This window comes from Halomonas sp. C10-5 (genome assembly GCF_057169305.1).
In genome coordinates this window covers 1-111,258 of record NZ_CP175665.1, presented here as the reverse complement: position 1 = coordinate 111,258, position 111,258 = coordinate 1, and the positions used below count along the sequence as shown (strand labels likewise).

Genomic DNA, 111,258 nt, shown 5'->3' with positions numbered 1-111,258 from the left:
GAGAGCCTGCCCGTTTACTGCCTATTCTGCCCTATTCTGGGCGATCTGGCCGTGACCTGACGTACCGTACTGCTATGCCCTGCATCGCCTGATATCGCCAGACAAGGCGATCTGAGAGGCCCAGGACTGCAAGGCAGTTGTTGATAACAGCTCTCATCAAGAGCCAGAGGCTCGATACTTGTATGCGCCAGCAAAGCCCAGGACAGCGCCAGCAAGCCCGCCTGTACGTGCCTGTACGTGAAATCCACAGGGCTATGCCCCTGCTAGTTCTGTACTTTTCAAGGAGAGCCGCGCTCCTGAGGCACCAGACAGGGCACCTGATCCCTGATAGGGCTAGAGCAGGCTTTACAGGCTCACTGCTGGGCGATCTGGACTTAACCTGACGTACTGTACTGCTGGCGCTCAGAACGTCAGATACGGACGCACAGCGCCGGGACAGGGCATTTCCACATGATGGTAATTATTATCATCTAGACGAAAAATAGCCCCACCGATGCAGAGCCAAGGGCTCGACTGCAAAGGCAGGGCTGAGAAATTCTGAGGGCTGCTAGGCCGGAGCGATATCACCTGTACCGTCACCACCAGCTAAGACCCAGGCATCTGTACTTGCAGAGCCTGAAGCGATGTACAAGGCGTAGTCGTCACCGACGACACCGGCACCGTCTTGCTTGCCAGACAGGTAAGCCTGATTGATGGGATGACTGGCATTACCTAGGTCGGCTACAGCTACCTTGGTATACGGGAATGCTGTAGCTGTGGACTGGTAAGAATTGTTCTGGGTAAGGTCGCCTGTTCTAAGGTCTTGTACGGGCATACTGAATCTCCTTCTGTTCTGGAACTTTCTTCAATGACTGACACGACTAGGATCAACCAGAAGGAGAGGACTACCTTCGACACTCTAGCCCCTTTCTTACCTTTGGTTCTACCAAAGCAGCAATACTAGGAATACTAGGACGTTACAGGACATCCCTTTTCCAAGGAAGGAAAAGGGTAATGATGCTAGGCTCAATAGGCATATTAAGTATTAGCTAATAAAACAAAAGCCCCCCTACCCCCCATGACGTCCTGGTATTCCTGTGACGTCCTAGAAATCCTAGGACTTCCCGTACTGTCTACCGGAGGTAGGAAGTAGGGCTGGCATCGCTCCAATGATCTAGGGGCAGCCCCTGAGTCATCATCGCTTCTATAGTGGGCGGAAAGTCCGAATCGCCTAGAACGCCCGTACAGGCTTCCTGAGCGCTGAAACGGCTAAAGGTGCCTCACGGGCCATGGCGATCAAGAACACGGCTCAGTGAGGCGCACATGGCGATCTGGGAGGCAGGAGGGCTATCCCTTGCCCTCACTGCTATCCTTCTAGCTAGCCTGCTTGGCTAAATTAGGACCCATCAAGATGTCACGAATCTATTAAGCCCATACAAATAGCATAAGAGTTCAATGCGACCTCCCTAGACAGCCAGTCACTGGAAGCCGTGTTTGGTTGGATATCAGCCAAATTAACGTATGCTGTATTTACCAAATTTTCCAGACCCTTACTATCCATTACTGAGCCATCCACATAGTTCTCACTCAAGAACAGCTCTCTTGCCTCTTCCTCTGTCCCTTCAACATCAAACCTAAATTTAAATACATACCATGTTTGATGATAAATCGAGCGGCATTTTTCTTCGTATGCCTTTAGCACCTGCTCTCGGTGCTCAAGGGATTTTTCCGCATCTTCCAAGTAGTCTTGTGCCATTGCTGGCGCTGTTGCCAGTGCAGCTATAACGAATGCTCCCAGACTCTTACAGTTCACTATGCCACTCCTGATATTGGTTCCTTGGACGAGCAGCCACTGTAGCCATGTCCACAACTTGCTTACTCCTCCTTCATCATCTAACCCAGCGCCAGCATGGCTCATCCTCACCAGCCAACCAATAGGAAAGGAAGAGATTGAGACAGACAGGAAGGACCATAACCTAGGGATGGGCACAACCTACTGATTTTATTGCGGGTCTTCAAAAGCATGACTTGAGCAGGTTGTGGGCACCCGCGGCGGCAACCTCCAGGGCACGGCGGGCCTGGAACTGGCCACGCACCTCGGCGAGATCGGGCAGCGGCTGGGTGGCCGCGGGCGGGCGTGTCAGACGATGGGGAGCGATGGGGGCCTGGCCCAGCAGGTGGGCGACCACTTCCAGCAGGTGATCGGCGGGCAGCACCTCGAGCTCGCCGGCCAGGGCCGCCTCGTCGGCATTGGCCCGGGGCACGATCAGTTGCCGCCCGGCGCGCCGCGCGGCCAGGGCCAGCGGCAGCACGCCCTCCACCGGGCGCAGGGTACCATCCAGCGCCAGCTCACCGACGCTCTCGGTACTCTCGAGGCAGCCAGGGGGCAGCTGCCCCGAGGCGAGCAGCAGCCCCAGGGCGATGGGCAGGTCGAAGCGGCCACCCTCCTTGGGCAGGTCGGCGGGTGCCAGGTTGAGGGTGATGCGCCGCAGCGGGTACTCGAAGCCGGCGTTGACCAGGGCACTGCGCACCCGCTCACGGCTCTCCTTGACCGCCGTCTCCGGCAGCCCGACCAGCGTCATGCTGGGCAGGCCATTGGAGAGGTGCACCTCCACCTGCACCTCGGGTGCCTCCAGGCCGAGCCCGGCCCGGGTATGCACGATCGCCAGCGTCATGGGCGCTCCCTCGCGGATGGACTGCTCTCAGGCTAGTCCAGAGCGCGGCGGGCCGCCCGACGCGACCTCAGGAGGCGGCGTCGTCGTCCTTGTGCTCGTCGCGCTTGCCTTCACCGCTCGGGTCGCTCGCCGCCGGGGCATCGGCGCCCTCGGCCGCTGCGGCGGTGCCGCCGGTCTGGGCTTCCACCAGCGCCTCCAGGGAGGCGACCTGCTTCTCCAGAGCCTCGACCCGTGACCGGGTGCGCTGCAGCACGTCCATCAGGATGTCGAAGTCCTCGCGGGAGACCAGTTCGAGACGGTCGAAGGCTCCCCTTACCACCTGCTGGATACCCTTTTGCACCTCTTCGGGGGCCTGGGAGGCGCCCTGCAGGCGCTCGCCGATCTGCTGGGCCAGCCGACCGATTCTATCGTGGGTCACCATGACGCTTCTCCTGGTTGGGGATGACGGCCTACAGGATACGCGTGGTGCCCATGGGACGCATGCTCTCTTGCAGGGCACAGGGGCCAGCACAGGCACCATCGGAGTGCATGGGGCCTGGCAGCAAGCCGACGCAGCCGCCACCCCCACCCAGCAAAGGTGGTTCAAAGCTCAGATATAAAAAGAGTTTTCTCCTCACTGGCACGCCGTACGCATTGTGCAGGTCAGCTGCCCCATCGGGTCGCCTCCCATCCCCACGAGGAGACAGGACATGAAGCTGATCACCGCCATCATCAAGCCCTTCAAGCTCGACGACGTCCGCGAGGCGCTGGCCGACAACGGCGTCCAGGGCATCACCGTGACCGAGGTGAAGGGCTTCGGTCGCCAGAAGGGCCACACCGAGCTCTACCGCGGCGCCGAGTACGTCGTCGACTTCCTGCCCAAGGTCAAGGTCGAGGTCGCCGTTGACGACGGCCGCCTGGAGAGCGTGCTCGACGCCATCTGCGCCGCCGCCGGCAGCGGCAAGATCGGCGACGGCAAGGTGTTCGTCACGGCCCTCGAGGACGTGATCCGTATCCGCACCGGGGAGCGCGGCGCCGATGCCGTGTGATCGCCCCTTCCCGCCTGGAGTCGTCTGCTGCCTACCTGCCTGGAGAAAGTCCCATGAGTGAACTGACCGAACTGAGCTATGCGCTCGATACCTTCTACTTCCTGATCTGCGGCGTGCTGGTGATGTGGATGGCCGCCGGCTTCGCCATGCTCGAGGCCGGCCTGGTGCGCGCCAAGAACACCGCCGAGATCCTCACCAAGAACATCGCCCTGTTCGCCATCGCCTGCACGATGTACCTGCTGGTGGGCTACGCCATCATGTACTCCAGCCCCGGCGGTGGCATCCTGCCCAACCTGGGCGCGCTGCTGGGCAGCGAGAACGGCGTGGATGCCGTGCTGGCCGGCGGCGATGACGCCCCCTACTACTCCATGCGTGCCGACTACTTCTTCCAGGTGGTGTTCGTGGCCACCGCCATGTCGATCGTCTCCGGCGCCGTGGCCGAGCGCATGAAGCTGTGGGCCTTCCTCGCCTTCGCCGTGGTGATGACCGGCCTGATCTACCCGGTGTCAGGCTACTGGACCTGGGGCGGCGGCTGGCTCTCCGAGGCCGGCTTCTCCGACTACGCCGGCTCCGGCATCGTGCACATGGCCGGTGCGGCCGCGGCACTCGCCGGCGTGCTGGTCCTCGGCCCACGCAAGGGCAAGTACGGCAGGGACGGCAGCATCTACGCCATCCCCGGCGCCAACCTGCCGCTGGCTACCCTGGGCACCTTCATCCTGTGGATGGGCTGGTTCGGCTTCAACGGCGGGTCCGAGCTCAAGGTCTCCGATATCGCCTCCGCCAACAACGTCGCCCAGGTGCTGACCAACACCAACGCCGCGGCGGCCGGCGGGGTGATCGCCGCCCTGATCCTCGCCAAGCTGTGGTTCCGCAAGGCCGACCTGACCATGACCCTCAACGGTGCCCTGGCCGGCCTGGTGGCGATCACCGCCGACCCGCTCTCTCCCTCCGCCCCCGGCGCGGCGCTGATCGGCGCCGTGGGCGGGGCCATCGTGGTGGCCGCCATCGTCGGCCTGGACAAGCTGAAGATCGATGACCCGGTGGGTGCCATCTCGGTGCATGGCGTGGTCGGCATCTGGGGCCTGCTGGCGGTGCCGCTGACCAACGGCGACGCTACCTTCGGCGCCCAGCTGCTCGGCATCGTCGGCATCTTCGCCTGGGTCTTCCTGGCCAGCCTGATCGTGTGGGGCATCCTCAAGGCGGTGATGGGCGTCCGCGTCAGCGAGGAGGAGGAGTACGAGGGCGTCGACCTGACCGAATGCGGCATGGAGGCCTACCCCGAGTTCAGCGTCGCCAAGAAATGAAGGCAACGCGTAACGAGTGAGCTGGCGTGCTCCACTTGGCCCCCGTAAGGGGGCCTTTTTTCTTCCCCGCCGGCGGGGTGTATCCTGTAGGTCATCCGCCCTATCGGCGGCGGCACGCCCGCCCACGCATCACGAGGAACCGACCATGAAACTGGTGACCGCCATCATCAAGCCCTTCAAGCTCGACGACGTGAGGGAATCCCTCTCGGAGATCGGCGTTCAGGGCATCACCGTGACCGAGGTGAAGGGCTTCGGCCGTCAGAAGGGCCACACCGAGCTCTACCGTGGCGCCGAGTACGTGGTGGACTTCCTGCCCAAGGTGAAGCTCGAGGTCGCCGTGGACGACGAGATGGCCGAGAAGGTGATTGATGCCATTACCAGCGTGGCCAACACCGGCAAGATCGGCGACGGCAAGATCTTCGTCACCCCGCTGGAGCAGGTGATCCGCATTCGCACCGGGGAAACGGGAAAAGACGCCGTCTAAGCGGCCAAGCGGCCAAGCAAGGTCAAGCCCAGGCGACCAGTCGCAAGAACCCCCACCCGGCGGTCAGCCCGGTGGGGGTTCGCGTTTCTGCCTTGCTACCTGCCGCCCCCACCGAACCGCTTGGCGGCTCGGCGCTTGCAGCTCGGCGCTTATTTCTCGACGAACGCCCGCTCGATCACGTAGTCGCCGGGCTCGCCCATGCGCGGCGAGATCTTGAAGCCCAGTTCGTCGAGCAGTTCGCTGGTGCTCTCCAGCATCGCCGGGCTGCCGCAGATCATGGCGCGATCCTGCTTGGGGTCCGGAGCCGGCAGGCCGGTGTCCTCGGCAAGCTTGCCGCTGCGGATATGGTCGGTCAGGCGGCCCATGGTGTGGAACTCCTCACGGGTCACGGTGGGGTAGTAGACGAGCTTCTCGCTGATCTCCTCGCCCAGGTACTCGTGGGCCGGCAGCTCCGTCTGGATGAAGTCGGCATAGGCCAGCTCGCTGACGTTACGCACGCCATGCACCAGCACTACCTTCTCGAAGCGTTCGTAGACCTCGGGGTCCTGGATCAGGCTCATGAAGGGCGCCAGGCCCGTGCCGGTGGAGAGCAGGTAGAGGTTGCGCCCCGGCAGCAGGTCGTCGGTGACCAGGGTGCCGGTGGGCTTGCGGCTGACCATGATCTGGTCACCGACCTGGAGGTGCTGCAGCCGCGAGGTCAGGGGGCCATCGGGCACCTTGATGCTGAAGAACTCCAGGTGATCCTCGTAGTTGGGGCTGGCGATGGAGTAGGCGCGCATCAGCGGCTTGCCGTTCACCTCGAGGCCGATCATCACGAACTGGCCGTTCTTGAAGCGCAGGCTGCGCTCGCGGGTGGTGCGGAAACTGAACAGGGTATCGTTCCAGTGGTGGACGCTGAGCACCTCTTCAAGGGCAAACTTGCTCATGCCGGCTCCTCTATGCGGTCGAAGGCTTTATATGCCTAAAAAGAATAAAAGCGATTCCAAGATTTGCATTGAATTCTAAGCCAGGAGACGTTATCTGTTAAATGGATTGTATGGATAACCTTTATCCATAACCTTGATATACGTCATCGGAGTTTGCCCTCATGCGCTTCACCCTGCGCCAGCTGGAGGTCTTCGTCGCGGTGGCCCAGCACGAGAGCGTATCGCGGGCGGCTCGCGCCCTGGCACTCTCCCAGTCCGCCGCCAGCAGCGCCCTCGCCGAGCTGGAGCGCCAGTTCGACTGCCAGCTGCTGGACCGCCACGGCAAGCGGCTGCGCCTCAATGCCCTGGGCTTCCAGCTGCTGCCCAAGGCGGTGGCACTGCTCGACCGCGCCGAGGAGGTGGAGGAGCTGCTCCACGGCCAGCAGGGCATCGGGGTGCTCGACGTCGGCGCCACCCTGACCATCGGCAACTATCTGGCCACCCTGCTGATCAGCGACTTCATGCAGCGCTACCCCGGCAGCCGGGTACGCCTGGCGGTACGCAATACGCGCACCATCATCGACAGTGTGCGCCACCATCGGCTGGACCTGGGATTGATCGAGGGGCAGTGCGAAGAGGAGGACGTGGTCACCCAACCCTGGGTGGAGGACGAGCTGGTGGTGTTCTGTTCGCCCCGCCACCCCCTGGCCGGGGCCGGCGAGGTGGAGCTGGGACGGCTGCTGCGTGAAGCCTGGATCATGCGCGAGGAGGGCTCGGGCACACGCCTGACCCTGGAGCAGGCGGCCCGCCATCGCCGCGGGCGCTTCAACGTGCTGCTGGAACTGGAGCACACCGAGGGCATCAAGCGTGCGGTGGAGTCGGGGCTGGGCATCGGCTGCGTCTCGCGCCTGGCGCTGCGTGACGCCTTCCGCCGCGGCAGCCTGGTGCCCATCGCCACCCCGGAACTGGACCTGAGCCGTCAGTTCACCTTCATCTGGCACCGCCACAAGTACCTCGCCACCGGCATGCGCGAGTTCCTCAAGCTGTGCCGGCAGATGACCGAGGGCGTGACCCGCAGCGACCAGATCGACCTGCCGCCGGTGCCCTGACGATGTGGCACGAGGCTGGCTCCGAACGGCATCGGGCCCGGCAGTGCCGGGCCCGATGCCAGTCGCGAAGGCCGAACTGTCAGCGCATATCGCTGACCGCCTCCTGGATCTCCTCAAGACTCGCCTTGGTGAGGTCCTTGGTCAGGGAGTGGATCACCAGCTTCGCGGTGGGGCCGTCGAGCTTGTCGCGCAGCTGGCCGAGGAAGCGGGCCGGGGCGACCAGGATCAGCTTCTCCATGCTGTTGTCGATGCGGGCCTGATAGAGACGATCGGTCACCTCCTTGGCGAACACCTGCTCCTCATGGGTCCGCGCCGTGCTCTCGCCACCGGAGGAGCGCGAGCTGTTCGATGTCGACTCATGCACGTCGGAACCGCGATCCGTCACCAGGTCGCCCTCGTGCAGCCGACTCGCCGAATGCACCAGGCTATCCTGTTCGACCAGCTTGAGTGCGTCGCGGGTGAAGATCCGCGCCCGCGCCGCATCCGCCACCACGATATAGGTTGTCATAGCCACTCCTCGATACCGGTGGTACGGCGGCCGGCGATGCGCCGGCCGCTTCTGGATCAACCATGGCAAGTGCCTTGACGCGGGTCAACCCGCCACCGACGTCGATCGGCGACAACTGCAGGGAAGCTTGATCTGGGGTAGCATCCCAGCTGGCCGGCAGGGATGTCGGCGCGTCTCATCTCCACGATGTGCCCCCGGGAGGACCCCGATGCGTCAGTTACTGTTTCCCCGCCGCCCGCTGTCACGCGGCACCCTGCTCACCTGCCACCTGCTGCTGCAGGTCGGCCTCGCGGCGGGTGCGGCACTATGGCTCGCCCCGCGCACGCCGTGGCTGGCGGCCGCCACCTGGCAGGAGGCCTGGCCCAGCCTGGCGCTGGGCGGTGGCCTGTGGCTGCTGGCCGCCATGCTGCTGCGCCTGATGGCCGAGCTGTGGCTGCTGCCCCACCACCTGGCCAGCCAGCTGGGCGCCGGGCCGGTGATCACCCGCTCCTGGGAGCGCCGTCCGGCGGTGCATGACCCCCAGGCCGCCTGGACCAGCGAGGCCCGCCCCCTGTCCACCGAGGGTGAGGCGGTAGGCAGCGCCCGGGTGACCCGTCCCGCCGAGCCGCTGCGCTCCCGCGGCGGCCGCGAGCCCTCCCTGGACCTCGCCGGCGCCTCCCATGCCGAACCGAGGGCCGGGGAGCCGCGCCTCTAGCAACCCGCTCCGGTCGCCGAGAGCCTCTTCAACCGGGCCGGGTGATCCGCATAAGCCGACGCAGGCCTGCCAGCAGCAGCACGGCAGAGCCGGCGCCGAGGCCGTTGGCCAGGATATCGGCCCAGTCACCGCCACTGCGCCCCGGCACCGGAATCTGGGCGAACTCGACCATGCCGCCGTAGCCCGCCGCGAGCAGGAAGGCCAGCGGCAGGCGGACTCCGGCCAGGCCGATCAGGCCGCCGAGGCCGGCATAGCCGACGAAGTGATTGAGCTTGTCCCAGGGCAGCTGGCTGGGCATCTCGTCACCCGGGGTCAGACTGCCCAGGGCGATGACCAGGGCCGCCACAACGGCCAGCGCCGCCCACAGGCGGCGCCGGTCGTGCAGGCGACGAAGGCCCTCGCGCCAGGGCACTTCAGCCATGAGGGATGCTGCGGTGGTAGGCGGGGCTCAGGTCATGCAGCGCCTCCATGAAGGCGGTGACGTGATCGGGGTCGGTGAACTGGCTGATACCGTGCCCCAGGTTGAAGACGTGACCGGGGCCCTCGCCATAGCTCTCCAGGATGCGCGCCACCTCGGCGCGAATCGCCGCCGGGCGGGCGAACAGCACGTTGGGGTCGAGGTTGCCCTGCAGCGCCACCTTGTGACCCACCCGGGCGCGAGCATCGGACAACTCGGTGCTCCAGTCCAGGCCCACGGCGTCGGAACCCGCCAGGGCGATGTCCTCGAGCCACTGGCCGCCGTTCTTGGTGAACAGGATCACCGGCACACGGCGCCCCTCGTGCTCGCGGATCAGGCCGGCGACGATCTGCTCCATGTAGCGCAGCGAGAACTCCAGGTAGGCCGGCGTGGAGAGGGCGCCACCCCAGGTGTCGAAGATCTGCACCGCCTGGGCGCCGGCGCGGATCTGGGCATTCAGGTAGTCGGTCACCGCCGTGGCCAGGGTGTCGAGCAGGTCATGCATCACGCTGGGCGTGTCGTAGAGCATGGTCTTGATATGCCGGAAGTCCTTGCTGGAGCTGCCCTCGACCATGTAGGTCGCCAGCGTCCAGGGGCTGCCGGAGAAGCCGATCAGCGGCACGCGTCCGTTCAGTTCGCGGCGGATAGTCGAGACCGCGCGCATCACGTAGTCGAGGTCGCGCTCGGCATCGGGAGCACTCAGCGCCGCCACCTCCTCGGCCGTGCGCACCGGCTTGCGGAACTTGGGCCCCTCGCCGGTCTCGAAGTAGAGCCCCAGCCCCATGGCATCGGGGATGGTGAGGATATCCGAGAACAGGATCGCCGCATCCAGCGGATAGCGCTCCAGGGGCTGCAGGGTCACCTCGCAGGCGAGATCCTGATTGCGACACAGGTCCATGAAGTTGCCGGCCACGGCGCGGGTGGCGCGATACTCCGGCAGGTAGCGTCCGGCCTGGCGCATCATCCAGACCGGGGTGCGGTCCACCGGCTGACGCGCCAGGGCGCGCAGAAAGCGATCGTTCTTGAGTTCCATGCAGGCGGTCATCCACGGGAAATGTGTCCGCCATTGTACCCGATGCTTGCGTCCCGGTCGTGAGCCTCGCCGGCCTTCCTGATAGAATACCGCCCACTCCTGCGGCGCCGCCCGCGGCCTGATACCGAGGTAACCCGTGACGATTCGCTTTATCGCCGCCTCCCGTCTGCCCACCCCCTGGGCCACCTTCACCATGCACGGCTTCGAGGACGAGGCCACCGGCAAGGACCATATCGCCCTGACCTTGGGCGACGTGGCCGACGGCGAGCCGGTACTGGGACGGGTGCACTCGGAGTGCCTGACCGGCGATGCGCTCTTCTCGATGCGCTGCGACTGCGGCTATCAGCTCCAGGAGGCTCTCAAGCGTATCGCCGAGGAGGGCCGCGGGGTGCTTCTCTACCTGCGCCAGGAGGGGCGCGGCATCGGGCTGCTCAACAAGATCCGCGCCTACCACCTCCAGGACCAAGGCGCCGATACCGTGGAGGCTAACGAGCAGCTGGGCTTCGCCGCCGACCTTCGCCGCTACGACCTCTGCGTGCCGATGCTCGAGCACCTGGGCATCGCGGGGCTGCGCCTGATGACCAATAACCCGCGCAAGGTCGACGCCCTGACCCAGGCAGGCGTCAATGTCGTGGAACGCGTACCGCTGACCACCGGTCTCAATCCCCACAATGAGCACTATCTTTCTACCAAGGCCGGCAAGCTCGGCCACATGATGGTGCTGGGCGATTTCACCCAGGCCGACGATGTGGATAACGAGCGCAAGCCCTGAGGACGGGAGCCCCCATCCCTCGATCGGGGAGGCTCCTGGACAGGGGAGAGACCCGATGACCCAGCCATCCCGCGACAGAGAAAGCTTCAGTGCCACCGAGGAGTGGCTGCACAGCATCAGCCACGGAATCGGTGTGCTGCTGAGCCTGGCCGGGGTCACGGTACTGCTGGTGATGGCCAGCCTGGCGCCCCACCTCGATCCCTGGAAGCTGGCCGGGGTGGGCCTCTACGGCACCAGCCTGGTGCTGCTCTATACCGCCTCGACGCTCTACCACGGCGTGCGCGATTCGCGCCGCAAGCGGCTGTTCCAGCTGCTGGATCACTGCGCGATCTACCTGCTGATCGCCGGTACCTACACACCCTTCCTGCTGGTCAACCTGCGCGGCCCCACCGGCTGGGTGCTGTTCGTCACCGTCTGGGGACTGGCGCTGGTGGGTATCGCCTGCAAGCTGGCCTGGTCCCACCGCTTCGCGGCGTTACGCGTCGGCATCTACCTGCTGATGGGCTGGCTGATCCTCTTCGCCGGCGGCGAGATGGTCGAGCGGCTGTCGTCCGCGGGGCTTACCCTGCTGGTGGCCGGCGGCCTCACCTACACCCTCGGCGTGCTCTTCTATGCCGTGCGCGCGATTCCCTTCAACCACGTCATCTGGCACCTGTTCGTGCTGGGCGGCAGCATCCTCCACTACTTCGCCGTCTACAGCGCCGTGCTGCCCTTCGCGGCCTGAGCCCGAGGCTGGCTGCCCCGGGTCAGGTATCACGCGCCTTGCGGATGCGCTCGTAGGCGTTGCCGATCTCGCTGGTGCGCTCGCGGGCGACCTCGCGCATGCTCTCGGGCAGCCCCTTGGCGGCGAGCTTGTCGGGGTGGTTCTGGCTCATCAGGCGCCGATAGGCCTTCTTGATCTCGACATCGCTGGCGTCCTCCTCGACCCCCAGCACCCGGTAGGCATCAGCCAGGGAGGGGCCGCTGGCCACACCACCCCCGGCCTGCTCTCCGCCACCGTGCAGCATGGCCTCGACCTGGGCGATCTCCGCCTCGGAGCAGCCCAGCCCGCGCACCACCCGCATCAGCATCTCACGCTCGGCGGGATGCAGCTGGCCGTCGGCGGCGATCGCCGCCAACTGTACCTGCAGGAAGACCTGGCGCAGGGCGGGCTGCGGGCCCAGCAGCGGGCGCAGCCTGGCAAGCTCCGCGTCCAGGTCGAAGTCCGACGCCTTGCCGCGGTTGAAGTCGGCCCTGGCCCGGGCGCGCTGGGCCTCGTTGAGGCGCAGGCGGTCCCACAGCACGCGCGAGGCGTCCAGCTCATCCTCGGTGACCTGGCCATCGGCCTTGCACAGGCAACCCATGACCGCGAAGGTCGATTCGAGGAATTGCGCCTGGGAGGCGGCCAGCTTGCCCAGCAGGCTCCGGCGCAGGCGCTTGACGAGCCAGTAACCGAGCCCGCCACCGACCAGCGCTCCCACGGGCCCGCCGATCATGAACCCCAGGCCGGCGCCGATCAGGACGACGATCCACATCAGCGAGTCTCCTCTATCGCGGCAGCGTCAGCACCCGCCAGGCGACGACGGATGGCGGCCTCGATGCCGTCCGCGTCCAGGCCGCACTCGGCGAGCAGCTCGGCGGGCTTGCCGTGCTCGACGAAGGCATCGGGCAATCCCAGGTTGAGCACCGCCACCTGCACGCCCTCGGCGGCCAGCAGCTCGTTGACCGCGCTGCCGGCCCCCCCGGCCACCACGTTCTCCTCCAGGGTCACCAGCAGGTCGTGGTCGGCCGTCGCGGCCAGCACCGCCTCGCGATCCAGGGGCTTTACCGAACGCATGTTGAGGTGGCTGGCATCGAGCCGCTCCGCCACCTCGGCGGCCGGGGTGTTGAGGCTGCCGAAGGCGAGCAGGACGACGCGCCGCCCTGCCTCGGCGCCGCTCTCGCGACGCACCTGCGCCCGCCCGATGGGGGCCGGCTCCAGGTGGGCGGGAATCTCGACACCCGGCCCGCTGCCCCGCGGATAGCGCACCGCGGCGGGGCCGGGGTGGTGGTAGGCGGCGCTGAGCATGGCGCGGCACTCCGCCTCGTCGGCCGGCGCCAGCACCACCAAGCCGGGCACGCAGCGCAGGTAGGAGAGGTCGAGGTTGCCGTGGTGGGTGGGGCCGTCCTCGCCCACCAGGCCGGCACGGTCGATGGCGAAGGTGACATCGAGGTCCTGCACCGCCACGTCGTGGATCAGCTGGTCGTAGCCGCGCTGCAGGAAGGTGGAGTAGATCGCCACTACCGGCTTCATGGCCTCGCAGGCCATGCCCGCGGCCAGGGTCACCGCATGCTGCTCGGCGATGGCCACATCGAAGTAGCGCTCGGGATACTGCTGGGAGAAGCGCACCAGGTCGGAGCCCTCGCGCATCGCCGGCGTGATGCCGATCAGCCGTTCATCGGCGGCGGCCATGTCGCACAGCCAGTCGCCGAAGACATTGCAGTACTTCTTCTTCGGCGGCGCAGGCGTGGCCGGCTTGAGCGGCGGCGGAGCGCCGTTCTTCTCCAGCTTGGTGATGGCATGGTAGCCGATGGGGTCGGCCTCGGCGGGCAGGAAGCCCTTGCCCTTGCAGGTCTTGACGTGGAGGAACTGCGGACCCTCCAGGTCACGCATGTTGCGCAGGGTCTGTACCAGCAGCGGCAGGTCATGACCGTCGATGGGGCCGATGTAGTTGAAGCCCATCTCCTCGAACAGGGTGGCCGGGCTGACCATGCCCTTCATGTGCTCCTCGGTGCGTCGGGCCAGCTCCAACGCCCCGGGCAGGTGGGAGAGCACCTTCTTGCCGCTCTCGCGCATGGTGGTATAGGGCTTGCTGGTCAGGATGCGCGCCAGGTAGCTGGCCATGCCGCCGACATTCTCGGAGATCGACATCTCGTTGTCGTTGAGCACCACCAGCAGGTTGGCGTCGACGTGACCGGCATGGGCCAGGGCCTCGAAGGCCATCCCGGCGGTCAGGGCACCATCGCCGATCACCGCACAGACACGCCGCTGCTCGCCTCGGGTGCGGGCGGCCAGCGCCATGCCCAGCGCCGCCGAGATCGAGGTGCTGGAGTGGCCCACGCCGAAGGTGTCGTACTCCGACTCGGCACGCCGCGGGAAGGCCGCCAGCCCGCCATGGTGACGGATATTGGGCATCTCCTCGCGGCGCCCGGTGAGGATCTTGTGGGGGTAGGCCTGGTGGCCGACATCCCACACCAGGCGATCATGGGGGGTCTCCAACGCCTGGTGCAGGGCCACGGTGAGCTCCACGACGCCGAGGCCGGCTCCGAAGTGCCCTCCGGATACCCCCACGCTGTAGAGCAGGTAGGCGCGCAGCTCGTCGGCCACCTGCGCCAGCTGCACAGTGGACATGGCGCGCAGCGCGGCCGGGGTATCCAGGGTGTCGAGCAGCGGCGTGGCCGGACGCTCGACGGGAATGTCATCGAACAGCTTCATGTGGGCATCTGTCGTGTCAGTGGTCACGCTCGATCATGTATCGGGCCAGCGCCGCCAGCGGCCGCGCGGGTTCACCCAGCGGCGCCAGGGCGGCAACGGCCTCCTCGACCAGCCCCGCCGCCCGGGAGCGGGCACCCTCGAGACCCAGCAGGGTCGGATAGGTGGGCTTGTCGCGGGCGGCGTCAGCCCCCGAGGCCTTGCCCAGGATGGCGGTGTCACCGATCACATCGAGTACGTCGTCGTGGATCTGGAAGGCCAGGCCGATGGCCCGGGCATAGGCATCCAGGGCGGCCAGGCGGGCATCGTCCTCGGCCACTGCCGACAGCCCGCCCAGGCGCACCGCGGCACGGATCAACGCCCCGGTCTTGTGGGCGTGCATGGTGGCCAGGGCCACGACATCGGGGTGGCCACCCACGGCATCGAGGTCCAGCGCCTGGCCGGCCACCATGCCGTCGCGCCCCGCCGCCTCGGCGAGGCTGGCGATCATCGCCGCCAAGCGAGGGTGTCGGGCACAGGCAATCACCTCGAAGGCCAGCGACTGCAGCGCATCGCCGGCCAGTATCGCGGTGGCCTCGTCGTAGGCGCGGTGCACGGTGGGCTGTCCGCGGCGCAGGTCATCGTCGTCCATGGCCGGCAGGTCATCGTGGACCAGCGAATAGGCGTGGATCAGCTCGATGGCCATGGCCGGGGCGTCGAGGGTAGCGTCCTCGGCCCCCAGGGCGCGGCCGGCGGCATACACCAGCAGGGGCCGCAACCGCTTGCCCCCCACCAGCACGCCGTGACGCATGGCGGCCTCGAGGCGCGGTGCGGGAGCGGCCCGCTCGACAAACAGTGCCTCGAGGCGGGCATCCACCCGCGCGCGATCGGCGGCCAGCAGGGTGGTCAGGGTGTCAGCGTTCACCATCGCCCTCCGACGGCGGCACGAAGGGCTCGAGCTCGATACCGCCCTGGGTGCCTTCGGTCAGGGTGCGCACCTTGAGTTCCGCCTCGTCGAGGCGGAGCTGGGCATCACGGGTCAGCCTCACTCCCTCCTCGAAGGCGGCAAGCGAGTCCTCCAGCGACAGCTCGCCGGACTCCAGTCGTGCCACCAGGCCCTCGAGCCGCTCGACGGTGGCGGCGAAGTCACCGCTCGCGGTGTCGTCGGCCTGCGGCTCACGGGACCGCTCGTTGCGCTCTGCCATGCTGCTCCTTTAAACCGCCCCGAAAGTCAGAAAGAGATCATCCAAGGGGCGACAGTATACACGCTCCCCCCGGGGGGTCGTCTGCCCCGCCGCCTGCTGGCCGCTGTAGCGCCGTAAACTTGCATCTGGCTCATATGAGCAGCGCAGCATTTTCATCCTGGCTCATTTTCCGCTGTGGTAAGATGGTGGCTTCACCAGTTTCTGACACTGCATGCGGCTCGCGCCGGAAGGGGTTGATTCGACCATGGCAAAGACGTCCCTGGACAAGAGCAAGATCAAGATCCTGCTGCTCGAGGGCATCCACCAGACCGCGGTGGACAATCTTCGCAACGCCGGGTACTCGAACATCGAGCACCTGCCCACCTCGCTGGATGAGGCCGCGCTGATCGAGAAGATCCGCGACGTGCACTTCATCGGCATCCGCTCGCGGACCCAGCTCAACGAGCGCGTCTTCGATGCCGCCGAGAAGCTGGTGGCCGTGGGCTGCTTCTGCATCGGCACCAATCAGGTCGACCTCGACGCCGCCCTGGTTCGCGGCATCCCGGTATTCAACGCCCCCTACTCCAACACCCGCTCGGTGGCCGAACTGGTGCTGGCCGAGGCGATCATGCTGCTGCGCGGCATCCCCGAGAAGAACGCCCGCGCCCACCAGGGCGGCTGGCTGAAGAGCGCCAAGAATTCCCACGAGGCCCGCGGCAAGACCCTGGGGATCGTCGGCTACGGCAGCATCGGCTCGCAGCTCTCGGTGCTCGCCGAGTCGCTGGGATTCGACGTCATCTACTATGACGTGGTCGCCAAGCTGGGCATGGGCAACGCCCGCCAGGTGGGCAGCCTCGACGAGCTTCTCGGCAAGGCCGACGTGGTCAGCCTGCACGTTCCCGATCTGCCGTCGACGCGCTGGATGATCGGCGCCGAGCAGATTGCGCGAATGAAGCCGGGCGCCATCCTGATCAATGCCTCCCGCGGCAGCGTGGTGGTGATCGAGCCCCTGGCTGAGGCGATCCGCGAGGGGCGCCTCAACGGCGCCGCGGTGGACGTCTTCCCGGTGGAGCCCAAGGGCAACGACGAGGAGTTCGAGAGCCCGCTGCGCGGCCTGGAGAACGTCATTCTCACTCCGCACATCGGCGGCTCCACCCTGGAGGCCCAGGAGAACATCGGCATCGAGGTCTCCGAGAAGCTGGCCACCTACTCCGACAACGGCACCACCGTCACCTCGGTCAACTTCCCCGAGGTGGCACTGCCGTCCCACCCGGGCAAGCACCGCCTGCTGCACATCCACGAGAACGTGCCGGGGGTGCTCTCCGAGATCAACCGGGTGCTCTCCGAGAACGGCATCAACATCGCCGGCCAGTACCTGCAGACCAACGAGAAGGTCGGCTACGTGGTGATCGACGTCGACAAGGCCTACGGCCCCCAGGCGCTGGACGCCCTGCGCCAGGTCACGCACACCCTCAAGGTGCGCGTGCTCTACTCCGACGGTGGCCAGGAGGCCTGATCCCGCCACCCCGGTGCAGTACTGAAAGCCCCGCCGCCGCGTCTCTCCGACGCGGCGGCTTGCGTTCGGGAGCCGGCAGGGCGAGCGCCCCCTTGGTCGCAGTGCACGAAGATGGCCTGGCGCGCTAGGCTGTGGCCTCGATGAGACAAGGCTTGAACAACAACCAGGAGCCCCAGATGAGCGAGACCACCCCACCGGTACGGCGCCATGACGCCGACGGCGTGACTACCCTGACCCTGAACCGCCCGGCGAGCTTCAACGCCCTCTCCGAGGAGATGCTCGAGGCCCTGGAAAGCGAGCTTACGCGCCTGGCGGACGACGGCGGCGTGCGCTGCGTGGTGCTCGCCGCCGAGGGGCGCGCCTTCTGCGCCGGCCACGACCTCAAGCAGATGCGTGCCCATGACGACGACCGCGACTACTTCCAGGCACTCTTCGCCCGCTGCGCCGGGGTGATGCAGGCCATCGTCGAGCTGCCGGTGCCGGTGATCGCCCGGGTCCAGGGCATCGCCACCGCCGCCGGTTGCCAGCTGGTGGCCAGCTGCGACCTGGCGGTGGCCGCCCGTTCGGCGCGCTTCGCCGTCTCCGGCATCAACGCCGGGCTGTTCTGCTCCACCCCGGCGGTGGCACTGTCGCGCAACGTGGCCCGCAAGCGCGCCATGGAGATGCTGTTAACCGGCGAGTTCATCGACGCCGATACCGCCCGCGACTGGGGACTGGTCAACCGCGTCGCCGACGACGAGACCCTGGACGAGGCGGTGGCCGAGCTCGCTGCCAGCATCTGCGCCAAGAGTGCGGTGGCGGTACGCACCGGCAAGGCGATGTTCCAGCGCCAGCTACGCATGCCACTGGATGAGGCCTACGCCTTCGCCGGCGAGGTGATGGCCGGCAATATGCTGGCCGAGGATGTCGCCGAGGGCATCGACGCCTTCATCGAGAAGCGTCGCCCGGTATGGAAGGACTGCTGAGCCCGGCCAACGCCTGCCAAGAGAGTTAATGGAAGCGATTTCCGCAGACGCGACAGGCGCGCGCCGACAAGGTATCCTGTGCCAGCGAAGCCAAGGCAAAAGGAGCAACAGGGTGAGTGAAGTCAAGCGCAGAACGGCGGGACGCCCCCCGGGATCGGGCAAGGCCAGCGGCGGGCACAGCCAGTCGCTGGTGCGCGGCCTCAACCTGCTGGAGCGCCTGGCCGGCCACCCCGGGGGCCTGGCGCTCTCGGAGCTCGCCGAGCAGGCCGACCTGGCCCCCTCCACCACTCACCGCCTGTTGCAGGCCCTGCAGAGCCAGGGCTTCGTCACCCAGGACAGCGAGCTCGGCGTCTGGAAGATCGACGTCAAGACCTTCCGCATCGGCAACAGCTTCCTGGAGGCCCGTGACTTCGTGGGCACCAGCCGCCCCTTCCTGCGCCGTCTGACCGAGCAGACCGGCGAGACCGCCAACCTCGGCATCCGCGACGGCGGCACCGCGGTATTCCTCGCCCAGAGCGAGTCGCCGCAGATAATGCGCATGATCACCCGCCTCGGCTCGCGGGCCCCCCTGCACGCTTCCGGCGTGGGCAAGGCGCTGATGGCCTGGCTACCCGAAGATCTGCTCGAGCGCATCCTCGCCGAGCGTGGCCTCTCGCGGGTCACCGAGCATACCCTGCACACCCCCGAGTCGCTGCGCGAGGAGCTGGCGCGGATCCGCCGCCAGGGCTTCGCCTGCGATCGCGAGGAACACGCCATCGGCCTGCACTGCGTGGCCGCCTGCATCCACGATGAGCACGGCAGTCCACTGGCCGCCATCTCGGTCTCCGGCCCGGTGGCGCGCATCCCCGAGGCGCGCCTGATGGAGCTGGGCGCCCTGGTGCGCGATACCGCCGCCGAGATTACCGCCCAGTTGGGTGGAAGGATTCCCGCTGCCTGAGCCAACAAACGATACATTATACTATATTTATTATTAAGAATTGGTATCATATTTCGGCAAGCGTCCCGAGCAGGGATCTTCATGACTCCTGCTTGTGGCCAAGACCAGGCAAGCCCCCCAGGATCCCGTCATGCCCTCCGCCAACGAATGCGTCACCGCCCTTATCGATGAATTCCAGCAGCGCCGACCGATCCGTGCGGGCTCGCTGATCATCACCGTCTATGGTGATGCCATCGTGCCCCGTGGCGGCACCGTCTGGCTCGGCAGCCTTTCGAAGCTGGTAGAGCCGATCGGCATCAACGAACGCCTGGTACGTACCTCGGTGTATCGCCTGACGCGGGAAACCTGGCTGCAGGGTGAAAAGGTCGGTCGGCGCAGCTACTACAGCCTGAGCGGGCCGGGCCGGCGCCGCTTCGAGCAAGCCTTCAAGCGCGTCTACCACGGTACTCAGGCGCCCTGGTCGGGCCAGTGGACCCTGGTTCTGCTGAGCCAGCTGGATACGGCCCGCCGCCAGAAGGTTCGGGATGAACTGGAGTGGCTGGGTTTTGGTCATCTTACCTCCGGCCTGCTCGCCCACCCCATGCTCAACCGCACCAAGGCCATGGCTGCCCTGCAGGAACTGGGCGCCGCCGACGACACTATTGTCATGCAGACCGAGGCCATCGAGCCACTGGCCAGCAAGCCGCTGCGTCAGCAGGTACGGGATAGCTGGAACCTCGACGAGCTGGCCGAACACTACCAACGGTTTCTGTCTCTGTTCCGGCCGTTATGGAAAGCACTCAACGAGGAGAACCACCTCGGCGAGGAGGCCTGCTTCATCGCTCGCACCCTGTTGATCCACGAGTACCGCCGGGTACAGCTGCGTGACCCCCAGCTCCCCGACGAGTTGCTGCCCACCGCCTGGGAGGGCCGCAACGCCCACCAGCTATGCCGCAACATCTATCGCACCATCTACGAGCGCGCCGAACGCTGGCTCGACCGTCATCTGGAAACCGCCGAGGGTCCGCTGCCGGCGCCCGGCCCCAGCTTCTACCGACGCTTCGGCGGGCTGGAGTGAGAAGGGGTTTCCCACCATCTGCATCGGGGCGCTAAGCGCCAACACCCGGGGATGTCTGGCACCGCCCCCTCGCCTGCAACGCAAGCGCCCCCAGCCATGGCTGGGGGCGCTTGCGTTATGGTCAGCCACGAAAGGCCTCTCTCAACGGCTTCCTAGCTCATGAATTCTGGCCCTTGTCGAGGGTCTGCTGCTTGGGCTGAGTATCCCCGGCGTTCAACCGGGGACGGTCGGCATCCAGCTCGGCCAGCGGCTCACAAGGCTCCAGGCTGTCCCGGCAACGCTCAGTCAGGCGCTGATATTCACGGGTGCCCTGCTGCTTCCAGGCCACCTCCTGGTCACTCAGTTCCCGCTTGACCTTGGCCGGCGCCCCCATTACCAGCGACTGGGGCGGACACTCGAAGTTAGTCTTGACGAAGGCCGCCGCGGCGACGATGGAACGAGCGCCAATCACGGCGTAGTCCATCACCACGGCATTCATACCAACCATGGCGTCCTCGCCTACGACACAACCGTGCAGTACGGCGCCATGCCCGATATGGCCATTCTTCTCCACCCGGGTGACACAGCCAGGAAAGCCGTGCATCACGCAGGTGTCCTGAAGGTTGGCACCCTCCTCCAGTACTAGCTGACCGAAGTCGCCGCGCATCACCGCACCGGGTCCCACATAGCAGCCGGGGCCGACAATGACATCACCGATCAGCACCGCCGTGGGGTGCACATAGGCAGTGGGGTGCACCACCGGGGTTACTCCCTCGAGTCGATAGCAGGGCATAACGCGTCTCCTTTAGTCCAACTGGCCATGGCGGCGACTCTGCACCACCACAAAGCGGGGCGTCACGAAGGCCTGGTCGCATAGCGAGGCGTTGGCCGCCGGATTGCCTCCGGTCGCATGGAAGTCGCTGAAGGCGGCGGACTGGTTGACCAGGATACCACCGTCCAGGTTGAGCGATAGCGCGACCGCTACCTCCATAGCCAACTCCTCGAAACGCTCGGCGACCTCGTCATCGGTGGTATAGGCACCCAGGGTGATGGCGCCCTGCTCGCCGATCACCTCGCGGGCCAGCTCGATGCTATGCGCGGTGCTGTCGGTGGCGACCACGAAGCCGATGGGACCGAAGCGCTCTTCACTGAAGGCGTCGCGCTGGCTGGCATCCACCTTGAGCAGCAGCGGCGTATGGATCCGCGCCTCGGGATACCGAGCATGCTGGCGACGCTCGCTATCCAGCAGCACTTCGCCCAGGCCGCGGCACTCCTCGATGCGGGCGGCGGTGGCCGGCGACTGAACGGCGCCCAGCACGGTACAGGCGCGCTCGTTATCGGCAAGGAATGCCTCGATGGCCTTGGCCAGGGCACCGGCCACCTCGTCGAAGGAGAGCCTGCCCTCTGACGTCTGGATACCATCGCGGGGAACGTAGATGCCCTGGGGGGTCGTGCACATCTGGCCGGAGTAAAGGCTCAGACTGAAGGCCAGGTTCTGGGCCACCGGCTCGATCCGCTCGACGCTGTCGATGATGACGGTGTTGAGGCCGGCCTTCTCGGTGAAGACCCGAGCCTGGGTGGCGTTGTGCTCCAGCCACTCGCCGAACGCGCTGGAGCCGGTGAAGTCGATCAACTTGACAGCCGGGTCCAGGGCCAACTCCTTGGCTACCGGCTCCTCGGCGCTGTCGGGCATCAGGCTCACCAGGCATGGATCGAAGCCGGCCTCCTCGAGCACCTCCTGAGCGACGCGCACCGTCATCGCCAGTGGCAGGATGGCACCCGGATGGGGCTTGAGGATGACCGGGTTACCGGTCGCCAGGCTGGCGAACAGGCCCGGATAGGTGTTCCAGGTGGGGAAGGTGGAACAGGCCACCACCAGGGAGATGCCGCGTGGCACGATATGGAAGCGCTTCTCCATCACCAGCGGATCGCGCTTGCCCTGGGGCTTGACCCAGCTGGCCGTGGCCGGCACAGAAGACATCGCCTGCCAGGCGTAGGTCACGGCCTCGAGGCCGCGATCCTGGGCGTGAGGGCCGCCGGCCTGGAAGGCCATCAGCGGCCCCTGGCCGCTGGTATGGCTGACGGCCTGAGCGATTTCCGGGCTCATGGCGTTCAGGCGCGCCAGGATCTCCAGACAGACGCCCACTCGCGCCTCAGCGCCAGCGTCGCGCCAGGCGGGAAGCGCCGCCCGCATGGCCGCGATCAGTGCGTCCCGTTCGGGCTGATCGTAGGTCACCCCGAGTTCAAAGCCATAGGGCGAGACCTCACTCCCCACCTGGCCGGCCACGCTCGGGGCCTTGAGAGAAAAATGCCGATTGAGGAGCGCCTCGAAGCGCCGCGGGGCCTCCTTCACCGCCTCTTCTGGGTACTGCTTGATACTCTCAGGATAGGGCGTCCAGAACTCACGGGTGGCGATGGCCTCGACGGCCTGGTCGAGGGTCTCGCGATGACGGTCGAGCATCTGCTGGCCTTGCTGGGACATGCGTGACTCCTGCATTACACGGCTATATTTGATACGCGATGGAGAGAAAGACTATCCATGGCGTAACAAAACATCAAACCGATACCTGACCTCCTTCGCCGAGGAACTCTGAAATCCAGCACAAAAACTCATATAAATTATATATTTAAGCTAATAATAACTCAGCAAAAGCCAATCTTTCGACCATGGTATAAGCCAGCTGTGGCAATCACCACTTTATCCCAGCAAACCACTGAAAAAGCAGAAGAAATAATAATCAAAAACCAAGATGCGATACATCAAATTGGCAAATGCAATGTTGATGCGTATCAAAAAAAACCTATACTCGTTCCTCGAACGCCTCCCATGACAGGCCGCGGGCATTTGCCGCGCCATCGCCGTGCCAAACACGAGGACACCATGCCGAATCACCTGATCGTCGAGGGACCGCAACAGGGGGTGCTGCACATCACCTTGCATCGCCCGGAAGCGCTCAACGCCCTCAATACCGCCCTGTTGGCAGAGCTGGCCGAGACCCTGATCGCCACCGAGGATGATACCGAGGTGCGTGCCGTGGTGATCAGCGGCAGTCAGCGTGCCTTCGCCGCCGGCGCCGACATCAAGGAGATGGCCGCCCGCGACCTGGTGGGCATGCTGGAAGATCCCCGCCAGCGCCACTGGGCCACCATTGCCCGTTTCAACAAGCCAATAATCGCCGCGATCAATGGCTTCTGTCTGGGCGGTGGCTGCGAGCTCGCCATGCACGCCGACATCCTCATCGCCGGCGAGGACGCCCGCTTCGGCCAGCCCGAGATCAACCTGGGCATCATGCCCGGCGCCGGCGGCACCCAGCGCCTGGTGCGCGCCGTGGGCAAGGCACTCGCCACCCAGATGGTGCTGACCGGTGAGCCGATCAGTGCGCGTCGTGCCATGGAGGCCGGCCTCATCAGCGAGATCACCCAGCCGGAGCTGACCGTAGAACGCGCCATCGCCGTGGCCGAATCCATCGCCGCCAAGGCACCACTGGCCGTACGCCTGGCTCGGGAGGCCCTGCACAAGGCCGAGGACACCGACCTGGCCACCGGCCTGCGCTTCGAGCGCCATGCGTTCACCCTGCTAGCCGGCACCGAAGATCGCGAGGAAGGCATCCGCGCCTTCCAGGAAAAACGCCCCGCCACCTTCAAAGGGCACTGACACAGGATATCCATCATGAGTGAAGCGCCCCTGCTCTATACCGTGGAAGACGGCGTCGCCCGCATCACGCTGAACCGACCCGACAGCCTCAACAGCTTCAATGCCGAGATGCATGCCGAAATGCGTCAAGCGCTCAAGTCGGTGCGTCAGGACGATAGCGTGCGCGCCCTGCTTTTGACCGGCAACGGTCGCGGCTTCTGCGCCGGCCAGGATCTCTCCGACCGTAACGTGGCCCCCGGTGCCGAGGCCCCGGATCTGGGCGAATCCCTGGAGAAGCGCTACAACCCCATGCTGCGCGCCCTCAAGGGACTGCCGATTCCCACCGTCTGTGCGGTGAACGGGGTCGCCGCCGGTGCCGGCGCCAACATCGCCCTGGCCTGCGATATCGTGCTGGCGGCCCGCTCGGCCAGCTTCATCCAGGCCTTCTGCAAGATCGGTCTGATTCCCGACTCCGGCGGCACCTGGACACTGCCCCACCTGGTCGGCATGGCGCGTGCCAAGGGTCTGGCCATGTTAGGTGACAAGCTCGGCGCCGAGCAGGCCGAGCAGTGGGGCATGATCTGGAAGGTGGTGGACGACGAGGCCCTGCAGGACGAGGCGCTGACCCTGGCCCGCCACCTAGCCAACCAGCCGACGCGCGGTCTGGCACTGATCAAGCGAGCCCTGCATGCCAGTACTGACAACAGCTTCGACGCGCAGCTCGACCTTGAGCGTGACCTCCAGCGCCTCGCTGGCCGCACCGCCGACTACCGCGAAGGTGTCAGTGCCTTCATGGACAAGCGCCAGCCAAGCTTCAAGGGAGAGTGATATGCCAGCCCTCGCAACCAGCGAGATCATCGCCGTGATCGGCGCCGGCGCCATGGGCGCCGGCATCGCCCAGGTAGCGGCCCAGGCCGGCCATTCGGTGCGCCTCTATGACACGCGCGACGGCGCCGCCCAGGCCGGCATCGACGGCGTCCGCCGCCAGCTCGAGAAGCGCGTGGCCCGGGGCAAGATGGCCCAGAACGAGGTGGAGGCCATCGTCGCGCGCCTGACGCCGGTAGACGGCCTCGCCGACCTGGCCGACAGCCGCCTGGTGGTGGAAGCCATCGTCGAGAACCTCGAGGTCAAGCGCCAGGTATTCGCCGAGCTGGAGGCCCTCTGCGGCCCCGATACCCTGCTGACCAGCAACACCTCCTCACTCTCCATCACCTCCATCGCCGCCAGCCTCGAGCGCCCCGAGCGAGTGGCAGGACTGCATTTCTTCAACCCCGCGCCGGTGATGAAGCTGGTGGAGGTGATCTCGGGCCTGGCCACCAACGCCGAGGTGGCCGAGACCCTCTACGCCACTGCCGCTGCCTGGGGCAAGGTGCCGGTCCACGCCAGCTCCACCCCCGGCTTCATCGTCAACCGCGTCGCCCGCCCCTTCTATGCCGAGGGGCTGCGCCTGATGCAGGAGGGCGCTGCCGCCCCCGCCACCCTGGACGCCCTGCTGCGCCAGGCCGGCGGCTTTCGCATGGGCCCCTTCGAACTGATGGACCTGATCGGACACGACGTCAACTACGCCGTGACCCGTTCGGTGTTCGACGCCTACTACGGTGATACCCGCTTCGAGCCCTCCCTGGTCCAGCAGGCGCTGGTCGAGGCTGGCCGCCTGGGCCGCAAGAGCGGCCTGGGCTTCTATGACTATCGGGACAACGCCACCCCCGACGCGCCCGACTTCGCTGCCCCTGCCGAGGCTGAACTCCCGCCCCTGGTGGCCGAGGGCCAGCTCGGTGCTATCGCGCCGCTGGTGGCACGCGCCGAGGCCGCCGGCCTCGAGGTGGTGCATCGGGAGAGCATCTCCGGCGAGGGGCGCCTGCGCCTGGGCGGCCTCACCCTGGCGCTGAGCGACGGTCGCTGTGCCGCCGAGCGCGCCCGGGACGAGGGCCTCGAGGCCCTGGTGCTGTTCGACCTCTGCCTCGACTACGGCGAGGCCAGCGCCATCGCCATGGCGGCGAGCCCCGGCGTCGACGCCGCTGGCCGCGACCTGGCCACGGCACTCTTCCAGCGCCTGGGCCTGGACGTGGCCTGGCTCACCGATACCCCGGGGCTGGTGGTACTGCGCACCGTGGCCATGCTGGCCAACGAGGCCGCTGACGCCGTGCTGCAGGGCGTGTGCAGCGCCACTGACGGCGACCTGGCCATGCAGGCCGGTCTCAACTACCCCCGCGGCCCGCTGGCCTGGGCCGACGGCCTGGGGCTCGACTTCGTCCACCGCACCCTGACCCACCTGCAGCAGAGCTACGGCGAGGAGCGCTATCGCGCCTCCTTCCTGCTGCGCCGCAAGGCCCTTGCCGAGGAGATCTTCCATGTCTGAATCCGAGCTGAGCCCCCAGCAGCTGGCCGAGGCCTGCGCCGACGCCATGTTCTCCCGGGACAACGCCAGCCAGGGGCTGGGCATGCGTATCGAGAGCGTGGCCCCGGGCCGGGCAGTGCTCACCATGAGCGTCCGCGAGGACATGGTGCAGGGGCACGGCAACTGTCACGGCGGCTTCATCTTCGCCCTGGCGGACTCCGCCTTCGCCTTCGCCTGCAACACCTATGATGACGCCACGGTGGCCTCGGGCTGCAGCATCGACTATCTCGGCCCAGGCCAGCTTGGCGATGTGCTGACCGCCACCGCCGAGGAGCGCAGCCGTCGCGGTCGCACCGGTATCTATGACATCACCGTGCGCAACCAGCATGGCCACGAGGTCGCGCTGTTTCGCGGCCGCTCCTACAAGGTCCGCGGCACCGTCCGTCGCCAGGAAGAATCCACCGCTGGAGAAAACGCATGAAAGATGCCCTGATCATCGATGCCATCCGCACCCCCATCGGTCGCTACGGCGGCGTGTTATCCCCGGTACGTGCCGATGATCTCGGTGCCGTGCCCATGCGTGCCCTGATCGAGCGCAACCCTTCGGTGGACTGGGCCCAGATCGACGACCTCTTCTACGGCTGCGCCAACCAGGCCGGTGAGGACAACCGCAACGTGGCACGCATGTCGGCGCTATTGGCAGGCCTCCCCGTGGAAGTGCCGGGCACCACGCTCAACCGCCTGTGCGGTTCCGGCATGGACGCCATCGGCAATGCCGCCCGCACCATCAAGGCCGGCGAGGCGGGCCTGATGATCGCCGGGGGTGTCGAATCCATGTCGCGTGCCCCCTTCGTGATGGGCAAGGCCGAGCAGGCCTTCTCGCGCAGCGCCGAGATCCACGACACCACCATCGGTTGGCGCTTCGTCAACCGCCAGATGAAGGCCCAATTCGGCGTCGACTCCATGCCGGAGACCGCCGAGAACGTCGCCGCGCAGTTCGGGATCTCCCGCGAGGATCAGGACGCCTTCGCCCTGCGCAGCCAGCAGCGCACCGCAGCCGCAATGGAAGCCGGCCGCCTGGCAGAAGAGATCGTTCCCGTTGAAGTGCCGCGCCGCAAGCAGGCACCGCTGGTGGTAGACACCGACGAGCATCCTCGCGCCTCGACCACCCTAGAGCAACTGGCCAAGCTGCCTACCCCCTTCCGCGAAGGTGGCAGCGTTACCGCCGGCAACGCCTCGGGCGTCAACGATGGTGCCTGTGCCCTGCTTCTGGCCTCACCGGAACAGGCAACCCAGTTCGGCCTCAAGGCCCGCGCTCGTGTGGTAGGCATGGCCACTGCCGGCGTTGAGCCACGCATCATGGGATTCGGCCCGGCCCCTGCGACCCGCAAGGTGTTGGCGCAAACTGGCCTGACCCTCGAACAGATGGACGTGATCGAACTCAACGAGGCCTTCGCCGCCCAGGCACTGGCCGTGACCCGCGACCTCGGCCTCCCCGACAATGCCGAGCACATCAACCCCAACGGCGGCGCCATCGCCCTGGGCCATCCGCTGGGCATGAGCGGCGCCCGCCTGGTGACCACCGCCCTGCACGAGCTGGAACGCCGGCAGGGACGCTACGCGCTGTGCACCATGTGTATCGGCGTGGGTCAGGGTATCGCCCTGATCATTGAGCGCCTCTGATAGCGCGCACTACAACAATCCCTGCGACCGGAGAAAAGACACCATGAACCAGCGCGTAAAACCCATCGACACCGCCAACCTCGACCACCTGGAAACCGCCAGCATCGACGAACTGCGCGCCTCTCAGCTCAAGCGCCTGCAGTGGAGCCTGAAGCACGCCTACGAGAATGTGCCCCACTACCGCCACTCCTTCGATCAGGCCAGCGTTCACCCAGAGGACATCAAGAGCCTAGAGGACCTCGGCAAGCTGCCCTTCACCACCAAGGCGGACCTGCGCGACAACTACCCCTTCGGCATGTACGCCACACCGATGAGCGAGATCGTACGCATCCACGCTTCCAGCGGCACCACCGGTCAGCCCACCGTAGTCGGCTACACGCAGAACGACATCGATGTCTGGGCCGACGTGGTAGCCCGCTCGATCCGCGCCGCCGGCGGCAGTCGCAACGACAAGGTGCATGTGGCCTACGGCTACGGCCTATTTACCGGTGGCCTGGGCGCCCACTACGGCGCCGAACGCCTGGGTTGCGCCGTCATCCCAATGTCCGGCGGTCAGACCGAGAAGCAGGTGCAGCTGATCCGTGACTTCCAGCCGGACATCATCATGGTGACCCCCTCTTACATGCTCAATATCGCCGATGAGATGGAGCGGCAAGGCATCGATCCACGTGAACTGCCGCTGCGTACCGGCATCTTCGGCGCAGAGCCCTGGACCAACGATATGCGCCTCTCTCTGGAGAAGCGCCTGGGCATCGATGCCCTGGACATCTATGGCCTCTCCGAGGTGATGGGGCCTGGGGTAGGCATGGAGTGCCTGGAAACCAAGGATGGCCCGACCATCTGGGAGGACCATTTCTATCCCGAGATCATCGACCCGATCAGCGGTGAAGTATTGCCGGATGGCGAATACGGCGAGCTGGTGTTCACCACACTCACCAAGGAAGCATTGCCGGTGATCCGCTACCGTACCCGCGATCTCACCCGCCTTCTTCCCGGCACAGCCCGACCCATGCGGCGTATCGACAAGATTACCGGCCGCAGCGACGACATGCTGATCATTCGCGGGGTCAACGTCTTCCCGACCCAGATCGAGGAACGGCTACTCAAGATCGAACAGCTCTCACCTCACTACGAGATCGAAGTCACTCGACAGGGCAACATGGATATGGTGCTCGTGCGCGTCGAAGCATGCAGCAATGACATTGCCCGCGATCCAGTAGCCTGCGAGCAGTTGGGCAAACAACTCCAGCATGCCATCAAGACCTACGTAGGCATCAGCACCAAGGTAGATGTCTGTGGGGTAGATGAAGTCATGCGCTCTGTCGGCAAGGCGAAGCGCGTGAAGGATTTACGCTGATCGCAACCCGACGCCATAAAAACCTTGTTGAACAATAGCTTAATTCAAAACCAACAATAGCGACACAAGATACAAAGGTATAACCACCTTTTTGTGTCGCTTAAAGGTTCAGCCTGCTATGCTTGAGACAAGCAAGACAGGCTTAACCAGAACTGGAGAGTGTAACGATGTCCTCTGAACAGCAGATATCTCTTCAAGAACAGCAGTTTATGGACAAGATCAAGGCTGAAGAGAAGATCGAGCCCAAGGACTGGATGCCCGAGAAATATCGCAAGAATCTGATTCGCCAGATTTCTCAGCATGCTCACTCGGAAGTCATTGGCATGCAGCCCGAAGGTAACTTCCTGACCCGTGCGCCTTCCTTGCGCCGCAAGGCGATCCTGCTATCGAAGATCCAGGACGAGGCTGGTCACGGGCTCTACCTCTACAGTGCCGCCGAAACCCTGGGGATTACCCGTGAGGAGATGATCGAGGCGCTGCAGAGCGGCAAGGCGAAATACGCCTCCATCTTCAACTACCCAGCGCTGACGTGGGCCGACATGGGCGCCATTGGCTGGCTGGTCGATGGGGCCGCCATCGTCAACCAGGTATCCCTGCAGCGCACCTCCTACGGCCCCTATTCACGGGGCATGATTCGCATCTGCAAGGAAGAGAGTTTCCACCAGCGCCAGGGCTACGACATTATGCTGTCCCTGGTCAACGGCAGCCCCGAGCAGAAGGCCATGGCCCAGGATGCCCTGAACCGCTTCTACTGGCCGGCGCTGATGATGTTCGGCCCGCACGACTCCGAGTCGGCACACTCCGCAAAGTCCATGGAGTGGAAAATCAAGCGTGAGACCAATGACGACCTCCGCCAGAAGTTCGTCGACCAGACCGCTTCACAGATCGAGTTCCTGGGGCTCGAGCATCCCGACAAGGATCTCAAGTGGAACGAAGAGCGCGGTCATTACGACAGCGGCGAGATCGACTGGGAAGAGTTTCAGAATGTCATCAACGGCAATGGCCACTGCAATCGCCAGCGCCTCGAGCACCACATCAAGGCTCATGAAGAAGGAGCCTGGGTGAGGGAGGCCCTCGCCGCCTACAACGCCAAGAAGCAGGCCAACAAGTCTAAAGCCGCCTAAGGAGACAACATCATGCAAGACAATGCCCTGGAACTCTTTGAGGTCTTTATTCGCTCGAAGCGCGGCCTCGATCACAAGCATGTCGGAAGCCTGCACTCCGAAGACCATGCACAGGCGCTGGAGTATGCCCGCGATGTCTATACTCGCCGCAGCGAGGGCGTCAGCATCTGGGTGGTCAAGTCATCGGATATCTGTGCGTCTCAGGAAGACGATGCAGAAGACTTCTTCGACCCCAACGACGACAAACCGTATCGGCACGCCACTTATTACGAACTCCCCGATGCCGTCAACAACATGTAACTTCTGAGGAGACCGCGTGATGAGTGACAATATCAAGGACGCGACGCAGGAATATGCAACCCGTCTGGGCGATGATGCCGTCGTCCTGGGTCACCGTATTTCAGAGTGGGTCAGTCGTGGGCCCTTTCTGGAAGAGGACATCGCCTATGCCAATGTGGCGCTGGACTACATTGGCCGCGCGCGCATGTTCTATGGCTATGCGGCGGAGCTGGCCAACGATGGTCGAACCGAGGACGATTTCGCCTACATGCGCGACGACCGCCAGTACCGGAACCTGCTGCTGATGGAGATGCCGCGAGGCGATTTTGCCTACTCTCAAATTCGACAGCTCTTCGTGGATATCTACTACAACCTCCTGCTGCCGAAATTGGCCGATTCCAAGGACGACACGCTGGCCGCCATCGCTGCCAAGGCGATCAAGGAAACCCGCTATCACCTGCGGCGCAGCCGTGACTGGGTGCTGCGTCTGGGCGATGGCACCGAAGAGAGCCATCGTCGCGCACAGGCTGCCGTCGACAGCCTCTGGGGCTATACCCATGAGCTGTTCGATATGGACGAGACCGAGAAGCTCTTGGCCGATAACGGCATCGGCGTCGATACCACCCAGCTTCGCGAAGAGTGGCTGAAGCACGTCAGCGCTATCCTCTCGGAAGCCACTCTGAACGTTCCGGAAGATGGCTGGGCAGTGCGTGGTGGTCGTATCGGTTATCACACCGAGAACCTTGGCCACCTGCTGACAGAAATGCAATTCGTACACCGCTCCTACCCTGGCTGCCAGTGGTAAGTGCAAGGTTGGTAATGGATCATGAGCGAAATCTCGTTGATGCCGGAGGAAGAGTACCACCGGTTACAGCAGCGCAACACTTCCGAAGTAAAAGAGCTCTGGGACTTGCTTGATGACGTCAAGGATCCCGAAATTCCGGCACTGAGTATCTGGGACTTGGGAATACTTCGCGACATCCAGCGGCGGGGTGATTACATCATCGTCACTATCACACCGACGTATTCTGGCTGCCCGGCAATAAACACCATTACCGAAGATATCGAGGCTGCCCTGTACGCCAAGGGATATGAGAGACTCGAGGTAAAGGTAAAGCTATCACCGGCCTGGAGCTCTGAGTGGATGTCCTCCGACGGGCGCCGCAAGCTACGCAATTACGGCATCGCTCCCCCGGAGGATGTCGAGGCCTCCGAGGAGGGCTTGAGCTCCGACTCACAGGCGCTTTGCCCACGCTGTGGCTCGCGCGATACACGGCTCCTCAGTGAATTTGGCTCCACTGCATGCAAGGCGTTGTTTCAGTGCCAATCATGCAAGGAGACCTTCGATTATTTCAAGACAATATAGGCTACGTGATGTCAGACACGAACTTCTATACGCTGAGAATCGCCGACGTCCAGCCGGAGACGGACACCGCTATACGTGTGACTTTTGACATACCCGAGGAGCTGAAGGAAACCTTCGACTTCATTCAGGGACAGTTCCTGACACTGCGAACCAGGATTGATGGCGAGGAGGTCCGCCGCTCCTACTCTATCTGTTCCGGCGTCAAGGATGGCCATATGCGAGTCGGCATAAAGCGCGTCAAGAATGGTCGCTTCTCCAACTATGCCAATGACCATTTCAAGCGCGGCATGGAGATCGATGTCATGCCGCCACAGGGCAGCTTCTATACGCAGCTGGATGAAAACAATGCCAAGCAATACATGTGTATTGCCGCAGGCTCCGGCATCACACCGGTACTGTCGATCGTGAAATCTGTTCTTGATACGGAGCCCAACAGTAAGGTGACGCTGATTTATGGCAACCGCCGCAGCAATTCTGTGATGTTCAAGGATGAGCTGAGCTTCGTAAAGAATCGCCACATGGATCGTTTCCAGTGGCTCAACATCATGAACTATGAAGACCAGGGCGCTGACCTTCTCAACGGAAAGATCGACAACAAGAAGGGTTACGAACTTCAGAAAAGTGGCCTGATCGATATCAAGAACACCGATGAAGCCTTTATCTGCGGCCCCGAGGCCATGATGGCGGAGGTCTCGCATGGCTTTCGCCTCGAGGGCCTGAGCAATGAGCAGATCCATTATGAGCTGTTCGCTAACTCTGCTGCGGACTCCGAGAAAATGCTCGAGAAGGCGCAGCAGCGCATCGCGGAGTATGGCGAGGAGAAGAGCAGCAAGGTGACCGTGGTCGCAGATGGCCGCTCCGTGATGTTCGATCTGGCCACAGTAGGCGAAAACATCCTGGATGCCGGGATCGCCAACGGCATGGACCTTCCCTATTCCTGCAAGGCCGGCGTCTGCTCCACCTGCAAGTGCAAGCTGGTAGTGGGCGAAGTGGATATGGATGTGACCCACGGCCTCGAGAAGCACGAAATCGAGGCGGGCTATGTGCTGAGCTGCCAGGCTCACCCTCTCACCGATGAAGTGACCCTCGACTTCGATCAGCGCTGATGATCGGCTGAGCCACCCTAATCCCTCGATACGCTCACTCCACGCCACGCTCTGGTCACGGTGACGAAGCAAGATCGTCACCGACCCACACTTATTACCGGGAGAACGCTTAATGTCAGTCCTACAGAGTTACATTGCCGGAAAGTGGCTGGGAGAAACGCCAGCCAAGGCACTGCCCAGCGCCATCAACGGTGATACCGTTGCGCATACCCACGAGGAAACCATCGACTTCGCCCAGGCAGTCGACTATGCCCGTTCCACCGGGGTGAAGAGTCTCCTTGCGCTTGATTTCCAACAGCGCGCCGCCATCCTCAAGGAACTGGCTATCTATATCCAGGGCCGCAAGGAAGAGCTCTACGCGACCTCCTATCATACCGGTTGTACCAAGGCCGACTCCTGGATCGACATCGACGGCGGCTTCGGCACCCTGTTCGCCTACGCCTCCACCGGCCGCAAGGAGCTGCCCTCCGGCAACGTGGCCCATGAGGGACCTGTTACCCAGCTCGGCAAGGACAATCACTTCAACGGGACCCATATCCTGGTGCCTCGTCGTGGCGTCTCCGTGCACATCAATGCCTTCAACTTTCCCATCTGGGGCATGCTGGAGAAATTTGCCCCAGCCTTTCTGGCAGGCATGCCGTGTATCTTCAAGCCCGCTACGGCTACCAGCTACCTCACCGAAGCCGCTGTGCGGGTCATCAACGATTCCGGCCTACTCCCCGAAGGCGCGCTGCAATTGATCATCGGCGGAACCGGCGACCTGCTGGACAGACTCGAAGAGCAGGATTTCGTCACTTTCACCGGCTCAGCCAGTACCGCCCTGAAGTTGAAGAGCCACCCCAACATCATGGCCAGGAGCATCCCCTTCAACGCCGAGGCGGACTCCCTCAACAGCGCCATCATGGCCCCGGATGTCACCCCGGAAGACGACGAATTCGATATCTTCGCCAAGGAAGTAGCGAAGGAGATGACCGCCAAGGCTGGCCAGAAGTGTACCGCCATACGCCGGGTGCTGGTGCCAGCCGAGCATCTGGACGCCCTGGCTGAACGCCTCAAACAGCGGCTGAGCAAGATTGCCTTCGGCAACCCCGCCGCTGACGGCGTCCGCATGGGCGCTCTCGCTTCCCATGACCAGCTGAGAGACGTCACGGCCGCCATCGATCGCCTGCTGGAAACCAGCGAGTGCGCGTACGGCCGAACCGAAGGCCTCCGCCCCACGGGCGAAGGAGTGGAGAATGGCGCCTTTATCGCGCCTCATCTGCTGGTCAGCCGCACCCCGATGAACGACGGCGGCGCCCACGACATCGAGGCCTTCGGTCCGGTAGCCACCCTGATGCCCTACAACGGCATCGACGAGGCCCTGGCCATCGCCGCCAAGGGCAAAGGCAGCCTGGTCACCACGCTCACCACCAAGGATCCGGCCATCGCCGCCGAGATGATCCCGGTGCTGGCCGCCCAGCACGGTCGCCTGCAGATCCTGAACGCCGAAGCGTCCAAGGAGTCTACCGGCCATGGCTCCCCGCTGCCCATGCTCAAGCATGGCGGTCCGGGTCGCGCCGGGGGTGGCGAAGAACTCGGCGGCATTCGTTCCGTGCACCACTATCTGCAGCGCACCGCCATCCAGGGCTCACCCACCATGGTCGCCGCGGTGACCCGCGAGTATGTGCGTGGCGCCACGGTGATCGAGAACGATATCCACCCTTTCCGTCGCCACTTCGACGACCTGCAGGTGGGCGAATCTCTGCTGACCCATCGCCGCACCGTCACCGAGGCCGACATCGTCAACTTCGGCTGCCTTTCGGGCGACCATTTCTACATGCACTTCGACGCGATCGCCGCCAAGGAGACCCAGTTCGGCCAGCGCATCGCCCATGGCTACTTCGTGCTCTCCGCCGCCGCCGGTCTGTTCGTCTATGCCGGCGAAGGCCCTGTGCTGGCAAACTATGGCATCGACACCCTTCGATTCATCAACCCTGTGGTCGCCGGCGATACCATCCGTGCTCGCCTGACGTGCAAGCGCAAAATCGATCAGGGCCGAACCTCACCCGAGGGGCACCCCCAGGGGGTGGTCATGTGGGACGTGGCAGTCACCAACCAGAACGACGAGCTGGTGGCCAGCTATGACATTCTGACGTTGGTCGCAAAGCGACAGTAAGTTCACGATACCGGTATTGGGGATTTTGCTGCACTGATCCCCTACCCGAGTGCCTCAGCTGATACGGCATGTCCTGCCAGGAAACATAGCTGGATACTATCACCAAGCGGGTGTCCACCAACGCCGAGATCGGCATGGTGGCACTCGCTTATTCATTTACTGCTGTGTGAGTGGCCCGCCCTAATGGCCGACGACCACTCAGCGCATCCGTCATGGCAATTATTGGCTAACCGCCATGCCACACCGCTCATTCTGCTACTGGCTCACTCTCTTCACCGCCATGAGCCATGAAGCTCTTGGCATTGGGGCAGAAGCCACGACAAGCTTCGGCACCTGCGCCGTTACGCATCGCCTTCCAGCAATGGCCAACCACATCGCAGCGATTGCAGACAGACTCCAGTAACGCCATTTCATCCTCGGCAATAGCAGCGGTGGGCACCTCGAAGGTCTTCATCATCGCCGGCATCAACACTTCGGAGGCCTGGAAGTCGGGCACCCGACGGTCATCGAGAGTCCTGCCGATTGCTTTTTCCAGTGGCCTGTTCAGCGGCTGCTCCAGGTCGCGAGCCAATTCTTCCAGCGCCTCCGGGGCATGGCTGCGAAGTTCACGGACCACACGCTCACCCTGAATGTAATCAGATAACCTTTCCATTGCTGTTCTCCTCATCTGGTGTCAGTTACTGCTCACTTTCAGAGTAGCTCAACGCAGGTCGCCCTGATTTGACTCGAGTCAAATCAGGGCGACTTTTGACACTTAAAAAACATTTATGAGGGAGATTCTTGTATCACTTATGGCTTCCAGCCCAACTTCACGCCCCTCGCATCAGTAAAGCAGGTCAGGAAGGAAGAGCGCGATACCGGGGAGCAGCAGCACCAGCAGGGCGCGAATCGTGCCAGCCACCCAGAACGGCGTCACCCCGCGGAAGATCGTCCCCGTCGCCACATCCGGCAGCACCGCCCTTAGCACGAAGACATTCATCCCCACCGGCGGCGTGATCAGGCTGATCTCGATCACGATCACTACCAGGATGCCGAACCACACCAGGTCATAGCCGAGCCCCGCCACCACCGGGAAGAACACCGGTACCGTCAACAGCAGCATCGACATGCTCTCGAACACGCAACCCAGCACCACATAGATGGCGATGATCGTCAGGATCACCACGAAGGGCGCCACGTTCATGCCGGTGACCAGGTTGAGCAGATCATTGGGCAGTCCAGCTCGGTTGATGAAGTTGGCGAAGATCAGCGCCGTCAGCACCACCGCAAACAGCATCGCCGTGGTACGCACCGTGTCCATCAGCACGTTCATCAACACTCGCGGTGACAGGGAACGGCGCATCAGAGCGATCAGGAAGGCCCCCATGGCGCCGATGCCCGCCGCCTCGGTGGGGGTGAAGATCCCCAGATAGATGCCACCGATCACCAGCACGAACAGCGCCAGGGTGCTGCCCACGCTCTTGAGTGCGGCGATGCGCTCCGGCCAGGGCACCTTCTGCGCCGCCGGGCCCGCGTCGGGGTCGCGCCACAGCACCCACTTGACCGCCCCCAGGTAGAGGAAGATCCCGAGGATGCCGGGAATGAAGCCTGCGGCAAACAGCTCGCGGATACTGGTCTCGGTGAGGATGCCGTAGATCACCAGCATCACGCTGGGCGGAATCAGGATGCCCAGAGTGCCGCCGGCGGCGATGGAGGCCGAGGCCAGCGAGTCTTTGTAGCCATACTTGCGCATCTGCGGCATGGCGACGCGTCCCATGGTGGCGCAAGTGGCAAGACTGGAACCGCAGATGGCACTGAAGCCACCGCAGGCCACGATGGTAGCCATCGCCTGGCCGCCCTTGCGGTGTCCCAGAAAGCCATTGGAGGCCCGGAACAGGGCATCCGACAACCCGGCATGGGAAACGAAGTTACCCATCAAGATAAACAGCGGGATCACCGACAGACCGTAGTCCATGGCGGTATCCACCACCCGCCGCGCCGCCATCGACTCGGCAGCGCTCACGTTACCGGTCAGGTAGTAGAAGCCGGCGAAACCGACGATCCCCATCGCGAAGGCCAGGGGGACCCGCAGGAACACCAGCACCAGCAAAGCCGCAAATCCGTAGAGTGCTTCAGTCATGGTTCCCTCCTGGGCTCAGCGGGCCGCCTCGCTTGACCACCTTGAACCCTTCCAGCAGATACAGCACCGCCCGCGCCAGGGTCAGCAGCGCCGACAGGGCCAGCATGATCGAGATCAGCCCGATCAGGTAGCCGTAGGGAATGCGCAGAAACTCGGTGACATCACCCCACGAAAAGGCCCGTTCGGCCAGGGCCCACACGCGCAGGGACATCACCCAGAGCGCTGCCGTCACTACCAGGTTCACCAGCACTTCCCGCACCCAGATGAACCGAGAGGGAAAGATGGCATCCAGCAGGTCCACGCTGACATGCTCCTGCCGCCAGCACACTACCGGCAGCGACAGGAACACCAGCGCCGCCAGCATCAGCTGCGTCAGCTCGACAGCACCAAGGATCGGCGAGTTGAAGAAGTAGCGGCCGCCCACATCCACCGTGGTCAGCAGCATCATGCCGAAGAGCGTGGCGCCCGCCACCCCCTCCAGCATCAACTGCAGTACACGGCCAATACGAGCCGGGCGCATCGTCAGGGTCTGCATAGTAGAACTCCTGTTGGCGAGGGAGCGTACACCTCGATAGAACGCAAATCCGCGCCATACCGGAAACGTGACAGGTGCCGGTGTGGCGCGGACTCGGGTTCAATATCAGTATGAGTACCTGGCGTATGAATGAAGCGCTTACTTAAGCTCGTCCGGTACCAGGGGAGCCACGGAGTCTTCCTCGGCGGCAACGGCGAGCTGCTCACGGAAGAACTCGATGGCCGCCATCGCATCAACCCCGCGGCTGTCGGAGACCTTGTCGGCCCACTCGGAAATCATCTCATCGCTGATGCCGCGCAGCGTCTCGAGATCCTCAGCTCCCAGTTCGGTGAAGGTGTGGCCCTGCTCCTCGGCGAACTCCACGCCGCGCACATCCATGGTGTCCATCATGTATCCGAACAGCCTTGACAGACGCTCGCCGGAAACAGATTCGATGGCCTCACGATCCTCGGGGGAGATCCTGTCCCAGAACATCGGATTCATGGCGATGGTGAAACTTCCGCGGTAGAAACCGCCATCCACCTTGAGGGTGTGCGGGAAAATCTCGGCTACGCGGAAACTACGCAGGCCCTCGGGAACCAGCATGGCACCATCGATGACACCCTGGGAGCCTGCCTCGTAGACGCCGGTAGGCGGCAGGGCAACGCCGGTCAGGCCGAGAGCCTCGGAAAGGTCTCCCATTACCCCCCCACCGACACGGATACGCTTGCCCTGCATGTCTTCAAGGGTCTCATACTGCTCGCTGCTGAAGATCCAGCCGGGACCGTGGACACCGGCGGCTACCACATCGACGCCACGATGCTCAGCGGCCTCGGCCAGATACTCCTGATGGGTTCGCCAGTATGCGGCTGAAGCATTTTCAGAGGAGAAATCCTCGAAGGTGGGGAATTCAGGCAGCTTGGTCAGCTCGAAGCGGCCCGCGTTATAGCCATGAAAAATCCAGGTGGCATCGGCGATGCCGTCGGCGATGATCTCCATCTGGGAGTCGGGCGGCCCCATATCATGCACCACATTGACCTTGACGCGGCCCTCCGTGGCTTCTTCGATCCATGCTCCCCATGTTGGCCATACCATGGTGTTGATCCCATGATTGGGGCCAGCCCAGGTACTGATAGTCAGCGTGGTCTCGGCAAGGGCAGTAGAGCTCATCACAGCAGCGGTCAGGGTGCCTAGGATCAGGCCTGTAGTCTTGTTCATTGTAAGTATCCTCCGACTTCACGGGGCGAGCGGCACGCGCTCGGTTAGTAGGTGGCTTTCATCCTGTGAACCTGGCGAATGGGCCGGCGAGGCCTGATACAGGCCTAATGCGATACAATTTCTTCAGCTCAGAGCCAAAACAGGAAACACTTCGTGGGATACAATGCCTCGTAATCCTCCACCCCGCAATCCTCACACGACCAATAGATAATACAACTTAAGTATTGCGCCAAAAAAAATGCTTATAATCATGGCATTGCAGATTTCCTGCCAGAAAGAAGAGGCTCGAGATGCGGTAATGGCTTGCAACAAAAACGGCAACATGACCAGTGCCACGTTGCCGACAAGAGGGAATCAGGTAGCGCTGTCCTGGCTTCGCGCCCTAACCGATACGCTCAAGCTGCCGCTCCAGCTTGCTCATGGCATTCAGCAGGTCACGGTACTCGCTGGCACTCAGCGTGGAGACCAGTTCAGACTCCCAAGAGTGAGCATCGGGAATAAGCCCCTCCAGCAACCGCCCCCCCTCCTGTGTCAGATGCAGATCATGGACACGCTGATCGTGAGGTGAGGGGCTGCGCTTGATAAGCCCCCTGTCCTCCAGGGCCTGTATCGCGCGTGATACCCGTGCTTTATCCATGTTGGTATATGCACAAATTTTCTTGGCGGTCAGGTCATCGCAGTGGCTCAGCCATGACAACACTCGCCACTGGGCGACGTTGAGGCCATAACGTTGGGAGTACATACGCTCCAGCTCATCGCTGATGCGGTCCGCCAACTTGTTCAACCTGTAGGGGAGAAACTGATTGAGATCTATCTCTGGCTTGGAATGGCCAGCAGCCTGACTGCTGGCCTTCTCGGTCACTCCTTCCTGTGGCGCACTTTCCTCTATATCCATAGTAATTGCCTAGTAAAGCAGGTCAGGAAGGAAGAGTACGATACCGGGGAGCAGCAGCACCAGCAGGGCGCGAATCGTGCCAGCCACCCAGAACGGCGTCACCCCGCGGAAGATCGTCCCCGTCGCCACATCCGGCAGCACCGCCCTCAGCACGAAGACATTCATCCCCACCGGCGGCGTGATCAGGCTGATCTCGATCACGATCACTACCAGGATGCCGAACCACACCAGGTCATAGCCGAGCCCCGCCACCACCGGGAAGAACACCGGTACCGTCAACAGCAGCATCGACATGCTCTCGAACACGCAGCCCAGCACCACATAGATGGCGATGATCGTCAGGATCACCACGAAGGGCGCCACGTTCATGCCGGTGACCAGGTTGAGCAGATCATTGGGCAGTCCAGCTCGGTTGATGAAGTTGGCGAAGATCAGCGCCGTCAGCACCACCGCAAACAGCATCGCCGTGGTACGCACCGTGTCCATCAGCACGTTCATCAACACTCGCGGTGACAGGGAACGGCGCATCAGAGCGATCAGGAAGGCCCCCATGGCGCCGATGCCCGCCGCCTCGGTGGGGGTGAAGATCCCCAGATAGATGCCACCGATCACCAGCACGAACAGCGCCAGGGTGCTGCCCACGCTCTTGAGTGCGGCGATGCGCTCCGGCCAGGGCACCTTCTGCGCCGCCGGGCCCGCGTCGGGGTCGCGCCACAGCACCCACTTGACCGCCCCCAGGTAGAGGAAGATCCCGAGGATGCCGGGAATGAAGCCTGCGGCAAACAGCTCGCGGATACTGGTCTCGGTGAGGATGCCGTAGATCACCAGCATCACGCTGGGCGGAATCAGGATGCCCAGAGTGCCGCCGGCGGCGATGGAGGCCGAGGCCAGCGAGTCTTTGTAGCCATACTTGCGCATCTGCGGCATGGCGACGCGTCCCATGGTGGCGCAAGTGGCAAGACTGGAACCGCAGATGGCACTGAAGCCACCGCAGGCCACGATGGTAGCCATCGCCTGGCCGCCCTTGCGGTGTCCCAGAAAGCCATTGGAGGCCCGGAACAGGGCATCCGACAACCCGGCATGGGAAACGAAGTTACCCATCAAGATAAACAGCGGGATCACCGACAGACCGTAGTCCATGGCGGTATCCACCACCCGCCGCGCCGCCATCGACTCGGCAGCGCTCACGTTACCGGTCAGGTAGTAGAAGCCGGCGAAACCGACGATCCCCATCGCGAAGGCCAGGGGGACCCGCAGGAACACCAGCACCAGCAAAGCCGCAAATCCGTAGAGTGCTTCAGTCATGGTTCCCTCCTGGGCTCAGCGGGCCGCCTCGCTTGACCACCTTGAACCCTTCCAGCAGATACAGCACCGCCCGCGCCAGGGTCAGCAGCGCCGACAGGGCCAGCATGATCGAGATCAGCCCGATCAGGTAGCCGTAGGGAATGCGCAGAAACTCGGTGACATCACCCCACGAAAAGGCCCGTTCGGCCAGGGCCCACACGCGCAGGGACATCACCCAGAGCGCTGCCGTCACTACCAGGTTCACCAGCACTTCCCGCACCCAGATGAACCGAGAGGGAAAGATGGCATCCAGCAGGTCCACGCTGACATGCTCCTGCCGCCAGCACACTACCGGCAGCGACAGGAACACCAGCGCCGCCAGCATCAGCTGCGTCAGCTCGACAGCACCAAGGATCGGCGAGTTGAAGAAGTAGCGGCCGCCCACATCCACCGTGGTCAGCAGCATCATGCCGAAGAGCGTGGCGCCCGCCACCCCCTCCAGCATCAACTGCAGTACACGGCCGATGCGCGACCATTGTGATACTGAGTTTGTCATGGTGATTTCTCGCCTTGGCTAGCGTATTACTCGCTCACGACCTGATCCGCGATGCTCTCTTCTTCAGCAGCCACTTCCAGTTGGTCACGGAAGAATTCGATAGCAGCCATGCCATCCACTCCGCGCTCCTCCACGGAAGCTGCCCAACCGGCGACCATCTGATCACTGATGTCACGGAGGCTCTCGACATCGGATTCCGGAACTTCGGTGAATGTATTGCCCTGCTCTTCGGCGAAGGCCACGCCGCGGGCATCCACTTCATCCATCATGTGCCCGAAAAGCCGCGACAGGGGTTCGCCAGATACCTCCAGGATCGCCTCACGATCTTCAGGAGATACCCGCTCCCAGAACATCGGGTTCATGGCAATGGAGAAGCTGCCACGATAGAAGCCACCATCCACGGTCAGGGTATGCGGCAGCACCTCAGCTACCCGGAAGCTGCGCAGCCCCTCCTCGGTCAGCATGGCGCCATCGATAACCCCTTGGGAGGCCGCCTCGTACACGCCGGTAGGGGGCAGCGCCACGCCGGTCAGGTCTAGTGCCTGGGCGAGGTCGCCCATCACGCCACCGCCGACGCGAATACGCTTGCCCTCCAGGGCGTCGAGGCTCTCGACCATTTCCCCGGTAAAGATCTGCCCGGGGCCATGCACCCCGACAGCCACGACATCGACACCGCGGTGCTCACCGGCCTCGGCCAGGAACTCCTGATGGGCTCGCCAATAGGCGGCTGAGGCATCCTCTGAGGAGAAGCCCTCGAAGGTGGGGAATTCCGGAAGCTTGGTCAGCTCGAAGCGCCCCGGGTTGAAGCCATGGAAGACCCAGGTGGCATCGCCTATGCCATCGGCAACGATCTCCATCTGCGAGTCGGGGGGCCCCATGTCATGCACCACCTCAAGGGTCACGCGCCCCTCGGTGGCCTCCTCGATCCAGGCCTTCCAGGTTGGCCAGACGATGGTATTGATGCCGTGATTGGGTCCCCCCCAGGTGCTGACTGTGAGGGTGGTCTGAGCCAAGACGGGAGTCGACATGGCGAGAGTGGCGACACCGGCGGCACCCAGTATCAAGCGAGCGGATTTATACATTTTTTCGTGCTCCTGATTCATCAAGGGGGTCGCGGAGAAGCGACAGATGGCGCTTTCCATGGCGGACACCATGCCGGCATAAAGTATCTATCGCAACTAAATTGGCAGCATACACCATTAGACTTAAGTTTAATCAATGCCAAAATATACTGATTACAGTCAATTTTTTAAGCCTCCGATTGGCAAACTCCCCAGTTGTTTCTCAGTCAATGCTGGACATATAGTTTCAGAAGTAACTATGCTGCCGATTCACAAGACGCCAAGCGCGACCCGACGACACCGGAGGAAGCATGAGCAAGAAGTTCGCATCCCACGCCGACACGGAAGAGAAAGAGATCAGCTTCGACAAGCTGGCCGAAGGCCTCTACGCCTACACCGCCGAGGGCGACCCCAACACAGGCGTGGTGATCGGCGATGACAGTGTGATGGTCATCGACACCCAGGCCACGCCGATCATGGCTCAGGACGTGATCCGCCGTATCCGTGAGATCACCGACAAGCCGATCAAGCACGTGGTGCTGACCCACTATCATGCCGTGCGGGTGCTGGGGGCCTCCGCCTACGAGGCCGAGAACATCTATGCCAGCCAGCACACCTACGACCTGATCGTGGAGCGTGGCCAGCAGGATTACGAGTCCGAAGTCGGCCGCTTCCCGCGCCTGTTCAAGGGTGTGGACTCCGTGCCCGGCCTGACCTGGCCGAACATCGTCTTCCAGGAAGAGCTGACGGTCTACATGGGCAAGCGCGAGGTGCGCATCATCCACCTCGGCCGCGGCCACACCAAGGGCGACACCATCGTCTGGCTGCCCGATGACAAGGTGATGTTCTCCGGCGACCTGGTGGAGTACGGCGCGACCCCCTATACCGGCGACGCCTATCACGAATACTGGCCCGCCACCCTGGACCGCCTGCAGGCCATGAAGCCCGAGAAGCTGGTGCCGGGGCGCGGCGAGGCGCTGCAGACACCCGAGCAGTGCCAGGAGGCGATCCAGGGCACCCGCGACTTCCTCGCCGACATGTATGAGAGCGTCAAGGCGGGCAAGGCCGCCGGCAAGTCACTCTCCGAGTGTTACTCCGAGACCTACGCCAAGCTCAAGCCCAAGTACGGCCATTGGGTGATCTTCGATCACTGCCTGCCCTTCGATATCACTCGCTGCTTTGATGAGGCGGGTGGCGAATATCCGGATCCGCGCATCTGGACCGCCGAGCGCGATACCGAGATGTGGCACTCGCTGCAGGAAGCGGTAGAGAAGCAGTAACGGATCAGGGCAACCGCCGATGCCAAGGCATCGGCGGCCTTTCGGGAGCACGCCATGCCAACCACTTACAAGAATCCTGTCTATCCCTATCGACGCCCGACGGAGCTCGACCAGTCATCGACCCGACACTGCCCCGTGGTGATCGTCGGTGCCGGTCCCTCCGGCCTGACCGCTGCAATCGACCTGGCTCAACAGGGCATCGACAGCGTACTGCTGGACGACAACAATACCGTCAGCGTCGGCTCACGAGCGATCTGCTTTGCCAAGCGCACCCTTGAGATCATGGATCGACTCGGCTGTGCCCAGCCCATGCTCGACAAGGGCGTGACCTGGCAGCACGGCCGGGTGTTCTTCCAGGAGCGCGAGGTCTACGACTTCAACCTGCTGCCGGAGGAGGGACACCGCGTACCGGCCTTCATCAACCTTCAGCAGTACTACCTCGAGGAGTACCTGGTCGATCGGGCCGAAGATCTGAAGGAGCACATCGACCTGCGCTGGCTGCACAAGGTCACCGAGGTCGATGCCAAGCCCGAACATACGGCGATCACGGTCTCTACCCAGGATGGTGAGTACCGCCTCACCTGCGACTACCTGTTGGTCGCCGACGGCGCCAACAGCAAGATCCGTGACATGCTCGGCCTGGAGAGCAAGGGGCAGATCTTCCAGGACCGCTTCCTGATCGCCGATGTGATCATGAAGGCCGACTTCCCCACCGAGCGCTGGTTCTGGTTCGACCCGCCCTTCCATCCCAACCAGTCGGTGCTGCTGCACAAGCAGCCGGACAACGTCTGGCGCATCGACTTCCAGCTTGGCTGGGATGCAGATCCGGAAGAGGAGAAGAAGGAAGAGAACATTCGCCCCCGCGTGCAGCAGATGCTCGGCGAAGAGGTCGAGTTCGAACTGGAGTGGGCCAGCGTCTACACCTTCCGCTGCCGCAAGATGGACAACTTCATCCATCACCGGGTGTTCTTCATGGGCGACGCCGCCCATCAGGTCTCCCCCTTCGGCGCACGCGGCGCCAACGGCGGCGCCCAGGGCATCGACAACCTGGCCTGGAAACTGGCGCGCGTTCTCAAGGGCGAGGCGCCAGACGCCCTGCTAGAGACCTACAACACCGAGCGCCAGCACGGGGCAACGGAGAACATCCTCAACTCGACACGCGCCACCGACTTCATCACGCCCAAGAGCCGCGTCAGCCGGCTGTTCCGCGACACTACCCTGGAACTGGCCGAGCAATACCCCTTCGCCCGCAGCCTGGTCAACAGCGGCCGTCTGTCGATGCCCTGCCGTTATGAGGACTCGCCGCTCAATGGGGACGACGATCACAGCTTCCCGAAAGAGTTGCGGCCCGGCAGCCCGGCCAAGGACGCGCCGATCCGGCTCTGCGGCGAGAACGCCTGGTTGCTCAACCAGCTCGGTAACCGTTTCGTGCTGCTGCTGGACGCCCGACTGCCGACCAGCCAGGCAGAGGCGCTGGCACCGGAACTCGAGACCCTACTCGAGTCGCAGCCAGATCTGGACCTGTTAGTCCTGGGGCCGGCTTCCCGGGCACTGAGCGGCCTGCCGCGAACCACCCTGATGGAGGATGCCGATGGCCTGGTCGTCGAGCGCTATGGCCTGGGGCCGGGGGCTGCCTATCTGGTCCGCCCCGACCAGCACATCACGGCGAGATGGGCGGAGTTCCAGCGCAGTGCTGTCGAAACCGCCATCGATCGCGCTCTGGGAAAGCATCTTGTAGAGGAGGCCTCCCCCCATGTCACGGCTTGAGCTGAACCCGAACTTCACCGATCCGGATGCCTTCTACGCAGCCCTGACCGATGCCCATCGGGAGCGCAGCGAGGCAGAAAGCGAACAGATCAACGCGCGACTCATCCTCCTGCTGGCCAACCACATCGGTGAGCAGCAGGTCCTGGAAGAAGCCCTGACCCTTGCCACCCGCGACGCCGATAAAACGCGATAACGGGTCACGTCAAAACAACGAAAGGCACCGAAGAGGACACAGCAATGGCTGAACAACTGAGCTATCAGAACGGTTTTCGCAACCACTTCTCCACCGAGGCCCTGCCGGGGGCGCTGCCCGAAGGCCAGAACTCGCCGCAGAAGTGCCCATATGGGCTCTATGCCGAGCAGCTGACCGGCTCGGCCTTCACGGCACCCCGCCATCAGAACCTAAGAAGCTGGCTCTACCGCATCCGCCCCTCGGTGGTCCAGAGCGCCTACCAGCCGCTGGAGAACCGTCAGGTCCATACCTCACCGCTGGACAAGCCGGCTGCCGACCCCAACCAGATGCGCTGGGATCCTGCCCCGCTGCCCTCCGAGCCAACCGACTTCATCGATGGCCTGCTGACCATCGCCGTCAACGGCGATGCCGGTGCCCAGACCGGTGTCGGGGTGCATGTCTATGCCTTCAACGAGGACATGACCGATCGCTTCTTTTACTCAGCGGATGGCGAGATACTCATCGTACCCCAGCTTGGCGCGCTGCATCTGCGTACCGAGTTCGGTGAGATCGACGTCGCAGGTGGCGAAATCGCCGTGATCCCCCGCGGTATCAAGTTCCAGGTGCGCAAGGGTAAGGGTGTCGATGCCGCACGCGGCTATATCTGCGAGAACTACGGCAGCCCGCTCGAGCTGCCTGGCCTGGGGCCCATCGGCGCCAATGGCCTGGCCAATCCACGCGACTTCCAGAGTCCCGTGGCCGCCTATGAGGACCTCGAGGGCGACTTCTCACTCGTCGCCAAGTTCTCCGGCCGCTTCTGGGAGACGCGCCTGAACCACTCACCGCTGGATGTGGTCGCCTGGCACGGCAACTACGCGCCTTACAAGTATGACCTGGCCAACTTCAACACCATCAACACGGTCAGCTTCGACCACCCCGACCCGTCGATCTTCACCGTGCTGACCTCGGCCTCGGATACCCCGGGAATGGCCAACCTGGACTTCGTCATCTTCCCGCCGCGCTGGATGGTGGCCGAGAACACCTTCCGCCCGCCCTGGTTCCACCGCAACCTGATGAGCGAGTTCATGGGCTTGATCCACGGCGAGTACGACGCCAAGGCCGAAGGCTTCCTGCCGGGTGGCGCCAGCCTGCACAACTGCATGTCGCCCCATGGCCCCGATGCCGAGACCTTCGACAAGGCCTCCAACGCCGAACTGAAGCCGCAACATCTGGGTGATACCCTGGCCTTCATGTTCGAGAGCCGCTATGTCTATCACCCCACCGAGGCCGCTCTCGCCACCGAGTATCGCCAACGCGACTATGTGGATGTCTGGTCGACCCTGCGCTCCAACTTCACCCCAAATCAGCGCTGAGCCAGACCGATGCACCAACGCGGGGCCTTCGGGCTCCGCCCCTGACGAAAGGACCGAATTCGAATGAAACTGGCAACCTTGAAGAAAGGCCGCGACGGCGAACTGCTACTCGTCTCTCGTGACCTCTCCCGTGCGGTAAGTGCCGCCGACATCGCCCCGACGCTCCAGCAGGCGATCGAGGCCTGGGACGCCGTTAGCCCCAAGCTCGAGGCACGCTACACCGAGCTCAATGACGGCAAGGCCGAGGGGGCCTTCGATCTCGACCAGAGTGCCCTGCACTCCCCCCTGCCACGCACCTACCACTGGGCCGACGGCTCTGCCTACCTTAACCACGTCCAGCTGGTCCGCCAGGCGCGCAACGCCGAGATGCCCGAGACCTTCTGGCACGACCCGCTGATGTACCAGGGCGGCGGTGACAAGTTCCTGGCGCCGACCGAGGACATCGAGGCGATCAGCGAGGAGCACGGCATCGACTTCGAGGGCGAGATCGCCGTGGTCACCGACGATGTGCCCATGGCCGTCACTCCCGAACAGGCCGCCAAGCACATCAAGCTGGTGATGCTGGTCAACGACGTCAGCCTGCGCGGCCTGATTCCCGGCGAGCTCGCCAAGGGCTTCGGCTTCTTCCAGGCCAAGCCGGCCTCCGCCTTCTCGCCCATCGCGGTCACCCCGGACGAGCTGGGTGATGCCTGGCAGGAGGGCAAGGTGCACCTGCCGCTGACCGTTCACCTCAACGGCGAGAAGTTCGGTGAGCCCGAGGCCGGTCCCGACATGATCTTCAGCTTCCCGCAGCTGGTGGCCCACGCGGCTCGCACCCGCTATCTGGGCGCCGGCGCCATCGTCGGCTCCGGCACCGTCTCCAACCCGGACCCCGATGGCGGCCCCGGAAAGCCGGTAGCAGATGGCGGCGTGGGCTACAGCTGCCTGGCCGAGGTGCGCATGGTGGAGAAGATCCTCCACGGTGACAGCAAGACCCCCTTCATGCGTTTCGGTGACCGGGTTCGCATCGAGATGTTCGACCGTGAAGGCAAGAGCATCTTCGGCGCCATCGACCAGCAGGTCGTCAAGTACGAATCCAGGTAAGCCAGCGGAGATGCGATAATGACCACGCTCTACGGCTACTTCCGCTCGTCGGCCGCCTACCGGGTGCGGATCGCGCTGAACCTCAAGGGGATCGACTACGACCAGTCACCTGTCAACCTGGTCAAGGGTGAGCAGCGGGAAGCCGCCAACCTGGGGCGCAACCCCCAAGGCATGGTGCCCTCACTGGTCACGGATGCAGGCGTCACCCTGACCCAGTCGCTGGCCATCTGCGAATACATCGATGAGCGCTACCCGGAACCCCCGTTGCTCCCGGCGGACGTCACCGAGCGTGCCCGGGTTCGTGCCCTGGCCCAGGTCGTAGCCTGTGAGATCCACCCGCTCAACAACCTCCGGGTGCTCAAGCACCTGGTAGGTGAGCTCGGGGCGGATGACGAGACCAAGCTTGCCTGGTACCGCCACTGGATCGCCGAGGGCTTCCAGGCGCTGGAGTCCTTACTCACCACCGAGGCCGGAACCGGCGATTTCTGTCACGGCGACACACCGACTCTGGCGGATATCTGTCTGGTGCCTCAGGTGTATAACGCCGAACGCTTCGAGTGCGATCTCTCGGCCTACCCGACGATCCAGCGCATCGTCGCCAACTGTCGTGCCCTGCCGGCCTTCCGGCAGGCGGCACCGGAGGCGCAGCCGGACGCCCCCTGATAGAAACTGGCGGGCCACCGAGCGGGCACGGCATACGGCATGACGCCGTACCGTGCCCGCTTTTACGTCACTACACGACAAGATCAAGGAGGACCCCATGCTCCGGCTGACTTCCCCTGCCACCATCATCGTACTGGCCGCACTGACCGCCCTGGGTCCTCTGGCCACCGACATGTACCTGCCGGCCATGCCGGCCATGGCCGAGGCCCTCGCCACCGGGCCCGACCAGATTCAGCTGACGCTGAGCCTCTACATGGCCGGTTTCGCCATGGCCCAACTGCTGTGCGGACCGATCTCCGACCGCTTCGGGCGGCGCCCGGTGATGATCGCCGGCTTCACCCTCTTCCTGCTGGCAAGCCTGCTGTGTGTCTTTGCCCCGACTGTCGAATGGCTGCTGGCGGGGCGCTTCCTGCAGGCCTTCGGGGGTGCCGCCGGCCCGGTGTTGGGGCGCGCCGCGGTGCGCGACATCTACGGCCCTGTCGAGGCTGGACGTGTGCTTTCCTACATGGCCAGTACCATGGCATTGGCCCCGGCGCTTGCGCCGGTGGTAGGGGCGGGGCTGCTGCTGTTCTTCGGCTGGCAGTCGGTCTTCATGCTGCTGGCGGTCTATGCCGCCATCATGCTGCTGATTCTGGCGCTGCTGATGCCCGAACCGCTGCCACCAGGTCGCCGACAGTCGGTGGCCCCCAGGGTGATCCTGGCCAACTACCGCATGCTGCTGACCCAGCGCAGCTTCGTCGGCTATACCCTGATCAATGCCAGCGGCTTCGCCGGCCTCTTCGCTTTCCTCTCCGGTTCCTCCTTCGTGCTGATCGAATACATGGGGCTCTCCCCCTTCCAGTACGGGGTCGGCTTCATCCTGATCGTGGTGGGGTTCTTCTCGGGCACCCTGTTCAGCGGGCACTACAGCCACCGACTGGGGCGAGACCGGCTGCTGATGCTGGCTACCCTGATGTGTGCACTTGCCGGCACCATCATGGCGCTCCTCGCCTTAGGCGGCGTCCACCAGCCCTGGGCAGTTATCGGCCCGCACATCCTGTTCCTGTTCGGCTTCGGGATCGTGATGCCGCAGAGCATGGCCGGCGCCCTGGCACCGAACCCGCAGTGTGCCGGCTCGGCCTCGTCGCTGTTCGGCTTCCTGCAGATGACCATCGCCGCCCTGGGCGGCGCCCTGGTCGGCCAGTTCCACGACGGCACCTCACGCACCATGGCCATCGCCATCGCACTAGGAGGGCTCGTTTCGCTTGGGGCCTATCTGGCACTCATACGGCAGGGAAGCCGAGCCACAGGCAACTCTCGCGAAGGTTGCCGTCAAGGGTGAACTGAGCGCCTACCAAGCATGGGCTGGTCACTGCGTCCAGCCCAGCTCTTGCTCCACATCGCTCAGGCGCTGTCCCGATCGATGAGGGTTCCCTCCTGCGCCTCCTCGATAGCAGCCATCACTTGACCGACGTCCGCCACGCGATTCGCCAGCGCCAGCGCCAGCTGCGCCAGGAAATGGCGCTCCTCACTTTCCGGGAGCTCATCCAGGGTATTCGCCAGTCGTTCGTAGACCTGCTCGAGATCGGCGAAGGGCAGTGTGGTATCGGTCATGGTCATTCTCCTCCCAGGGCAGTAGTCAGGGTCGCGCTCAACTCGGCCGGATCGAGCACCATCCAGCGGGCCGCCACGTGACGGTCGGGGCGAACCAGGTAGGCGCTGCCGGGCCGCGCCCCATAGCCGGCGAACAGGCTGCCATCCACATCGACGAGGGTCTTCTCGTCACCCGGTGTGCGTGACGCACGCTGCAGGGTGATATCCAGGCCGCGGGAGCGGAGGTCGTCGAGCGTCTGCTCCAGTCCCCCGTCGATACGTCCATCCTCGCTGAAGTGGAGGAGGTTGAAGCCACTGCCGAGATGATCGAGCAGGAAGTCATCATCACCCAGGCGGCGGTTGATCAACGGTGCCCCCGGGGTGGGGCCGGCCTCGAAGGAGGGATCATCGGCCAGGGTCAGCGGGCTCTCCGCGTAGGTATAGGGGGTCACCTGGCGAGGGTTGGCGAAGCCGCTGGCGTAGGCGTTGTGGTAGGCCAGCGCCAGGGCGGCATCGCGCATCAACGCATGGCCGCGGGTGGGCGGCGTCATGAAACGCGTGCTCTTGCCGGCATTGGCGAACACGTCCAGGGTAGCACCGCGCCGCTCCGGGCTGTAGCTGTCCAGAAGCCGATCCGGGGCCTGCCCCTTGAGGATGGCCGCCAGTTTCCAGCCGGCATTGGCAGCATCCGCCAGGCCGTTGTTGAGTCCGCGCACGCCGAAGATCGGCACCAGGTGGGCGCTGTCGCCGATGAACAACACGCGTCCATGACGATAGTCATCAAGCGCCAGGGTGTAGGCCTTGTAGAGGCTCCACCACTCCAGCTCCCAGTCACCCTGCTCGTGCATCACGTCACGCACGACCAGCTCGACCTTCTCACGGATGCGCTCCTCGAGAACTGCCTCTTCGGGGTCTTCGCCCGGCGCCAGCTGATAGTCGATGCGCCAGATATCGTCGGGCTGCTTGTGGACCAGGATGGTGGTGTCGGGCATCGCCTTGGAGTGGAAGAAGGCACGCCTTTCGGTCGGAAAGTCGGACTTCAGACGCACGTCGGCGATCACATAGCGACCCTCGTAGGCCTGGCCATGCAGGGAGAGCCCCAAGGCCTCGCGAATCCGGCTGCGCCCGCCGTCGGCGGCCAGCAGGTAATCGCACTGCAGCCGGTAGTCCCCCTCTGGCGTGGCCACCTCCAGGGTGGCTCCGTCGTCACTCTGGCTGACGCCGGTGAGCCGGCTCTGCCAGCGCATCTCGATCAGATCACTGGCCTGAGCCTTGTCGATCAGGAACTGCTCGATGTACTGCTGCTGCAGGTTGTACATCGGGTAGTAACGCTCCTGATCGGAGTGCGGCATGCGAAAGCGATAGATCTCACGATCACGGAAGTAGGTACGCCCCTGGGTCCAGCCCAATCCCTTCTGCTCGAAGGGCGCATCGACACCAAGCTGCTGCAGGATCTCGAAGCTGTGGCGGGAGATACAGATGGCGCGAGAGCCGTCATTGACGGTGTCCTTGTCGTCCAGCACCACGGAGGCGATGCCGTGACGGGCCAGTTCCAGGGCGGCCGTCACTCCCACGGGGCCGGCACCCACGATGGCTACCGGGTGGCGCACAGCCTCGCCCTCCAGTTCGGGTGGGCGCACAAAGTGGAAATGCGGGTAATCGAAGTAGAGCGAATCGGTCTCTGAGCGTCCGGCGGGTCGCATGGACACCTCCTGCAGGGGTTGGGGTTGTTGTGGTCTGACGTGGACGCAGCGTATCCCCGTGCTACCCTCCCCTCATGTCCCCTTAAAAAGGGGACATCTGAACCTTTCCCCTCGACCATGGTAGTAGCCGACATGTCGACTGGCCTACCCGATAACCAGACACCCGACTGGCCGGCACTCATGGCCATCCTGGCCGACTGTGTGGCCGAGCTCGGCAACGCGTCGTTCGGCGATTACCTGACCGCCCTGCTGCGCAGGAGCCTGGGCGTCGAGCAGTGCATCCTGTTCGCCTATACCCGCGGCGACGCCATGTCGTACCTGCTGGTGGATAACAGCCGCTATCCCAAGGTGGCCGGGCGGCTCGCTCGCCTCTATGCCAGCGGCCTGTTCCGTCAGGACCCCAACTATCCCAGGCTTCGCGAGCTGCTTGAGGCAGGTGATGGGCGAGCGGAGGCCGTACTGATCCCCATGCCCAAGGACATGTCACCGGCCTACCGCAGCCATCTGTTCGCCTTCCCGGACCTGGCCGACAAGGCGTCCATCGTGATCCCTGCCCCCGATGCCATCTACTACCTGAACCTCTATCGGGACCTGGCCCGCGGACCTTTCAGCCGCCATGATCTGGGAGGCTTGCAGGCCCTGACGCCACTGATCGCCAGTCTGATCCGGCGCCACTACCGCCAGGCACGCCCGGCCGCCCTGCCCGCCCGCCACGAGGACGCGGAAGCCCTCCAGACACTCTCCGAGCGCGAGCGAGAGCTCTGTCTGCTCCTTTTACACGGCCATACTCTCAAGACAGCCGCCTCCGAGCTCGAAATAGCCCTCTCCACCGCCGAGACCTTCCGCAAGCGTGCCTACGCCAAGCTTGGCGTGCGCTCCAAGGCTGGGCTGCTGGGGCTGTGCCGACGGGTTTGAAAACAACGGACTCTGCCCAAAACAGGGTTAGCAGTTCGGCGTCTGGTGAGATTCGGAAGAAGCCATCCGCGGCCCCCAAAGCACGAAGGCCCTCGACCGTAAGGTCGAGGGCCTTTTTCATGGCCGCTTCGTTGCTGCGCCAGTCTTACTCTTCTTCGATGATATCCACTTCGGTCAGCCCCTTTTCCTCTCCGGCGGCTTCCAGCTGCTCGTAGAAGTGCTCCAGGGCGGCTTCACCGTCGACGCCCTTCTCGGCTACCGTCTCGGCCCACTGCTCGGGCAGGTCCTCGACCAGGGACATGAAGTGATCGACTTCTTCCTGAGGCAGCTCGATGAAGGTGTTACCCATCTCCTCTGCGAAGGCCATGCCGCGCTCGTCGACCACGTCCATCATGAAGCCGAAGAGTCGAGACAGACGCTCGCCGGATACGGACATCAGAGCCTCGCGATCTTCATCGGAGAGCGATGCCAGAGTGTCGGGGTTCATCACCAGCGAGAAGCTGCCGCGATAGAAGCCACCCGGCATCAGCACGGTGTTGGGCAACACCTCGGAGAGGCGGAAGCTCTTGAGCCCCTCCTGAGTCAGCATGGCCCCATCGATGACGCCCTGGGCGGCCGCCTCATAGGTGCTGGCGGGCGGCAAGGCCACACCGGTCAGGCCCAGGGCCTCGGAGATGTCGGCCATCACGCCGCCGCCGATGCGAACACGGTTGCCGGGCAGATCACCCAGGCCCTCAATGGGCTCCTCGAGGAAGAGGGTCCCGGGTCCATGCACCCCGAGACCGATGACCTCGACGCCGCGATGCTCGTTCAGCTCGGTGAAGTACGCCTGGTGCGTCCGCCAGTAGGCTACAGAAGCAGCCTCCGAGGAGAAGTCCTCGAAGGTCGGGAACTCAGGCAGCTTGGTCAGCTCGAAGCGTCCCGGCATCAGGCCGTGAAAAAGCCAGGTCACATCCGCTACTCCGTCGGCGATCAACTCCATCTGAGCTCCGGGAGGCCCCATGTCGTGTACCACGTTGATAGTGACACGTCCGTCTGTAGCCTCCTCCAACCAGCTACCCCAGGTCGGCCAAACGATGGAGTTGACCCCGTGATTGGGACCCGCCCAGGTACTCACCTGCAACTCGGTGGCCGCGGCACTCTGGAAGGCCCCCAGAAAGAGGGCTGTGAAGGTGGTAATGGTTGCCAGTCTTTTCATTGTCATTTCCTTGCCAGATTGACTGCATTGTTGATGGTGCGAGAGCTGCTGTTACAAAGCCAGGACCAGGCGTTTCCCCCTGGCTCGCGAACAGCAGCTTATCAGGCTCGTTTGGCTGTCGCGCTCGGCCTGGGTCAGCACCTTGTCACGGTGATCGATCTCGCCCTCCAGTACCTCGATCTGGCAGGAGCCGCACAGGCCCTCCTCGCAGTCACTAGGCACATCGATGCCCGCAGCCCTGAGCGATTGCAAAATGGTACGATCGGCCGGTACTTCAACTGTCAGCTCGGAGTCCGCCAGCTCTACCTCGAAGAGATGTTCACGGCTGGGGTCGAGCTGCGCCCCTCCGGCGGTGAAGTGTTCAACGTGCAGGGAGCCCTCTGGCCAGTGTCCGGTGGCAGCTTCGAGCGCCTCTAGCAACCGCTCGGGACCACAGGCATAAAGCAGGGTGTCGTTGGCTGGCTTCGCCAGCAGGTCGGCCAGGTCAATGCGCCTGCCCTGGTCCTTGGGATAGAGGCTCAACGCCTCACCGTGATCTCGTTTCAGCCGCTCGACGAAAGCCATGCTGGCCAAGCCCCGGCCGGCATAATGGATCTCATACACCTTGCCCAGGGCCTTGAGGCGATCCGCCATGGCAATGATCGGCGTGATACCGATACCCCCAGCAATCAGCCGGTAGCGGCTCGATGACTCATCCAGGCGGAAATGGTTCTTGGGGCCACGCACGTGAAGCTCGACGCCCTCACGAACAGCTTCGTGTACCCAGCGCGAGCCTCCTCGCCCCGTCTCCTCACGCAACACGGCGATATGCCAATCACCACTGTCCACGGGGCCACAGAGGGAGTACTTGCGCGACTCGCCATCGGGCAGCACCAAGTCCAGGTGAGCACCGGGCGTCCAGGCAGGTAAACGTGCACCAGAGGCATCGACCAGTGTCACCCCGAGCACACCATCGGCCTCCGGCTCGGCATGAGTGACAACAAGACGGCGAACGATCGACCGAGCCTCGGGAGCCCCAACGGGGAAGTCATGCTGGCTGGTACCAATTTGGGGGTCGCGACGTTCGGGATTGAGTGCTGGATCCCAGCGCACCCATAGTGCCTCGGGGCCGCGTAGCGACGTGTTGGGAAGGAAGCTGAACTCCTGCTCCTCGAGTTCCAGGTGGGGCAGCCTCCGAGTGAACTCCTCCAGGAAGATACGCATCTCCATGCGCCCCAGGTTCTTACCCATGCACTGGTGGCTACCATAGCCGAAGGTGAGATGGTCCACGGCGTTATCGCGGTAGATATCGAAATCGTCGGGATTCTCGAAGTGGCGCGGATCGTGGTTTCCCGAGGCCATCACCATCAGGATCTTGCCGCCCTCGGGAATGGTCACCCCGCCCACCTCGACATCTCGTGTGGCAATACGCCGCCAGGAAACCATTGACCCCGAGTGGCGAAGGCACTCCTCCGCCGCTGCCGGGATCAGCTCCGGGTTGCCGCACAGCTCGGCCCATACTTGCGGGCGCGAGAGCAGCTGACGGAAGGCATTGGTAGTGGCCAGAGCAGTGGTCTCATGAGCCGCCACGATGATCGCCATCATCATCGAGTGCAGGTAGTTGTCAGTGACCACCTCCGGCATCTCGCGATTCTTCTCTATCATGTCGTACATCCAGCCATGCCCGCGCGGCTGCTGCTGCATCTTGTTCAGCACGCGGCCGGAGTACTGCCAGAACTTGCCGACAGCCTCGGCAACTTCGACCTGCTCCTCCGGCGAGGGGCGCCCCCAGGTGTTCAGGGTGTGGGCGGCTGAGAAGCGGCGCAGCTGTTCCATGTCCTCCTCGGGCACACCGAGGAAGTGCAGCGCCACAGTCAACGGTACCTCCCAGAACATCTCGGCCACCAGATCGGCACGACCACGATCCATGATCGCATCGAGTTTCTCGCGGACCAGGCGCCTGACCATGGGTGCATGAGCCTCCAGTGCTTCAGGAGCGAAGGCATCCAGCAGCACCCGGCGCCGTGCCATATGGGCCGGCTCATCCTCGTTTACCAGGGTGCGATTCATGCCGTAGTCATGTTGCTTGAGGACCTTCAGGGCCTCGTCACTGGGCGGAGTGATCTTCTCCAGAGCAATGGAGGGAGAAAAGGTGATGTTGTCGCGGAAGATCGTCTTGATGTCGTCATACCGACTGACCACCCAGTAGCCCAGCCTCGGGCTCCAGAACACCGGCTCCTGATCCCGAGACCAGCGCAGTGCCTCGGCTGGGTCCAGCTGGTAGGGGCGATCGAAGGGATCGAAGTCAGCAGCTTCTTGCGATATCGGGCACCCATTGGGGGCCAGACTTTCCTGCCGATGGAAGGGACAGCCACCCGCCTCGGGCTGAGCAGGAGAAGTAGAGGCTGAAGTCATGTTGTACTCCGTAGGGGTCGACCTATATTTACTTTTATCGCACACTTATTATCATTAAACGCACAGCAGAAACATAGGCTCCCTCAGTGGCGACGTCAACATCGCCACTCGAGAAACTCAATCTCCCCTGGAACGAGGTAAAACCATGTCCACTACCCTGCAGACACTGGATAGAGGGCTGAAAGCCTTGGAAATCATTGCAGAACAGGATGGGGGACTCAGTGTGGCTGAGCTGGCCGAGCAGTTGGGTGTCCATCGCGCCATTGCCTACCGCATTGTGGCGACTCTGGAAGGTCACGGCCTGGTGGTGCGCAGGACAGAAGGAGGTTTGCGACTGGGTGCGAAGATAGCCCTGCTGGCCGGCCATTTCGAACCCCAGCTCCGGAGGTCCGCCCAGCCTTTCCTGGAGCGCCTTGCCAGGGAGGCGCAAGCGACAGCCTTTATCTCGGTAGCCGAAGGAGAGGAAGCCGTGGTGATCCTGGTTGCCGAACCGGATGCAGGGCTTCTGAGAGTTGGCTACCGGGTGGGTAGCCGCCACCCCCTCTCATGCGGCGCGGCCGGCATTGCAATACTCGCCGGACGGCCTCCCCAACCACACGAGAGCGAGGCAGTACGTACAGCACGCGCTCTAGGCTACAGCCTGACACATGGCCAATTGCAGCGGGGGGCAGTGGGCGTGGCCAGTCCCATCGCGGCGCCTCACCTGCAGAGCAGCGTGGAAGCCTGTGTAGGCGTAGTCGCCATGGAAGACCTTGAAACCGACCAGGCAACCGCTTCAGTGATGGCATGTGCACGACGGCTCGCCGAATCCATGGCGATATAATAATCAAAGCCTCAGCGAACCGAGGCTTTCACGTGCTAAGGATAGCGCTGTCACGCGCCGTTACTTGACTGCTCGACTATCGAACGCCTCGGCGTTGGGGCAGAAGCTGCGGCACACTTCCACATCGGCGCCGGCACGCATGGCTTTCCAGCACTTGCCAACGACTGGGCAGCCGTTGCAGGTTGCACGCATTGCGTCGTATCCCGGGTCGGCGGCCAGTTCCCCATCCTGGAGGCCAAAGCGCTGCATCATCACCGGCATCAGGGTCCTGGCCGGCACGAAACCGAAGGGCTGCCCGTCCTGAAGCTGGCGCGCCATCTCACGCTCGAAGTGGGCATCCAGGGGCGTCTTCAGATCCTCGAGCATCTCGCCGTAGGTACCTGCGGCCTCATGCTGCATGTCCTGAACCAGCCGCGGGGTAGTTGCCCGGTAGCAACGCTCTGACAGACGGGCCCACCACGGCTGGCGGGAAGCATCGGTGCGGGGTGTGGTTGTGGTGGTCATGGCGTCTCTCCTGTCGTGATGCAATGGCATGTGAGGAGTATCGCGGCAGAGCCATGAAAGCGCCTTGACCCAGATCACATAAAGTTTCATATGAAACCATATTCAACAACCGGTGAACCCGCTGGCCCTCGGCGCTACACTAGCGGCCGTCCATTCGCTCCAGCCGAGGCCACGCCGATGAGTCACCACCTGCTCTCCGTCGATTCCCTGTCCCGCGACGATGTCGATCACCTGATGCGGGTCGCCGCCCGCATGGAGCCCATCGCCCAGCGGCGCCAGGTCAGCCGGGTGCTGGAAGGGGCGGTGCTCGGCAACCTCTTCTTCGAGGCCAGTACCCGCACCCGGGTCAGCTTCAACGCCGCCTTCTGCCGGCTGGGCGGCAGCGTCTGCGACACCACCGGCTTCACCTTCTCCTCCATGGCCAAGGGCGAGTCGCTCTACGACACCAGCCGGGTGATGAGCGGCTACTGCGACGCCATCGTGATGCGCCACCCGGAGCTCGGGTCGGTGGCAGAGTTCGCCGCCGCCACCCATGTGCCGGTAATCAATGGCGGCGACGGTCCCGGCGAGCACCCCAGCCAGGCATTGCTCGACTTCTACACCATCGACAAGGAATTCAGCCGCCTGGGCAAGGGCCTGGCCGGCGCCCACGTTCTGATGACCGGCGACCTCAAGTACGGGCGCACCGTGCACTCGCTGATCAAGCTGCTGTCGCTCTATGCCCCCATGCGCATCACCCTGGTGGCGCCGCCGGGGCTGGAGATGCCCAGCCACCTGGTCGACCTGGTCGCCTCCCGGGGGCATCGCATCGAGCAGCGCGACAGCCTGGCCCAGGACTATGCCGACGTGGACGTGGTCTACACCACGCGCATCCAGAAGGAGCGCTTCACCGCCGAGATGAGCGAGGGCTTCAGCCTCTCCCGGGACTTCACCGTGGACCGCGCCTTCCTCGACGCCCGCTGCGGGCGCGACACCCTGGTCATGCACCCGCTGCCCCGCGACAGCCGACCCGAGGCCAACGACCTCGACGTCGACCTCAACGGCGACCCGCGCCTGGCGATCTTCCGCCAGACCGACAACGGCATCCCGGTGCGCATGGCGATCTTCGCCACCCTGCTGGAGGTGGACGACCTGATCGAGCAGGAACTGCGCCCGGTACGCTGGTTCGTGCCGCCGCGCGTGGGCGTTGACGACCCGGCACTGTAAGCAACGCGCACTTTCGCCGCTCTCGCCTATGCTGAGGGATGATCCTTCCCCCTGGCGGCAAGAGGCACCACGACATGAACCTGCACCGCGCCTATCGGCTCCTGGCACTCTTCTACACCGTGCTGCTGCTGGTCGGGGCCATCGCCCTGCTGGCCGGCGGCGGCACCGCGCTGTCGCTGGCTCAGCTGGCCCTGGGGGCCATGGCGGTGGTGGGGTTGTGGGGCTATATCCTCAAGCGCGGCTTCATGAATCCACGCATGTGGCGACCTCTGGCGGCGCTACTGGCGGTGGCGGCCGTGGTGCAGCTGTGGGCGGTGCTCAACCTGTCGCTCTCCGGCGAGCTGCTCACCTGGATGCTGGCCAGCGCGATCTTCTCGGTGCTGCTGGTGGTGATTCTGTATCGCTACGGTGACCGCGACCAGGCCCTCTGGGCCACGCCCGAGGAGCTGGAGGCCGCCCGGCGGCTGGAGGCGCTGCTGGAGGAGGGTAACGGCCCGCTGCAGGCCGAGGCAAGTGACGGGCAGCGCGAGTCGCGGGTCACGGTGACCCGCGACGGCGACGGGTTCCGCGCCAGCGTGATTCGCCGCCGCCACGCCGAGCGCGAGAGCTTCGAGGAGCGCTTCCACCACCCCGCCACCCTGGTGTTCTTCCTGGAGAAGTTCGCCGGCGTCTCGGTGCAGGACTTCACGCGTCCCGACGCCGCCTGAGGCGTCAGCGCTGCACCGGCCCTTGGCCGGGCAGCCCCTCCCGGGCGGCGAACCAGCGCTCGACGATCAGCACCGCGCTGATGCCATCGACGCCCTCATCGCGCCAGCTGCCGCGATGGCCGCGCTCCCGGGCGATCAGCTTGGCCTCGCCGGTGGAGCCGCGCTCGTCGACCATCTCGCAGGGTACCCCGTAGCGGCCGAACAGGCGCTTGCCGAACTTGCGGGCGCGCGTGCTCATCTCCTGCTCCTCGCCCGCCGCGGTGAGCGGCAGGCCCACCACGAAGAGGTCCGGCTGCCACTCCTCCACCAGCCGAGCGACCCGCGACCAGTCGGGAATTCCCTCCCGGGCCGGCAGCGGGTCCAGCTCCCGGGCGCTGCCCAGCAGTTCGTTGCCGACCGCCACGCCGATACGCCGGGTGCCGAAGTCGAAGCCCAGGATCAACCGCTCGCCCTGCCTGGCCATCAACGCCCTCCTGCCATCCGTCGCGTCCGGTTCACGAATGCCCCGCCTCGCGGGTCATCAGGTTGAGGTCGATGCCGAGGATCCCGGCGGCGGCGCCCAGGCGCTGCTCCGGCGGCACCTCGAAGAGGATGTCCCCGCGCCCCTCCACGGTGAGCCAGGCGTTGTCGAGCAGCTCGGCCTCGAGCTGGCCCGACTCCCAGCCGGCACAGCCCAGGCACACCAGGAAGTGCTTGGGGCCGCGGCCGGCGGCCAGCGCCTGGAGCATGTCCATGGAGGTGGTCAGGGCGATCTCCTCGGTGACCTGGATGCTGGAATCCCAGTCGGCGCTCGAGCCGCGGTGCAGGATGAAGCCGCGGTCCTTGTGCACCGGACCACCGTAGTAGACCGGCGCGTTGCGCTGCGGGCTCTCCTCGCCGCCCAGCTCCAGTTGTTCGAAGAGCGCCTCCAGGGTCAGCTCGAGGGGGCGGTTGATGATCACCCCCATGGTGCCCTTCTCGTCATGGTCGCACAGGTAGGCGAGGCTGCCGGCGAAGTTGGGGTCTTCCAGGTGCGGCATCGCCAGCAGGAAGTGATCTTTCAGGCCGAAGTTTTCCACGGATTGCATGAGACTCCCCGGCGGTCCTAACGCACGCCGAAATTGTTGCCTTGGCCGAACCGCCAGACGCGGGTGATGGAGAGCGAGTCCAGGTTGCCCATGCCCGCATCGAAGGGACGATAGGGGCCGGCACCATGAACGGTATCCAGCGCCGCCTGGTCGAGTTCGGAATGTCCCGACGATTGTATCACCTCCGCCTGGCGCAACTCGCCGTCGCGGCCGATCACCACCCGAATGCGCAGCTGCCCCTGGAGATGACGCGGCGCCGGGTGCACGCGATTGCCGTAGGCCTCGACGCGGCGGGTCCAGTCATCGATATAGCGTGCCTCGGCGGCACGCTGGGCGGCCTGACGGGGGGCCGCATGGTCAGCACCGGGCGACTCAGGAGCGAGACCCTGCTCACGGATGCTGCGGGTGGCGTCGGCGAGCAGGTCGCGGCCCGAGGCGGAGGGCGCCGCCACCCGGGGCTCGGCCTCGGCGTCCGCGGCCTGGGGCGCCTCGCGGGGCGTGGGCGGCAGCGGGTTCTCGGCCTCGGCTTGCGCCGCCGGGGGCGCCTCCTCGACGGGGCGCGCCTCGGGGGCGACGCGTTCGGCCGCTTCGGGCTCCGCCGGCGTGGCGGGGTCGACATCCTTGGCCCCCTGCTGCGCCGCGGCGGGGGCCTCCACCGGGGCAGAGCGCGACTCCGCCGGGGCCTCCTCCTGCTCACTGCCGGCGGCCTGCTGGTCGGCCTCGGCGATGGCCTCGGCCTCCACCGGCGCCTCGCTTTCGCGGGTCACCAGCACCACGTCGAGGCTTTTCCGCTCGGCCGGCGGGGTGGCGAACTGCCAGCTGGCCACCACGCCGATCACCGCCAGGTGCAGCAGCAGTGCCAGCGACCAGGCCAGCCAGCGCCGATAGGGCCGGGTGACCGGGGCATACTGGATGGGGTCGCCGGCGATCAGGGACATGGCGGCCTCGCCTCTCAGCCCCGCGCCGCTGCCAGGCGACGCTCGATGGCATCCATCAGCAGGCCGGCGATATCGGTGCCGCGCTGATCATCGATCTCGCGCACGCAGGTAGGGCTGGTCACGTTGATTTCGGTGATGTAGTCGCCGATCACGTCGAGGCCCACGAACATCAGGCCCTTCTCGCGGATCATCGGCTGCACCTGGCGGATCAGCCAGTGGTCACGCTCGGTGAGCTCACGGCTCACCCCGGTACCACCGGCGGCCAGGTTGCCGCGGGTCTCGCCGGCCATGGGCACCCGGGCCAGGCCATAGGGTACCGGCTCACCATCTACCAGCAGGATGCGGGTGTCGCCATCCCTGATCTCGGGCAGGTAGCGCTGGGCCATGATCTGGCGCTGGCCGCGCTCTGTGAGAGTCTCGATCACCGCGCCCAGGTTGCGCCCCTCGGGGCCGACGTGGAAGATCCCGCTGCCGCCCATGCCATCCAGCGGCTTGAGAATGACGTCCTGATGTTCGGCATGAAAGGCGCGCAGCTCGGTCTCGCTGCAGGAGACCAGGGTCGGGGCACAGCACTGGGGGAACTGCTGAGCGAAGAGTTTCTCGTTGCACTCGAGCAGCGCCCGGGTGGGGTTGACCACCAGCACCCCCTCGCGCTCGGCGAAGCCGAGCAGATGCACCGCATTGAGGAAGTCGGTATCCACCGGCGGGTCCTGGCGCATCAGGATCACATCCAACTCGGCCAGGGGACGCGGCGAGGGCTCGCCCAGGTCATACCAGTGACCGGGGTCGCGATGCACCTCGAGGTCGCGCATGCGCCCGAAGGCTCGCCCATCACGCAGAAAGAGATCACCGGGTTCGAGATAGTGCAGCGAGGCACCGCGATCCCGGGCGGCCCACAGCAAGGCCAGGGAGGTGTCCTTCTTGTAGGTGATGTCCGCGATGGGGTCCATCACCACGCCGATCTTCAGCGCACGTTCGCTCATGGGGTCGGGTTCCGGTCGAGAGTATGAATAGAGCCAGTATGCCGCAGGGGCGCCGTGCGGACCAAGCCACGGCCCTTGACAAAAGTAACACATGTTACCAATACTGTTTCATGTGAAACCAACCGGAGAGTCACAATGATAAAGCTCGAGCAGATTCACCATGTCGCCTACCGCTGCAACGATGCCAAGGAGACCGTGGAGTGGTATCAGGACAAGCTCAATATGGACTTCCTGGTCGCCATCGCCGAGGACCGCGTGCCTTCCACCAAGGAGCCGGACCCCTACATGCATCTCTTCCTCGATGCAGGCAACGGCAATATCCTGGCCTTCTTCGAGATCCCCAACTCTCCTCCGATGGGGCGCGACCCCAATACCCCTGACTGGGTTCAGCACATCGCCTTTCGAGTCGCCGATGAGGAGGCCATGATGAACGCCAAGGAGCAGCTTGAAAGCAAGGGGGTTGAGGTGATCGGGCCTACCGAGCACGGCATCATCCGCTCCATCTACTTCTTCGATCCCAACGGACACCGGCTGGAGCTCACCCATGTGACCGGGACCGAGGAGCAGATGCGCCAACTCAAGGAAGTGGCACCGGCCATGATCGAGGAGTGGTCACAGACCAAGCGCGCACCAAAGCACGCCGCCTGGTTGCACGAACAGGAGTTCAACGGGCTGGATTGAGCGTTTCATCCAGCAACTCTCGGGAGCGCGCCAGCAGGCGATCCATCAGACAATAGAACTGCTCGCGCTCCTCCTCTGATAGCACCTCGAGCAGTTCCGCCTCCACGGCCAGCACCCTAGGTACGATCTTCTCATAGTGCCGATACCCCGCTTCGCTGAGCCGCAAGCACATGCGCCGACGATCACCTCCATCTTCGGCCTGCTCCACAAGCTGCTTTTTACTTAGCCGTGCGACGGCACGGCTAACCTGCATCTTTTCCAGATTGGCGTGTTCTGCCACCTCTCTAGCGGACCAGCCGGGACACTCGGCGAGAGTTGCCATCACTCGCCACTCGTGGTGGCTCAAGAGGAAAGGCTCCAGGTAGCGCTGCCCAACCGCCGTGCTTACCGCTGACTGAAGATTGGCTAGTCGGTAGGGAAAGAAGTCGTTCAACCGCAACAAGGGATCGCCTTCCGACACGCCTTACGCCCCCTTTACGCCCGGCGCCAGCCGGATACCGGTCGGCTCCAGGGTGATCAGCCGACGCTTGTAGAGGCGGCCGATGGCCTGCTTGAAGGCGTTCTTGCTGACCCCCAGGCGCGCCTTGATCTCGGCGGCGTCGCTCTTGTCGCCCAGCGGCAGGTAGCCGCCACTCTCGCGCAGTGCCTTGAGCACGGCCTCGCCCACCACATCCAGGCGCGCCTCGCCCGGGGGCAGCAGCGAGAGGTCCAGGCGGCCATCGTCGCGCAGGCGCTTGATGTAGCCGGTGACGCGCTGGCCACGGCGCAGCGGCCGGGTCAGGTCATCACGATAGAGCACGCCCCAGAAGCGATGGTTGACCACCGCCTTGAGGCCGAGGTCGGTCTGCTCGGCGATCACCAGGATCACCTCATCGCCGGCGGCGAGCCCCTCGGCCTCATCAGCGACGAAGCGTTCCAGCTTCTGGGAGGCCACCGGCCGCCCCTGCTGGTCCGTATAGATTCGCACCAGCACCCGCTTGCCGACGCTGGGGCGGAAGCGCTGCTCCCCGTAGGGCAACAGCAGGTCGCGGGGCTGCCCCCAGTCGAGGAAGGCACCGGTGTCGTTGACGGTGACCACCTCCAGGTAGGCCACCTCGCCAACGTCACACCTCGGCGCCCGGTAGCGTCGCCCGGCAGCGGGGCGCGGCGTGCGCGGTTCACGTGAATCGGACATGGAGGGCTCCCTGAAAATTGGATGATGCCACCGGGGTCTGACTCCGTGGCGGAGGAAGGGCGGCGTTCGTCGGCGGCGATGGATACGGAAGCGTCAGCCGTTCCCGTCGAGGTCCCCGAAACGGTACTGCAGCAGGCTGAGCGCCACCACCGGGGCGGTCTCGGTACGCAGGATGCGCGGCCCCAGGCAGAGCGGCGCGAAGCCGGCCTCGCGGGCGGCCACGACCTCGCCCTCGGCCAGCCCGCCCTCGGGGCCGATCAGCAGCGCCACGCTCGTGGGCACCGACTGCTGTGCCAGTGCCCCGGCGCTATCCGGATGCAGCACCAGGCGCAGCGTCTCGTCGCGCCCGGCCAGCCACTCGGCCAGGGCGAGTGGCGGGTTCACCGCTGGCACTACGGCGCGTCCGCACTGCTCGCAGGCGCTGGCCGCTACCGCCTGCCAGTGGGCGAGTTTCTTCGCCTCCCGCTCCCCCTTGAGGCGCACGTCACCATGCTCGGTGTAGAGCGGCGTAACGGCGGCCACGCCGAGCTCCACGGCCTTCTGGATGGCATAGTCCATGCGATCGCCCTTGGAGATCGCCTGGCCCAGGTGCACCGCCAGCGGCGACTCGGCGGTGCCGGACGCCACCGACTCGATACGCGCCACCACCCGCTTGCGCGAGGCCTCCACCAGCACCGCACTGGCCTCGAGGCCCGCACCGTCGAACAGCCGCAATGCGGCCCCCTCGCCCAGGCGCAGCACGCGAGCCACATGGCGGGCCGGCCCCTCGGGCAGAACGACGTCGCCGCCGACACGAAGGTCGGCGGCGACGTGGATACGCGGCGATCTCTTGATCATGGCTTGATCTTCACTTCAGGGCCACGGTGCTGCGTTACTGGGTCGTCTCGGCGCCCTGGGCCTGCTCGGCCTCGCGCTGCTTCTTGCGCGCGTAGATCGCCTCGAAGTTGACCGGCGCCAGCATCAGCGGCGGGAAGCCGCCACGGTTGACCAGGTTATCGATGCACTCGCGGGCATAGGGGAAGAGCACGTTGGGGCAGAAGGCGCCCAGGGTGTGGTCTAGCTGCTCGCCCTCGATGCCGGTGATGCGGAACAGGCCGGCCTGCTCGAGCTCGGCCAGGAAGGAGGTGGTTCCCTCCTCGCTGTGGGTCACCTGGGCGGTGACCTTGATCACCACCTCATAGAGGCCATCACCCACCTTCTCACTGGTGGTATCCAGGTTCAGGCCCACCTTGGGCTTGAAGGGCTGCTGGAACACCGACGGCGAGTTGGGTGCCTCGAAGGAGATATCCTTGACGTAGATGCGCTGCACGGCGAACTGCAGCTGCGGCTTGTCCTGCTGGCCGGCGGCCTGGCCGTCGGCGCCCGGGTTGTTCTCTTCCGCCATGGGAAAGGTCCTTTTGTACGATAGGAAATGCTACTTCTTGACGACCGGCAGGCCATCGGCCTGCCACTGCATCATGCCGCCCTTGAGCTTGAGCACCCGAGAGTAACCGGCCTTGGAAAGCTTGGCCACGGTCACGCCCGCGGACTGGCCCGTCTTGCAGGCCACGATGATCGGCTTCTCCTTGACCTTCTCGAGTTCGCCCATGCGCTCGTCGATGCGGCTCTGGGGAATGTTGCGGGCGCCGGCGATATGGCCAGCCTTGAAGTCGCCGGCCTCGCGGGTATCCAGCACCACCGCGTCCTCGCGGTTGATCAGCTGGGTCGCCTCGCCGGAGGTCACGCCGTTGGAGGCGCTGTTGCGCGCCTCATAGAGGACCCAGGCAGTCAGCACCAGGAGGAAGGCGCCCACCAGCAGCGGGTGGTTCTGCACGAATTCAAACAGCTGATCGATCATGGGTGCGAAAACTCTCGTCTCGGTGCACGGAAACAGGGGCGCGACTGGCGCGCAGCGGGCGCCAGTATACACGAGCTGGGCGCCGACAAATCAGGCCATCCCCAGCGATTCGCCACGGATGTCGAGCGCCGGGGAGCCATGACGCACGATGCCGCCTGCGATATGATGCCGCAAGACGATTCCTGCCGCGACCCCGAACGCCCGGCGTCGAGATCTTCCGGTTACAGCCGCCAACCGGGCCGGGTCGCGTCTATCCAGCTTCGAGGACACTCGCCATGACCGCCACTCCCCCGCGCCCCGTCGCCCTGATCATCCTCGACGGCTACGGCCACAACCCCGACCCGGCCAACAACGCCGTGGAAGCCGCCAATACGCCGGTGATGGACCGCCTGTGGGCCGAGCATCCCCACACCCTGATCCATACCGACGGCCGCCACGTCGGCCTTCCCGACGGCCAGATGGGCAACTCCGAGGTGGGCCACATGAACCTCGGCGCGGGGCGGGTCGTCTACCAGGACTTCACGCGCATCACCAAGGCCATCGAGGATGGCGACCTGGACACCAACGCCATCCTGACAGCGCCCATCGACGCGGCCGTGGCCGCGGGCCGGGCGGTGCACCTGCTGGGCCTGCTCTCCCCGGGCGGCGTGCACAGCCACGAGGAGCATATCCTTGCCGTCGCCGAACTGGCGGCCCGCCGCGGCGCCACCCGCATCTTCGTGCACGCCTTCCTGGATGGCCGCGACATGCCGCCCCAGAGCGCCCTGGCCTCCATCGAACGCACCAATGCGCGCCTCGCCGAGCTGGTCGGCGCCGACAACGGCTTCGTGGCCTCGATCATCGGCCGCTACTTCGCCATGGATCGTGACAACCGCTGGGATCGTGTCGAGAAGGCCTACCGCCTGCTCACCGAGGGCGAAGGCGAGCACGTGGTCGCCGGGGCCGAAGCGGGGCTGCGCGCCGCCTACGAGCGCGGCGAGACCGACGAGTTCGTGGCCGCCACCAGCGTGCGCCCGGCGGGCGTGCCGATCACCCTCGAGGAGGGCGACGCCGCGCTGTTCATGAACTTCCGCGCCGACCGGGCCCGGGAGCTGACCCGGGCCTTCGTCGATGAGGGCTTCGATGGCTTCACGCGCCGCGTGCATCCCCGGCTCGCCGCCGAGGGCCTGGTCACCCTGACCCGCTACGCCGCCGACATCCCCGCACCGGCGGCCTTCCCGCCGGTGGCGCTGCACAACACCCTGGGCGAGGTCATGGAGAGCCGCGGGCTGACCCAGCTGCGCATCGCCGAGACCGAGAAGTACCCCCACGTCACCTTCTTCTTCTCCGGCGGTCGCGAGGCGGAGTACCGGGGAGAGGAACGCATCCTGGTGCCCTCGCCCCGGGACGTGAAGACCTACGACGAGAAGCCCGAGATGAGCGCCCACGAGGTGACCGACCGCTTGGTGGAGGCCATCGACTCGGGCCGCTTTGACCTGATCGTGTGCAACTACGCCAACGGCGACATGGTCGGCCACACCGGCGACTTCGACGCCGCCGTCAAGGCCATCGAGACCGTCGACGGCTGCGTGGGCCGGGTGGTGGAGGCGATCCAGCGCGCCGGCGGGGCCTGCCTGGTCACCGCCGACCATGGCAACGCCGAGCAGATGGTCAATCCCGAGACCGGCGCCCCCCAGACCGCCCACACCACCTTCGAGGTGCCGCTGATCCATGTCGGCGAGCGTTCGGTGCGGCTGATCGACGACGGCAGCCTGTGCGACATCGCCCCGACCCTGCTGGCGATGATGGACCAGCCGATTCCCGAGGAGATGAGCGGCCACGCCCTTGTCGAGTTCGACTGAGCGGACGGATGGCCAGGCCTGCCGCTTCCCTCGGTACGCTGCTGCTGATGCTCTGCCTGGCTGGACCGCTTGCGGCCCAGCCCAGCGAAGAGGCCGTGCAGGAGCGTCTCGATGCCATCGGTGAGGCCATCGAGGAGGCCGGCCAGCGCGTATCGGCGACCCGCGAAGCCCGCGACGAGGCGGCGCGCCAGCTGGAGGCGATCGAGACGTCGCTGGCCGCCACCCACCGGCGACTCGATGAGCTCCAGGCCGAGCGACGCGAGCTGGGTGCCGAGATGGAGACCCTCCAGGCGCGCCGCGACGAACTCGAGGCCGAGCGCGCCGCCCAGCTCGAGGCCATCCATACCCAGCTCGACGCCCTCTACCGCCTGGGCCGCTCGCCCCAGCTCAAGCTGCTGCTCAACCAGGACGATCCGGCGCGGCTGGATCGCCTCCAGCACTACCTGAACCACCTGGCCCGGGCTCGCCGCGAGCGACTCGACGAGCTGGCGCGCCTCGATGCGGCCCTGGCCGAGACCCGCCTCGAGCTCGAGGCTCGCGGCGAGCGCCTCGACGCCCTCGCCGCGGAACTGGCCGAGCGCAGCACCCAACTGGCCGAGCAGATGCGTGAACGCGCCACCCTGGTCGCGGAGCTGGACAGCCGTCACAGTGGCGAGGCGGCCCGGCTCGCCTCCCTTGAGCAGGACCGCGAGCGCGCCGAACAGGTACTGCGCGAGGTGCAGGAACAGCTGGCCCGCCTGCAGCGACCACCGCCCTCCACCGCCATCGAGCGCACCCGGGGCGAGCTGCCCTGGCCGATCCAGGGCAACATCGCTTCGCGTTTCGGCGCCGGCGATGCGGTGCACCACAACGGCATCCTCATCCTCGCCGCCGAAGGCAGCCCAGTGCGCGCCGTGCACGCCGGCCGGGTAGTCTTCGCCGACTGGCTGCGCGGCTTCGGCAACCTGCTGATCATCGACCACGGCGACGGGGTGATGACCCTCCACGCCCACCTGCAGCACTTCACGGCTCAGGTTGGCCGCCCGGTCTCACGCGGTGAGGTGATCGGAGCCGTGGGCATGAGCGGCGGTCAGCAACGCCCGGCGCTCTACTTCGAGGTGCGCCGCGGCGGCGACCCCATCGATCCCCAGTCATGGATCGCCCGCCGCTGAGCGTCGCTTTCCATGCACGCCGGCGGCGGGCTATGCTGGTCGCTCACCGTTCCGGAACAGCGGAGTTCGCATGCACCCAGCGCTTCCCCACTCGGGCAGGTCTCCCCGCTCACGTTCCCCCCGGCGCCTGCTGGCCGGGCTGCTGCCGCTGACCCTGCTGGCGCTGCCCCTGGCCCTGCTGTCACTGCCGGCATCGGCCCAGAGTGTCGATGACGAGCTGCCGGTGGCCGAGATCCAGACCTTCGCCGAGGTATTCGAGCGCATCAAGCGCGCCTACGTCGAGGAGGTCGATGACGCCAGCCTGCTGCGCAACGCCATGCGCGGCATGCTCAGCGAGCTCGATCCGCACTCCGCCTACCTCGACCGCGAGGCGTTCCAGAGCCTGCGCGAGTCGACCGAGGGGGAGTTCGGCGGCATCGGCATCGAGGTGGGCATGGAGGATGGCCAGCTGACGGTGATCACCCCCATCGACGATACCCCGGCCTCGCGTGCGGGCCTGCAGGCCAGGGACCTGATCCTGCGCATCGACGACACCCCCACCGAGCGCATGTCGCTGCAGGAGGCGGTGGAGCTGATGCGCGGCGAACCGGGCAGCGATATCGAGCTGACCATCATGCGCCAGGGCGAGAGCTCGCCGCGCAGCGTCACCCTGACGCGCGAGAACATCCGCACCGAGAGCGTGAAGAGCGAGCTGCTGGCCCCCGGCTTCGGCTACCTGCGCGTCAGCCAGTTCCAGACCCGCACCGGCGACCAGGTGAGCGAACATATCCGCCAGCTGGAGCGCGACGGCGACCTCGACGGCCTGGTGCTCGACCTGCGCAACAACCCCGGCGGCGTGCTGCAGGCCGCAGTAGCGGTGGCCGACGCCTTCCTCGACGAGGGGCTGATCGTCTATACCGAGGGCCGCCTGCCGGATACCGAGATGCGCTTCTCGGCGAACGCCGGGACCGCGGCCCCCGATGTCCCTCTGGTGGTGCTGATCAACGGCGGCAGCGCCTCGGCGGCGGAGATCGTCGCCGGCGCCCTCCAGGACCAGCGCCGCGGCGTGGTGATGGGCACCGAGAGCTTCGGCAAGGGGTCGGTGCAACAGATCATGCCGCTGGGCAACGGTGAGGGGCTCAAGCTCACCACGGCGCTCTACTTCACCCCCGGCGGACGCTCCATCCAGGCCCAGGGCATCGAGCCGGATGTCCGCGTGGTGCGGGGGCGAGTGGAGGTGACCGAGAATGGCCGTGGGGTCCGCGAGGCCGATCTGGAGGGCCACCTCGGCTCGCGGGACGCCCCACGGGAGAGAGCCGAACTGAGCGAGCGGCTACGCGATGACTACCAGCTAGGCGAGGCCCTCAACCTGCTCAAGGCCCTCGACGTGATTCGCCAGCGCGACCGCTGAACGGCTTCCCCGGTCAGCGGCAGCTGGCAGGCAGCCGGCCACGCTGGCCGGTGGCCTGCTGCAGCAGCAGCCGCTTGAGCGGGACCAACCGATCCACGCCACTCATCCCCAGGTTGCGCGCCAGTGACAGTGCCGGGTGGCGCGCCCCGAACAGCAGGCGGAAGCCGTCCATCAGCGCCAGCATGCCGGCGTTGTCGCCGCGTCGGCGGCGGGCATAGCGCGCCAGCACCCGCTCGTCACCCAGCAGCACGCCGCGCTGGCGTGCCGCCAGCAGCTCCTCGGCCAGCACCGCGGCATCCATCAGCCCCAGGTTGACGCCCTGGCCGGCCAGGGGATGGATGCCGTGGGCGGCGTCGCCCACCAAGGCGAAGCCAGGCAGGGTGTAGCGCTCGGCGTGGCGCTGCACCAGCGGGAAGCCCACCGCCTCATCCAGCACCGTCACCTCCCCCAGACGGTGGTCGATGGCCGCCGCGAGCGCCTCCCCCAGCGCCTCGCGCTCGAGGCCGGCCAGGCGCTCGGCCTCGGCGGGTGACGTGGACCAGACGATGGAGCAGTGCTGCTCGTCCCCGTCCACCGCCAGCGGCAGGAAGGCCAGCGGTCCGCCGGGCAGGAAGGCCTGCCGCGCCACTTCGCCATGGGGCGCCGCGACGCGCACCGTGGTCACCAGGCCCACGTGGCCGGTGTCGCGCTCGCTGACGGCGATGCCCGCCAGGTTGCGCAGCGGCGAGCGGGCGCCATCCGCGGCCACCACCAGGGGGGCACTCAAACGCCGACCGTCGGCCAGCAGGACGCGCCGTTCCCCGGCACCGCCCTCTAGCCCTTCGACCCGGGCCCCCAGGCAGAGATGAACCGAGGGCAGCGCCACCAGGCGCCGCTCCAGAGCCGCCAGGGTGACGTCGTTCTCGACGATATGCCCGAGCACAGCCAGGCCGGCCTGGTCGGCGGAGAAGTCGACCTCACCGCTGCCCTCGGCGTCCCACACCTGCATGTAGCGGTAGGGGCTCACGCGCCGCGCCGCCATCCACGGCCAGGCACCCAGCCCCTCCAGCAGCCGCTGCGAGACCGGCGTCAATGCGCTCACGCGGCGCGCCGACCGACCACGCCCCACTGCCTCTGGGTCCAGCAGGGCCGGCCTGGCATCCACCAGGGCCACTTCGACCCCCGCCTCGCCGAGCAGCACCGCCAGCGCGGCCCCCACCATGCCCCCGCCGACGACGATCACCTCATGGTGATCTTCCCCCGGGCCGGTTGCCCTCTCCCCGCCTTCATCCCTCATGCCTTTGCTCCCTCTTGCATCCTCATGCTCCTGCTGTGCGGCACTCATCTCTCCAGCCCTCACCTCTCCAACCCCATGGCGCGCCTGGCCAGGTCACGTCGCAGCGGACCGGCCAGGTTGAGGCCGATCAGCCCGGCGGCTCGTGCATGGCCGAGCAGCCGGCTGTCGATGCCGAACAGTCTCACCAGGCCGTCGCTGAAGCGGATCACGTTGCGACGGTCGGCGTCGCGCCGGGCATCGAACGCCTCGAGCACCCCGGCATCACCGACCGGCCGTCCCACCGCCAGTCCCGCCTCCAGCGAGGCCACCAGGTCCATGACCCCGCGTAGCGCCAGGTTGAAACCCTGGCCGGCCACCGGGTGCAGGGCATGGGCAGCATTGCCCAGCACCGCAAGGCCCGGCCGGGTCGTCTCACGCGCCGTGACCAGACTCAACGGGTAGGCGTAGCGGCTGCCCACGCGCCGAAAGCGACCCGCGCGGTCGCCGAAGGCGGCCTGCAGCTCGGCCAGAAAGTCGCCCTCCGCGAGGGCCAGGCGTCGCCTTTCCTCGCCCGCGGCGTGGGTCCACACCAGCTCCATGGTCTGCCCGCGCAGCGGCAGCAGGGCGATCGGCCCCTCGCAGGTGAAGCGCTCCCAGGCGACCCCCTGGTGGGGGCGGCTCGTCTCGACGCTGGCGATCAGCGCCACCTGGTCATAGGGCCGGGCATCGCTGGCGATGCCCAGGCGCTCCTTGAGCCCCGAGCGCCCGCCATCGGCCAGCACCGTGAGACGGGCCTGGAGGTTGGCACCAGAGTCGAGCGCCAGGCGATACCCCCCCTCGGCCGGCTCGATCGTCTCCACCCGGTCCGGGCAGTACCAGGCCAGCGGCAATCCCGTGAGGCGCCGGTGCAACACACGCCCCATCCAGGCATTGGGGACCACATGGCCCAGCGCCTCCACGCTCAGCTCCCGGGCATCGAGGCGGGTGGCACCGAAGTGACCGCGCTCGCTGACATGGATGCGGCGGATCGCGGCGGCCTCCTCGGCCATCTCCGGCCACACCCCCATGTCGGTGAAGTGCAGGGCGGTCCCCAGGGAGATCGCGCTGGCCCGGGCATCGAAGCTGGGCTGCCAGGGGGCGGAGGCCAGGTCGAGGATAGGCGACGCCTCGATCACCGCCACCGATAACCCGTGCCGCTCGATCAGCGGTGCCAGTGCACAGGCCAGGCTGGCCCCCACCAGTCCGCCACCGACGATGGCGATATCCACCGTCTTCGTGCCCGATGCTGTACCAGGCGATGTTGTACCGGGGCTCATGGCGCCACCTCAGCTGAATATTTCATAATGTACGTTACATAAAGAAAGCAGCAGGCTTGATGAGGCGATCACTTCCCAGCCATCAGTGCCTCGATAGACTCTACCGATTTCGGGACGGAGGCGGTCAGCACCTCATGTCCCTCGTCGGTCACCACGACATCGTCCTCGATACGAATGCCGGTGCCACGCAAGGCCTCGGGTATGTCATCGTCGGCGGGTATGTAGAGCCCCGGCTCCACGGTGAGGACCATGCCCGGGACCAGCGGCCGGGGTTCACCATCGCGGCGATAGAGCCCCACGTCATGGACATCCAGCCCCAGCCAGTGGGAGGTGGAGTGCAGGTAGAAGCGCCGGTAGCTCTCGTCATCGATGCGCGCCTGCACCTCGCCCTCGAGCAGCCCCAGGTGGATCAGCCCCTCGGTCAGGCCGCGCACCACCTCGGTGTGGATCGCCGCCAGGGTGGTACCGGGGCGCACCGCGGCCACCGCACGCTCCTGAACGCCCAGCACCACCGCGTAGAGCGCCCGCTGGGCATCGCTGAAACGGCCATTGACCGGAAAGGTACGCGTGATGTCGCCGGCATACAGCTCGAACTCGGCCCCGGCATCGATCAGCACCAGGTCACCGTCCTTGAGTGGGGCGCGATTCTCGATGTAGTGCAGCACACAGGCATTGGCGCCGCCACCGACGATGCTGGCATAGGCGGGACCGCTGCCGCCTTGCCAACGGAACTCATGCTCCAGCTCCGCCTGCAGCTGGTACTCCTCGAGTCCGGGGCGCGACGCACGCATGGCGCGCAAGTGACCACGCGCCGAGATCTCCGCGGCATGCCGCAGCAGGGCCAGCTCCGCCGGACTCTTCACCAGCCGCGCCTCATGGAGCAACGGTGCCACATCGGCGAAGGCCTCGGGGGGACGCGCCCCGCGCCGCACCCGTGACACCAGCTCGGCACGCACTTCCTGGGCCAGGGCCAGCACCTGCTCGTTGTCCAGCGCCAGGTAGAGCGTGCGTCGACCATCGAGCAGGGCCGCGAGGCGCTCGCCGCGCTCGGCGTTCTCGAAGGCCTGGTCGACGCCATGCTCACGGACGGCTCCTTCGGCGCCCAGCCGGATGCCGGTCCAGGCCTCCAGCGTCGGGTCACGATCCTGGCAGAACAGCACGCTCTCGCCCTCGTCACGCCCCGGGAGCAGCAGCAGCAGGGCATCGGGCTCGGGGAAGCCGGTGAGGTAGTGGAAGTCGCTGTCCTGGCGGAAGGGGAACTCGCTGTCCCGCGAGCGGGTGACCAGGGAGGCACCGGGCAGCAGCACGGCGCTGTCGGCGGGGAGGGCGGCCATCAACGCCTGGCGGCGCAGTCGGTAGTCGGCATTGGCGATCGGCGCTGGGCGAGGCAGGGTCTCGGGCAGCATGGGGACTCCTTGTCGATGATGGTGTTTCAGTGGCGGGTGGGGGTTTCGGCATCCTCGACCTGGGGCCTGCCGGGATGCTGCTCGGTGTAGAGCAGCATGGCCGCCATGCGGGCGTGCTCGGCCAGGGCAAAGAGGTCGCCTTCGTTCTCGGCGCTCTCCTCGAGATCGGCGGGCATGGCGGCGATCCCCTCCAGGTCCTCCAGCGCCTCGCGCAGTGCCGTGGACCATGCCTCCCGGGGCGCCTCGCCGGCATCCTCGATCACTTCCAGGAAGCCCTGGGTCCACTCCTTCAGGCCCCGGGCACGCTCGGCCAGCGAGAAGAGTTCATCGGGCAGCAGCGGTTCGTAGCCGAGCTCGCCGCCGGAGAGGGCATCCAGGGTCTGGCGGCGCCAGGCCAGGAAGCGCTCCGCGGAGGGCTCGTCACGCGGCTGCTCGACGCCCAGCACCAGGCACACCTCCTCCAGCCAGGCGGCGGGGTCGATATCGTGCATGGCGAGCCGGGCACACAGCCGCCCGTCGAGGAAGGCCGGTGACTGCATGCTGCCGTGGAGCAGGAAGAGGTCGGCGATGGTGGAAAAGTCCTGGCGTTCGTCGATCAGGGACATGGGGGCTCCTGGTGCCTGGTATGGATGGTGTCCGAATAGACGGTGGCTGGCCGGGCGGGGACGGGTCGCTAATCGACACCGCGCGTTGACCGCTCGAGAAGGCCTCTCTTATAGTGGCTGGCCATGCCGTATTGACTGGATGTTAACGCATCGGCCCCCAGGGACGCGCGGCTCGCGTGGCCTGCCGGGTCGAGCCGGAGCCCCCCGATGAGCGACGCAACACGGCCGACCGCCGAGATCACCCTGCTGGGACGCAGCTACGTCATCGCCTGCGCCCCCGAGGAAGAGCCCAAGCTGGAGCGTGCGGCCCGCTACCTGGATCGCGCCATGACCGGCATCCACGCCCAGAACAACCTGCTGGGCAGCGAGCGCATCGCCATCATGGCGGCGCTCAATATCACCCATGAGCTGCTCGAGACGCTGGAGAACCAGCGTGAGGGGGAGCGCAGCCTGGACGCCCTGAGCGAGCGCCTGGAGCGGGCCCTGGCCGGCACCCCGGAGCCGCGCTGAGCCCGGTCCCCGGAATCCATTGGCCGCCCCTCACCGGCTCTGGTACGATGAATTCGTTCCCTGGGGTGTTTGCCAGTCGTTATCGTCCCTCGAGCCTATGCGCAGTACCCAGGGGGCCATATGCTAGCCGGACCCGTGTGCATGTCCGTGCGTCGGAAAGCCTGACGGTTCGGCTGCGGCCACCCACCTTGAACCACTGGGTTCAAGGGCCAGAACGACAGCGGCACTCTGGGGAACCTCGTCCACATGACACTTCTCATGCCGACACCCGCCGCACCCCTTTCTCTCGAGAGCTTCGATGGCTCACGCCGTGAGTTGCGTCGCGAACTGCGCCGCCGCCGCCGCGCGCTGACGCCCGAACAGCGTCGACGCGCCAGCGAACGCCTGTGCCGTCGGCTACGCCGCCTGCCCGAAGTGCAGCGTGCGCGCCGCGTGGCGCTTTACCTACCCAACGACGGTGAGATCGACCCCACCCCTCTGATCAACTGGTTCCGGCACCGTGGCGCCCGGGTTCATCTGCCGGTGCTCAAGCCGCTGTCACGCAATCGCCTGTGGTTCGTCCACTACCATGCCGATACACCCATGGTCCGCAACCGCTTCGGCATCCCCGAGCCGGAGACCCGTCATGGCGCCCATCGCGCCCGGCGCCTGGCGGCCTGGGCCCTGGACCTGATCCTGCTGCCGCTGGTGGGCTTCGACGACGCCGGCCAGCGCATGGGCATGGGTGGCGGCTTCTACGACCGCACCCTGGCCTTCACCCGTCACCCGGGGCCACGCCCGCGACTGGTCGGCCTGGCCCATGACTGTCAGCGGCTCGACTCGCTGCCGGCGGAACCGTGGGACGTGCCGCTGGACGCCATCGTCAGCGACGCCCGGGTGGTGCGCCCCTGACGGGGTCAGCCCCCTAACGCGAACGGGCCGATGCCAGTTGGCATCGGCCCGTTGCTTGCAGCCAGGGGTCGGCAATTCGCGTTCAGTTACCCACCAGGGCCTGGGCGTAACCGGTTGCCACGACACCAATACCGAACAGCAGCACCAGGGCCATAACCACGTCGGGCTTGCGCTTCATCGTCGACTCCGGGTAATGAGAATTTCAACGCCGCAGACTATAGGCCGACTCTGCCGCCAAGACAACCGCCAAGCCTCAACGTTCATATCGTGAAACCGCCGGGTGAGAAGCCTCCCGGCGCGAGTCAGCGCTTACCCGCGCCTTCGCAGAGGCCTCAGGCCATGAACAGCCGATAGGCGGGGTTGTCCGACTCCTTCCAGTAGCGGTAGCCGATGGCGTCGAAGTACTCCTCCACATGGGAGCGGTCGCCATTGGGCACCTGCATGCCCACCAGCACACGGCCGTAGGCGGCGCCATGGTTGCGGTAGTGGAACAGCGAGATGTTCCAGTCATGGGGCAGGTGGGTAAGGAAGTTCATCAGCGCTCCGGGACGCTCCGGGAACTCGAAGCGGTAGACCTCCTCGTCGAACTGCTGCTTGGGACGACCGCCGCCAAGGTGACGGATATGCAGCTTGGCCAGCTCGTTGTCGGTGAGGTCCTCCACCGGATAGCCCGCCTCGCGTAGCCTGTCAATCACCGCCTGGCGGTCCTCGCCACCGGGTTTCACCTGCACCCCGACGAAGATATGGGCATTGTCGGGGTCGGCGTAGCGGTAGTTGAACTCGGTGACCATGCGCTTGCCGATGGTGCGGCAGAACTTCTTGAAGCTGCCGGGCCGCTCGGGGATGGTCACGGCGAGGATCGCCTCGCGCTGCTCGCCGAGCTCGGTGCGCTCGGCGATATGCTGCAGGCGGTCGAAGTTGGTGTTGGCCCCGGAGTTGATGCACAGCAGGGTCTGCCCCTCGGCGCCGGTCTGCTGGATGTACTTCTTGAGCCCGGCCAGGGAGAGCGCGCCGGAAGTCTCGGAGACCGCCCGGGTGTCCTCGAAGATGTCCTTCACCGCCGCACACATCTCGTCGGTATTGACGGTGATGACCTCGTCGACCAGGTCCCGAGCGATCTCGAAGGGCACCTTGCCGACCTGGGCCACGGCGACCCCCTCGGCGAACACTCCCACCTGATCCAGGGTGACCCGCTTGCCCGCCTCTAGTGCCGCCTTGAAGCAGGCGCTGTCCTCGGCCTCGACGCCGATCACCTTGATATCCGGGCGCAGGTACTTGACGTAGGCAGCCACGCCGGCGATCAGGCCGCCGCCGCCCACCGGCACGAAGATGGCGTCCAGCGGGCCGCCGTGCTGACGCAGGATCTCCACGGCGATGGTGCCCTGGCCCGCCACCACGTCGATATCGTCGAAGGGCGGGATATAGGTGTAGCCGTGCTCCTCGATCAGCGTCTGAGCATGCGCGGCAGCCTCGGCGAAGGCGTCGCCCTTGAGCACCACCTTGGCACCCCGGGCACGCACCGCAGCCACCTTGATCTCCGGGGTAATGCGCGGCATCACGATGATCGCCTTGACGCCCATCTGCTTCGCCGCCATCGCCAGGCCCTGGGCGTGGTTGCCGGCCGAAGCCGCGATCACGCCCTTGGCCTTCTGCGCCTCGCTGAGCTGGGCCATCTTGTTGTAGGCGCCGCGAATCTTGAAGGAGTAGACCGGCTGCAGGTCCTCGCGCTTGATCAGAATGGTGTTGTTGAAGCGACGGGAGAGGAAGGGGGCCGGCGAGATCGGCGTTTCCCGAGCGGCTTCATAGACCCGGGCCTGGAGAATCTTCTTGACGGTAGCTTCGAGCATCCTGATATCCCAGAGGCGTGACGCGAGAGGACGCAGCGCGCATGCTGCGCTGCGAGGCAACCCCTATTGGTAGCATTCCGGCAGCCTTGGCGTCCAGCCGCCGGCATCGGCAGGCGAGCCCCGCTGGCCTATAATGGCGCCCCAGCGCATTCCCATCCATCCCGCCGATTCACGCCACCCAAGGAGAGTGCCCCATGACCCAGGCCGGCCTATCCCAAGACCAGCTCAAGGACGCCGTCGCCGCGGCCGCCATCGCCGAGGTTCGCCCCCAGCTGCATCGCGACACCGTGCTCGGCATCGGTACCGGCTCCACCGCCAACCTCTTCATCGACCGCCTGGCCGAGCTGCGCCACGACTTCGCCGGCGCCGTGGCCAGCTCCGAGGCCAGCGCCGAGCGGCTGCGCGGCCACGGCATCGAGGTGTTCGAGCTCAACTCCGTGGGCACGGTGCCCTGCTACATCGACGGTGCCGACGAAGTAAACGCTCACTTGCACATGATCAAGGGCGGTGGCGCGGCCCTGACCCGCGAGAAGGTGGTGGCCGCCTGTGCCGAGAAGTTCATCTGCATCGCCGACGCCTCCAAGCGGGTCGAGCGCCTCGGCGCCTTCCCGCTGCCGGTGGAGGTGATTCCCATGGCCCGCTCCTATGTGGCCCGGGAACTGGTCAAGCTGGGTGCCGACCCGGTCTACCGCGAGGGGGTGGTCACCGACAACGGCAATCAGATCATCGACTGCTACGACTTCATGATCGACGACCCGCTGGCCATGGAGGCCCGCCTCAACGCCATCGTCGGCGTGGTGACCAACGGCCTGTTCGCCGCCCGCGGCGCCGATGTGCTGCTGCTCGGCACCGCCCAGGGAGTGGAGCGCCTGACACCGGCCTGATGGCCCTGCAATAGAAGTAAGCACTTACTTCGCCGGTAGCAGCCTGTCCAGCCCCTTCAGGGTACGTTCAAGCGCGCCGCGGTTGGCCATCACCACGCCGCACCCCGCCTCACCGAGACGACGGCGCTCGGCCGTATCGGCGAACAGCGCGATCAGCGCCTCGGCGAGGCGCTTCTCGTCGGCCAACTCCACCAGGGCACCGGCGCCGCGCAGCGCCTCGGCCACATCGGCGAAGTTGGCCAGCTCCGGTCCAGTAAGCACCGGGATGCCCAGGGCGGCGGGCTCCAGCAGGTTGTGGCCACCCACCGGCACCAGGCTGCCGCCGACGAAAGCCAGGTCGGCGGCGCCATAGAGCGCCAGCAGCTCGCCCATGGTGTCTGCCAGGTAGACCGCGGAGCCATCCTCGGGCCTCTCTCCCCGGGAGCGCCTGACCGGTGCCTGGCCGGCCTGTTCGCACAGGCTCGCCACCGCCTCGAAGCGCTGGGGATGGCGCGGCACCAGCACCAGCAGCGCCTCGGGATAGCTCTCGCGCAGCCGCCCATGGGCGGCCAGCAGCAGCGCTTCCTCGCCCTCGTGGGTGGAGCCCGCCACCCATACCTGGCGGCGCCCCAGCAGGGTGCGTAAGCGCTTACTTACCATCTGCGCACCATCGTCCGGTGCAATGTCGAACTTCAGCGAACCCACCACGCTGGTGCGCTCAGCCGCCATGCCGAGCTCGGCGAAGCGCGCGGCGTCCTCATCGGACTTGGCCGCCAGCCAGTCGACGCAGCCCAGAGCCTCACGCAGCAGCGGGCGCAACCGGCGATAGCCACGCAGGGCTCGCGGGGAGAGTCGACCGTTGAGCACCGCCACCGGTACGCCGCGGGTGCGGCAGGCATGGAGCAGGTTGGGCCACAGCTCGGTCTCGAAGAACAGCGCGATCTCCGGGCGCAGGCGCTCGACGAAGCGTGCCGCGGCACGGGGGAAGTCCAGCGGCACGAAGTGATGGACCAGCCGGCCATCCTGGCGCCCGTCTGCCAGCGCACGCACGCGTTCGGCGCCGGTGGCGGTCATGGTAGTCACGGTCAGCGAGTGGCCGGGATAGCGCTCGAGCAGCGCCTCGATCAGCGGGCGGGCCGCCTGCACCTCGCCCACCGAGGCGCAGTGCAGCCACAGCATGTGTGTGTCGGGAGGGGTCTCGGGAATCCTCCCCAGGCGCAGTGGCCTGGGGTCAGTGAGTTCATGCTCACGGCGCAGGCGCCGCCATAGCAGAGGAGCGAGCAGGTGCAGCGCCGTGGAGTAGGCGAGCCGGGGCCAGTCCATCAGCTCTCGCGGTCGAGGATGGTGGAGATCATCGCCGTGGTGGAGACGCCATCCTCGAAGCCCAGCACCCGAACCTCACCACCGGCGTCGCGCACAGCCTTACCGCCGGCGATCTGCTCCGGTTGGTAGTCGCCACCCTTGACCAGCACATCGGGCAGCACCGCCTCGATCAGCCGCTGCGGGGTGTCCTCGGCGAAGGGTACCACCCAGTCCACGGCACCGAGCCCGGCGAGTACCTGCATGCGCCGCGCCAGGGGGTTGATGGGCCGCTTGGGGCCCTTGAGGCGGGCGATGGAGGCGTCGTCGTTGACCGCCACGATCAGCCGGTCGCCGAGCCGGCGCGCTTGCTCCAGGTAGGCGACGTGGCCGGCGTGGAGGATGTCGAAGCAGCCGTTGGTCATCACCACCCGCTCGCCGCGGGCCTGGGCGGCGCGTACCGCCTCGATCAGCGCCGGTTCCTCGATCACCCCGAACTCGGCCAGCTTGTCGCCGTGCAGGGCGGTGTAGAGCTCGGCAATGGAGAGGGTCGCGGTACCCGGCTTGGCCACCACCAGGCCGGCGGCCAGGTTGGCCAGGGTCATCGCCTCGGGGAAGCCGTGGCCGGCGGCCAGGGCCAGGCCCAGCACGCCGATCACGGTATCGCCGGCGCCGGTGACGTCATAGACCTCACGGGCGCGGGTCGGTAGGTGCAACGGCTCGTGACCCTCGCGGATCAGGGTCATGCCCTTCTCGCTGCGGGTGATCAGCAACGCCTCCAGCTCGAGCTCGGCGCGCAGGGCCTCACCTCGCTTGGCCAGCTCGGCGTCGTCGCGGCAGTGTCCCATCACGGCCTCGAACTCCGTCAGATTGGGGGTGATCACGCTGGCGCCGCGATAACGCGAGAAGTCGCTGCCCTTGGGGTCCACCAGCACCCGCTTGCCGCTGGCACGCACCAGGCGGATCAGCTCCTCGACGCGGTTCAGCGTACCCTTGCCATAGTCGGAGAGGATCACCAGGTCGCAATTCGGCAGCGCGGCTTCTACCCGCGCCAGCAGCCCGGAGGTGTCCGCCTCGCCGAGTCCCTCTTCGAAGTCGAGACGGATCAGCTGCTGGTTGCGGCTCATCACCCGCAGCTTGGTGATCGTGGGCACGCCGGGGCTGCGCTGGAAGTGAGTGCTCACTCCGGCATCCTCCAGGCGGCTTACCAGGCGGTCGGCGTTATCGTCGTCGCCGACCAGCCCCGACAGCGCCGCATGGGCACCCAGCGAGGAGATATTGAGCGCCACGTTGGCGGCACCGCCGGGGCGATCCTCGCTCTCCTCGACGCGCACCACCGGCACCGGCGCCTCGGGGGAGATGCGCGAGGTGCCGCCGTGCCAGTAGCGGTCGAGCATGACATCGCCCACCACCAGCAGGCGGGAGTGTTCCAGGGCGGTCAGGTCGAGTCTCATCGTCAGGCGTCCTTGGCTGGAGGATGGTCGATGGCGTGCTGCAGTGCCGCCTCGAGACGCTCGATCACGTCGTCGGCGCGGATCAGTGACATGGCATCCGGATGTCGGACACGCTGGCCCCAGGGTATCGCCTCGGGGTCCTTGTGCAGGTAGCTGCGCACCGCCTCGGGATAGCGATTGACCACGAAGTCACGCCAGCGATAGGGCGCGGCACGGTCGGGGTTGGTGGTGGCGTAGAGCCCTACGGTGGGCGTGTTCAGGGCGTTGGACATATGCACGGGCCCCGAGTCCGGCGCGATCACCGCCTGGGCCGCATCGATCAGCGCCAGCAGCCCCTTGAGCGAGGTGGCGCCGATGGCGTCGATCACCGCCTCGGGCGGACACAGGGCCTGGATACGCGCTCCCATCTCGCGCTCCTGGGTGCTCCCTCCCCCGGTCAGCACCGTGCACAGGCCATGCTGCTCCCAGGCGTGCTGGACCACGGCGGCGTAGCCTTCGGCGGACCAGTTCCGGAAGTTGCGCAACCGCGGATTGGCACACGGGCTCATCAGCAGGTAGCGGGAATCACCGGTGAGGGCACGCGCCTCGTCACGGGCGGCGGAAGGGATCGCCAGCTTCCACTCCAGGCTCAGATCCTCGACCCCCATCAGCCGGGCGAAATCCAGGAAGGACTCCAGCACATGGGCGTTCGGGTGGGGCGCCAACCGGCGATGGGTAAACCAGTGCTGGGCATCCTTGGCGCGCGCTTTGTCATAGCCCACCCGGACATCGGCCTTGAGCCCCAGGGAAAGCGCACTGGCGCGCAGCGCCTGCTGCATGTGCAGCAGCACATCGAAGCGGGTATCGGCCAGCTCGCGCCACAGGGCGCGCATGCCGGCGAGGCCAGTGGACTTGTCATAGACCACGAACTCGACCCCGGAGAGGCCCGCCAGTAGACTGTGCTCGGCCTTGCCGGCGATCCAGGTGATGCGTGCCTCGGGCCACTGGCGCTGCAGGGCGCGAATCGTCGGCACCAGGTTACAGACATCGCCCAGGGCGGAGAGTCGCAGCACGCCGATGTGGCGCGGTTGGGCGGGCAGAGGATGCTTCATGCGCTTGGCAACATTGAGAGCGGGAAAGTCCCATATTCTATATGATGCGGACAGTTTATGTGACGCCGACGAGGCGCCACAAATCGGCCCGTCAACCTTCGACCCCGCCTGGTGGCAGGCGCAGGAAAGGATCACCGGCCAGGCCCCGGGGCGCGGCGCCAGCCTGTTCCTGGATGCCGGTAACGGCGAGGAGTGGGTACTGCGCCCCTACCGCCGTGGCGGCCTGGTGGCGCGGCTCAGTGAAGCCCGCTATCTATGGACCGGCCTGGAGCGCACCCGCGCCTTCCGCGAGCTGCGCCTCACCGCCGACCTGCATGCCCGCGGCTTGCCGGTGCCCCGCCCGGTGGCCGCCGACGTCACCCGTCACGGCCTGACCTACGCAGCTGCCCTGATCACCGTGCGCATTCCCGGTGCCCGCGCACTGGCCAGCCTGCTGGAGAACGGCGAAGCCGATGACGACCTGCTGCAACGCGTCGGTGCCACCATCCGCCGCTTCCACGACGTCGGCCTCGACCATGTCGACCTCAACGCCCGCAACCTGCTGGTGGATGAAGGAGGCAAGGTATGGCTGATCGACCTCGACCGCTGCCGGCTGCGCCACGATGGCGCCTGGAAAGGACGCAACCTGAAGAGACTGGAGAGTTCGGTAGCCAAGTTTGTCGTTCCAGCTGCGGTACAGTGCACAACCGAACAGATTACAGCAGGCTATGACAGCTGATTTTCTTGGGTGGACATAAAACGCGGCCTAACCGTTTTCTCCATGAATCTGGCCCACTTGCGCCGGATCTTGCGCCGTCCAAGCCAGGGCACATAATCCGGCAGCGGGATAAATTCCGAGGAGCCCAGACCGTCGATCAGAATGACGGTGGTGGCGTCGGTACGTTCGATAACCAGTAGGTTGCTCATCACCAAATCGCAAGGCACCACGTTATAGGCCAGCAAGTAGGCCTTGAGTGCGCCGAGGCCTGACCAGAAGTGGTTGATCTGCTGCGGCGTCAGAGGTTTTGTCAGGTACTCGGCCACATTGGGTGGTAGTTTGCCCTGATCATCAAGCACCAATTGCTGCTCGATACCGATAAAATCTCCATCTTCCACCACCCCGAAGAACTCGGGAATGAGCGTGAATGGCACCCGTCGCCGCTGCAAATAGCGGAAATAGCGCAGTTCACGAAAAGTCTGCTTGGCCTTTTCTCGCCGGCTAAGCTTGATACAGCGCCCGATATCATTCGGGTGCTGATAGCAGATACGTTCATCTCCCCGACCGATGACTTTCCAGTTTCTTACGTACGGCATCGATCTGCCTTCTTTTTCTCATATACATCCAGAATACGTTGGTAGTTCTGGGCCATTATTTTCTCTACATCAAGCGTCAACGCCAACTCGCGGCAACGCACCCGTAGCGATGTATCGTCTTTACGGCAACCCCAGGCCCTCATCGCACAGGCCAATGCCTCAATATTGTCTGCCCGGTCGATAACTGTTGCCACCTCCGGCGTTACTACCTCTTTGGCACCGCAGCTGGCGGTGGTAATGATTGGCGTACCGCTCGCCAGCGCCTCAAGTACGGTAAAGCCGAACGGCTCATAATATGCCGGCAAAACGTAGCAGTCGGCCAGGGCAAAGAAGAGCTCTGGAGAGGGCTGCTCACCCAAAAAATGACACTTTTCCGCGATTCCCAGACGGTGGGCAAGTTCCTGATACTCCACTTGTCGGGAATCACGACCGACTACCAACAAGATGGCTTCCTGGTCGAGCCTGGAGAAGGCTTCCAGAGTTGGCTCCAGCCCCTTGCGACGGTAACCAGTGCCCAGAAACAGAAAGACCGGGGCTTGCCCATCCAATCCTAATTCCCGAGCAAGGGCGCTCGCATCATCACCAAGACGTTTCCGGTCAAAGCGATGGGTATCGACAAAGTTATGGATCACCGAACGCTGCTCAGCTGGCACATTATACGCTTCGGCAATCTCACGATCGCTTTGCCAAGAGTTCGAAACTACATGGTAATAGGCACCCGGTGCCATGGCCCGGGCTTCAATCTGCGCAGCGACCTTGTCCTTCAGCCGCCGCTGGCGCTTGGACATCGATGCCAAATGATGGTGGACAGTACCTCCGCCAATGCGCAGCAGATCATGAGTCCAAGTCTTGCCCAGTCCATAGACCAGGTCATAATCGGCTGACTTGACGTGTTTCTCCACTGCTTGAGCAAATCGCCACATGCGTAAGGCCTTACCGATACTGAATGGCCGAAGACGCACAAAACGAATAGCCGGATGTGCAGGCAACACATGGGAGCGACAGATAATCGTAACGTCTTCACCACGCTCGGCCAGGTATCGCGACAGTTCATTCAGGAAGCGCTCAGTGCCGCCTGAGGCGGCATGACGCATGTGTACCAAGGCTATTTTCACCAGGCTATCCTCATGGTTGCGAGTACTGGCACGTCTTAGGGAGCGGACAGGATTCTATGGTACCGCTGCAACTCCTCCTTCTTCGGCCGCCAGCCAAAATCAGGTACTATGTGGTTGAGACTAGCCAAGGTAAGTCTTGGTTTCACATGGACCTCGCATCAACACCAGCAAGATGGATGAAACAAAGAAGCCTTCCCGAAAAAACGAGGCCAATCATAAGGCTCAGCGGCACGATTAATCCAACACCAATTCACACTGATATCAAAGTATATAATCGGATAACTGAGCCAGGGATAAGCATAAAACGGCCAAGGATAATTCATATATCGCGAACGCGGCGTTTCATGTATTTCCAGAACACCCCATTGGAATTTGCAACAGAAATGACCAACCCGCGCCACCCGTCGAGAAAGCCACGTTGCAAGAAGTAGGTACGAAAGAAGGCGAAAGCAGCTTTCAACACGATAACCCCCGAGGGGTAGGCTCGCAACTTGTCCGAACGTGCACGAATACCAGAATAATTATTAATCTTGTCCAGAAATTGGCCAAGTTCGGTAACCGCCAAATGTTCGAGGCATCCGTCCAGGCGCACGACCTGCGTAGCTGGATTGACTGTTACCGACTCGTGCACCATGGCATCATTGAAGTTGTGACGGCGACGATGGAACACGCGTACCAGCCAGTCATTGCCCCAGCCAGAGTGTCGCACCGGCTTACCCAGCAGCCAGTTTTCACGCAGCACCTCGACCACCTGATCGGGGCCAGCAGTGGGCAGCCAGCCGGCCAGCGACTCAAGCCAGCGAATGCTAGGCGCCTCATCGGCGTCCAGCGATAGAATCCAGTCATTGCAGGCAAGCGATACCGCATGGCGCTTGGTGGGGCCAAAGCCAAAAAACTCACCCTGGTGAAGTGATACGTTAGCGTAACGACGGGCAATCTCGAGAGTCTTATCGGTGGACCCGTTGTCGTAAACCACCACTTCTCCCAGGGCCTCGAGCGAATCGAGGGTGCGGGCCAGGGTTGCCGCCGCGTTGCGGGTAATGATCACGGCACTCAGCTCAGAGAGCATGTAAAACCGTCCTGCCAGAATAGACTGCGAATGCTACTATAGCCGCCATTATCCCCACAAATTTTCTACGAGGCGGCCTTGCACATCATCCACGCCAATCTGGCCCGAGGGTTTCGCGGCGGCGAGCGGCAAACGGTGTTGCTGATCCAGGCGCTGGCCGACAGGGCAGAGATATCATTCCAGACGCTAGTGTGCCGGCCAGACTCGCCCCTGCGCACAGAACTGGCCACAACGCCCGGGGTGCGATTTGTCAGCGCTCGCCATCAGCTGGCTGGGCATTGGCAGGCGAAGCGAGCCACCTTGGTCCATGCCCACGACGCGAAGGCGGTACATTGGGCTTGGCTGCATCGCAGACTGACGGGCACCCCTTACCTCATTACCAGGCGAGTGGATACCCCAGTCAAACGTAAACTCAGCAATCGGATGTTTTACCGGAATGCTTACCGCTGCGTGGCGCTATCCCGGGTCATCGCCGCGAATATACAGCCACTAACCCCGCATCCAGTGGTGCAGATTCCTAGCGCGTTTACTCCCTTGACCCCGGCCCCCGAAATGGCACGCGCTTTCCGCGGACGCTATCCCGGGCGTTTTCTGGTTGGACACGCTGGTGCTCTGGTGGACCGGCACAAGGGGCAGCGCGTGCTACTCGATGCCGCCCGTCGGTTACAGCACTCGCAACCCGATATGCTGTTCGTGTTTTTCGGCAAGGGAGAGGACGAAGCTGTACTAAAGGAGGAAAGCAGGACACTGCAGAACGTCATCTGGGCTGGCTTCCAACCCGATATCGGCCATTACCTCCCGGCTCTGGACGTATTCGCTTTTCCGTCACGCAATGAAGGGCTTGGGTCAGTGTTGCTGGATGCCATGCTTGCCGGAGTACCTGTGGTAGCCAGCCAGACGGGTGGCATCCCTGATATTGTCCACCACGGCGAAACGGGGCTATTGTTTCCGCCCGGTGACGGTGAGGCTCTCGCCCGACAGCTTGTGCGACTTCGCGATAACGCATTACGCCAGGCGCTTGCGCATAATGCCACTGAACACTTGGCTGAATACACACCAGAGGCCATGGCCAACTCCTACATGGCCCTTTACTCCTCGCTTACCCGACACCGTATTGATTAGGTGCCATCGCCCATGAAGAGCGGAAAAATCGCCTACCGTGCACACAAGTTCATGTTCTATACCACAGGTCTTCTTGGCTCTTTAGTCCCAAGGAGTTTTTTCCGGCGTCAGCTCAAACCTTTGTTGTCCGAATTTGACAAACTTTCCTCGGCCGAACAAAAAGCCATCATGGAACGCGTGGAGTATTACAATAAACTTGATTTTTCAACAGAGCTTTCCAGCGAAGCTGTCAGAAATAAAAGCTTCAGAATACGCGCAAAAAAATCGACGTATCACCTCGACTTTTATAAAGTTGCAAGATACTTCCCAGAAAGCAGCGTATATCACTACCGATTTGGCGACAAGACTTTTGTTCCCGATGAACCCACGTTTGTAAAAAGCAGACCTATTAGCGATAATAATAATTCAGTACTACTTAAGCTCGACAGTGTCCGACATTTCTACACGGTAAACGACCCTTATAGTTACAAAAACAAAAAGGACATCCTAGTGTGGCGGGGAGCGGCACATCAGCCCCACCGGCAACACTTTCTAGCACAGTGCCACGATATGGACCTCTGCGATGTCGGCGCCACCGACAATAAGGTGGAAACGACCGCATATCGCAAGCCATTCATGTCCATTGAGCAACAGCTTGAGCACAAATTCATCTTCAGTATTGAAGGAAACGACGTCGCCACCAATCTGAAGTGGATCATGGCGTCTAACTCACTTTGCTTCATGAAGCAACCGACTTATGAAACCTGGTTTATGGAAGGCACCCTTGTTCCCGGACATCACTACGTGGAAGTCAGCGATGACTTATCTGACATTAAGGAAAAGATTGACTACTATCGGGCGCACCCTGAAGAGGCCTTAAACATCATTAACAATGCCAACAGCTACATTAAGAAATTCTATGATCACCGACGTGAGAGGTTGATTTCGCTACTAGTATTTGAGCGATATCTCTCCCAAACATCATAATCTATATAACGCCCACAACAAACTAAGGAAGAGCATGCTGACCTTACCCACCTTGGTGGGCTCCGATTAAGCGATCATATAAGCCTCAAATGCCTCTGGGCTGACCTAAAGCTGTGCCGGCACAGCCGGCTATAGTCAATCTCACTGTACCCGACGCAGGATGACGCTGCCTAAATCTCTGTGCGAATCTTCTGTACCATCTCGGCCTGACCATGTAGTCTAATGTCCATCAACTTACTTCCGGACAAATTATTAAATAGGCTCCTTGACAGCTAGCAAGGTATACAAGCGACTTAATCATCCAGCACCTTAAATTTTAAACCCCTATAAAAATAGAGTTTTTTATTATTTCAAGCGTCTTCAGGTATCATATGCCGCATCACAAACTTTATATACCTCCGATACCTAAAGTCATCTACGTACCTCCTGACCTTCCTCAAAAGCCTATCCACCTTGTTGTTTTTATACACATCTTCCATAGTCTTTCGATCACCTTGGATATTAGTGTCAAACTTACCTTCATGATTTATTATTTGATATGACAGACCAATAGGAGCAACGCCATGCTTCCATGGCATTCCTAGGTAATGGTCAACCGGCATGTATACTTTTTTTAATCCCGATAACAGTTTAAAAGCACCTACTGGAGACAAATAGTAGCCAACAGCTCCAGATCTATTCTTAGTATTCACCATGAAGTTTTCGTCTATATCAAAACCACCACTCCTTTTTTCCAGTTTTACATAATCAAAGCCCGAAGATCCCACGATATCTAGCTTGTTATAAAAATCAGAGAGAAGTGTAAAGTCATCTTCTAGCACAATAACTGGCTCATCCAAACTAACACACCGCAGCCATACACCTATATGGGAAGAAAAACATCCCTTTTCCCCTGGCACCAATGAGTATGAACGGTATTTTTTTGCCTTTTTTTCATCATAAACTCCTTCAAACCATTTAGGAATGGTTCCTGCCTCATATGCATCAAAAAAGTCCCACGCATACGGACTCTTTTCCAAAGCAGAAGAAACGGCTTCTCGGCGCTGAACATCTGAAGCTCTAGAAATAACAAAAATTCTCACAAAACCCCCAATGGCAAATTATATTATATGCTTAGCGCTACTGCTAAATCAGTAATCCGCGCGACACTTAAATAATTAATTTTAATATTCAGCCCACACCCTACAATAACCTTAACATTAAAAACCTCGTCTTACTTGAAACCAACCAAAATCCCGAAATTCCTCTAAGAGTGTTTTCTCCAAACGGTATCACATCAACCACTTTTTTTGCCTTTATTCTCATGAATTTTAAAATCAACCACCGGTTTTTGTATGCCACAAAAGTTGAGCAAACTCTTCACACCTTCTTCTGAATCAAACACACTTATATCATATATCTTCACATTGGAGTATGTTCTTGAAAGTCTTTCAGCCTCTTCATAGTAATAATCATAATACATAGAAAGTGCCTCTCTCAATGAAAGGCTCCTTCCCATATCAGGATGGAGGCGGTCCCACTTGGGATCTTTTATATACCTATGGCTTGACGACCAGTGATTTCTACTACTAATCTTACCCCTAAAAGCACAAGAAATATCATAAAGAATGCCACGCTTACACCTAACCTTATTTATGAAGCTATTGACAACCTCATCTTTATTTCTAATCAGGCAAGGAAAAACAACATCTTGGCTACTACTAATTATAGTCTCTACATATGGCAGATAATAGCTAGCCACATCACCCACAACTTCTAATCTTTCTGATGAAATATACTTTCCCAAAGGTTTTCCACGCTCTGGTGAGTTTAAATCCACTGCCAATCCTCTTCTACTTTGCCCTTTATAAATAGCACTAGTAAAATCATCTAAAATTGAAATTACTGTATGCTCCGTACCTTCCCACGCCATACATGAGGGGTTAACCTCATGGAAGCATACGCTATTAGGTTGCATATTTATTAGCGACTGCAACGTCTTGGTTCCGCAACGTCCACTACCTAAACCAAATACAATACTCATACTCGACCTTAACCATGTGGGAAATAAAGCTACAATGTTTTATATAGCCTGCTAATATTTTACCGAAGACTTGTCAATTGCATTTAAAAACGGCCCTAAAAAATTAAACTATTTACAATCGAAGATTTACATAACTACTACCTGAGTAAAGTCTCATTCTAGATTGTTCACGGATTCAAAATTCATAGCTTAATTTATAGATTAACAAGATTGCTCCCTGAACAACGCCCTAACAGAATTTCTATTTTCAAATGCCCTCTACACTTCTCTATTAATATAACAAACTCCTGAGCATCACTCCTAAATATCATCTAAATTCAATGTAGCTGAATATCGAAATCACGCCATTCATTCAGGAGGGGTAAACAAACCATAAAACCTCGATTTTTATCAAAAGACTTAATTCCATAAAGTGAAAAATAGAGCACGGAGTGAAGTGGAAAAACTCGCTAACATTTATCTTATTCGATCCGATACCTCTCATAATAAGACAAATTTACCTGAGCGCACCACGCACAACCTAATGGTGTAGCGCTATAATAGTCATCGCCAACCCTAATGCCAATGCCATATTCTGTACGTACATGACGGCATATGCAGCCACTAGTCTCCCAGACGATGCTGGTGGATGCACCTACGATGACCGCAACCCATTTTTCTATCGAAGATGCTCATGCAACTCCGCACAAACTCGAACAGGCTCAAACATCCCCGCTGGTGGGCCCTGCTAGTGATCGGGCTCTGCCTTGGCTACGCCATCGTCACCGTGGCGGTGCTGCCGATATGGAGCCTGGTGCCCATAGCCGGCGCCTGGCTCGGCCTGGGCTGGCTGCTGCGTTGGGGGGAGCCGGCGAGTCCCAGGCCACCAGTCAGGGTCTGGCCCTGGTCTCTGGTGCCACTCTGCCTGTGGGGCGTTTACGTCTATCTGGCCGAGAGCTTCGGCATCGTCGAGATCGGGGCGATCTTCTTCCACCTGCAGGCCGGCATCGCCGAGCACGGCGGTAGCGGCCGCCTGCTGGCGGCGGTGCTCTATACCCTGACGATGCTGGCCCTGCTGGCTGCATTCACCTGGTTGGCACGCCGCGACCATCGCTGGCGACTCGCGGATCGCCTGCTGGCACTGGTGCTGGTGGCCAGCAACCCGCTGTTCTACAGCATGGGGCAACGCAGTGCGGCCATCGTCACCGATGACGGGGCCTGGCTGGACCGCCGCTACGTGGCTCCCATGATCGAACAGGCGCCGACAGACCCTCCCAACCTGCTGCTGCTCTACCTGGAGAGCATCGAGCGCACCTATGCCGATCGCGAGCGCTTCGGGGATGCCTATGCCTTCCTCGATGCCCTGGGTCGGCGCGGCCATGTCTTCGAGGGTGTACGCCAGCTGGAGAATACCGGCTGGACCATGGCCGGCATGATCGCCAGCCAGTGCGGCACCCCGCTGATGCCGGCGGGGCTGCTCCACGACAACCAGTTCGAGCCGCTGGGCCGTGTGGTGCCCGGCATTCGTTGCCTGGGCGATGTACTGGATGAGCAGGGCTACCGACTCAGCTTCCTGGGCGGGGCCAGCACCGAGTTTGCCGGCAAGGGCATCTTCTACGAGGACCACGGGGTCGATAAGGTCATGGGCCGGGCGGAGCTCGAGCCGCGCCTGGAGGACCCGGAGTACGTCAACGATTGGGGACTCTTTGATGACAGCCTCTATGACTTCACCGTCGAGGAGATTCGCCGTCTGGAAGCCGAAGACGCAAGCCCCTGGGGCGTGATCAACCTGAGCATCACCGGTCACGCGCCCAACGGCTATCCGGCCCAGGCCTGCCTGAAGCGCCAGGGCGAGTTCGACGGCGAGGATATCCTCTACTCGGTGGAGTGCTCGGCCTGGCTCGCCTTCGATCTGATCGACCGACTCGAGCACGAAGGACTGCTCGAGAATACCCTGGTCGTGATCGCCAGCGACCACCTGACGATGCGCGTATCGGCCTGGGAGCAACTGATCGCAGGCGAGCGTGACAACACCTTCATGCTGCTGGGCGAGGGGATCGAGGCCGGTGCCCGCAGCCAACGCGAGGCCGCCAGCATCGACCTCTTTCCTACCATCCTGGAGGCCATGGGCTTCACCATCGAGGACCACCGGGCGGGGCTGGGGGCTTCCCTGCTCTCCGCGGAGCCGACCCTGGTGGAGCAGCACGGCCTGGCCGACCTGTCGGCCCGCATGCACGAGGAGACGGCCCTGCAACAGCGCCTGTGGGAAGGCCTGGTACCCGATGGCAGTGAGCAGGAGAACGGGCAGGCTGCCCCCCGGCAGGTCCTGGAGGCACCCGGGAATGGGGCCGAGGAAGCGACCCCGGCCATGCAGTAGCCGGTTCAGGCCTTGGCGATGGTCGCACGTACTGCGAGGATCGCCTGGAGCAGGCGCTGCGGGGTGATTTCCGTCAGGCAACGGGTATGGCCCAGCGGGCAGACGCGCTCGAAGCAGGGCGAGCACTCCACGGCCAGGTAGTGGATCTCGGCGTTGTCGGTCAGCGGCGGCGTGTAGGCCGGCGAGGAGGAGCCATAGATCGCCTGCACCCGGGTCCCTACCGCCGCCGCCACATGCATCAGGCCCGAGTCGTTGGTGACCACCTGCTCGCAGTCAGCCAGCAGGTCCACGGCATCGGCCAGCCGTGTCCTGCCGCACAGGTTATGGGCGCCCTCCAGGCCCTCGGCAATGGTATCTCCCGCCTCGACGTCCTTGGGCCCACCCAGTACGCGCACTTCGAAGCCATCGGCCACCAGGCGCTCGGCCAGGGCACGGAAGTGCTCCAGCGGCCACTGCTTGGCGGGGCCGTACTCGGCCCCGGGCATCATGCCGATGGTCGGGCCCGAGGAGAGGCCCAGTCGCTTGCGCAGACCGACCTGGTTGGCCGCATCCACCTCCAGCCGGGGCTGGGGTATCGCGAAGCTGCCCGTGGCCGCTTCATCGGCGGCCAGCCCCAGGGAGACGAAACGCTTCACCGTCTGGTCGAGCACGCGCTTGTCGAGACGGCGACGCTGGTTGAGCAGCCCAAAGCGCTGCTCACCGTGAAAGCCGACGCGGTGGGGAATGCCCGCCAGGAAGGGCACCAGCGCCGACTTCCAGGAGCGCGGCAGCACGATGGCCCGGTCGAAGCGACCGCGCAGCCCACGCGCCACCTCACGGCGGACGGACCAGCCAAACTGGCCATGGGCCACGTCCAGGGCGATCGCCTCATCCACCTCGGGCATGCGCTCGAGGATCGGCAGCGACCAGCCCGGCGCCACCACCGCGAGGGTACCGCCGGGATGGCGAGCGCGCAGCGTCATCAGCAGGCTCTGGGCCATCACCATGTCGCCGACCCAGGAGGGGCCGACCACCAGGATGCGCTCACCGCCTTCCCCGCCCTGCGCGGCCGAATCAACCATTCAGCCACTCCAGGTAGTCGCGCACACCCTCGGCCACGGTGCGGAATTCGCGGTCATAACCGGCCTCGCGCAGTCGCGAGATATCGGCCCGGGTGTAGCTCTGGTAGCGCCCCTTCAGCTCTTCGGGAAAGTCGATGTACTCGATGGCCCCTCGGCCGTAGTAATCGATCACCGCCTCTCCGATGGCCTTGAAGGGCTCGGCGCGTCCGCTGCCCAGGTTAAAGATGCCGGACTCTTCGGGGTGGTCGAGGAACCAGAGGTTCACGTCCACGACGTCCCCCACGTAGACGAAGTCGCGGCTCTGCATGCCCGCCTCGTAACCATCCCAGGCACCGAACAGCTTGACGTCCTGACCGGCGCTGATCTGGGTATGATGGTGATAGGCAACGCTGGCCATCTTGCCCTTGTGCTGCTCCCTGGGGCCGTAGACGTTGAAGTAGCGGAAGCCTACTACCTGGCTGCGGAACGCATCATGGTGGGCTCGCACGTACTGGTCGAACAGCAGCTTGGAGTAGCCGTAGACGTTGAGCGGCTTCTCGTGCTCCGGTGCCTCCATGAACACCTCGCTGCCGCCGTAGGTGGCCGCCGAGGAGGCGTAGAGGAAGGGAATACCGCGCTGCTGGCAGAAGTGCAGCAGCACCTTGGAGTACTCGAAGTTGTTGTCGAGCATGAAGCGGCCATCCCACTCGGTGGTATCCGAGCAGGCCCCCTCATGGAAGATCGCCTCGATCTTCGGCAACTGCGAGTGCTCGCCGCGCAGCTCGGCCTCCACCCGGCGGCGGAAGTCGTCCTTGTCCAGGTAGTCGCCGAGGGTGCAGTCGGCCAGGTTGACGAACTTGGTTCCGTCGCGCAGGTCGTCGACCACCATCACGTCCTGGTGGCCGCGCTGATTGAGTGCCTTGACCAGATTCGAGCCGATGAAGCCGGCTCCGCCTGTCACTACGATCATGGATGAGAATCCTCTGTCTCGGGGCGTGCGCCTATAACCGATCTCCCCGTGATTGTATACTTGACGCCCTGTGAATTCATGGCCAACGGTGCTTTTCCCAATGACACTCTCGACACCTACGTCGACCTCGGCCCCCGGGTCGGCGGCAGACGTCTCGACCTTTCAGGGGTTGATCCTGGCCCTCCAGCAGTACTGGGCCGAACAGGGCTGCGTGGTGATGCAGCCGCTGGACATGGAGGTAGGTGCCGGCACCTTCCATCCGTCGACCTTCCTGCGCTCCATCGGCCCCGAGACCTGGAACGCCGCCTACGTGCAGCCCTCGCGCCGCCCTACCGACGGCCGCTATGGAGAGAACCCCAACCGCCTGCAGCACTACTACCAGTTCCAGGTGGTGATGAAACCCTCCCCCGCCGAGTTCCAGGAGCTCTACCTCGGCTCCCTCAAGCGCCTGGGCCTCGACCCGCTGGTCCATGACATCCGCTTCGTCGAGGACAACTGGGAGTCTCCTACCCTGGGCGCCTGGGGGCTGGGCTGGGAAGTCTGGCTCAACGGCATGGAGGTGACCCAGTTCACCTACTTCCAGCAGGCCGGTGGCATCGAGTGCTACCCCGTGACCGGCGAGCTGACCTACGGCCTCGAGCGGATCGCCATGTATCTGCAGGACGTGGACAGCGTCTACGATCTGGTATGGACCATTGCCCCAGATGGCTCCCGGGTCACCTACGGCGACGTCTACCTGCAGAATGAGCGTGAGCAGTCCGCCTACAACTTCGAGCACGCCGACGTCGACTTCCTGTTCGGTGCCTTCGACCAGCAGGAGCGCGACTGCTCTCGCCTGCTCGAGGCCAACCTGCCGCTGCCCGCCTATGAACAGGTACTCAAGGCCTCCCACACCTTCAACCTGCTCGACGCCCGTCACGCCATCTCGGTGACCGAACGCCAGCGCTACATCCTGCGCGTACGCACCATGGCACGTGACGTGGCCCACGCCTATTTCGAGTCGCGCAAGGCCGCCGGCTTCCCGCTGGCTCCCGAGGCGCTGCGCCGCGAACTGCTTGAACAGGGAGACACTTGAGCATGGCTGCCAACACCCTACTGGTTGAACTGGGCGTCGAGGAACTTCCCCCGAACGCCATCGACACCCTCTCCGACGCCCTGGCCGAGGGCCTGCATCGCGGCCTGCGTGACGCCGATGTCGCCCATGGCGAGGTGTATGCCTACGCCACCCCCCGCCGACTGGCGGTGCGCATCGAGGCGCTGGCCGACAAGCAGCCCGATCGCGAGGTGGAGAAGCGTGGCCCGGCACTGGCGGCCGCCTTCAAGGATGGCCAGCCCACCAAAGCCGCCGAGGGCTTCGCCCGCTCCTGCGGCGTCGGTGTGGATCAGCTGATCCACCTGGAAACCGACAAGGGCACCTGGCTCGGTTACCGTGAACAGCAGCAGGGCGAGAGCATCGCCGCCCTGCTGCCAGCCATCCTGCAGAAGGCCATCGATTCCCTGCCGGTTCCCAAGAACATGCGCTGGGGCGCCTCGCGGGTGGAATTTTCCCGCCCGGTACACTGGCTGGTCGTGCTCTACGGCAACCAGATCATCGATGCCGAGGCGCTGGGCCTCGCGGCCGGTCGCACCACCTACGGCCATCGTTTCCATGCTCCCGAGGCCATCGAACTGGCGCATGCAGACGACTACCTCTCCAGCCTGGAGCAGGCCTGGGTGCTGGCCGACCGCGAGGTGCGCCGCGAGCGCATCCGAGAGCAGGTGCTCTCCGAGGCCGAGGTCCAGGAAGCCAGCGCGGTGATCGACGAAGCTCTGCTGGTCGAGGTCAGCGGTCTGGTCGAGTGGCCAGTGGCACTCACCGGCAGCTTCGATGAACGCTTCCTCGAGGTGCCCGCCGAGTGCCTGATCTCCTCGATGAAGGCGAACCAGAAGTACTTCCACCTGCTCGACGACCAGGGCCGCCTCAAGCCGCTGTTCATCACCATCTCCAACATCGACAGCAGCGACCCTTCGCGGGTCATCGAAGGCAACGAGAAGGTGATCCGTCCGCGCCTGGCCGATGCCGTCTTCTTCTACGACACCGATCGCAAGCGCAGCCTGGCCTCGCGCACCGCTGAGCTCGCCGGTGTGGTCTTCCAGAAACAGCTCGGCACCCTCGCCGACAAGGCGCACCGCAGCGCCGCGGTAGCTGCCTTCATCGCCGGCCAGATCGACGGTGAGGCCAGCCATGCACGCCGCGCCGCCGAACTGGCGAAGTGCGACCTGGTCACCGAGATGGTGCTCGAGTTCCCCGAGCTGCAGGGCACCATGGGGCGCTACTATGCCACCCAGGATGGCGAGCCCGCCGAAGTCGCCCAGGCCATGGAGGAGCAGTACCTACCGCGCTTCGCCAGCGATGCCATTCCGCAGAGCCGTACCGGCCAGGCGCTGGCCCTCGCCGACCGCCTCGACACCCTGACCGGGATCTTCGGTATCGGCGCCCGCCCCACCGGCACCAAGGATCCCTTCGCGCTGCGGCGTGCCGCCATCGGTGTCCTCAACATCCTGATCAAGGGTGAGCTCGACCTCGACCTGCGCGAACTGCTCGACCTGGCCGCGGCCCAGCATCAGGAGCTTCCCTACGCCGAGAAGCTGGTGGATGAAGTGCTGGACTACATGCTCGACCGCTTCCGCGCCTGGGGACATGACGAGGGGATCTCTACCGAGGCCTACCTGGCGGTGCGCGCTCGTCCGGTAACGCGCCCGCTGGATTTCGCCCGCCGCCTGCGCGCGGTACAGGCCTTCACAGGTCGTGAGGAGGCGGCTGCCCTCGCCGCCGCCAACAAGCGTGTCTCCAACATCCTCGCCAAGCAGGCAGATGAGGTGGGCAGCGCCGTGGATGCCTCCCTGCTCCAGGATGCTACCGAGACGTCACTGCATGACGCGGTAAATAGCCTGCGCAACAGCGTCACGCCGCTGCTCGGTAAGGCGCGCTACCAGGAAGCGTTGGACGCCCTGGCCGGCCTGCGTGAACCAGTAGACGCTTTCTTCGACCAGGTCATGGTCATGACCGACGACCAGGCCGTGCGTAGCAACCGCCTCGCCCTGCTGGCCGACCTGCGTGGGTTGTTCCTGGAGGTGGCCGATATCGCCCAGCTTCAACAGTAGAAGTCATTGAGCAATATCACTGAGGCCAAGGCCGGCAGCACATGCTGCCGGCCTTTTTCATGCCTGGTAGTGGCGTTTCACATGAAACAGGACTACGGCCAGAGACAAACAGCCGTTGCCTGCCGATGTTTCACGTGGAACATCACCAGCCCCCAGCCCAGCGAATCGAAGCAGACAGAAGAGGCCAGCATTCCTCCCTCAGCTCCTTGGCAGCCAATGTTTCACGTGAAACACTGCGTTCCGGCAATCATCTGCAACAAGGAACAGAAACCCATGACCTCCTCCGACCGCCTGGTGATCCTCGACCGCGACGGCGTGATCAACCAGGACTCCGACGACTATGTGAAGTCCCTGGCGGAGTGGATCCCCTACCCCGGCGCCATCGACGCCATCGCCCGGTTGAGCCAGGGCGGCTGGACAGTGGCAGTAGCGACCAACCAGTCGGGAATTTCTCGCGGCTACTATACCGAGGCCACGCTGGCAGAGATGCATGCCGAACTATGCCGGCTGGTCAACGAGGCGGGTGGCGAGATCAGCCATATCGCCTGGTGCCCGCACGGCCCTGACGACGGCTGCAGTTGCCGCAAGCCACTTCCCGGGCTGCTGGAGCAGGTGCGTGATGCACTCGGGCTGGCCACCCTGTCCGGCAGCTGGATGGTCGGTGATAGCCTTCGCGACCTGCAGGCGGGGGATGCCATGGGCTGCCATCCGGTGCTGGTACGCAGTGGAAAGGGGGAAAGGACGCTCGCCAAGCATCCGGAACTGGTGGCGACAGATAGCGAGACCCGCGTTTTCGAGGACCTGACCGAGTTCGCCGACTGGCTAATGGCTAGGCAGCAACTCGAAGCTGAAAGATAAAACCGGGAATGCATCCATCGGCATGAACTTATCCAAGTCATTACCGTTCCCGATGATCGGGTAGGGGCCGGGGTCACCCCCGGCGCCCTCCCACACCACCAATGGGATGGAGTCCTCCCCCCCCACCCTCGGCGCCAATGCGCCACACTGAGAGGGTAAGGCCACCGGCTGAGGAGCGCATCCCATGAACATTACCCGCGTTGGTGTCGACATTGCCAAGTCTGTCTTCCATGTCCACGGCGTCGATCGTCATGATCAGGTTCAATGGCGCGGCAAATACAAGCGTGACAAGTGGCTGGAGGCCATCGTCAACCGTGTCCCGGCAGGCGCCGAGATCGGCATGGAAGCCTGCGCGTCGTCCCACCATTGGGCGCGTGCGCTGCAGGCGCGTGGCTATCGCGCCAAGCTGATCGCCGCCCAGTTTGTCAAACCCTACGTCAAGAGCAACAAGAACGATCGCGTGGATGCCGAGGCGATCTGCGAGGCCATGGGCCGCCCCCACATGCGCTTCGTGGCCGTCAAGACGGTCGCCCAGCAGGACGTGCAGGCGGCGCATCGCATCCGCAGTGAACTGGTTCAGCAACGTACCGCCAAGGCCAACCAGATTCGTGGCCTGATCGGCGAGTACGGGCTGGTGGCGCCCACCGGCATCGGCCAGCTGCGCGCGGCCCTGCCAGGCTGGCTGGAGGACGCCGAGAACGGTTTGACCGATGACTTCCGTGCCCTGTTGGCGGGGCTCGCCGAGGATCTGCGCCACCTTGATGACCGAATCGTCGCGGTGACAGAACGCATCGAGCGCCACGCCCAGACAGACCCTGTCGCCAAGCGGTTGATGGCCCTGCGTGGCGTCGGCATCTTGACCGCCAGCGCGTTGGCCGGCGCCCTGGGCGACGCCCAGGCCTTCAAGCGCGGGCGCGATTTTGCCGCCTCGCTGGGTCTGACACCCCGGCAACACAGCACGGGAGGACGCGACCGCCTGCTGGGCATCAGCAAGCGCGGCGATAGCTACCTACGAACCCTGCTGACGCATGGCGCGCCCGCCGTGCTGCGTTACAGCAAGGGCAAGGAGGACAACCTCAGCCACTGGGTCAGACAACTGGCTGAGCGCAAGCATGCCAACGTGGCGGTCATCGCGCTGGCCAACAAGACGGCGCGCATCGCCTGGGCGATCACACGTCACGACCGTGACTATGACCCTGAGTTGGCGGCGCATGTGGCGTAACACCAACCCATTCAATTTACTTGATTTACAGTGAGATAACCCACCATCACGATTGCTGAGCATGCTGCAGATGGCGCACAGGTCGAACCGACGTCAGCAAACCCCTATATGCCTAAGAGCGAGTTGCTCGTACCACCGATTGGGAGCTGGCGTGCGGATAGCCCATCAGGGTCCGATGCCGTTGGTATCATTAGAAAGACCGGATATACGTGTGCAGTCGTACCTACCGTCCATCGTGCCCATGCTTGCAAACGGGGAGGACTCCATATACGGGCATACGGTTCCGTACCACGGCGGTTCACGAAGAACGACTAAGCCCTCTTGACCGTATCGAGTACCGAGATCAGACCCTGCTGCTCGAACCATTTCCGTGGCAAGGCCTGATTCATGTGCGAGGCACCGGCATTCCACCAGGGGCCTCGCCCGTTTCCCGCTGACTTCCACGCCCGCTGGTCGTCCAGACCCAGCGCCAGGAGCTTGTGGCGCCGGGTCCGCGGGCGTTTCCATTGCCGCCAGATCACGCAACGCAGCCGGCGACGTATCCAACCATCCAGTGCTTCCAGCGGGCGCTTCACGTCAACGAGGGAGAAGTAGTTGGCCCAGCCCCGCAGGACTGGGACCAGCTCTTCAATGACTCGCCGTATGTTGCGCCCCCTGCCGCGCTTGAGGATCTCGCGGACACGCTGCATCAGGCGCTGCAGGCTGGCCTTGGCCAGCGTCAGCTTCGGCAGCTTGTGTCGGGTCAGCGTGTAGCCCAGGTACCCCCGGTTCCAGGGGCGGTCCACCGCACTCTTGTCGCCATTGACCGTCAGCCTGAGCGAGCTCTCGAGAAAATCACTCAGACTGGTCATGACGCGCTCGCCCGCTCGCCGACTCCTGACATACACCTGCAGTCGAGTCGCCCCGGGGAACTTCCCCCCGAGGCGCTCACAGAACCGTACGTGAACCTCTCAGCTCATACGGCTCTTCTTACCCAACCCTGCCCATACAGCAGCGGCCAGTGGGCAAACAGCCGAGGATTCTGTCGCGCCACACGGTCCAGCCAGTGACTGGCCCGCCGGCGATGCCCCCTCAACCGTTTAAACTTCTGGGTCGCCCACCTCACGAGTCGTCGATCAATCTGCCGCAGCGTCGGATATAGTGCCGACTTGTAGAAGGCACCATAATACCTGACCCAGCCCCTGATCCACGCGTTGAACATGTTCGCCAGGTCGCGTAACGACTTGTCACTGCGTAACTGCAGATTCCACCGTCGTACTGTCTGCCGAATGGCCTTCCCGGCCTTGTTGCTGATCGCCGGCGTGAAGTTGATGAAGAACTTCCCGTACCGATTCCTCGATCTCCGGGGCCGAAAGGTGTAGCCCAGAAAGTCGAAGCTGTGAACAGGGTAGTCCTGACGCCGATCGTCGTCCTTGCAATAGACGATCTTGGTCTTCTCCGGGTGGAGCTCCAACCCACACGCCGCGAAGCGTTCCTCCAGTGCGGCTTTCAGTTGCTCGGCCTGTTGCTGCGACCGACAGTGGCAGACCCCATCATCCGCATATCGCTCGAAAGGTACGCCGGGAAAGTGTCTCCCCATCCAGGCATCGAACGTGTAGTGCAGAAACAGGTTGGCCAACAACGGACTGACGACACCGCCTTGCGGCGTCCCACGATCACGTCTCAGGCACGTGCCATCCGGCATCATCACGGGAGCCGTCAGCCAGCGCTCCAGGTAGAGCAATAGCCAGCGCTCCTTGGCATGATGGCGCACGGCCTTCATCAGCATCTGATGGTCGATATTATCGAAGAACCCCTTGATGTCGAGGTCAACGACCCAGTCATATCGCCAGCAGCGCTTCCTGGCCTGTGCCAATGCCTGGTGCGCGGACTTGTTTGGCCGATACCCGTAGGAGTCGGGATGGAAATGCCACTCCAGTCTCGGCTCCAGGGCCTGCTTGACCACCATCTGGGCGATCCGGTCAGACACCGTGGGGATTCCCAGAGGCCGAGTCTTGCCATCGCTCTTCGGGATATCCACTCGCCTGACCGGTGGGGGCAAGTAGCTGCCTGACGCCAGCCGATTCCAGAGCTTGTAGAGGTTGTTGATCAAATTCCTCTCGAAGTCCTCGATCGTCTGGCCGTCGACACCCGCCCCACCCTTGTTGGCCTTGACTCGTTTGTAAGCTTCCCATACCTGACGCTTGGTAATGGGAAAGGGTTTTGCCTGGTTCATGAGCGTCCTCCCCCGAAGGGTTGCGCCCATGTCACAGGCTGGATAAGGCAACCCCTTCGCTCCCGTCCCATTACAGGACGCTCGTCACTACTACGGGTTGCTCCGCCCCTGTACCCCGCATCGGTACTCTCACACTCATGGGGTCTCCATTTGTGTTTCTCCCTTGGCATCGGGGTGACAGGTTCCCACGTTCCACACAAGAGCCTGGACTGCCCTCCCGCCACCTTCATGCCGGACGCCGTCTGGGCAGTCAGCAGGCGCCCCCCAGACTTGTCCCGGGGTAACGACCGCTCCCCGGTTTTGACGTCATTCCTACGCTTTCGACACGTCATCAGTGGTTCACTCACGTTCGGCTCTGCAGTCCTCACCTGACGAGCTCTTGGCTCGCCTTTTCCCATCTCGCTTCCCACCACCTCTCTTAAAGGCAGCAGTAGTGGGTGGTTTGGAGCCTCCGCCTGCACAGCGGCTCCGAGGGGCCCGCCCTCATCTCTTGTGCAGCATGGCTACGCAGCGAGCTTGTGCTCGGTTGCGCGCCTTCGTGGCACACTGTCATCGGCGTAGCGGCAGAAGCGGTGGCCGCGGCGTTCCAGTTCCTTGTCCACGTCGTCCAGCAGGATATTCGCCAGCAGCGGACTCAGTGGCCCGCCCTGGGGCGTTCCTTGCCGGCGTGGCGCGGTCAGGCCGTCCTGAAACAACCCGGCTTCCAGATAACGGCGGATCAAACGCAGCACCCGCTTATCGCGGACGCGGCGCGCAACCCGCGCCATCAGCAGGTCGTGGCTCACTCGGTCGAAGAAGGCTTCCAGATCGAGGTCGACCACCCAGCGGTGGCCGGCCGCCACGTGGGCCTTCATGGCCGAGACGGCCTGCTGGGCGCTGCGCTTGGGACGATAACCGTAGCTCGATTCGGAAAAGCCCGGATCGAAGATTGGCGTCAGCACCTGCAGTAGCGCCTGCTGGATCAGCCGGTCGGTGACCGTGGGGATGCCAAGCTGTCGCGTTCCGCCCTTGGGCTTGGGAATCTCGACGGCTCGGATCGGGCTGGGGTGGTACTCACCGGCCAGCAGCCGCTCGCGCAGCGTTGGCCAGCATTCCTTCAAGTGGTCGGCCAACTGGTCCGCCGTCATGTCATCGGCACCCGGCGCCCCTTTGTTGGCGACCACCCTTCGGTAAGCCCGCGCCATGTTGGCCTTTTCTACCACGGCCTCCATAAGCGGGGCGGGCTCCGCTTTCGTCCACGATGACGACGCCGGGATCGTCTCGACGCCCACCGGCTGGGACGCGGGGTTCCGCCCCTGCCCCTCTGGGTGGGGGGCGGTATCAGCGCCACTTTCTGTCTTCATGATCGATCCTCGAGACGTCATCGCCTACTCGCGGTTCTTCATGTTCGGCCCTTGGTGCCGCGGTGAACCGGCACTTACTATGGCCTCTGCTGACGTCTGGTGGCCCATCCCGTCGCCTCTCGACGCCGGTAGCACCGTGGCAGACCACCAGACCTCCCAGGGTAAGACGCGCGACCTTCCCGCTTATGCCTGTCGGATCTACGTCATGGCGTTCCGTGCAAGTACCGGGCTTTGGTGATGCTTGCCACCTCACCCCGCCATGCCGCCTCGTATCCGCTTCCTGTTCGTCAGGCCAGCGTTTTGCTTCGGGCTGCCTTCGGATTCCCCCTCACGGGAGACACCCTTGCCGTCAGCTAGCACTTCCCCTTGCCGGGCGTGCAGGGGACTTTCACCCCCAAGTCATTCCAAGGCACCACCCTTGGAAACAGCGCCAGTCAGGCGCTGCGCGCCATGCCTGGCGCACAAGCAAAAACCCCGCAAGCGTATTCGCGTTGCGGGGTTTTACTTGGCGCTTGGCGCTTGGCGCTTGGCGCTTGGCGCTTGGCGCTTGGCGCTCAAAAGTGTTTCACGTGAAACACGACATCAGACGTCGAGATTGGCCACCAGGGCAAAGCGCTCGATAAAGTCGCGTCGCGGCTCCACTTCGTCGCCCATCAGGGTGTTGAACATCATGTCGGCACCCACGGCATCCTCGATGGAGACACGCAGCATGCGCCGTGTCTCGGGGTTCATGGTGGTCTCCCAGAGCTGCTCGGGATTCATCTCGCCCAGCCCCTTGTAGCGCTGGATCGAGAGGCCGCGCTGCGCTTCGTTCATCAGCCACTCGAGGGCGTTATAGAAGCTCGTCACGCTACGCTGGCGCTCACCGCGAGCCACGTAGGCGCCCTCTTCCAGCAAGCCGTCCAGAGTCTCCCCCAGGCCGGTCATGGCGCGATAATCGGCGCTGGTGAAGAAGTCGACACCCCAGACATAGTCGGTACTCACGCCATGCGCGGCCAGGGTCACCGCGGGGAGGAAGAAGCCGCGCTCGCTGTCCTCCTCGAGGCGGAAGGTGTAGCGCGGTCCGCCTTCGTAGGCGAGCAGCGCGTCCATCTCCTGCTGCAGCTCCTCGATCCAGTTCTGCATGGTGACCTTGTCACGCAGGCTCGCCTCGCCATCGAGCGCCGCGGCATGCACGATCTTGCGCAGCACCTCGTTGGGATAGACCCGCGACAGCCGATCGATGCGTCGCATGACATCACGATACTGATTGACCAGGGCTTCCAGCTGGGCACCACCGATGCCCGGAGCATCGGCATTGACGTAAAGGCGAGCACCATCCAGGGCCGTGGTGGTGAGATAGTCGGTCATCGCCTGCTCATCCTTGAGATAGAGCTCCTGCTTGCCGCGCTTCACCTTGTAGAGCGGCGGCTGGGCGATGAACACATGCCCCCGCTCGATCAGCTGGGACATCTGACGGAAGAAGAAGGTCAGCAGCAAGGTGCGGATATGCGAACCGTCCACGTCGGCATCGGTCATGATGATGATCGAGTGGTAGCGCAATTTGTCGGGGTTGAATTCCTCACGGCCGATGCCGCAACCTAGGGCGGTGATCAGGGTGCCGACCTCCGCCGAGGAGAGCATCTTGTCGAAGCGGGCCTTCTCCACGTTGAGGATCTTGCCTTTCAGCGGCAGGATCGCCTGGGTGCGACGATCGCGGCCCTGCTTGGCACTCCCCCCTGCCGAGTCACCCTCCACCAGGAACAGCTCGGAGAGGCTGGGGTCCTTCTCCTGGCAATCGGCCAGCTTGCCCGGGAGCCCGGCGATATCCAGGGCACCCTTGCGACGGGTCATGTCGCGTGCCTTGCGCGCCGCCTCACGGGCCCGTGCGGCGTCGAGCATCTTGTTGACGATCGCCTTGGCCTCGTTGGGCTTCTCTATCAGGTACTCGCCAAACAGTCGTGCCATCTCCTGCTCGACCGCCGTCTTCACCTCTGAAGACACCAGCTTGTCCTTGGTCTGGGAGGAGAACTTGGGATCCGGCACTTTCACCGAGATGATCGCCGTCAGCCCCTCTCGGGCATCGTCACCGGCGGTGCTGATCTTCGACTTCTTCAGCAGCCCTTCCGACTCGATATAGCCGTTTAGGGTACGGGTCAGCGCCGCGCGGAAACCGGCCAGGTGGGTACCACCATCCCGCTGGGGGATGTTGTTGGTGTAGCAGAAGATGTTCTCGTTGAAGGAGTCGCTCCACTGCATCGCCACTTCAACACCGACACCATCCTCGCGCTCGGCGTTGAAGTGGAATACCGGGTTGAGCACCGTCTTGTTGGTGTTGAGATGGTCGACGAAGGCCTTGAGGCCACCTTCGTAGTGGAACAGCTCCTCCTTGCCGGAGCGTTCGTCGATCAGCCGGATGGCCACGCCGGAGTTGAGGAAGGAGAGCTCCCGCAGCCGCTTGGCCAGGATATCGAAGTGGAATTCGATATTGCCGAAGGTCTCTGGCGAGGGGCGGAAGTGCACCCGGGTACCGGACTTTTCGGTCTTGCCCACCACCGACAGCGGCGCCTGGGGCACCCCATGGCGATAGAGTTGCTCGTACACGTCACCGGCACGCCACACCGTCAGGCGAAGCTCCTCGGAGAGCGCATTGACCACCGAGACACCGACGCCATGCAGACCACCGGAGACCTTGTAAGAGTTATCATCGAACTTGCCGCCGGCGTGGAGCACCGTCATGATCACTTCGGCTGCGGAAACGCCCTCCTCCTCATGGATATCCGTCGGAATCCCGCGGCCGTTGTCGCTTACCGTCACCGATTCGTCGGGATGGATGATGACGCGGATCTCGCTGCAGTATCCGGCCAACGCCTCATCGATGGAGTTGTCCACCAGCTCGAACACCATATGGTGAAGCCCGGTGCCATCGTCGGTATCGCCGATATACATGCCGGGACGCTTGCGTACGGCATCCAGCCCCTTGAGCACCTTGATGCTCGTTGAATCGTAGGCATGTTCGCTCATTGACTGCTCCGTCATGAAGTCTGTCGTTCCAGTGGCAGCAACTCGCCGCTCCCCGCCGCCGAGCGTTTCACGTGAAACATCTCGACCGGTGTGTCGGCCTGCCACAGATCCGCCAGGGCATCGTGATCGATGGTGGTGATGAACACCTGGCAGCGCATGTTTTCCAGCCAGCGGCAGAACAGTCGCCGATGCGAGTCGTCCAGTTCCGCCGGAAGGTCGTCAATCAGGTAGACGCAGCGGCGCCCCGTGCTGGCCTCCAGCAAGCGTCCCTGAGCCAGCTTCAGGGCACTGACCACCAGCTTCTGCTGGCCTCGGGACAGCACCTCCACCGCGGGCCGCTTGCCCAGCCGAATCGCCAGATCCGCGCGCTGGGGCCCCTGCTGGGTAAACCCCATCTGCCGATCGACGTCGCGACCCTGCCTAAGCAGGTCACCCAGCGATTTCCGTCGATCCCAGCCGCGGGAATAGCGCAGCTGAAGATCCTTCAGCGGCAGCAGTCCGTTCAGGGTCTCCTCGAAGACCGGAAGAAAGGCGGCGACCCAGGCAGCGCGCATGGCATCGATCCGCTCACTCCAGTGCACCAGCTCCAGCTCCCAGGCCGACAGGGAATCGGCATCCATTCTACCATGCCTGAGCAGGGCGTTCCGATGTTTCAGCGCCCGCCGAGCCCGCTGCCAGGCCTCCAGGAAGTCATGTTTCACGTGAAACACCCCCCAGTCGAGGAACTCGCGTCGCCCGGCGGGAGGGCCTTCCAGCAACCGGAAGGCATCGGGATTGATCAGCTGAAGGGGAAGCGTCTCCACCAGGCGCGAGAGCCGAGTGACACGCTCTCCGGAAAGGCGGATCTCCAACTCATCCTCGCTGCGGCGACGGCGCACGCCGAACGGCACCGGCGGCTCCCCGGCCAACCGCCCATGGGCCATCAGTTCATCCCCCTCATGGGCGATGACATGGCGCATGTTGCGGGTACGGAAGGAACGCCCCATACCCAGGATATGAATGCCTTCCAGTAGGCTGGTCTTGCCGCTTCCATTCTCGCCAACGATCAGATTGACTTGAAAACCCGGTTTAAAATCAACGGGTTGCAAGTTCCTTAGGCCATGGAAGACGAGATGATCAAGGGGCATGGAGTGAACAGGGGACGGTGGCGGCCCGAACGGGCCGCCCTGGGTGGGTCACAGACGCATCGGCATGACGACGTAGAGGGCATCGCCGCCGCCCGGCTCCTCCATCAGCGCACTGCTGTTGGAATCCGCCAGGGTCATCTGCACGCGATCTTCATCGATGGCATTTAGTACGTCGACCAGGTAACCGACGTTGAAGCCGATCTCCAGGGAGTCGCCGCTGTACTCGATGCCAATGTTCTCCTCGGCCTCTTCCTGCTCGGGGTTGTTGGCCATCACCTTGAGGTTGCCCTCCTCGAGGTGGAGTCGCACACCGCGGTACTTCTCGTTGGAGAGGATGGCGGTACGCGACAGCACCTGGCGCAGCTCGGCACGGTCGGCGATGAAGACCTTGTCGCCACCGCGAGGCACCACTCGCTCGTAGTCGGGGAACTTGCCGTCGACCAGCTTGGAGGTGAAGGTGAAATCGCCGGTATGCGCACGGATATGGCTGGCCCCCAGGGTCAGGCTGACCGGGTCCTCGCCGTCATCCAGCAGCCGTACCAGCTCGAGGATGCCCTTGCGCGGAACGATCAGCTTGTGGGGCGACTCCACGTGCAGTTCGGCCGGCCGCGAGCACATCGCCAGGCGATGGCCGTCGGTCGCCACCGCACGGATCAGGTTGTCGCGGATCTCCAGCAGCATGCCGTTGAGGTAGTAGCGCACATCCTGCTGAGCCATGGCGAAGGAGGTGGCATCGATCAGGTGCTTGAGCATACCCCTTGGCAGGCTCAGCTCGGTGCTGCCCTGGCTGTCCTCGATGCTCGGGAACTCGGCGACCGGCAGGGTGGAGAGGGTAAAGCGCGAACGCCCGCTGCGCAGCACCGCCCGACCTTCCTCCAGGGAGAGCTGGATCTCGGCCTGGTCGGGCAATGACTTGCAGATGTCCATCAGCTTGCGGGCCGGAACGGTGACACCGCCCGGCTCATCCACCCGGGAGGCCATGGTGCGTCCGATCAGCTCCACTTCCAAGTCGGTGCCGGTCAGCGCGACCTCCTCCTGCCCCACCTGAATCAGTACGTTGGAAAGCACCGGCAGGGTCTGGCGGCGCTCCACCACGCCGGCCACCAGCGTCAGCGGTCGCAGCAGCGCTTCGCGGGAGATGGAAAATTTCATGTCGGCTCCACGTCTTGTCCTGAAGGGTTGCAGCCGGCAGGGGCCCGGCCGAACGGCATGGCGACCATTAAACCACAAGCCGGCGGTGTCTCGGAGGGCGGAGCGATCAGCTGGTCAGCAGCCGCAGCAGGTTCTTGTAGTCCTCGCGGATATCGGAGCTCTCCTCCTGGAGCTGCTTCACCTTGCGGCAGGCGTGCAGCACCGTGGTGTGGTCACGTCCCCCGAAGGCATCACCGATCTCCGGCAGGCTGTGGTTGGTCAGCTCCTTGGCCAGGGCCATGGCGACCTGGCGAGGCCGAGCCACGGAGCGCGAGCGGCGCTTGGAGAGCAGGTCGGCGAGCTTTATCTTGTAGTACTCGGCGACGGTACGCTGGATGTTGTCGACCCCCACCTGCTTGTCCTGCAGGGCCAGCAGGTCCTTGAGCGATTCGCGGATGAAGTCCTGGGTGATCGGCTTGCCCATGAAGTGGGAGTCGGCGATCACCTTCTTCAGCGCCCCTTCCAGCTCGCGCACGTTGGAGCGGATCTTCTGGGCGATGAAGAAGGCGGCATCGTGGGGCAGGTCGACCTTGGCCTGGTCGGCCTTCTTCATCAGGATGGCAACCCGGGTCTCGAGCTCGGGTGGCTCGATCGCCACCGTCAGGCCCCAGCCGAAGCGCGACTTGAGGCGCTCCTCCACGCCGCTGATCTCCTTGGGATAGCGGTCGGAGGTCAAGATCATCTGCTGACCACCCTCGAGCAGGGCATTGAAGGTGTGGAAGAACTCCTCCTGGGAGCGCTCCTTGCCGGCGAAGAACTGGATATCGTCGATCAGCAGGGCGTCGACGCTGCGATAGAAACGCTTGAAGTCGTTGATGGCGTTGAGCTGCAGCGCCTTGACCATATCGGCCACGAAGCGCTCGGAGTGCAGGTAGACCACCCGCGCATTCTCGCGGCGCCCGGCCAGGGCATTGCCCACGGCATGCATCAGGTGGGTCTTGCCCAGGCCCACCCCGCCATACAGGAACAGCGGGTTATAGGCGCCGCCGGGGTTCTCCGACACCTGGCGGGAAGCGGCCCGAGCAAGCTGGTTCGACTTGCCCTCGACGAAGGTCTCGAAGGTGAAGTTGGGATTGAGACCGCTGGTGTGCTTGAGACTGCCCTCCACCTGGACCTGGCGCTCACCGCCGGGGCGCCGGACAGCCGCCGTCTCCTCGCGGCTGTCCTCGATCTCGACCTCGTCGGCCGCAGCGCCGCGTGGGGGAGTATGCACCGCCGGGGCGGCCGGTCGCCGCGGGGTCGCCGACACCGGTGTGCCGAGTTCCCGTGGCTGGGGGCGGGGGGCGGCACGTCGACTACCGACACTCAGCACCACCTTGGGTGGCCTCGCCGGCGACAGCTCACGCAGCAGCTCGGTGATCCGCTTGGCGAACTTGTCGCTGACCCAGTCACGGACGAAGCGGTTGGGTGCCAGCAGGCACAGCTCTCCCCCTTCGCCCTCCTCGGCTTGGAGCGGGCGAATCCAGGTGTTGAACTGCTGAGAGCTCAACTCGTCCTGCAGGGTATCTAGACACTGTTGCCAGAGAGCCAGCGACAC

Annotated in this window: 106 protein-coding genes, 1 other RNA gene and 1 pseudogene; 50 read left to right on the top strand and 58 right to left on the bottom strand. The window is 64.0% G+C overall.

All coding sequences use genetic code 11. From position 1 onward, the window contains the following. Positions 1-547 precede the first annotated feature (547 nt). The 4 genes and pseudogenes from ACJ7IV_RS00540 to ACJ7IV_RS00525 all read right to left on the bottom strand — a co-directional run bounded on the left by ACJ7IV_RS00540 (position 548) and on the right by ACJ7IV_RS00525 (position 3,075). Entirely contained in the window at positions 548-814 is a 267-nt protein-coding gene (locus tag ACJ7IV_RS00540; RefSeq protein ID WP_483865327.1) for a hypothetical protein, read from the bottom strand. A 579-nt stretch (positions 815-1,393) separates the two neighbouring features. Further along, positions 1,394-1,792, bottom strand: coding sequence for a hypothetical protein (locus ACJ7IV_RS00535; RefSeq protein ID WP_483865326.1), 399 nt, complete (start codon positions 1,790-1,792; stop codon positions 1,394-1,396). A gap of 217 nt (positions 1,793-2,009) precedes the next feature. Beyond that, positions 2,010-2,654: pseudogene (locus tag ACJ7IV_RS00530) on the bottom strand (magnesium chelatase domain-containing protein); the annotation flags it as partial. A gap of 67 nt (positions 2,655-2,721) precedes the next feature. Further along, the gene (locus tag ACJ7IV_RS00525; RefSeq protein ID WP_483865325.1) at positions 2,722-3,075 is read right to left on the bottom strand and encodes an accessory factor UbiK family protein; all 354 of its coding nucleotides are present in this window, start codon (positions 3,073-3,075) and stop codon (positions 2,722-2,724) included. A 268-nt stretch (positions 3,076-3,343) separates the two neighbouring features. Here ACJ7IV_RS00525 and ACJ7IV_RS00520 point away from each other — a divergent pair, with 268 nt between their 5' ends. The 3 genes from ACJ7IV_RS00520 (at position 3,344) to glnK (ending at position 5,470) form a co-directional block, all read left to right on the top strand. After that, a complete protein-coding gene (locus tag ACJ7IV_RS00520) occupies positions 3,344-3,682 on the top strand; it encodes a P-II family nitrogen regulator (protein WP_213311763.1) in 339 nt (112 codons plus the stop codon). 53 nt (positions 3,683-3,735) lie between these two features. Continuing rightward, positions 3,736-4,986 carry an ammonium transporter gene (locus ACJ7IV_RS00515; protein ID WP_483865324.1) on the top strand — a complete coding sequence of 417 codons (1,251 nt, stop codon included), beginning with the start codon at positions 3,736-3,738 and terminating at the stop codon, positions 4,984-4,986. Between the two features lie 145 nt (positions 4,987-5,131). After that, positions 5,132-5,470, top strand: coding sequence for a P-II family nitrogen regulator (glnK, locus tag ACJ7IV_RS00510; RefSeq protein WP_023004277.1), 339 nt, complete (start codon positions 5,132-5,134; stop codon positions 5,468-5,470). Between the two features lie 149 nt (positions 5,471-5,619). Here the strand turns inward: glnK and ACJ7IV_RS00505 are convergent, their stop codons facing one another. Further along, positions 5,620-6,396, bottom strand: a complete 777-nt coding sequence (locus tag ACJ7IV_RS00505; protein WP_483865323.1) for a ferredoxin--NADP reductase — start codon at positions 6,394-6,396, stop codon at positions 5,620-5,622. Between the two features lie 161 nt (positions 6,397-6,557). Between ACJ7IV_RS00505 and ACJ7IV_RS00500 the strand changes: the two genes are divergently transcribed. After that, the gene (locus ACJ7IV_RS00500) at positions 6,558-7,484 is read left to right on the top strand and encodes a LysR family transcriptional regulator (protein ID WP_483865322.1); all 927 of its coding nucleotides are present in this window, start codon (positions 6,558-6,560) and stop codon (positions 7,482-7,484) included. Between the two features lie 79 nt (positions 7,485-7,563). Here the strand turns inward: ACJ7IV_RS00500 and ACJ7IV_RS00495 are convergent, their stop codons facing one another. Next, positions 7,564-7,992, bottom strand: coding sequence for a host attachment protein (locus ACJ7IV_RS00495; RefSeq protein ID WP_161431717.1), 429 nt, complete (start codon positions 7,990-7,992; stop codon positions 7,564-7,566). 208 nt (positions 7,993-8,200) lie between these two features. Between ACJ7IV_RS00495 and ACJ7IV_RS00490 the strand changes: the two genes are divergently transcribed. After that, positions 8,201-8,686: a hypothetical protein gene (locus ACJ7IV_RS00490; protein ID WP_483865321.1), complete on the top strand. Its 486-nt coding sequence runs from the start codon at positions 8,201-8,203 to the stop codon at positions 8,684-8,686. A gap of 28 nt (positions 8,687-8,714) precedes the next feature. Here ACJ7IV_RS00490 and ACJ7IV_RS00485 read toward each other — a convergent pair whose 3' ends face one another. Further along, positions 8,715-9,107 (bottom strand): VanZ family protein, encoded by a 393-nt coding sequence (locus tag ACJ7IV_RS00485; RefSeq protein ID WP_483865320.1) that lies wholly within the window; start codon positions 9,105-9,107, stop codon positions 8,715-8,717. Continuing rightward, entirely contained in the window at positions 9,100-10,176 is a 1,077-nt protein-coding gene (gene hemE, locus ACJ7IV_RS00480) for a uroporphyrinogen decarboxylase (protein ID WP_483865319.1), read from the bottom strand. Before hemE ends, ACJ7IV_RS00485 begins: the two co-directional genes overlap by 8 nt. A gap of 136 nt (positions 10,177-10,312) precedes the next feature. On the opposite strand from hemE, the gene ribA reads away from it, so the two are divergent. Next, positions 10,313-10,948 (top strand): GTP cyclohydrolase II, encoded by a 636-nt coding sequence (ribA, locus tag ACJ7IV_RS00475; RefSeq protein WP_483865318.1) that lies wholly within the window; start codon positions 10,313-10,315, stop codon positions 10,946-10,948. Positions 10,949-11,003: 55 nt separating this feature from the next. Next, positions 11,004-11,672 (top strand): PAQR family membrane homeostasis protein TrhA, encoded by a 669-nt coding sequence (trhA, locus tag ACJ7IV_RS00470; protein WP_483865317.1) that lies wholly within the window; start codon positions 11,004-11,006, stop codon positions 11,670-11,672. A 22-nt stretch (positions 11,673-11,694) separates the two neighbouring features. Here the strand turns inward: trhA and djlA are convergent, their stop codons facing one another. Genes djlA through xseB form a run of 4 tightly spaced genes read right to left on the bottom strand, consistent with a single transcriptional unit; the run spans position 11,695 to position 15,583 of the window. Continuing rightward, a complete protein-coding gene (gene djlA / locus ACJ7IV_RS00465; RefSeq protein ID WP_483865316.1) occupies positions 11,695-12,462 on the bottom strand; it encodes a co-chaperone DjlA in 768 nt (255 codons plus the stop codon). Continuing rightward, positions 12,462-14,402 carry a 1-deoxy-D-xylulose-5-phosphate synthase gene (gene dxs, locus ACJ7IV_RS00460; protein ID WP_483865315.1) on the bottom strand — a complete coding sequence of 647 codons (1,941 nt, stop codon included), beginning with the start codon at positions 14,400-14,402 and terminating at the stop codon, positions 12,462-12,464. Before dxs ends, djlA begins: the two co-directional genes overlap by 1 nt. A gap of 16 nt (positions 14,403-14,418) precedes the next feature. After that, positions 14,419-15,306, bottom strand: a complete 888-nt coding sequence (gene ispA, locus ACJ7IV_RS00455; RefSeq protein ID WP_483865314.1) for a (2E,6E)-farnesyl diphosphate synthase — start codon at positions 15,304-15,306, stop codon at positions 14,419-14,421. After that, positions 15,293-15,583 carry an exodeoxyribonuclease VII small subunit gene (gene xseB, locus ACJ7IV_RS00450; RefSeq protein ID WP_483865313.1) on the bottom strand — a complete coding sequence of 97 codons (291 nt, stop codon included), beginning with the start codon at positions 15,581-15,583 and terminating at the stop codon, positions 15,293-15,295. The genes ispA and xseB overlap by 14 nt, the downstream gene beginning before the upstream one ends. A 244-nt stretch (positions 15,584-15,827) precedes the next feature. On the opposite strand from xseB, the gene serA reads away from it, so the two are divergent. The 4 genes from serA to paaX all read left to right on the top strand — a co-directional run bounded on the left by serA (position 15,828) and on the right by paaX (position 20,037). Beyond that, complete coding sequence (serA, locus tag ACJ7IV_RS00445) at positions 15,828-17,078, top strand: phosphoglycerate dehydrogenase (RefSeq protein WP_213311748.1); 1,251 nt, start codon at positions 15,828-15,830, stop codon at positions 17,076-17,078. Between the two features lie 176 nt (positions 17,079-17,254). Beyond that, on the top strand, positions 17,255-18,043 hold the full coding sequence (locus tag ACJ7IV_RS00440) for an enoyl-CoA hydratase (RefSeq protein WP_483865312.1): 789 nt from the start codon (positions 17,255-17,257) through the stop codon (positions 18,041-18,043). 112 nt (positions 18,044-18,155) lie between these two features. After that, a complete protein-coding gene (gene bhcR / locus ACJ7IV_RS00435; protein WP_483865311.1) occupies positions 18,156-18,980 on the top strand; it encodes an HTH-type transcriptional regulator BhcR in 825 nt (274 codons plus the stop codon). 130 nt (positions 18,981-19,110) lie between these two features. After that, entirely contained in the window at positions 19,111-20,037 is a 927-nt protein-coding gene (paaX, locus tag ACJ7IV_RS00430; RefSeq protein ID WP_483865310.1) for a phenylacetic acid degradation operon negative regulatory protein PaaX, read from the top strand. Between the two features lie 157 nt (positions 20,038-20,194). Here paaX and paaY read toward each other — a convergent pair whose 3' ends face one another. Further along, positions 20,195-20,809 carry a phenylacetic acid degradation protein PaaY gene (paaY, locus tag ACJ7IV_RS00425; RefSeq protein ID WP_483865309.1) on the bottom strand — a complete coding sequence of 205 codons (615 nt, stop codon included), beginning with the start codon at positions 20,807-20,809 and terminating at the stop codon, positions 20,195-20,197. A 12-nt stretch (positions 20,810-20,821) separates the two neighbouring features. Beyond that, entirely contained in the window at positions 20,822-22,498 is a 1,677-nt protein-coding gene (paaN, locus tag ACJ7IV_RS00420; protein WP_483865308.1) for a phenylacetic acid degradation protein PaaN, read from the bottom strand. A gap of 399 nt (positions 22,499-22,897) precedes the next feature. Here paaN and paaF point away from each other — a divergent pair, with 399 nt between their 5' ends. The 12 genes from paaF to paaZ all read left to right on the top strand — a co-directional run bounded on the left by paaF (position 22,898) and on the right by paaZ (position 35,058). Continuing rightward, complete coding sequence (paaF, locus tag ACJ7IV_RS00415) at positions 22,898-23,671, top strand: 2,3-dehydroadipyl-CoA hydratase PaaF (RefSeq protein WP_483865307.1); 774 nt, start codon at positions 22,898-22,900, stop codon at positions 23,669-23,671. A 15-nt stretch (positions 23,672-23,686) separates the two neighbouring features. After that, a complete protein-coding gene (gene paaG / locus ACJ7IV_RS00410; protein WP_483865306.1) occupies positions 23,687-24,478 on the top strand; it encodes a 2-(1,2-epoxy-1,2-dihydrophenyl)acetyl-CoA isomerase PaaG in 792 nt (263 codons plus the stop codon). Position 24,479: 1 nt separating this feature from the next. Then, positions 24,480-26,009 carry a 3-hydroxyacyl-CoA dehydrogenase PaaH gene (gene paaH, locus ACJ7IV_RS00405; RefSeq protein ID WP_483865305.1) on the top strand — a complete coding sequence of 510 codons (1,530 nt, stop codon included), beginning with the start codon at positions 24,480-24,482 and terminating at the stop codon, positions 26,007-26,009. Further along, entirely contained in the window at positions 26,002-26,469 is a 468-nt protein-coding gene (paaI, locus tag ACJ7IV_RS00400) for a hydroxyphenylacetyl-CoA thioesterase PaaI (RefSeq protein ID WP_349607425.1), read from the top strand. The genes paaH and paaI overlap by 8 nt, the downstream gene beginning before the upstream one ends. Beyond that, on the top strand, positions 26,466-27,671 hold the full coding sequence (pcaF, locus tag ACJ7IV_RS00395; RefSeq protein WP_483865304.1) for a 3-oxoadipyl-CoA thiolase: 1,206 nt from the start codon (positions 26,466-26,468) through the stop codon (positions 27,669-27,671). The genes paaI and pcaF overlap by 4 nt, the downstream gene beginning before the upstream one ends. 43 nt (positions 27,672-27,714) lie before the next feature. Next, complete coding sequence (gene paaK, locus ACJ7IV_RS00390) at positions 27,715-29,028, top strand: phenylacetate--CoA ligase PaaK (protein WP_483865303.1); 1,314 nt, start codon at positions 27,715-27,717, stop codon at positions 29,026-29,028. A 167-nt stretch (positions 29,029-29,195) separates the two neighbouring features. Further along, positions 29,196-30,152 carry a 1,2-phenylacetyl-CoA epoxidase subunit PaaA gene (paaA, locus tag ACJ7IV_RS00385; protein ID WP_483865302.1) on the top strand — a complete coding sequence of 319 codons (957 nt, stop codon included), beginning with the start codon at positions 29,196-29,198 and terminating at the stop codon, positions 30,150-30,152. A gap of 12 nt (positions 30,153-30,164) precedes the next feature. Next, entirely contained in the window at positions 30,165-30,452 is a 288-nt protein-coding gene (gene paaB / locus ACJ7IV_RS00380; RefSeq protein WP_305797804.1) for a 1,2-phenylacetyl-CoA epoxidase subunit PaaB, read from the top strand. A 19-nt stretch (positions 30,453-30,471) separates the two neighbouring features. Then, a complete protein-coding gene (paaC, locus tag ACJ7IV_RS00375; RefSeq protein ID WP_483865301.1) occupies positions 30,472-31,236 on the top strand; it encodes a 1,2-phenylacetyl-CoA epoxidase subunit PaaC in 765 nt (254 codons plus the stop codon). 21 nt (positions 31,237-31,257) lie between these two features. Continuing rightward, positions 31,258-31,797: a 1,2-phenylacetyl-CoA epoxidase subunit PaaD gene (paaD, locus tag ACJ7IV_RS00370; protein ID WP_483865300.1), complete on the top strand. Its 540-nt coding sequence runs from the start codon at positions 31,258-31,260 to the stop codon at positions 31,795-31,797. 8 nt (positions 31,798-31,805) lie between these two features. Next, positions 31,806-32,903 carry a 1,2-phenylacetyl-CoA epoxidase subunit PaaE gene (gene paaE, locus ACJ7IV_RS00365; RefSeq protein ID WP_305797801.1) on the top strand — a complete coding sequence of 366 codons (1,098 nt, stop codon included), beginning with the start codon at positions 31,806-31,808 and terminating at the stop codon, positions 32,901-32,903. A gap of 112 nt (positions 32,904-33,015) precedes the next feature. Further along, positions 33,016-35,058: a phenylacetic acid degradation bifunctional protein PaaZ gene (paaZ, locus tag ACJ7IV_RS00360; RefSeq protein WP_483865299.1), complete on the top strand. Its 2,043-nt coding sequence runs from the start codon at positions 33,016-33,018 to the stop codon at positions 35,056-35,058. 247 nt (positions 35,059-35,305) lie between these two features. On the opposite strand, the gene ACJ7IV_RS00355 is transcribed toward paaZ, so the two are convergent. From ACJ7IV_RS00355 to ACJ7IV_RS00320, 8 genes are all read right to left on the bottom strand, one after another. Then, positions 35,306-35,710, bottom strand: coding sequence for a hypothetical protein (locus ACJ7IV_RS00355; RefSeq protein WP_483865298.1), 405 nt, complete (start codon positions 35,708-35,710; stop codon positions 35,306-35,308). Positions 35,711-35,881: 171 nt separating this feature from the next. Beyond that, on the bottom strand, positions 35,882-37,177 hold the full coding sequence (locus ACJ7IV_RS00350; protein WP_483865297.1) for a TRAP transporter large permease: 1,296 nt from the start codon (positions 37,175-37,177) through the stop codon (positions 35,882-35,884). Further along, positions 37,170-37,712 carry a TRAP transporter small permease gene (locus ACJ7IV_RS00345; protein ID WP_349607416.1) on the bottom strand — a complete coding sequence of 181 codons (543 nt, stop codon included), beginning with the start codon at positions 37,710-37,712 and terminating at the stop codon, positions 37,170-37,172. Before ACJ7IV_RS00345 ends, ACJ7IV_RS00350 begins: the two co-directional genes overlap by 8 nt. A gap of 138 nt (positions 37,713-37,850) precedes the next feature. Beyond that, the gene (locus ACJ7IV_RS00340) at positions 37,851-38,909 is read right to left on the bottom strand and encodes a TRAP transporter substrate-binding protein (protein WP_483865296.1); all 1,059 of its coding nucleotides are present in this window, start codon (positions 38,907-38,909) and stop codon (positions 37,851-37,853) included. A 382-nt stretch (positions 38,910-39,291) separates the two neighbouring features. Next, on the bottom strand, positions 39,292-39,804 hold the full coding sequence (locus tag ACJ7IV_RS00335; RefSeq protein ID WP_483865295.1) for a MarR family winged helix-turn-helix transcriptional regulator: 513 nt from the start codon (positions 39,802-39,804) through the stop codon (positions 39,292-39,294). Positions 39,805-39,813: 9 nt separating this feature from the next. After that, positions 39,814-41,109 carry a TRAP transporter large permease gene (locus ACJ7IV_RS00330; RefSeq protein WP_483865294.1) on the bottom strand — a complete coding sequence of 432 codons (1,296 nt, stop codon included), beginning with the start codon at positions 41,107-41,109 and terminating at the stop codon, positions 39,814-39,816. Beyond that, positions 41,102-41,644, bottom strand: a complete 543-nt coding sequence (locus ACJ7IV_RS00325) for a TRAP transporter small permease (RefSeq protein WP_483865293.1) — start codon at positions 41,642-41,644, stop codon at positions 41,102-41,104. Before ACJ7IV_RS00325 ends, ACJ7IV_RS00330 begins: the two co-directional genes overlap by 8 nt. 26 nt (positions 41,645-41,670) lie before the next feature. After that, entirely contained in the window at positions 41,671-42,726 is a 1,056-nt protein-coding gene (locus tag ACJ7IV_RS00320) for a TRAP transporter substrate-binding protein (protein ID WP_483865292.1), read from the bottom strand. A gap of 290 nt (positions 42,727-43,016) precedes the next feature. Here ACJ7IV_RS00320 and ACJ7IV_RS00315 point away from each other — a divergent pair, with 290 nt between their 5' ends. From ACJ7IV_RS00315 to ACJ7IV_RS00285, 7 genes are all read left to right on the top strand, one after another. Further along, a complete protein-coding gene (locus ACJ7IV_RS00315; RefSeq protein ID WP_483865291.1) occupies positions 43,017-43,985 on the top strand; it encodes an MBL fold metallo-hydrolase in 969 nt (322 codons plus the stop codon). 54 nt (positions 43,986-44,039) lie between these two features. Beyond that, a complete protein-coding gene (locus ACJ7IV_RS00310; RefSeq protein ID WP_483865290.1) occupies positions 44,040-45,752 on the top strand; it encodes an FAD-dependent oxidoreductase in 1,713 nt (570 codons plus the stop codon). After that, positions 45,739-45,945, top strand: a complete 207-nt coding sequence (locus tag ACJ7IV_RS00305) for a DUF2783 domain-containing protein (RefSeq protein ID WP_483865289.1) — start codon at positions 45,739-45,741, stop codon at positions 45,943-45,945. Before ACJ7IV_RS00310 ends, ACJ7IV_RS00305 begins: the two co-directional genes overlap by 14 nt. 44 nt (positions 45,946-45,989) lie before the next feature. Continuing rightward, entirely contained in the window at positions 45,990-47,297 is a 1,308-nt protein-coding gene (gene hmgA / locus ACJ7IV_RS00300) for a homogentisate 1,2-dioxygenase (protein ID WP_483865288.1), read from the top strand. Positions 47,298-47,360: 63 nt separating this feature from the next. After that, the gene (locus ACJ7IV_RS00295) at positions 47,361-48,380 is read left to right on the top strand and encodes a fumarylacetoacetate hydrolase family protein (protein WP_483865287.1); all 1,020 of its coding nucleotides are present in this window, start codon (positions 47,361-47,363) and stop codon (positions 48,378-48,380) included. A gap of 18 nt (positions 48,381-48,398) precedes the next feature. Further along, complete coding sequence (maiA, locus tag ACJ7IV_RS00290) at positions 48,399-49,043, top strand: maleylacetoacetate isomerase (protein WP_483865286.1); 645 nt, start codon at positions 48,399-48,401, stop codon at positions 49,041-49,043. A gap of 97 nt (positions 49,044-49,140) precedes the next feature. Then, complete coding sequence (locus tag ACJ7IV_RS00285; RefSeq protein ID WP_483865285.1) at positions 49,141-50,364, top strand: multidrug effflux MFS transporter; 1,224 nt, start codon at positions 49,141-49,143, stop codon at positions 50,362-50,364. Positions 50,365-50,426: 62 nt separating this feature from the next. Here ACJ7IV_RS00285 and ACJ7IV_RS00280 read toward each other — a convergent pair whose 3' ends face one another. Together ACJ7IV_RS00280 and ACJ7IV_RS00275 are read right to left on the bottom strand one after the other, a co-directional pair. Beyond that, positions 50,427-50,636, bottom strand: a complete 210-nt coding sequence (locus tag ACJ7IV_RS00280; protein ID WP_349607403.1) for a hypothetical protein — start codon at positions 50,634-50,636, stop codon at positions 50,427-50,429. A gap of 2 nt (positions 50,637-50,638) precedes the next feature. After that, positions 50,639-52,318 carry an FAD-dependent monooxygenase gene (locus ACJ7IV_RS00275; protein ID WP_483865284.1) on the bottom strand — a complete coding sequence of 560 codons (1,680 nt, stop codon included), beginning with the start codon at positions 52,316-52,318 and terminating at the stop codon, positions 50,639-50,641. 132 nt (positions 52,319-52,450) lie between these two features. Here ACJ7IV_RS00275 and ACJ7IV_RS00270 point away from each other — a divergent pair, with 132 nt between their 5' ends. After that, positions 52,451-53,233, top strand: a complete 783-nt coding sequence (locus ACJ7IV_RS00270) for a LuxR C-terminal-related transcriptional regulator (protein WP_483865283.1) — start codon at positions 52,451-52,453, stop codon at positions 53,231-53,233. A gap of 145 nt (positions 53,234-53,378) precedes the next feature. On the opposite strand, the gene ACJ7IV_RS00265 is transcribed toward ACJ7IV_RS00270, so the two are convergent. Continuing rightward, a complete protein-coding gene (locus ACJ7IV_RS00265; RefSeq protein ID WP_483865282.1) occupies positions 53,379-54,431 on the bottom strand; it encodes a TRAP transporter substrate-binding protein in 1,053 nt (350 codons plus the stop codon). Positions 54,432-54,482: 51 nt separating this feature from the next. After that, positions 54,483-56,825, bottom strand: coding sequence for a cytochrome P450 (locus ACJ7IV_RS00260; protein ID WP_483865281.1), 2,343 nt, complete (start codon positions 56,823-56,825; stop codon positions 54,483-54,485). 145 nt (positions 56,826-56,970) lie between these two features. On the opposite strand from ACJ7IV_RS00260, the gene ACJ7IV_RS00255 reads away from it, so the two are divergent. After that, complete coding sequence (locus ACJ7IV_RS00255) at positions 56,971-57,648, top strand: IclR family transcriptional regulator (RefSeq protein WP_483865280.1); 678 nt, start codon at positions 56,971-56,973, stop codon at positions 57,646-57,648. A 60-nt stretch (positions 57,649-57,708) separates the two neighbouring features. Here the strand turns inward: ACJ7IV_RS00255 and ACJ7IV_RS00250 are convergent, their stop codons facing one another. Next, a complete protein-coding gene (locus ACJ7IV_RS00250) occupies positions 57,709-58,152 on the bottom strand; it encodes a hypothetical protein (RefSeq protein ID WP_483865279.1) in 444 nt (147 codons plus the stop codon). A gap of 177 nt (positions 58,153-58,329) precedes the next feature. Here ACJ7IV_RS00250 and ACJ7IV_RS00245 point away from each other — a divergent pair, with 177 nt between their 5' ends. Together ACJ7IV_RS00245 and ACJ7IV_RS00240 are read left to right on the top strand one after the other, a co-directional pair. Next, entirely contained in the window at positions 58,330-59,358 is a 1,029-nt protein-coding gene (locus ACJ7IV_RS00245; RefSeq protein ID WP_483865278.1) for an aspartate carbamoyltransferase, read from the top strand. A gap of 74 nt (positions 59,359-59,432) precedes the next feature. Next, entirely contained in the window at positions 59,433-60,065 is a 633-nt protein-coding gene (locus ACJ7IV_RS00240; protein ID WP_483865277.1) for a hypothetical protein, read from the top strand. Positions 60,066-60,069: 4 nt separating this feature from the next. Here the strand turns inward: ACJ7IV_RS00240 and ruvX are convergent, their stop codons facing one another. From ruvX to gshB, 4 genes are read right to left on the bottom strand one after another with little or no spacing between them, the layout of a single operon-like run. Beyond that, complete coding sequence (gene ruvX / locus ACJ7IV_RS00235) at positions 60,070-60,528, bottom strand: Holliday junction resolvase RuvX (RefSeq protein WP_483865276.1); 459 nt, start codon at positions 60,526-60,528, stop codon at positions 60,070-60,072. A 31-nt stretch (positions 60,529-60,559) separates the two neighbouring features. Further along, positions 60,560-61,132, bottom strand: a complete 573-nt coding sequence (locus ACJ7IV_RS00230) for a YqgE/AlgH family protein (protein ID WP_483865275.1) — start codon at positions 61,130-61,132, stop codon at positions 60,560-60,562. Between the two features lie 17 nt (positions 61,133-61,149). Then, a complete protein-coding gene (locus ACJ7IV_RS00225) occupies positions 61,150-62,070 on the bottom strand; it encodes an energy transducer TonB (RefSeq protein WP_483865274.1) in 921 nt (306 codons plus the stop codon). Positions 62,071-62,084: 14 nt separating this feature from the next. Then, positions 62,085-63,053 carry a glutathione synthase gene (gshB, locus tag ACJ7IV_RS00220; RefSeq protein ID WP_483865273.1) on the bottom strand — a complete coding sequence of 323 codons (969 nt, stop codon included), beginning with the start codon at positions 63,051-63,053 and terminating at the stop codon, positions 62,085-62,087. Between the two features lie 135 nt (positions 63,054-63,188). Between gshB and ACJ7IV_RS00215 the strand changes: the two genes are divergently transcribed. Further along, positions 63,189-63,734: a VOC family protein gene (locus tag ACJ7IV_RS00215; protein ID WP_483865272.1), complete on the top strand. Its 546-nt coding sequence runs from the start codon at positions 63,189-63,191 to the stop codon at positions 63,732-63,734. Here the strand turns inward: ACJ7IV_RS00215 and ACJ7IV_RS00210 are convergent. The 5 genes from ACJ7IV_RS00210 to ACJ7IV_RS00190 form a co-directional block, all read right to left on the bottom strand. Beyond that, positions 63,718-64,194, bottom strand: a complete 477-nt coding sequence (locus tag ACJ7IV_RS00210) for a MarR family winged helix-turn-helix transcriptional regulator (RefSeq protein WP_483865271.1) — start codon at positions 64,192-64,194, stop codon at positions 63,718-63,720. The genes ACJ7IV_RS00215 and ACJ7IV_RS00210 overlap by 17 nt on opposite strands. 3 nt (positions 64,195-64,197) lie before the next feature. Continuing rightward, positions 64,198-64,908 carry a CvfB family protein gene (locus ACJ7IV_RS00205; protein ID WP_483865270.1) on the bottom strand — a complete coding sequence of 237 codons (711 nt, stop codon included), beginning with the start codon at positions 64,906-64,908 and terminating at the stop codon, positions 64,198-64,200. A gap of 93 nt (positions 64,909-65,001) precedes the next feature. Next, entirely contained in the window at positions 65,002-65,745 is a 744-nt protein-coding gene (locus ACJ7IV_RS00200; RefSeq protein ID WP_483865269.1) for a 16S rRNA (uracil(1498)-N(3))-methyltransferase, read from the bottom strand. 34 nt (positions 65,746-65,779) lie between these two features. After that, positions 65,780-66,292 carry a protein-export chaperone SecB gene (gene secB, locus ACJ7IV_RS00195; protein WP_161431738.1) on the bottom strand — a complete coding sequence of 171 codons (513 nt, stop codon included), beginning with the start codon at positions 66,290-66,292 and terminating at the stop codon, positions 65,780-65,782. Positions 66,293-66,322: 30 nt separating this feature from the next. Further along, entirely contained in the window at positions 66,323-66,745 is a 423-nt protein-coding gene (locus ACJ7IV_RS00190) for a rhodanese-like domain-containing protein (protein ID WP_232913581.1), read from the bottom strand. A 275-nt stretch (positions 66,746-67,020) separates the two neighbouring features. Here ACJ7IV_RS00190 and gpmI point away from each other — a divergent pair, with 275 nt between their 5' ends. The 3 genes from gpmI (at position 67,021) to ACJ7IV_RS00175 (ending at position 71,127) form a co-directional block, all read left to right on the top strand. Then, positions 67,021-68,586 carry a 2,3-bisphosphoglycerate-independent phosphoglycerate mutase gene (gene gpmI, locus ACJ7IV_RS00185; RefSeq protein ID WP_483865268.1) on the top strand — a complete coding sequence of 522 codons (1,566 nt, stop codon included), beginning with the start codon at positions 67,021-67,023 and terminating at the stop codon, positions 68,584-68,586. 8 nt (positions 68,587-68,594) lie between these two features. Continuing rightward, positions 68,595-69,737: a murein hydrolase activator EnvC family protein gene (locus tag ACJ7IV_RS00180; protein WP_483865267.1), complete on the top strand. Its 1,143-nt coding sequence runs from the start codon at positions 68,595-68,597 to the stop codon at positions 69,735-69,737. Between the two features lie 70 nt (positions 69,738-69,807). Beyond that, positions 69,808-71,127: a S41 family peptidase gene (locus ACJ7IV_RS00175; RefSeq protein WP_483865266.1), complete on the top strand. Its 1,320-nt coding sequence runs from the start codon at positions 69,808-69,810 to the stop codon at positions 71,125-71,127. 13 nt (positions 71,128-71,140) lie between these two features. Here ACJ7IV_RS00175 and ACJ7IV_RS00170 read toward each other — a convergent pair whose 3' ends face one another. The 4 genes from ACJ7IV_RS00170 to ACJ7IV_RS00155 form a co-directional block, all read right to left on the bottom strand. Continuing rightward, on the bottom strand, positions 71,141-72,403 hold the full coding sequence (locus tag ACJ7IV_RS00170; protein WP_483865265.1) for a UbiH/UbiF/VisC/COQ6 family ubiquinone biosynthesis hydroxylase: 1,263 nt from the start codon (positions 72,401-72,403) through the stop codon (positions 71,141-71,143). A 59-nt stretch (positions 72,404-72,462) separates the two neighbouring features. Next, entirely contained in the window at positions 72,463-73,698 is a 1,236-nt protein-coding gene (gene ubiH / locus ACJ7IV_RS00165) for a 2-octaprenyl-6-methoxyphenyl hydroxylase (RefSeq protein WP_483865264.1), read from the bottom strand. 68 nt (positions 73,699-73,766) lie between these two features. After that, on the bottom strand, positions 73,767-75,104 hold the full coding sequence (gene pepP / locus ACJ7IV_RS00160; protein WP_483865263.1) for a Xaa-Pro aminopeptidase: 1,338 nt from the start codon (positions 75,102-75,104) through the stop codon (positions 73,767-73,769). A gap of 26 nt (positions 75,105-75,130) precedes the next feature. After that, the gene (locus ACJ7IV_RS00155; RefSeq protein WP_161431745.1) at positions 75,131-75,709 is read right to left on the bottom strand and encodes a UPF0149 family protein; all 579 of its coding nucleotides are present in this window, start codon (positions 75,707-75,709) and stop codon (positions 75,131-75,133) included. Between the two features lie 207 nt (positions 75,710-75,916). Between ACJ7IV_RS00155 and ACJ7IV_RS00150 the strand changes: the two genes are divergently transcribed. From ACJ7IV_RS00150 to ACJ7IV_RS00140, 3 genes are all read left to right on the top strand, one after another. Further along, the gene (locus ACJ7IV_RS00150) at positions 75,917-76,219 is read left to right on the top strand and encodes a cell division protein ZapA (protein ID WP_213311730.1); all 303 of its coding nucleotides are present in this window, start codon (positions 75,917-75,919) and stop codon (positions 76,217-76,219) included. A 54-nt stretch (positions 76,220-76,273) separates the two neighbouring features. Continuing rightward, a non-coding RNA gene (gene ssrS / locus ACJ7IV_RS00145) (6S RNA) lies at positions 76,274-76,458 on the top strand. 19 nt (positions 76,459-76,477) lie between these two features. Next, on the top strand, positions 76,478-77,110 hold the full coding sequence (locus ACJ7IV_RS00140) for a 5-formyltetrahydrofolate cyclo-ligase (RefSeq protein ID WP_483865262.1): 633 nt from the start codon (positions 76,478-76,480) through the stop codon (positions 77,108-77,110). A gap of 332 nt (positions 77,111-77,442) precedes the next feature. On the opposite strand, the gene ilvA is transcribed toward ACJ7IV_RS00140, so the two are convergent. Beyond that, positions 77,443-78,957, bottom strand: a complete 1,515-nt coding sequence (gene ilvA / locus ACJ7IV_RS00135) for a threonine ammonia-lyase, biosynthetic (RefSeq protein ID WP_213311726.1) — start codon at positions 78,955-78,957, stop codon at positions 77,443-77,445. A gap of 194 nt (positions 78,958-79,151) precedes the next feature. On the opposite strand from ilvA, the gene rpiA reads away from it, so the two are divergent. Beyond that, positions 79,152-79,841 carry a ribose-5-phosphate isomerase RpiA gene (gene rpiA, locus ACJ7IV_RS00130; RefSeq protein WP_483865261.1) on the top strand — a complete coding sequence of 230 codons (690 nt, stop codon included), beginning with the start codon at positions 79,152-79,154 and terminating at the stop codon, positions 79,839-79,841. A gap of 24 nt (positions 79,842-79,865) precedes the next feature. Here the strand turns inward: rpiA and waaA are convergent, their stop codons facing one another. Genes waaA through ACJ7IV_RS00115 form a run of 3 tightly spaced genes read right to left on the bottom strand, consistent with a single transcriptional unit; the run spans position 79,866 to position 83,664 of the window. Further along, on the bottom strand, positions 79,866-81,143 hold the full coding sequence (waaA, locus tag ACJ7IV_RS00125) for a lipid IV(A) 3-deoxy-D-manno-octulosonic acid transferase (protein ID WP_483865260.1): 1,278 nt from the start codon (positions 81,141-81,143) through the stop codon (positions 79,866-79,868). Next, positions 81,143-82,573, bottom strand: a complete 1,431-nt coding sequence (gene hldE, locus ACJ7IV_RS00120; RefSeq protein WP_483865259.1) for a bifunctional D-glycero-beta-D-manno-heptose-7-phosphate kinase/D-glycero-beta-D-manno-heptose 1-phosphate adenylyltransferase HldE — start codon at positions 82,571-82,573, stop codon at positions 81,143-81,145. Before hldE ends, waaA begins: the two co-directional genes overlap by 1 nt. A 2-nt stretch (positions 82,574-82,575) precedes the next feature. Next, positions 82,576-83,664, bottom strand: coding sequence for a glycosyltransferase family 9 protein (locus ACJ7IV_RS00115; RefSeq protein ID WP_483865258.1), 1,089 nt, complete (start codon positions 83,662-83,664; stop codon positions 82,576-82,578). Here ACJ7IV_RS00115 and ACJ7IV_RS00110 point away from each other — a divergent pair. After that, positions 83,663-84,382 (top strand): 3-deoxy-D-manno-octulosonic acid kinase, encoded by a 720-nt coding sequence (locus ACJ7IV_RS00110; protein ID WP_483865257.1) that lies wholly within the window; start codon positions 83,663-83,665, stop codon positions 84,380-84,382. The genes ACJ7IV_RS00115 and ACJ7IV_RS00110 overlap by 2 nt on opposite strands. Here the strand turns inward: ACJ7IV_RS00110 and ACJ7IV_RS00105 are convergent. The 3 genes from ACJ7IV_RS00105 to ACJ7IV_RS00095 all read right to left on the bottom strand — a co-directional run bounded on the left by ACJ7IV_RS00105 (position 84,370) and on the right by ACJ7IV_RS00095 (position 87,141). Then, on the bottom strand, positions 84,370-84,957 hold the full coding sequence (locus tag ACJ7IV_RS00105) for a YrbL family protein (protein WP_483865256.1): 588 nt from the start codon (positions 84,955-84,957) through the stop codon (positions 84,370-84,372). The genes ACJ7IV_RS00110 and ACJ7IV_RS00105 overlap by 13 nt on opposite strands. Continuing rightward, complete coding sequence (locus tag ACJ7IV_RS00100; RefSeq protein WP_483865255.1) at positions 84,945-86,072, bottom strand: glycosyltransferase family 4 protein; 1,128 nt, start codon at positions 86,070-86,072, stop codon at positions 84,945-84,947. Before ACJ7IV_RS00100 ends, ACJ7IV_RS00105 begins: the two co-directional genes overlap by 13 nt. A 319-nt stretch (positions 86,073-86,391) precedes the next feature. Then, positions 86,392-87,141, bottom strand: a complete 750-nt coding sequence (locus ACJ7IV_RS00095) for a glycosyltransferase family 2 protein (protein ID WP_483865254.1) — start codon at positions 87,139-87,141, stop codon at positions 86,392-86,394. A gap of 78 nt (positions 87,142-87,219) precedes the next feature. Between ACJ7IV_RS00095 and ACJ7IV_RS00090 the strand changes: the two genes are divergently transcribed. Both ACJ7IV_RS00090 and ACJ7IV_RS00085 read left to right on the top strand, forming a co-directional pair. Beyond that, positions 87,220-88,263 (top strand): glycosyltransferase family 4 protein, encoded by a 1,044-nt coding sequence (locus ACJ7IV_RS00090; protein ID WP_483865253.1) that lies wholly within the window; start codon positions 87,220-87,222, stop codon positions 88,261-88,263. Between the two features lie 12 nt (positions 88,264-88,275). Continuing rightward, entirely contained in the window at positions 88,276-89,229 is a 954-nt protein-coding gene (locus ACJ7IV_RS00085; RefSeq protein WP_483865252.1) for a glycosyl transferase family 90, read from the top strand. A 350-nt stretch (positions 89,230-89,579) separates the two neighbouring features. On the opposite strand, the gene ACJ7IV_RS00080 is transcribed toward ACJ7IV_RS00085, so the two are convergent. Beyond that, complete coding sequence (locus ACJ7IV_RS00080) at positions 89,580-90,311, bottom strand: glycosyltransferase family 25 protein (RefSeq protein ID WP_483865251.1); 732 nt, start codon at positions 90,309-90,311, stop codon at positions 89,580-89,582. Positions 90,312-90,505: 194 nt separating this feature from the next. Beyond that, positions 90,506-91,141 (bottom strand): hypothetical protein, encoded by a 636-nt coding sequence (locus tag ACJ7IV_RS00075; RefSeq protein ID WP_483865250.1) that lies wholly within the window; start codon positions 91,139-91,141, stop codon positions 90,506-90,508. Positions 91,142-91,925: 784 nt separating this feature from the next. Here ACJ7IV_RS00075 and ACJ7IV_RS00070 point away from each other — a divergent pair. After that, positions 91,926-93,608, top strand: a complete 1,683-nt coding sequence (locus ACJ7IV_RS00070) for a sulfatase-like hydrolase/transferase (protein WP_483865249.1) — start codon at positions 91,926-91,928, stop codon at positions 93,606-93,608. A gap of 5 nt (positions 93,609-93,613) precedes the next feature. Here the strand turns inward: ACJ7IV_RS00070 and waaF are convergent, their stop codons facing one another. Both waaF and rfaD read right to left on the bottom strand, forming a co-directional pair. Next, positions 93,614-94,669: a lipopolysaccharide heptosyltransferase II gene (waaF, locus tag ACJ7IV_RS00065; RefSeq protein WP_483865248.1), complete on the bottom strand. Its 1,056-nt coding sequence runs from the start codon at positions 94,667-94,669 to the stop codon at positions 93,614-93,616. Further along, a complete protein-coding gene (gene rfaD, locus ACJ7IV_RS00060; protein ID WP_161431759.1) occupies positions 94,662-95,618 on the bottom strand; it encodes an ADP-glyceromanno-heptose 6-epimerase in 957 nt (318 codons plus the stop codon). Before rfaD ends, waaF begins: the two co-directional genes overlap by 8 nt. A gap of 100 nt (positions 95,619-95,718) precedes the next feature. Between rfaD and glyQ the strand changes: the two genes are divergently transcribed. From glyQ to ACJ7IV_RS00040, 4 genes are all read left to right on the top strand, one after another. Beyond that, entirely contained in the window at positions 95,719-96,693 is a 975-nt protein-coding gene (gene glyQ, locus ACJ7IV_RS00055; protein ID WP_213311698.1) for a glycine--tRNA ligase subunit alpha, read from the top strand. 2 nt (positions 96,694-96,695) lie between these two features. Then, complete coding sequence (glyS, locus tag ACJ7IV_RS00050; protein ID WP_483865247.1) at positions 96,696-98,762, top strand: glycine--tRNA ligase subunit beta; 2,067 nt, start codon at positions 96,696-96,698, stop codon at positions 98,760-98,762. Positions 98,763-99,035: 273 nt separating this feature from the next. Beyond that, the gene (gene gmhB / locus ACJ7IV_RS00045) at positions 99,036-99,620 is read left to right on the top strand and encodes a D-glycero-beta-D-manno-heptose 1,7-bisphosphate 7-phosphatase (RefSeq protein WP_483865246.1); all 585 of its coding nucleotides are present in this window, start codon (positions 99,036-99,038) and stop codon (positions 99,618-99,620) included. 184 nt (positions 99,621-99,804) lie between these two features. Continuing rightward, positions 99,805-100,842, top strand: coding sequence for an IS110 family RNA-guided transposase (locus tag ACJ7IV_RS00040; RefSeq protein WP_483865245.1), 1,038 nt, complete (start codon positions 99,805-99,807; stop codon positions 100,840-100,842). 311 nt (positions 100,843-101,153) lie between these two features. On the opposite strand, the gene ACJ7IV_RS00035 is transcribed toward ACJ7IV_RS00040, so the two are convergent. The 7 genes from ACJ7IV_RS00035 to dnaA all read right to left on the bottom strand — a co-directional run bounded on the left by ACJ7IV_RS00035 (position 101,154) and on the right by dnaA (position 111,258). Beyond that, a complete protein-coding gene (locus ACJ7IV_RS00035) occupies positions 101,154-101,693 on the bottom strand; it encodes a group II intron maturase-specific domain-containing protein (RefSeq protein WP_483865244.1) in 540 nt (179 codons plus the stop codon). 104 nt (positions 101,694-101,797) lie between these two features. Beyond that, positions 101,798-103,057 (bottom strand): group II intron reverse transcriptase/maturase, encoded by a 1,260-nt coding sequence (gene ltrA / locus ACJ7IV_RS00030; protein ID WP_483865243.1) that lies wholly within the window; start codon positions 103,055-103,057, stop codon positions 101,798-101,800. A gap of 503 nt (positions 103,058-103,560) precedes the next feature. Further along, the gene (gene ltrA / locus ACJ7IV_RS00025) at positions 103,561-104,400 is read right to left on the bottom strand and encodes a group II intron reverse transcriptase/maturase (RefSeq protein WP_483865242.1); all 840 of its coding nucleotides are present in this window, start codon (positions 104,398-104,400) and stop codon (positions 103,561-103,563) included. A 582-nt stretch (positions 104,401-104,982) separates the two neighbouring features. Further along, on the bottom strand, positions 104,983-107,403 hold the full coding sequence (gene gyrB, locus ACJ7IV_RS00020) for a DNA topoisomerase (ATP-hydrolyzing) subunit B (RefSeq protein WP_483865241.1): 2,421 nt from the start codon (positions 107,401-107,403) through the stop codon (positions 104,983-104,985). A gap of 11 nt (positions 107,404-107,414) precedes the next feature. Further along, positions 107,415-108,530 carry a DNA replication/repair protein RecF gene (recF, locus tag ACJ7IV_RS00015; protein WP_483865240.1) on the bottom strand — a complete coding sequence of 372 codons (1,116 nt, stop codon included), beginning with the start codon at positions 108,528-108,530 and terminating at the stop codon, positions 107,415-107,417. Positions 108,531-108,578: 48 nt separating this feature from the next. Further along, positions 108,579-109,682: a DNA polymerase III subunit beta gene (gene dnaN, locus ACJ7IV_RS00010; protein WP_213311688.1), complete on the bottom strand. Its 1,104-nt coding sequence runs from the start codon at positions 109,680-109,682 to the stop codon at positions 108,579-108,581. A 106-nt stretch (positions 109,683-109,788) separates the two neighbouring features. Continuing rightward, on the bottom strand, positions 109,789-111,258 hold the full coding sequence (gene dnaA / locus ACJ7IV_RS00005; RefSeq protein WP_161431934.1) for a chromosomal replication initiator protein DnaA: 1,470 nt from the start codon (positions 111,256-111,258) through the stop codon (positions 109,789-109,791).

Excerpts from the sequence above, each read along its gene's own strand:
- ACJ7IV_RS00240 (WP_483865277.1), top strand. The coding sequence starts at position 59,433 with ATGAACCTGCACCGCGCCTATCGGCTCCTGGCACTCTTCTACACCGTG.
- paaF (WP_483865307.1), top strand. The coding sequence starts at position 22,898 with ATGCCGAATCACCTGATCGTCGAGGGACCGCAACAGGGGGTGCTGCAC.
- ACJ7IV_RS00295 (WP_483865287.1), top strand. The coding sequence starts at position 47,361 with ATGAAACTGGCAACCTTGAAGAAAGGCCGCGACGGCGAACTGCTACTC.
- ACJ7IV_RS00285 (WP_483865285.1), top strand. The coding sequence starts at position 49,141 with ATGCTCCGGCTGACTTCCCCTGCCACCATCATCGTACTGGCCGCACTG.
- ACJ7IV_RS00520 (WP_213311763.1), top strand. The coding sequence starts at position 3,344 with ATGAAGCTGATCACCGCCATCATCAAGCCCTTCAAGCTCGACGACGTC.
- ACJ7IV_RS00150 (WP_213311730.1), top strand. The coding sequence starts at position 75,917 with ATGAGCGACGCAACACGGCCGACCGCCGAGATCACCCTGCTGGGACGC.
- ACJ7IV_RS00075 (WP_483865250.1), bottom strand. The coding sequence starts at position 91,141 with ATGGCGTGGGAAGGTACGGAGCATACAGTAATTTCAATTTTAGATGAT.
- ltrA (WP_483865243.1), bottom strand. The coding sequence starts at position 103,057 with ATGAACCAGGCAAAACCCTTTCCCATTACCAAGCGTCAGGTATGGGAA.
- paaG (WP_483865306.1), top strand. The coding sequence starts at position 23,687 with ATGAGTGAAGCGCCCCTGCTCTATACCGTGGAAGACGGCGTCGCCCGC.
- ACJ7IV_RS00350 (WP_483865297.1), bottom strand. The coding sequence starts at position 37,177 with ATGACTGAAGCACTCTACGGATTTGCGGCTTTGCTGGTGCTGGTGTTC.
- ACJ7IV_RS00275 (WP_483865284.1), bottom strand. The coding sequence starts at position 52,318 with ATGCGACCCGCCGGACGCTCAGAGACCGATTCGCTCTACTTCGATTAC.
- glnK (WP_023004277.1), top strand. The coding sequence starts at position 5,132 with ATGAAACTGGTGACCGCCATCATCAAGCCCTTCAAGCTCGACGACGTG.
- ispA (WP_483865314.1), bottom strand. The coding sequence starts at position 15,306 with ATGGTGAACGCTGACACCCTGACCACCCTGCTGGCCGCCGATCGCGCG.
- ACJ7IV_RS00355 (WP_483865298.1), bottom strand. The coding sequence starts at position 35,710 with ATGGAAAGGTTATCTGATTACATTCAGGGTGAGCGTGTGGTCCGTGAA.
- gmhB (WP_483865246.1), top strand. The coding sequence starts at position 99,036 with ATGACCTCCTCCGACCGCCTGGTGATCCTCGACCGCGACGGCGTGATC.
- ACJ7IV_RS00140 (WP_483865262.1), top strand. The coding sequence starts at position 76,478 with ATGCCGACACCCGCCGCACCCCTTTCTCTCGAGAGCTTCGATGGCTCA.
- paaN (WP_483865308.1), bottom strand. The coding sequence starts at position 22,498 with ATGTCCCAGCAAGGCCAGCAGATGCTCGACCGTCATCGCGAGACCCTC.
- paaD (WP_483865300.1), top strand. The coding sequence starts at position 31,258 with ATGAGCGAAATCTCGTTGATGCCGGAGGAAGAGTACCACCGGTTACAG.
- ACJ7IV_RS00325 (WP_483865293.1), bottom strand. The coding sequence starts at position 41,644 with ATGACAAACTCAGTATCACAATGGTCGCGCATCGGCCGTGTACTGCAG.
- ACJ7IV_RS00175 (WP_483865266.1), top strand. The coding sequence starts at position 69,808 with ATGCACCCAGCGCTTCCCCACTCGGGCAGGTCTCCCCGCTCACGTTCC.
- ACJ7IV_RS00180 (WP_483865267.1), top strand. The coding sequence starts at position 68,595 with ATGGCCAGGCCTGCCGCTTCCCTCGGTACGCTGCTGCTGATGCTCTGC.
- paaB (WP_305797804.1), top strand. The coding sequence starts at position 30,165 with ATGCAAGACAATGCCCTGGAACTCTTTGAGGTCTTTATTCGCTCGAAG.
- ACJ7IV_RS00040 (WP_483865245.1), top strand. The coding sequence starts at position 99,805 with ATGAACATTACCCGCGTTGGTGTCGACATTGCCAAGTCTGTCTTCCAT.
- paaK (WP_483865303.1), top strand. The coding sequence starts at position 27,715 with ATGAACCAGCGCGTAAAACCCATCGACACCGCCAACCTCGACCACCTG.
- ACJ7IV_RS00280 (WP_349607403.1), bottom strand. The coding sequence starts at position 50,636 with ATGACCGATACCACACTGCCCTTCGCCGATCTCGAGCAGGTCTACGAA.
- ACJ7IV_RS00525 (WP_483865325.1), bottom strand. The coding sequence starts at position 3,075 with ATGGTGACCCACGATAGAATCGGTCGGCTGGCCCAGCAGATCGGCGAG.
- dxs (WP_483865315.1), bottom strand. The coding sequence starts at position 14,402 with ATGAAGCTGTTCGATGACATTCCCGTCGAGCGTCCGGCCACGCCGCTG.
- ACJ7IV_RS00250 (WP_483865279.1), bottom strand. The coding sequence starts at position 58,152 with ATGACCACCACAACCACACCCCGCACCGATGCTTCCCGCCAGCCGTGG.
- ACJ7IV_RS00495 (WP_161431717.1), bottom strand. The coding sequence starts at position 7,992 with ATGACAACCTATATCGTGGTGGCGGATGCGGCGCGGGCGCGGATCTTC.
- ACJ7IV_RS00485 (WP_483865320.1), bottom strand. The coding sequence starts at position 9,107 with ATGGCTGAAGTGCCCTGGCGCGAGGGCCTTCGTCGCCTGCACGACCGG.
- ACJ7IV_RS00345 (WP_349607416.1), bottom strand. The coding sequence starts at position 37,712 with ATGCAGACCCTGACGATGCGCCCGGCTCGTATTGGCCGTGTACTGCAG.
- ACJ7IV_RS00500 (WP_483865322.1), top strand. The coding sequence starts at position 6,558 with ATGCGCTTCACCCTGCGCCAGCTGGAGGTCTTCGTCGCGGTGGCCCAG.
- ACJ7IV_RS00315 (WP_483865291.1), top strand. The coding sequence starts at position 43,017 with ATGAGCAAGAAGTTCGCATCCCACGCCGACACGGAAGAGAAAGAGATC.
- ACJ7IV_RS00105 (WP_483865256.1), bottom strand. The coding sequence starts at position 84,957 with ATGCCGTACGTAAGAAACTGGAAAGTCATCGGTCGGGGAGATGAACGT.
- ACJ7IV_RS00335 (WP_483865295.1), bottom strand. The coding sequence starts at position 39,804 with ATGGATATAGAGGAAAGTGCGCCACAGGAAGGAGTGACCGAGAAGGCC.
- serA (WP_213311748.1), top strand. The coding sequence starts at position 15,828 with ATGGCAAAGACGTCCCTGGACAAGAGCAAGATCAAGATCCTGCTGCTC.
- ACJ7IV_RS00225 (WP_483865274.1), bottom strand. The coding sequence starts at position 62,070 with ATGTCCCTGATCGCCGGCGACCCCATCCAGTATGCCCCGGTCACCCGG.
- ACJ7IV_RS00200 (WP_483865269.1), bottom strand. The coding sequence starts at position 65,745 with ATGATCAAGAGATCGCCGCGTATCCACGTCGCCGCCGACCTTCGTGTC.
- ACJ7IV_RS00035 (WP_483865244.1), bottom strand. The coding sequence starts at position 101,693 with ATGACCAGTCTGAGTGATTTTCTCGAGAGCTCGCTCAGGCTGACGGTC.
- paaY (WP_483865309.1), bottom strand. The coding sequence starts at position 20,809 with ATGCCCTGCTATCGACTCGAGGGAGTAACCCCGGTGGTGCACCCCACT.
- hldE (WP_483865259.1), bottom strand. The coding sequence starts at position 82,573 with ATGAGACTCGACCTGACCGCCCTGGAACACTCCCGCCTGCTGGTGGTG.
- hmgA (WP_483865288.1), top strand. The coding sequence starts at position 45,990 with ATGGCTGAACAACTGAGCTATCAGAACGGTTTTCGCAACCACTTCTCC.
- ACJ7IV_RS00515 (WP_483865324.1), top strand. The coding sequence starts at position 3,736 with ATGAGTGAACTGACCGAACTGAGCTATGCGCTCGATACCTTCTACTTC.
- ACJ7IV_RS00110 (WP_483865257.1), top strand. The coding sequence starts at position 83,663 with ATGCGCTTGGCAACATTGAGAGCGGGAAAGTCCCATATTCTATATGAT.
- ACJ7IV_RS00540 (WP_483865327.1), bottom strand. The coding sequence starts at position 814 with ATGCCCGTACAAGACCTTAGAACAGGCGACCTTACCCAGAACAATTCT.
- paaH (WP_483865305.1), top strand. The coding sequence starts at position 24,480 with ATGCCAGCCCTCGCAACCAGCGAGATCATCGCCGTGATCGGCGCCGGC.
- xseB (WP_483865313.1), bottom strand. The coding sequence starts at position 15,583 with ATGGCAGAGCGCAACGAGCGGTCCCGTGAGCCGCAGGCCGACGACACC.
- hemE (WP_483865319.1), bottom strand. The coding sequence starts at position 10,176 with ATGGAACTCAAGAACGATCGCTTTCTGCGCGCCCTGGCGCGTCAGCCG.
- glyS (WP_483865247.1), top strand. The coding sequence starts at position 96,696 with ATGGCTGCCAACACCCTACTGGTTGAACTGGGCGTCGAGGAACTTCCC.
- paaI (WP_349607425.1), top strand. The coding sequence starts at position 26,002 with ATGTCTGAATCCGAGCTGAGCCCCCAGCAGCTGGCCGAGGCCTGCGCC.
- ACJ7IV_RS00340 (WP_483865296.1), bottom strand. The coding sequence starts at position 38,909 with ATGAACAAGACTACAGGCCTGATCCTAGGCACCCTGACCGCTGCTGTG.
- gshB (WP_483865273.1), bottom strand. The coding sequence starts at position 63,053 with ATGAGCGAACGTGCGCTGAAGATCGGCGTGGTGATGGACCCCATCGCG.
- ACJ7IV_RS00260 (WP_483865281.1), bottom strand. The coding sequence starts at position 56,825 with ATGACTTCAGCCTCTACTTCTCCTGCTCAGCCCGAGGCGGGTGGCTGT.
- ACJ7IV_RS00305 (WP_483865289.1), top strand. The coding sequence starts at position 45,739 with ATGTCACGGCTTGAGCTGAACCCGAACTTCACCGATCCGGATGCCTTC.
- ACJ7IV_RS00255 (WP_483865280.1), top strand. The coding sequence starts at position 56,971 with ATGTCCACTACCCTGCAGACACTGGATAGAGGGCTGAAAGCCTTGGAA.
- ilvA (WP_213311726.1), bottom strand. The coding sequence starts at position 78,957 with ATGCTCGAAGCTACCGTCAAGAAGATTCTCCAGGCCCGGGTCTATGAA.
- gpmI (WP_483865268.1), top strand. The coding sequence starts at position 67,021 with ATGACCGCCACTCCCCCGCGCCCCGTCGCCCTGATCATCCTCGACGGC.
- ACJ7IV_RS00245 (WP_483865278.1), top strand. The coding sequence starts at position 58,330 with ATGAGTCACCACCTGCTCTCCGTCGATTCCCTGTCCCGCGACGATGTC.
- ubiH (WP_483865264.1), bottom strand. The coding sequence starts at position 73,698 with ATGAGCCCCGGTACAACATCGCCTGGTACAGCATCGGGCACGAAGACG.
- ACJ7IV_RS00320 (WP_483865292.1), bottom strand. The coding sequence starts at position 42,726 with ATGTATAAATCCGCTCGCTTGATACTGGGTGCCGCCGGTGTCGCCACT.
- paaE (WP_305797801.1), top strand. The coding sequence starts at position 31,806 with ATGTCAGACACGAACTTCTATACGCTGAGAATCGCCGACGTCCAGCCG.
- waaF (WP_483865248.1), bottom strand. The coding sequence starts at position 94,669 with ATGGTTGATTCGGCCGCGCAGGGCGGGGAAGGCGGTGAGCGCATCCTG.
- paaA (WP_483865302.1), top strand. The coding sequence starts at position 29,196 with ATGTCCTCTGAACAGCAGATATCTCTTCAAGAACAGCAGTTTATGGAC.
- pcaF (WP_483865304.1), top strand. The coding sequence starts at position 26,466 with ATGAAAGATGCCCTGATCATCGATGCCATCCGCACCCCCATCGGTCGC.
- dnaN (WP_213311688.1), bottom strand. The coding sequence starts at position 109,682 with ATGAAATTTTCCATCTCCCGCGAAGCGCTGCTGCGACCGCTGACGCTG.
- ruvX (WP_483865276.1), bottom strand. The coding sequence starts at position 60,528 with ATGGCCAGGCAGGGCGAGCGGTTGATCCTGGGCTTCGACTTCGGCACC.
- paaC (WP_483865301.1), top strand. The coding sequence starts at position 30,472 with ATGAGTGACAATATCAAGGACGCGACGCAGGAATATGCAACCCGTCTG.
- rfaD (WP_161431759.1), bottom strand. The coding sequence starts at position 95,618 with ATGATCGTAGTGACAGGCGGAGCCGGCTTCATCGGCTCGAATCTGGTC.
- ACJ7IV_RS00330 (WP_483865294.1), bottom strand. The coding sequence starts at position 41,109 with ATGACTGAAGCACTCTACGGATTTGCGGCTTTGCTGGTGCTGGTGTTC.
- trhA (WP_483865317.1), top strand. The coding sequence starts at position 11,004 with ATGACCCAGCCATCCCGCGACAGAGAAAGCTTCAGTGCCACCGAGGAG.
- ACJ7IV_RS00070 (WP_483865249.1), top strand. The coding sequence starts at position 91,926 with ATGCAACTCCGCACAAACTCGAACAGGCTCAAACATCCCCGCTGGTGG.
- ACJ7IV_RS00190 (WP_232913581.1), bottom strand. The coding sequence starts at position 66,745 with ATGATCGATCAGCTGTTTGAATTCGTGCAGAACCACCCGCTGCTGGTG.
- maiA (WP_483865286.1), top strand. The coding sequence starts at position 48,399 with ATGACCACGCTCTACGGCTACTTCCGCTCGTCGGCCGCCTACCGGGTG.
- ACJ7IV_RS00440 (WP_483865312.1), top strand. The coding sequence starts at position 17,255 with ATGAGCGAGACCACCCCACCGGTACGGCGCCATGACGCCGACGGCGTG.
- ACJ7IV_RS00215 (WP_483865272.1), top strand. The coding sequence starts at position 63,189 with ATGATAAAGCTCGAGCAGATTCACCATGTCGCCTACCGCTGCAACGAT.
- ACJ7IV_RS00265 (WP_483865282.1), bottom strand. The coding sequence starts at position 54,431 with ATGAAAAGACTGGCAACCATTACCACCTTCACAGCCCTCTTTCTGGGG.
- ACJ7IV_RS00115 (WP_483865258.1), bottom strand. The coding sequence starts at position 83,664 with ATGAAGCATCCTCTGCCCGCCCAACCGCGCCACATCGGCGTGCTGCGA.
- waaA (WP_483865260.1), bottom strand. The coding sequence starts at position 81,143 with ATGGACTGGCCCCGGCTCGCCTACTCCACGGCGCTGCACCTGCTCGCT.
- ACJ7IV_RS00205 (WP_483865270.1), bottom strand. The coding sequence starts at position 64,908 with ATGTCCGATTCACGTGAACCGCGCACGCCGCGCCCCGCTGCCGGGCGA.
- secB (WP_161431738.1), bottom strand. The coding sequence starts at position 66,292 with ATGGCGGAAGAGAACAACCCGGGCGCCGACGGCCAGGCCGCCGGCCAG.
- ACJ7IV_RS00505 (WP_483865323.1), bottom strand. The coding sequence starts at position 6,396 with ATGAGCAAGTTTGCCCTTGAAGAGGTGCTCAGCGTCCACCACTGGAAC.
- pepP (WP_483865263.1), bottom strand. The coding sequence starts at position 75,104 with ATGCTGCCCGAGACCCTGCCTCGCCCAGCGCCGATCGCCAATGCCGAC.
- ACJ7IV_RS00170 (WP_483865265.1), bottom strand. The coding sequence starts at position 72,403 with ATGAGGGATGAAGGCGGGGAGAGGGCAACCGGCCCGGGGGAAGATCAC.
- paaX (WP_483865310.1), top strand. The coding sequence starts at position 19,111 with ATGCCCTCCGCCAACGAATGCGTCACCGCCCTTATCGATGAATTCCAG.
- ACJ7IV_RS00310 (WP_483865290.1), top strand. The coding sequence starts at position 44,040 with ATGCCAACCACTTACAAGAATCCTGTCTATCCCTATCGACGCCCGACG.
- gyrB (WP_483865241.1), bottom strand. The coding sequence starts at position 107,403 with ATGAGCGAACATGCCTACGATTCAACGAGCATCAAGGTGCTCAAGGGG.
- ACJ7IV_RS00095 (WP_483865254.1), bottom strand. The coding sequence starts at position 87,141 with ATGCTCTCTGAGCTGAGTGCCGTGATCATTACCCGCAACGCGGCGGCA.
- ACJ7IV_RS00270 (WP_483865283.1), top strand. The coding sequence starts at position 52,451 with ATGTCGACTGGCCTACCCGATAACCAGACACCCGACTGGCCGGCACTC.
- recF (WP_483865240.1), bottom strand. The coding sequence starts at position 108,530 with ATGCCCCTTGATCATCTCGTCTTCCATGGCCTAAGGAACTTGCAACCC.
- djlA (WP_483865316.1), bottom strand. The coding sequence starts at position 12,462 with ATGTGGATCGTCGTCCTGATCGGCGCCGGCCTGGGGTTCATGATCGGC.
- ACJ7IV_RS00085 (WP_483865252.1), top strand. The coding sequence starts at position 88,276 with ATGAAGAGCGGAAAAATCGCCTACCGTGCACACAAGTTCATGTTCTAT.
- ACJ7IV_RS00490 (WP_483865321.1), top strand. The coding sequence starts at position 8,201 with ATGCGTCAGTTACTGTTTCCCCGCCGCCCGCTGTCACGCGGCACCCTG.
- ACJ7IV_RS00230 (WP_483865275.1), bottom strand. The coding sequence starts at position 61,132 with ATGCAATCCGTGGAAAACTTCGGCCTGAAAGATCACTTCCTGCTGGCG.
- rpiA (WP_483865261.1), top strand. The coding sequence starts at position 79,152 with ATGACCCAGGCCGGCCTATCCCAAGACCAGCTCAAGGACGCCGTCGCC.
- ltrA (WP_483865242.1), bottom strand. The coding sequence starts at position 104,400 with ATGAAGACAGAAAGTGGCGCTGATACCGCCCCCCACCCAGAGGGGCAG.
- glyQ (WP_213311698.1), top strand. The coding sequence starts at position 95,719 with ATGACACTCTCGACACCTACGTCGACCTCGGCCCCCGGGTCGGCGGCA.
- ACJ7IV_RS00155 (WP_161431745.1), bottom strand. The coding sequence starts at position 75,709 with ATGTCCCTGATCGACGAACGCCAGGACTTTTCCACCATCGCCGACCTC.
- paaZ (WP_483865299.1), top strand. The coding sequence starts at position 33,016 with ATGTCAGTCCTACAGAGTTACATTGCCGGAAAGTGGCTGGGAGAAACG.